This is a genomic window from Rhizobium centroccidentale (assembly GCF_030182565.1).
Classification (GTDB): domain Bacteria; phylum Pseudomonadota; class Alphaproteobacteria; order Rhizobiales; family Rhizobiaceae; genus Rhizobium.
In genome coordinates this window covers 230687-342882 of the sequence record NZ_JAQJCG010000004.1, presented here as the reverse complement: position 1 = coordinate 342882, position 112196 = coordinate 230687, and the positions used below count along the sequence as shown (strand labels likewise).

Annotated in this window: 117 protein-coding genes and 2 pseudogenes (2 of these 119 running past the window's edge); 75 read left to right on the top strand and 44 right to left on the bottom strand. The window is 57.8% G+C overall.

Features of this window, described 5'->3' with window-relative positions:
- The 5 genes from PH562_RS08415 to PH562_RS08395 all read left to right on the top strand — a co-directional run.
- Positions 1 to 101: the 3' portion of an MFS transporter gene (locus PH562_RS08415; RefSeq protein ID WP_285172623.1), read on the top strand. It extends 1198 nt beyond the left edge of the window; the window shows 101 of its 1299 coding nt (coding positions 1199-1299); the start codon falls outside the window, past its left edge; its stop codon occupies positions 99 to 101.
- Positions 102 to 122: 21 nt separating this feature from the next.
- A complete protein-coding gene (locus PH562_RS08410; RefSeq protein WP_113229237.1) occupies positions 123 to 1217 on the top strand; it encodes a tartrate dehydrogenase in 1095 nt (364 codons plus the stop codon).
- Positions 1214 to 2482: a glycerate kinase type-2 family protein gene (locus PH562_RS08405; protein ID WP_285172622.1), complete on the top strand. Its 1269-nt coding sequence runs from the start codon at positions 1214 to 1216 to the stop codon at positions 2480 to 2482. Before PH562_RS08410 ends, PH562_RS08405 begins: the two co-directional genes overlap by 4 nt.
- Before the next feature lie 574 nt (positions 2483 to 3056).
- Positions 3057 to 3473 (top strand): DUF305 domain-containing protein, encoded by a 417-nt coding sequence (locus PH562_RS08400; RefSeq protein ID WP_285172651.1) that lies wholly within the window; start codon positions 3057 to 3059, stop codon positions 3471 to 3473.
- An 11-nt stretch (positions 3474 to 3484) separates the two neighbouring features.
- Positions 3485 to 3817 carry a four-helix bundle copper-binding protein gene (locus PH562_RS08395; protein WP_285172621.1) on the top strand — a complete coding sequence of 111 codons (333 nt, stop codon included), beginning with the start codon at positions 3485 to 3487 and terminating at the stop codon, positions 3815 to 3817.
- A 216-nt stretch (positions 3818 to 4033) separates the two neighbouring features.
- Here PH562_RS08395 and PH562_RS08390 read toward each other — a convergent pair whose 3' ends face one another.
- The 4 genes from PH562_RS08390 to PH562_RS08375 are packed head-to-tail and all read right to left on the bottom strand — an operon-like array spanning position 4034 to position 6309.
- Entirely contained in the window at positions 4034 to 4348 is a 315-nt protein-coding gene (locus PH562_RS08390) for a PRC-barrel domain containing protein (protein ID WP_285172620.1), read from the bottom strand.
- Entirely contained in the window at positions 4345 to 4710 is a 366-nt protein-coding gene (locus PH562_RS08385) for a hypothetical protein (protein ID WP_285172619.1), read from the bottom strand. Before PH562_RS08385 ends, PH562_RS08390 begins: the two co-directional genes overlap by 4 nt.
- Before the next feature lies 1 nt (position 4711).
- Complete coding sequence (locus PH562_RS08380; RefSeq protein WP_285172618.1) at positions 4712 to 5929, bottom strand: Nramp family divalent metal transporter; 1218 nt, start codon at positions 5927 to 5929, stop codon at positions 4712 to 4714.
- Positions 5926 to 6309, bottom strand: coding sequence for a hypothetical protein (locus PH562_RS08375; RefSeq protein ID WP_285172617.1), 384 nt, complete (start codon positions 6307 to 6309; stop codon positions 5926 to 5928). Before PH562_RS08375 ends, PH562_RS08380 begins: the two co-directional genes overlap by 4 nt.
- A 309-nt stretch (positions 6310 to 6618) precedes the next feature.
- On the opposite strand from PH562_RS08375, the gene PH562_RS08370 reads away from it, so the two are divergent.
- The 10 genes from PH562_RS08370 to PH562_RS08325 all read left to right on the top strand — a co-directional run bounded on the left by PH562_RS08370 (position 6619) and on the right by PH562_RS08325 (position 16391).
- Positions 6619 to 7437 (top strand): hypothetical protein, encoded by an 819-nt coding sequence (locus PH562_RS08370; protein ID WP_285172616.1) that lies wholly within the window; start codon positions 6619 to 6621, stop codon positions 7435 to 7437.
- Between the two features lie 2 nt (positions 7438 to 7439).
- Positions 7440 to 8165: a metallophosphoesterase family protein gene (locus tag PH562_RS08365; RefSeq protein WP_285172615.1), complete on the top strand. Its 726-nt coding sequence runs from the start codon at positions 7440 to 7442 to the stop codon at positions 8163 to 8165.
- A gap of 101 nt (positions 8166 to 8266) precedes the next feature.
- On the top strand, positions 8267 to 10669 hold the full coding sequence (locus PH562_RS08360; protein WP_285172614.1) for an FdhF/YdeP family oxidoreductase: 2403 nt from the start codon (positions 8267 to 8269) through the stop codon (positions 10667 to 10669).
- Between the two features lie 26 nt (positions 10670 to 10695).
- Entirely contained in the window at positions 10696 to 11301 is a 606-nt protein-coding gene (locus tag PH562_RS08355) for a c-type cytochrome (RefSeq protein WP_483315330.1), read from the top strand.
- Complete coding sequence (gene coxB, locus PH562_RS08350) at positions 11298 to 12296, top strand: cytochrome c oxidase subunit II (RefSeq protein ID WP_285172613.1); 999 nt, start codon at positions 11298 to 11300, stop codon at positions 12294 to 12296. Before PH562_RS08355 ends, coxB (PH562_RS08350) begins: the two co-directional genes overlap by 4 nt.
- Positions 12293 to 14206: a cytochrome c oxidase subunit I gene (gene ctaD / locus PH562_RS08345; RefSeq protein WP_483315329.1), complete on the top strand. Its 1914-nt coding sequence runs from the start codon at positions 12293 to 12295 to the stop codon at positions 14204 to 14206. The genes coxB (PH562_RS08350) and ctaD overlap by 4 nt, the downstream gene beginning before the upstream one ends.
- Positions 14203 to 14805, top strand: a complete 603-nt coding sequence (locus tag PH562_RS08340; protein WP_285172612.1) for a cytochrome c oxidase subunit 3 — start codon at positions 14203 to 14205, stop codon at positions 14803 to 14805. Before ctaD ends, PH562_RS08340 begins: the two co-directional genes overlap by 4 nt.
- Complete coding sequence (locus tag PH562_RS08335; protein WP_285172611.1) at positions 14802 to 15113, top strand: hypothetical protein; 312 nt, start codon at positions 14802 to 14804, stop codon at positions 15111 to 15113. The genes PH562_RS08340 and PH562_RS08335 overlap by 4 nt, the downstream gene beginning before the upstream one ends.
- Entirely contained in the window at positions 15101 to 15997 is an 897-nt protein-coding gene (locus PH562_RS08330) for a cytochrome c oxidase assembly protein (protein ID WP_483315333.1), read from the top strand. Before PH562_RS08335 ends, PH562_RS08330 begins: the two co-directional genes overlap by 13 nt.
- On the top strand, positions 15972 to 16391 hold the full coding sequence (locus PH562_RS08325) for a c-type cytochrome (protein WP_285172610.1): 420 nt from the start codon (positions 15972 to 15974) through the stop codon (positions 16389 to 16391). Before PH562_RS08330 ends, PH562_RS08325 begins: the two co-directional genes overlap by 26 nt.
- Positions 16392 to 16397: 6 nt before the next feature.
- Here the strand turns inward: PH562_RS08325 and PH562_RS08320 are convergent, their stop codons facing one another.
- From PH562_RS08320 to PH562_RS08310, 3 genes are all read right to left on the bottom strand, one after another.
- Positions 16398 to 17303, bottom strand: a complete 906-nt coding sequence (locus tag PH562_RS08320; protein ID WP_285172609.1) for a c-type cytochrome — start codon at positions 17301 to 17303, stop codon at positions 16398 to 16400.
- A 130-nt stretch (positions 17304 to 17433) separates the two neighbouring features.
- Positions 17434 to 17946 (bottom strand): ferritin-like domain-containing protein, encoded by a 513-nt coding sequence (locus PH562_RS08315; protein ID WP_285172608.1) that lies wholly within the window; start codon positions 17944 to 17946, stop codon positions 17434 to 17436.
- A gap of 277 nt (positions 17947 to 18223) precedes the next feature.
- Positions 18224 to 18814: an NUDIX hydrolase gene (locus PH562_RS08310; RefSeq protein ID WP_285172607.1), complete on the bottom strand. Its 591-nt coding sequence runs from the start codon at positions 18812 to 18814 to the stop codon at positions 18224 to 18226.
- Positions 18815 to 19104: 290 nt separating this feature from the next.
- Between PH562_RS08310 and PH562_RS08305 the strand changes: the two genes are divergently transcribed.
- From PH562_RS08305 to PH562_RS08275, 7 genes are all read left to right on the top strand, one after another.
- Positions 19105 to 19560, top strand: coding sequence for a hypothetical protein (locus tag PH562_RS08305; RefSeq protein WP_285172606.1), 456 nt, complete (start codon positions 19105 to 19107; stop codon positions 19558 to 19560).
- A 134-nt stretch (positions 19561 to 19694) separates the two neighbouring features.
- Positions 19695 to 20624 (top strand): ubiquinol oxidase subunit II, encoded by a 930-nt coding sequence (gene cyoA, locus PH562_RS08300; RefSeq protein ID WP_285172605.1) that lies wholly within the window; start codon positions 19695 to 19697, stop codon positions 20622 to 20624.
- Positions 20625 to 20626: 2 nt separating this feature from the next.
- Positions 20627 to 22639 carry a cbb3-type cytochrome c oxidase subunit I gene (locus PH562_RS08295; RefSeq protein WP_285172604.1) on the top strand — a complete coding sequence of 671 codons (2013 nt, stop codon included), beginning with the start codon at positions 20627 to 20629 and terminating at the stop codon, positions 22637 to 22639.
- On the top strand, positions 22636 to 23328 hold the full coding sequence (locus tag PH562_RS08290) for a cytochrome c oxidase subunit 3 (protein ID WP_285172603.1): 693 nt from the start codon (positions 22636 to 22638) through the stop codon (positions 23326 to 23328). The genes PH562_RS08295 and PH562_RS08290 overlap by 4 nt, the downstream gene beginning before the upstream one ends.
- The gene (gene cyoD / locus PH562_RS08285; RefSeq protein WP_285172602.1) at positions 23328 to 23741 is read left to right on the top strand and encodes a cytochrome o ubiquinol oxidase subunit IV; all 414 of its coding nucleotides are present in this window, start codon (positions 23328 to 23330) and stop codon (positions 23739 to 23741) included. The genes PH562_RS08290 and cyoD overlap by 1 nt, the downstream gene beginning before the upstream one ends.
- Before the next feature lie 44 nt (positions 23742 to 23785).
- On the top strand, positions 23786 to 24289 hold the full coding sequence (locus PH562_RS08280) for a hypothetical protein (RefSeq protein ID WP_285172601.1): 504 nt from the start codon (positions 23786 to 23788) through the stop codon (positions 24287 to 24289).
- A gap of 211 nt (positions 24290 to 24500) precedes the next feature.
- Entirely contained in the window at positions 24501 to 25787 is a 1287-nt protein-coding gene (locus PH562_RS08275) for an NRAMP family divalent metal transporter (protein ID WP_285172600.1), read from the top strand.
- Positions 25788 to 25871: 84 nt separating this feature from the next.
- On the opposite strand, the gene PH562_RS08270 is transcribed toward PH562_RS08275, so the two are convergent.
- From PH562_RS08270 to PH562_RS08255, 4 genes are all read right to left on the bottom strand, one after another.
- Positions 25872 to 26105, bottom strand: a complete 234-nt coding sequence (locus PH562_RS08270) for a hypothetical protein (RefSeq protein ID WP_285172599.1) — start codon at positions 26103 to 26105, stop codon at positions 25872 to 25874.
- Between the two features lie 230 nt (positions 26106 to 26335).
- Entirely contained in the window at positions 26336 to 27217 is an 882-nt protein-coding gene (locus tag PH562_RS08265) for an MBL fold metallo-hydrolase (protein WP_285172598.1), read from the bottom strand.
- 133 nt (positions 27218 to 27350) lie between these two features.
- Complete coding sequence (locus PH562_RS08260; RefSeq protein ID WP_285172597.1) at positions 27351 to 27878, bottom strand: DUF4142 domain-containing protein; 528 nt, start codon at positions 27876 to 27878, stop codon at positions 27351 to 27353.
- Between the two features lie 86 nt (positions 27879 to 27964).
- Positions 27965 to 28153 carry a hypothetical protein gene (locus tag PH562_RS08255; protein ID WP_285172596.1) on the bottom strand — a complete coding sequence of 63 codons (189 nt, stop codon included), beginning with the start codon at positions 28151 to 28153 and terminating at the stop codon, positions 27965 to 27967.
- A gap of 221 nt (positions 28154 to 28374) precedes the next feature.
- Between PH562_RS08255 and PH562_RS08250 the strand changes: the two genes are divergently transcribed.
- Both PH562_RS08250 and PH562_RS08245 read left to right on the top strand, forming a co-directional pair.
- Positions 28375 to 28584: a hypothetical protein gene (locus PH562_RS08250; RefSeq protein ID WP_285172595.1), complete on the top strand. Its 210-nt coding sequence runs from the start codon at positions 28375 to 28377 to the stop codon at positions 28582 to 28584.
- Between the two features lie 163 nt (positions 28585 to 28747).
- On the top strand, positions 28748 to 30166 hold the full coding sequence (locus PH562_RS08245) for a phospholipase D-like domain-containing protein (protein ID WP_285172594.1): 1419 nt from the start codon (positions 28748 to 28750) through the stop codon (positions 30164 to 30166).
- Here PH562_RS08245 and PH562_RS08240 read toward each other — a convergent pair.
- Positions 30119 to 31075: a lysylphosphatidylglycerol synthase domain-containing protein gene (locus PH562_RS08240; RefSeq protein ID WP_285172647.1), complete on the bottom strand. Its 957-nt coding sequence runs from the start codon at positions 31073 to 31075 to the stop codon at positions 30119 to 30121. The two genes, PH562_RS08245 and PH562_RS08240, sit on opposite strands and share 48 nt — an antisense overlap.
- Positions 31076 to 31139: 64 nt before the next feature.
- On the opposite strand from PH562_RS08240, the gene PH562_RS08235 reads away from it, so the two are divergent.
- The 3 genes from PH562_RS08235 to PH562_RS08225 all read left to right on the top strand — a co-directional run bounded on the left by PH562_RS08235 (position 31140) and on the right by PH562_RS08225 (position 34614).
- Positions 31140 to 31871: an endonuclease/exonuclease/phosphatase family protein gene (locus PH562_RS08235; RefSeq protein WP_285172593.1), complete on the top strand. Its 732-nt coding sequence runs from the start codon at positions 31140 to 31142 to the stop codon at positions 31869 to 31871.
- 192 nt (positions 31872 to 32063) lie between these two features.
- Positions 32064 to 33215 carry a polysaccharide pyruvyl transferase family protein gene (locus PH562_RS08230; RefSeq protein WP_285172592.1) on the top strand — a complete coding sequence of 384 codons (1152 nt, stop codon included), beginning with the start codon at positions 32064 to 32066 and terminating at the stop codon, positions 33213 to 33215.
- Positions 33193 to 34614, top strand: coding sequence for a Coenzyme F420 hydrogenase/dehydrogenase, beta subunit C-terminal domain (locus PH562_RS08225; RefSeq protein ID WP_285172591.1), 1422 nt, complete (start codon positions 33193 to 33195; stop codon positions 34612 to 34614). The genes PH562_RS08230 and PH562_RS08225 overlap by 23 nt, the downstream gene beginning before the upstream one ends.
- A gap of 4 nt (positions 34615 to 34618) precedes the next feature.
- On the opposite strand, the gene PH562_RS08220 is transcribed toward PH562_RS08225, so the two are convergent.
- From PH562_RS08220 to PH562_RS08210, 3 genes are read right to left on the bottom strand one after another with little or no spacing between them, the layout of a single operon-like run.
- Complete coding sequence (locus tag PH562_RS08220) at positions 34619 to 35557, bottom strand: glycoside hydrolase 5 family protein (RefSeq protein WP_285172590.1); 939 nt, start codon at positions 35555 to 35557, stop codon at positions 34619 to 34621.
- A 20-nt stretch (positions 35558 to 35577) separates the two neighbouring features.
- Complete coding sequence (locus PH562_RS08215; RefSeq protein WP_285172589.1) at positions 35578 to 36177, bottom strand: histidine phosphatase family protein; 600 nt, start codon at positions 36175 to 36177, stop codon at positions 35578 to 35580.
- Positions 36174 to 37277, bottom strand: a complete 1104-nt coding sequence (locus tag PH562_RS08210; RefSeq protein ID WP_285172588.1) for an inositol-3-phosphate synthase — start codon at positions 37275 to 37277, stop codon at positions 36174 to 36176. The genes PH562_RS08215 and PH562_RS08210 overlap by 4 nt, the downstream gene beginning before the upstream one ends.
- 249 nt (positions 37278 to 37526) lie before the next feature.
- Here PH562_RS08210 and PH562_RS08205 point away from each other — a divergent pair, with 249 nt between their 5' ends.
- On the top strand, positions 37527 to 39170 hold the full coding sequence (locus tag PH562_RS08205; RefSeq protein WP_285172587.1) for a hypothetical protein: 1644 nt from the start codon (positions 37527 to 37529) through the stop codon (positions 39168 to 39170).
- Between the two features lie 345 nt (positions 39171 to 39515).
- Here PH562_RS08205 and PH562_RS08200 read toward each other — a convergent pair whose 3' ends face one another.
- Together PH562_RS08200 and PH562_RS08195 are read right to left on the bottom strand one after the other, a co-directional pair.
- Entirely contained in the window at positions 39516 to 40562 is a 1047-nt protein-coding gene (locus tag PH562_RS08200; protein WP_285172586.1) for a Gfo/Idh/MocA family protein, read from the bottom strand.
- Entirely contained in the window at positions 40559 to 41548 is a 990-nt protein-coding gene (locus PH562_RS08195; RefSeq protein WP_285172585.1) for an MDR/zinc-dependent alcohol dehydrogenase-like family protein, read from the bottom strand. The genes PH562_RS08200 and PH562_RS08195 overlap by 4 nt, the downstream gene beginning before the upstream one ends.
- Positions 41549 to 41808: 260 nt before the next feature.
- On the opposite strand from PH562_RS08195, the gene PH562_RS08190 reads away from it, so the two are divergent.
- The 9 genes and pseudogenes from PH562_RS08190 (at position 41809) to PH562_RS08150 (ending at position 51134) form a co-directional block, all read left to right on the top strand.
- On the top strand, positions 41809 to 42918 hold the full coding sequence (locus PH562_RS08190) for an NAD-dependent epimerase/dehydratase family protein (protein ID WP_285172584.1): 1110 nt from the start codon (positions 41809 to 41811) through the stop codon (positions 42916 to 42918).
- Positions 42870 to 43979: pseudogene (locus tag PH562_RS08185) on the top strand (NAD-dependent epimerase/dehydratase family protein); the annotation flags it as partial. The gene PH562_RS08190 and the pseudogene PH562_RS08185, both read left to right, overlap by 49 nt.
- Before the next feature lie 83 nt (positions 43980 to 44062).
- A complete protein-coding gene (locus tag PH562_RS08180) occupies positions 44063 to 45139 on the top strand; it encodes a glycosyltransferase family 4 protein (protein ID WP_285172646.1) in 1077 nt (358 codons plus the stop codon).
- Entirely contained in the window at positions 45136 to 46257 is a 1122-nt protein-coding gene (locus tag PH562_RS08175; protein WP_285172583.1) for a CgeB family protein, read from the top strand. The genes PH562_RS08180 and PH562_RS08175 overlap by 4 nt, the downstream gene beginning before the upstream one ends.
- Positions 46254 to 47342, top strand: coding sequence for a CgeB family protein (locus PH562_RS08170; protein ID WP_285172582.1), 1089 nt, complete (start codon positions 46254 to 46256; stop codon positions 47340 to 47342). Before PH562_RS08175 ends, PH562_RS08170 begins: the two co-directional genes overlap by 4 nt.
- Complete coding sequence (locus tag PH562_RS08165) at positions 47339 to 48442, top strand: CgeB family protein (RefSeq protein ID WP_285172581.1); 1104 nt, start codon at positions 47339 to 47341, stop codon at positions 48440 to 48442. The genes PH562_RS08170 and PH562_RS08165 overlap by 4 nt, the downstream gene beginning before the upstream one ends.
- Before the next feature lie 19 nt (positions 48443 to 48461).
- On the top strand, positions 48462 to 49493 hold the full coding sequence (locus PH562_RS08160; protein WP_285172580.1) for a UDP-glucuronic acid decarboxylase family protein: 1032 nt from the start codon (positions 48462 to 48464) through the stop codon (positions 49491 to 49493).
- Positions 49494 to 49495: 2 nt separating this feature from the next.
- Positions 49496 to 50260, top strand: coding sequence for a TIGR04290 family methyltransferase (locus PH562_RS08155; protein ID WP_285172579.1), 765 nt, complete (start codon positions 49496 to 49498; stop codon positions 50258 to 50260).
- 343 nt (positions 50261 to 50603) lie between these two features.
- Positions 50604 to 51134, top strand: coding sequence for a sigma-70 family RNA polymerase sigma factor (locus PH562_RS08150; protein ID WP_285172578.1), 531 nt, complete (start codon positions 50604 to 50606; stop codon positions 51132 to 51134).
- 11 nt (positions 51135 to 51145) lie between these two features.
- Here PH562_RS08150 and PH562_RS08145 read toward each other — a convergent pair whose 3' ends face one another.
- The 3 genes from PH562_RS08145 to PH562_RS08135 all read right to left on the bottom strand — a co-directional run bounded on the left by PH562_RS08145 (position 51146) and on the right by PH562_RS08135 (position 53254).
- Positions 51146 to 51529, bottom strand: coding sequence for a response regulator (locus tag PH562_RS08145; RefSeq protein ID WP_285172577.1), 384 nt, complete (start codon positions 51527 to 51529; stop codon positions 51146 to 51148).
- 380 nt (positions 51530 to 51909) lie between these two features.
- Positions 51910 to 52293, bottom strand: coding sequence for a response regulator (locus PH562_RS08140; RefSeq protein WP_285172576.1), 384 nt, complete (start codon positions 52291 to 52293; stop codon positions 51910 to 51912).
- Between the two features lie 799 nt (positions 52294 to 53092).
- Positions 53093 to 53254, bottom strand: coding sequence for a hypothetical protein (locus tag PH562_RS08135; protein ID WP_285172575.1), 162 nt, complete (start codon positions 53252 to 53254; stop codon positions 53093 to 53095).
- Positions 53255 to 53512: 258 nt separating this feature from the next.
- Between PH562_RS08135 and PH562_RS08130 the strand changes: the two genes are divergently transcribed.
- From PH562_RS08130 to PH562_RS08095, 8 genes are all read left to right on the top strand, one after another.
- Positions 53513 to 54682 carry a zinc-dependent alcohol dehydrogenase gene (locus tag PH562_RS08130; protein WP_285172574.1) on the top strand — a complete coding sequence of 390 codons (1170 nt, stop codon included), beginning with the start codon at positions 53513 to 53515 and terminating at the stop codon, positions 54680 to 54682.
- Between the two features lie 14 nt (positions 54683 to 54696).
- Positions 54697 to 55497, top strand: coding sequence for an SDR family NAD(P)-dependent oxidoreductase (locus tag PH562_RS08125; RefSeq protein WP_285172573.1), 801 nt, complete (start codon positions 54697 to 54699; stop codon positions 55495 to 55497).
- 44 nt (positions 55498 to 55541) lie between these two features.
- Positions 55542 to 55787: a hypothetical protein gene (locus PH562_RS08120; RefSeq protein ID WP_285172572.1), complete on the top strand. Its 246-nt coding sequence runs from the start codon at positions 55542 to 55544 to the stop codon at positions 55785 to 55787.
- Positions 55788 to 55814: 27 nt separating this feature from the next.
- Entirely contained in the window at positions 55815 to 56387 is a 573-nt protein-coding gene (locus PH562_RS08115) for a cysteine hydrolase family protein (RefSeq protein WP_285172571.1), read from the top strand.
- Between the two features lie 160 nt (positions 56388 to 56547).
- Positions 56548 to 56826 carry a DUF2934 domain-containing protein gene (locus tag PH562_RS08110; RefSeq protein WP_285172570.1) on the top strand — a complete coding sequence of 93 codons (279 nt, stop codon included), beginning with the start codon at positions 56548 to 56550 and terminating at the stop codon, positions 56824 to 56826.
- 62 nt (positions 56827 to 56888) lie between these two features.
- The gene (locus PH562_RS08105; protein WP_285172569.1) at positions 56889 to 59288 is read left to right on the top strand and encodes a membrane-bound PQQ-dependent dehydrogenase, glucose/quinate/shikimate family; all 2400 of its coding nucleotides are present in this window, start codon (positions 56889 to 56891) and stop codon (positions 59286 to 59288) included.
- A 383-nt stretch (positions 59289 to 59671) separates the two neighbouring features.
- Positions 59672 to 60172 carry a YciE/YciF ferroxidase family protein gene (locus tag PH562_RS08100; RefSeq protein WP_285172568.1) on the top strand — a complete coding sequence of 167 codons (501 nt, stop codon included), beginning with the start codon at positions 59672 to 59674 and terminating at the stop codon, positions 60170 to 60172.
- Positions 60173 to 60389: 217 nt separating this feature from the next.
- Positions 60390 to 60821, top strand: coding sequence for an NUDIX hydrolase (locus tag PH562_RS08095; RefSeq protein ID WP_374817612.1), 432 nt, complete (start codon positions 60390 to 60392; stop codon positions 60819 to 60821).
- A 195-nt stretch (positions 60822 to 61016) separates the two neighbouring features.
- Here PH562_RS08095 and PH562_RS08090 read toward each other — a convergent pair whose 3' ends face one another.
- A complete protein-coding gene (locus PH562_RS08090; RefSeq protein WP_285172566.1) occupies positions 61017 to 61220 on the bottom strand; it encodes a hypothetical protein in 204 nt (67 codons plus the stop codon).
- A 203-nt stretch (positions 61221 to 61423) separates the two neighbouring features.
- Between PH562_RS08090 and PH562_RS08085 the strand changes: the two genes are divergently transcribed.
- The 20 genes from PH562_RS08085 (at position 61424) to PH562_RS07990 (ending at position 79719) form a co-directional block, all read left to right on the top strand.
- Positions 61424 to 62092 (top strand): cytochrome c3 family protein, encoded by a 669-nt coding sequence (locus PH562_RS08085; RefSeq protein ID WP_285172565.1) that lies wholly within the window; start codon positions 61424 to 61426, stop codon positions 62090 to 62092.
- 4 nt (positions 62093 to 62096) lie between these two features.
- On the top strand, positions 62097 to 65048 hold the full coding sequence (locus PH562_RS08080; RefSeq protein ID WP_285172564.1) for a TAT-variant-translocated molybdopterin oxidoreductase: 2952 nt from the start codon (positions 62097 to 62099) through the stop codon (positions 65046 to 65048).
- The gene (nrfD, locus tag PH562_RS08075) at positions 65045 to 66382 is read left to right on the top strand and encodes an NrfD/PsrC family molybdoenzyme membrane anchor subunit (protein ID WP_285172563.1); all 1338 of its coding nucleotides are present in this window, start codon (positions 65045 to 65047) and stop codon (positions 66380 to 66382) included. The genes PH562_RS08080 and nrfD overlap by 4 nt, the downstream gene beginning before the upstream one ends.
- A complete protein-coding gene (locus PH562_RS08070; RefSeq protein WP_285172562.1) occupies positions 66375 to 66935 on the top strand; it encodes a DUF3341 domain-containing protein in 561 nt (186 codons plus the stop codon). Before nrfD ends, PH562_RS08070 begins: the two co-directional genes overlap by 8 nt.
- Positions 66932 to 67465, top strand: a complete 534-nt coding sequence (locus PH562_RS08065) for a c-type cytochrome (RefSeq protein WP_285172561.1) — start codon at positions 66932 to 66934, stop codon at positions 67463 to 67465. The genes PH562_RS08070 and PH562_RS08065 overlap by 4 nt, the downstream gene beginning before the upstream one ends.
- On the top strand, positions 67462 to 68508 hold the full coding sequence (locus PH562_RS08060; protein ID WP_285172560.1) for a hypothetical protein: 1047 nt from the start codon (positions 67462 to 67464) through the stop codon (positions 68506 to 68508). Before PH562_RS08065 ends, PH562_RS08060 begins: the two co-directional genes overlap by 4 nt.
- The gene (locus tag PH562_RS08055) at positions 68505 to 68909 is read left to right on the top strand and encodes a hypothetical protein (RefSeq protein WP_285172559.1); all 405 of its coding nucleotides are present in this window, start codon (positions 68505 to 68507) and stop codon (positions 68907 to 68909) included. The genes PH562_RS08060 and PH562_RS08055 overlap by 4 nt, the downstream gene beginning before the upstream one ends.
- Positions 68906 to 69712, top strand: a complete 807-nt coding sequence (locus PH562_RS08050) for an SCO family protein (RefSeq protein ID WP_285172558.1) — start codon at positions 68906 to 68908, stop codon at positions 69710 to 69712. The genes PH562_RS08055 and PH562_RS08050 overlap by 4 nt, the downstream gene beginning before the upstream one ends.
- Complete coding sequence (coxB, locus tag PH562_RS08045) at positions 69709 to 70650, top strand: cytochrome c oxidase subunit II (RefSeq protein ID WP_285172557.1); 942 nt, start codon at positions 69709 to 69711, stop codon at positions 70648 to 70650. The genes PH562_RS08050 and coxB (PH562_RS08045) overlap by 4 nt, the downstream gene beginning before the upstream one ends.
- Positions 70647 to 72317: a cytochrome c oxidase subunit I gene (locus PH562_RS08040; protein WP_285172556.1), complete on the top strand. Its 1671-nt coding sequence runs from the start codon at positions 70647 to 70649 to the stop codon at positions 72315 to 72317. The genes coxB (PH562_RS08045) and PH562_RS08040 overlap by 4 nt, the downstream gene beginning before the upstream one ends.
- Positions 72310 to 72945, top strand: a complete 636-nt coding sequence (locus PH562_RS08035) for a cytochrome c oxidase subunit 3 (RefSeq protein ID WP_285172555.1) — start codon at positions 72310 to 72312, stop codon at positions 72943 to 72945. Before PH562_RS08040 ends, PH562_RS08035 begins: the two co-directional genes overlap by 8 nt.
- Positions 72946 to 72952: 7 nt before the next feature.
- Positions 72953 to 73228, top strand: a complete 276-nt coding sequence (locus PH562_RS08030; RefSeq protein ID WP_285172554.1) for a cytochrome C oxidase subunit IV family protein — start codon at positions 72953 to 72955, stop codon at positions 73226 to 73228.
- 200 nt (positions 73229 to 73428) lie between these two features.
- Positions 73429 to 73584, top strand: a complete 156-nt coding sequence (locus tag PH562_RS08025; protein WP_285172553.1) for a hypothetical protein — start codon at positions 73429 to 73431, stop codon at positions 73582 to 73584.
- Between the two features lie 139 nt (positions 73585 to 73723).
- Positions 73724 to 73975, top strand: coding sequence for a YMGG-like glycine zipper-containing protein (locus PH562_RS08020; protein ID WP_285172552.1), 252 nt, complete (start codon positions 73724 to 73726; stop codon positions 73973 to 73975).
- Between the two features lie 278 nt (positions 73976 to 74253).
- Positions 74254 to 74550, top strand: a complete 297-nt coding sequence (locus PH562_RS08015) for a DUF982 domain-containing protein (protein WP_285172551.1) — start codon at positions 74254 to 74256, stop codon at positions 74548 to 74550.
- Positions 74551 to 75049: 499 nt separating this feature from the next.
- Positions 75050 to 75667: a (2Fe-2S)-binding protein gene (locus PH562_RS08010; protein WP_285172550.1), complete on the top strand. Its 618-nt coding sequence runs from the start codon at positions 75050 to 75052 to the stop codon at positions 75665 to 75667.
- A complete protein-coding gene (locus PH562_RS08005) occupies positions 75667 to 76683 on the top strand; it encodes an FAD binding domain-containing protein (RefSeq protein ID WP_285172549.1) in 1017 nt (338 codons plus the stop codon). The genes PH562_RS08010 and PH562_RS08005 overlap by 1 nt, the downstream gene beginning before the upstream one ends.
- A 2-nt stretch (positions 76684 to 76685) precedes the next feature.
- Entirely contained in the window at positions 76686 to 78965 is a 2280-nt protein-coding gene (locus PH562_RS08000; protein WP_285172645.1) for a xanthine dehydrogenase family protein molybdopterin-binding subunit, read from the top strand.
- Between the two features lie 72 nt (positions 78966 to 79037).
- Positions 79038 to 79421: a response regulator gene (locus PH562_RS07995; protein ID WP_285172548.1), complete on the top strand. Its 384-nt coding sequence runs from the start codon at positions 79038 to 79040 to the stop codon at positions 79419 to 79421.
- A 112-nt stretch (positions 79422 to 79533) separates the two neighbouring features.
- Positions 79534 to 79719, top strand: a complete 186-nt coding sequence (locus PH562_RS07990; protein ID WP_285172547.1) for a hypothetical protein — start codon at positions 79534 to 79536, stop codon at positions 79717 to 79719.
- 134 nt (positions 79720 to 79853) lie between these two features.
- Here PH562_RS07990 and PH562_RS07985 read toward each other — a convergent pair whose 3' ends face one another.
- From PH562_RS07985 to PH562_RS07940, 10 genes are all read right to left on the bottom strand, one after another.
- Positions 79854 to 80858: an inorganic phosphate transporter gene (locus tag PH562_RS07985; RefSeq protein WP_285172546.1), complete on the bottom strand. Its 1005-nt coding sequence runs from the start codon at positions 80856 to 80858 to the stop codon at positions 79854 to 79856.
- Entirely contained in the window at positions 80858 to 81475 is a 618-nt protein-coding gene (locus PH562_RS07980; RefSeq protein WP_285172644.1) for a DUF47 family protein, read from the bottom strand. Before PH562_RS07980 ends, PH562_RS07985 begins: the two co-directional genes overlap by 1 nt.
- A 140-nt stretch (positions 81476 to 81615) precedes the next feature.
- Entirely contained in the window at positions 81616 to 82665 is a 1050-nt protein-coding gene (locus PH562_RS07975; protein WP_285172545.1) for a sn-glycerol-3-phosphate import ATP-binding protein UgpC, read from the bottom strand.
- Positions 82665 to 83513: a sn-glycerol-3-phosphate ABC transporter permease UgpE gene (gene ugpE / locus PH562_RS07970; protein WP_285172544.1), complete on the bottom strand. Its 849-nt coding sequence runs from the start codon at positions 83511 to 83513 to the stop codon at positions 82665 to 82667. The genes PH562_RS07975 and ugpE overlap by 1 nt, the downstream gene beginning before the upstream one ends.
- 9 nt (positions 83514 to 83522) lie before the next feature.
- Positions 83523 to 84404: a sn-glycerol-3-phosphate ABC transporter permease UgpA gene (ugpA, locus tag PH562_RS07965; protein ID WP_285172543.1), complete on the bottom strand. Its 882-nt coding sequence runs from the start codon at positions 84402 to 84404 to the stop codon at positions 83523 to 83525.
- A gap of 67 nt (positions 84405 to 84471) precedes the next feature.
- Positions 84472 to 85782: a sn-glycerol-3-phosphate ABC transporter substrate-binding protein UgpB gene (ugpB, locus tag PH562_RS07960; RefSeq protein WP_285172542.1), complete on the bottom strand. Its 1311-nt coding sequence runs from the start codon at positions 85780 to 85782 to the stop codon at positions 84472 to 84474.
- Between the two features lie 156 nt (positions 85783 to 85938).
- Entirely contained in the window at positions 85939 to 86739 is an 801-nt protein-coding gene (locus PH562_RS07955) for an inositol monophosphatase family protein (protein ID WP_113229222.1), read from the bottom strand.
- A gap of 37 nt (positions 86740 to 86776) precedes the next feature.
- Entirely contained in the window at positions 86777 to 87841 is a 1065-nt protein-coding gene (locus tag PH562_RS07950) for an ABC transporter ATP-binding protein (protein WP_285172541.1), read from the bottom strand.
- Positions 87838 to 90075 carry an ABC transporter permease gene (locus tag PH562_RS07945; protein WP_285172540.1) on the bottom strand — a complete coding sequence of 746 codons (2238 nt, stop codon included), beginning with the start codon at positions 90073 to 90075 and terminating at the stop codon, positions 87838 to 87840. Before PH562_RS07945 ends, PH562_RS07950 begins: the two co-directional genes overlap by 4 nt.
- A 90-nt stretch (positions 90076 to 90165) precedes the next feature.
- Positions 90166 to 91194: an ABC transporter substrate-binding protein gene (locus PH562_RS07940; protein ID WP_285172539.1), complete on the bottom strand. Its 1029-nt coding sequence runs from the start codon at positions 91192 to 91194 to the stop codon at positions 90166 to 90168.
- Between the two features lie 153 nt (positions 91195 to 91347).
- Here PH562_RS07940 and PH562_RS07935 point away from each other — a divergent pair.
- Positions 91348 to 92387: pseudogene (locus PH562_RS07935) on the top strand (LacI family DNA-binding transcriptional regulator).
- A 30-nt stretch (positions 92388 to 92417) separates the two neighbouring features.
- The gene (locus PH562_RS07930) at positions 92418 to 92933 is read left to right on the top strand and encodes an NUDIX hydrolase (RefSeq protein WP_285172643.1); all 516 of its coding nucleotides are present in this window, start codon (positions 92418 to 92420) and stop codon (positions 92931 to 92933) included.
- Between the two features lie 191 nt (positions 92934 to 93124).
- Here PH562_RS07930 and PH562_RS07925 read toward each other — a convergent pair whose 3' ends face one another.
- A complete protein-coding gene (locus PH562_RS07925; protein WP_113229217.1) occupies positions 93125 to 93418 on the bottom strand; it encodes a hypothetical protein in 294 nt (97 codons plus the stop codon).
- Positions 93419 to 93549: 131 nt separating this feature from the next.
- Between PH562_RS07925 and PH562_RS07920 the strand changes: the two genes are divergently transcribed.
- Both PH562_RS07920 and PH562_RS07915 read left to right on the top strand, forming a co-directional pair.
- Positions 93550 to 93741 (top strand): hypothetical protein, encoded by a 192-nt coding sequence (locus PH562_RS07920; protein WP_285172538.1) that lies wholly within the window; start codon positions 93550 to 93552, stop codon positions 93739 to 93741.
- The gene (locus tag PH562_RS07915) at positions 93722 to 94216 is read left to right on the top strand and encodes a DUF6714 family protein (protein WP_113229215.1); all 495 of its coding nucleotides are present in this window, start codon (positions 93722 to 93724) and stop codon (positions 94214 to 94216) included. The genes PH562_RS07920 and PH562_RS07915 overlap by 20 nt, the downstream gene beginning before the upstream one ends.
- Before the next feature lie 247 nt (positions 94217 to 94463).
- Here the strand turns inward: PH562_RS07915 and PH562_RS07910 are convergent, their stop codons facing one another.
- From PH562_RS07910 to PH562_RS07900, 3 genes are all read right to left on the bottom strand, one after another.
- A complete protein-coding gene (locus PH562_RS07910) occupies positions 94464 to 95807 on the bottom strand; it encodes an MFS transporter (RefSeq protein ID WP_285172537.1) in 1344 nt (447 codons plus the stop codon).
- 402 nt (positions 95808 to 96209) lie between these two features.
- On the bottom strand, positions 96210 to 97394 hold the full coding sequence (locus PH562_RS07905; RefSeq protein WP_285172536.1) for a LysR family transcriptional regulator: 1185 nt from the start codon (positions 97392 to 97394) through the stop codon (positions 96210 to 96212).
- Positions 97391 to 98302, bottom strand: a complete 912-nt coding sequence (locus tag PH562_RS07900; RefSeq protein ID WP_285172535.1) for an NAD(P)-dependent oxidoreductase — start codon at positions 98300 to 98302, stop codon at positions 97391 to 97393. The genes PH562_RS07905 and PH562_RS07900 overlap by 4 nt, the downstream gene beginning before the upstream one ends.
- A 161-nt stretch (positions 98303 to 98463) precedes the next feature.
- On the opposite strand from PH562_RS07900, the gene PH562_RS07895 reads away from it, so the two are divergent.
- The 4 genes from PH562_RS07895 to PH562_RS07880 are packed head-to-tail and all read left to right on the top strand — an operon-like array spanning position 98464 to position 101910.
- Complete coding sequence (locus PH562_RS07895) at positions 98464 to 99198, top strand: PIG-L deacetylase family protein (RefSeq protein ID WP_113229288.1); 735 nt, start codon at positions 98464 to 98466, stop codon at positions 99196 to 99198.
- Positions 99199 to 99222: 24 nt separating this feature from the next.
- A complete protein-coding gene (locus PH562_RS07890; RefSeq protein WP_285172534.1) occupies positions 99223 to 100173 on the top strand; it encodes a VOC family protein in 951 nt (316 codons plus the stop codon).
- A 14-nt stretch (positions 100174 to 100187) separates the two neighbouring features.
- The gene (locus PH562_RS07885) at positions 100188 to 100859 is read left to right on the top strand and encodes a 4-carboxy-4-hydroxy-2-oxoadipate aldolase/oxaloacetate decarboxylase (protein WP_285172533.1); all 672 of its coding nucleotides are present in this window, start codon (positions 100188 to 100190) and stop codon (positions 100857 to 100859) included.
- The gene (locus PH562_RS07880) at positions 100852 to 101910 is read left to right on the top strand and encodes a 4-oxalomesaconate tautomerase (protein WP_285172532.1); all 1059 of its coding nucleotides are present in this window, start codon (positions 100852 to 100854) and stop codon (positions 101908 to 101910) included. Before PH562_RS07885 ends, PH562_RS07880 begins: the two co-directional genes overlap by 8 nt.
- Positions 101911 to 102154: 244 nt before the next feature.
- Here the strand turns inward: PH562_RS07880 and PH562_RS07875 are convergent, their stop codons facing one another.
- The 9 genes from PH562_RS07875 to PH562_RS07835 all read right to left on the bottom strand — a co-directional run bounded on the left by PH562_RS07875 (position 102155) and on the right by PH562_RS07835 (position 109477).
- A complete protein-coding gene (locus tag PH562_RS07875) occupies positions 102155 to 102493 on the bottom strand; it encodes a hypothetical protein (protein ID WP_113229210.1) in 339 nt (112 codons plus the stop codon).
- A gap of 441 nt (positions 102494 to 102934) precedes the next feature.
- Positions 102935 to 103156 (bottom strand): hypothetical protein, encoded by a 222-nt coding sequence (locus PH562_RS07870; RefSeq protein WP_113229209.1) that lies wholly within the window; start codon positions 103154 to 103156, stop codon positions 102935 to 102937.
- Between the two features lie 106 nt (positions 103157 to 103262).
- Positions 103263 to 103967 (bottom strand): TfuA-like protein, encoded by a 705-nt coding sequence (locus tag PH562_RS07865; RefSeq protein WP_285172531.1) that lies wholly within the window; start codon positions 103965 to 103967, stop codon positions 103263 to 103265.
- Entirely contained in the window at positions 103964 to 105097 is a 1134-nt protein-coding gene (locus tag PH562_RS07860; protein WP_285172530.1) for a YcaO-like family protein, read from the bottom strand. Before PH562_RS07860 ends, PH562_RS07865 begins: the two co-directional genes overlap by 4 nt.
- Positions 105098 to 105149: 52 nt before the next feature.
- The gene (locus PH562_RS07855) at positions 105150 to 105368 is read right to left on the bottom strand and encodes a hypothetical protein (protein WP_113229206.1); all 219 of its coding nucleotides are present in this window, start codon (positions 105366 to 105368) and stop codon (positions 105150 to 105152) included.
- Positions 105369 to 105380: 12 nt separating this feature from the next.
- Positions 105381 to 107126: a hypothetical protein gene (locus PH562_RS07850; RefSeq protein WP_285172529.1), complete on the bottom strand. Its 1746-nt coding sequence runs from the start codon at positions 107124 to 107126 to the stop codon at positions 105381 to 105383.
- Positions 107127 to 107195: 69 nt separating this feature from the next.
- Positions 107196 to 107579, bottom strand: coding sequence for a helix-turn-helix domain-containing protein (locus PH562_RS07845; protein ID WP_113229204.1), 384 nt, complete (start codon positions 107577 to 107579; stop codon positions 107196 to 107198).
- A gap of 204 nt (positions 107580 to 107783) precedes the next feature.
- Positions 107784 to 108551, bottom strand: coding sequence for an aspartate dehydrogenase domain-containing protein (locus PH562_RS07840; protein ID WP_285172528.1), 768 nt, complete (start codon positions 108549 to 108551; stop codon positions 107784 to 107786).
- A 56-nt stretch (positions 108552 to 108607) separates the two neighbouring features.
- Positions 108608 to 109477 (bottom strand): LysR family transcriptional regulator, encoded by an 870-nt coding sequence (locus tag PH562_RS07835; protein WP_285172527.1) that lies wholly within the window; start codon positions 109475 to 109477, stop codon positions 108608 to 108610.
- A gap of 103 nt (positions 109478 to 109580) precedes the next feature.
- Here PH562_RS07835 and PH562_RS07830 point away from each other — a divergent pair, with 103 nt between their 5' ends.
- Positions 109581 to 110795: a pyridoxal phosphate-dependent aminotransferase gene (locus PH562_RS07830; RefSeq protein WP_285172526.1), complete on the top strand. Its 1215-nt coding sequence runs from the start codon at positions 109581 to 109583 to the stop codon at positions 110793 to 110795.
- 584 nt (positions 110796 to 111379) lie between these two features.
- Positions 111380 to 112196: the 5' portion of a class 1 fructose-bisphosphatase gene (locus PH562_RS07825; RefSeq protein ID WP_285172525.1), read on the top strand. Its footprint extends 146 nt past the window's final position; the window shows 817 of its 963 coding nt (coding positions 1-817); its start codon is at positions 111380 to 111382; the stop codon falls past the right edge of the window.

Sequence of the window (112196 nt, the reverse complement as noted above, 5' to 3'; positions counted from 1 at the left end):
ACATCGTCGCAGCGCTTCTGCTGGTCTCCGCCACCGTCACTCTGATCCTGGCGCGCAGCAGCGCGCGGGATCCACAAACCAAAGCATCAGCCCAGCACTGATTATCAAAATGGAGAATGAATATGCGTGAATACAAGATCGCAGCGATTCCCGCAGATGGGATCGGTCCGGAAGTGATCGCGGCCGGGCTACAGGTTCTCGATGCTCTCGCAGCCCGCTGTGGCGACTTCAAGATCCATTCAGAAACCTTCGACTGGGGATCCGACTACTATAAGAAGCACGGCGTCATGATGCCGGCCGATGGCCTGGAGACGCTGAAGAAATTCGACGCGATCTATTTCGGGGCAGTCGGTGCTCCTGATGTGCCGGATCATATTACACTCTGGGGCCTGCGCCTGCCGATCTGCCAGGGCTTCGATCAATATGCCAACGTTCGTCCGACGAAGATCCTGCCTGGAATTACCCCGCCGCTGCGCAATTGCGGGCCTGGCGATCTTGACTGGGTTATCGTGCGCGAAAACTCCGAAGGCGAATATTCGGGCCATGGTGGCCGCGCTCATAGGGGCCTGCCCGAGGAAGTCGGTACCGAGGTGGCGATCTTCACCCGTGTTGGTGTCACCCGCATCATGCGTTACGCCTTCAAGCTGGCGCAGTCGCGGCCGCGCAAGCTGCTCACCGTCGTCACGAAGTCCAATGCACAGCGTCACGGCATGGTGATGTGGGATGAGATTGCGGCCGAAGTCTCGAAGGAATTCCCAGACGTTACCTGGGACAAGATGCTGGTGGACGCAATGACGGTGCGCATGACCCTGAAGCCACAGAGCCTCGACACGATCGTAGCGACCAATCTGCATGCCGACATTCTGTCCGACCTTGCCGGAGCGCTCGCCGGCTCCCTCGGTGTCGCACCCACCGGCAACATCGATCCGGAGCGCCGCTTCCCATCCATGTTCGAACCGATCCACGGCTCGGCCTTCGACATCACCGGCAAGGGCATTGCCAACCCGGTCGCTACCTTCTGGACGGCGGCGCAGATGCTCGAACATCTTGGTGAGCGAGATGCCGCCACGCGGTTGATGAACGCCGTCGAACGGGTGACCGAAGCTGGTATTCTGACCCCGGACGTAGGGGGCAAAGCAACCACACAACAGGTCACCGATGCGGTCTGCGATGCAATCGCGGGTTCAAACATCCTGAAAATAGCGGCTGCCCAATGAATTGGGACGACGTATCTGCTCGCGGTCTGTTGCGCCGGCTATTCGACGCGGCGGTCGCAAGTGCGGATCCAATGAAGGTTGTCGCACGGCATCTTCCTGAAAAACCTAGAGGACGCTGCGTCGTCATTGGGGCTGGCAAGGCATCGGCGGCGATGGCCGCGGCAGTGGATGCAGCTTGGAAGGATGTCGAACTGAGTGGGGTGGTCGTGACGCGTTACGGCCACGCAATACCTGCGGGACGCATCGAGATTATCGAGGCTGCACATCCCGTTCCCGACGAGATGAGCGTAGTAGGTGCGCAGCGGTTGCTCGCCGGTGTCGAAGGGCTGGGACCGGACGATCTTGTCATTGCCCTGATTTCCGGGGGCGGTTCTTCGCTTGCCATCGCGCCGGCTGGGGACATGACCCTTGCGGACAAAAGAGCGGTCAATCAGGCGCTGCTCGCCAGCGGCGCCAGCATTTCCGAAATGAATACCGTTCGCAAGCAGCTCTCCCGGATCAAGGGCGGCCGTCTGGCGCAGGCCGCTTATCCGGCACGCGTCGTTACACTCGTGATTTCCGATGTGCCTGGTGACGATCCCTCGCAGATCGCCTCCGGTCCAACGGTTGCAAGTAGATCTACGCTCGATGATGCCCGAGAAATCGTTGCTCGTTACAAGCTGGCGCTGCCGGCAACGGCAACAGAAGTGCTGCGGCAAGGGGCGACGATCGAAGCGGCAGCGCCAATGAATAGCGACGTCAGGCTTGTTGCCTCACCGTCCATGGCTTTGGAGGAGGCCGCCAATGCTGCAGCTGCGAGCGGGCTGCAAATAGTGGACTTGGGTGACGCGCTTCAAGGAGAGGCGAGGGAGGTGGGGACGCTGTTGGCCGGTATTGCAGCCTCCGTCCGCTCACGCGGGCGACCGGCTACTGGACCCGCCATTATCCTGTCCGGTGGGGAAACGTCCGTGACACTCGGATCGGGATCCACCGGTCGCGGCGGCAGGAATACCGAATTTTTGCTAAGTCTTGCGATTGCATTGAATGGGATGGATCGCGTCTGGGCAATTGCCGGCGATACCGATGGCATCGATGGTGTCGAAGACGCAGCCGGTGCCATCATCGATCCATCGACCCTGTCGCGTATGTCAAATGCCGGTATTTCACCGCGTTTGGCGCTTTTGAATCACGACAGCTATGGGGCTTTCAGTGCGATCGGCGATCTTGTCGTCACTGGCCCGACGCTCACAAACGTCAACGACATTCGCGCCATACTCATTGGATAATCCACGTCGGCGATAATAATTACCGAGAAAAGCCAAAATGCCTCGTGCGATCCCTCCGTTCCGGAATAGTTGCGTCTGACATATCAGCGGTTGCCAAATCCAGGATTTAAAAGTCCTACCCAGCCTGAAGATCGTCGTCTCCCGTATTCCGCAGCGCAGTCGGAACATTTTTGTAGCGATATTGTTCGGCGGGGGAAGGGAACACCCCCATGATTCCGTTTCGAAGAATCTTCTACTGTCTGAGAATCGTCGCTATGGCTGCCGCTATCTTCTTAAATGTGGCGGCGATGAACCATGCATGGTCCGAAGAGACGGGCAGCGGCTGCGTAATCGAACGGAGCGGCGAGCGTGGAGTGCAGACAAAAGGCACACCGCAGCCGTGTTGTTGTTCCGTCGGACATTGTTGCGCGCTGATTCCCGACTTCTTTGCCGGCGGGCAGCACATCAGGGAAGCCGACAATCCGGTGGCTCGAACGACCCAGCCGAATCCGCTCCTCCTTATCAGGGCGCTGGATCCGCCGCCTCGATCTTCGTTTGGTTGAGAGAAATCGAACCAAATCAGAAGGAGATCGACATGAATATCACCAGGAAGATCGCATTTGCAGCAATCGTCGCCACGGCAGTCTTCGCGCTGAAACCCGCCGGCGCAGCAGCGCAGATGGCCTATCCGGACAAATGTAAATCCGAGGAAATGCAGATGTCGTCGGCGGGCATGCAAATGCCCGGCAACATGACCGACTACCAGAAAGCGGCCATGGACGGAATGAAGAGCATGAATTCCAATATGATGCAGGGAATGATGAAGGAGGACGCGGACGTGTCCTTTCTTTGCGGCATGATCGCTCACCACATGGGTGCGATCAGCATGTCGCAGGTTGAACTCAAATACGGCCACAATAAATGGGCACGGCAAAAGGCCGCCAAAATCATTGACGAGCAGGCGAAGGAAATCAAACAGATGACCGGCTGGCTCGACAGCGAAGTCAAGTAAGGAGATTCCCAATGCACCAAGTTTCAGCCGAAATGAAGAGCTGCATCGAAAACTGCCTCGCCTGCTATGGCGAATGCCTGTCGACCGCGATGGGGCATTGTCTCGAAGCCGGCGGAGAGCACACCAGGCCGCCGCACTTCAAACTGATGATGGCCTGTAGCGAGATATGTCGAACGGCTGCACACTTCATGCTGATAGGCTCTGAACATCATCGCCACGTTTGTCGCGAATGCGCAGAGATCTGCGCCCAATGCGCGGATGATTGTGAGCGGATCGGTGACATGCCGGATTGCGTTAAAGCCTGCCGCCGCTGTGCGGACAGTTGCCATCGCATGGCCGCCTAAAACAATTCCCGGAAAAGTGCGGAGCGGTTTCCGTCCGGAACTGCGTGAAAACAAAGAAATTGAGCGCTTCAGATACTCCGTGAAAAGCTGAAGCGCTCTGGAATGGAGGGCGCTCGGCGCCCTCTTGTCGTCCTTCTAAAATGGCGAACTTCCAAAGGCTTGCAGAATGAAGTAGGTGCGCATGGCAAACACGGTTCATCAGCAATACGCGTGCGCTCATGGGGCGCTCGTGCGGAGTTCGGCGACGGTACATCGGAGTTTCAGATGAGTGGAATTCCCTATATCGAGCTTGTCCCATGGAACAATGTAACCAGTCGGCTGCTCTGCGAATCCGAAGAGGCGCAGCATGACGCTGCCGATCGTCGTTGCCGACAGTCTTTCGAGCAAGCCGAGAGCTCCGAGGTGATATTCGACAACGAAGAAATCTTCCTCCGCAGCTTCCGCTTTGATCTCTTCCAAGCGTGCGATCGGCTTATCATTTAGATCATAGACCTTCATTCCAAGCAGAAGCTCCAGATGAATCTCGGTCATGACAGCCCTCCCGGGATGCGCCTGAGAATATGTTGCCTCAACCATTCCTGCGTCTGTTCTAGAGGTGTTTCGCTGTCGTCGATATCAACTTGAATGTCGACGCCCGCATCGGTGATTTTCGACCATGGGATCCGATAGGGGCATCGATCGCGACCCACCCGCACCCGTTGGGAAAAGGCAAGCAGCCAGCGATATAGGCGTGGGCTCAACCTTCGCAGCAGCGTCAAATGGCCCATTTCGAGAAAGCTGATCTTAAGCCGGCCGTCGTTTTCGGTCGTAAGCACGATCCCGTCGACCTTTCCGATACGAGCCTGTCGGCGATCGACCACCTGCTTATCCAGAACGTCGCGCACAAGATACATGTCAGCCTCCCAGGATTTCCAGAGGGGTAGTTACAATTGAAAGCACGAAAGCCATCGCAACGATAAAGATGACCGCGGCATTGCCGATCCATCCGTTTTTATGCGTTCCCACATAGGTCGGATCGTTCATCAGGATAAGGAAAGGAACCACGCCGAACGGCAGGCTGAGCGCTGAGAGGGCCATCGAAAAGATGGTGATCTGAAGCGGATCCACGCCAATGACGATTGGGATCACGGCAATCATAAGGCAAGCCGTGTAGACGAGGCAAAAGGCGGGATTTTCTTTCGGCTTCATGTTTTCAGACCAATTCCATCCGAAGCCCTGTGCGACCAGATAGGCCTGTGCCAGGCTCACTTCGAGGGTCGCGCCCAAACATGTAATTCCGAGCGAGATCGCAAAGAGATAAAGTCCCCATTTTCCAAAAGCGGGTGTGAGGATCATGGCAATCTGCTCATATCCTTCAATGTCTTCAATCCCGCTGGAGGGATAAATCATTGCAGCCAATACCATGACAGCGGCGGTAATGATCGCGCCGAAACTCATGCCAAGGATCGCGATCGCGCGATTGGCGCCAAAGTAGCTCTTGTCCCATTCGTCTTCGAGGGCGCCCGAGGAATAGAAGTAAAAGAGATAGGGAGAAATGACAGCGCCCAATATTCCGACGACGATGAAGCTATAATGTAGCGGATCTTTACTGGGCAGGGTCGGCAGAAGGCCCTTCGCAATTTCACCCCATGGCGGATCCATGACAAACACGGCGACGACGAAAGAAAGCGCCAAAAGTCCTAAAGCCGATATGCCATTCTCGATAAGGCCGAATGTGCCGCGCCACAGCAGCAACCAGGCAACAAATGTCACCGGCAAGGACCACCACGGAAATTTCACTCCGGTCAGGAATTGCAGCGCAAGCGAGATGCCGCCGATCTCGGCTGCAAGAACGAGAAGATTGACGATGAAGACTATGGATATAGTTAGGAGAAAAATATTGGAGCCGAAGCGGTCCCGAATTCCGTCGACAATCGTATAATGGCTCGCAATTGCGAAGCGCCCCGACATTTCAACGAGAAAAATCACACAGATCGTGCCGAGCACAATAGCCCAAAGGGGAGTATAGCCATAGGCTGCTCCAGCTTGGCCGGAGGTTGCGATGTTTCCCGTTTCAAGAAAACCGCCGATGCTTGTGATGATGCCAAGCGATATCTGCAGCAATTTCTTCAATCTGCTGCTCCTGATTTAGCTCTCAACTCACTTTCGAGGCTTCGCAAATCGCGAAGATGTCGGGAAAGCCTATCCGTCTGGCCATCGATGAGCTCGTGATGTGCTGCACCGGTGATCATGTTCAACCGACTGGCGAGAGCAGCCAAATTCTCGGGGAATGTCGGGAGCTCCTTCGATAGGGAGCCGATCTCCTTTGTGCAGCGCTCTATCGTCAAGATGGCAAAACTATTCGATACGAGCATTTTCGTTCGCGCGTCCAAGACCATCTCCGCGGTCGCGCTCCATGAGAGCACATCACGAATTTTGCGTTCGCGCCGTTGCTCTCCATCCGAGCAGGAGGTCAAGCAGACCAAGAGAAGGGCGACGATGAATAGTTTCACAACAGAGTCCTCGTGGCGACCCGCCCAAACTCCATTTTCCTCATATATCCTCATATAATCGAATAGAGCCGGGTGAGTTCCAACGCAGTGACGGGTGGTACTGTCCGGGGAACTTTAACCGGGCGGACGGCCTAGCACCTCGACCACAGCAATACGTTTGAAGGGACAAATCAGTTCGCGAATACCCATCACTGATGGTCCGTTGCTCATGCGCTCAGTGGCGTATCAAGACCCCTCTTAAATGGGCAATGGAACAACCGCTCGTCGACGGTGTTCAAGTCAATATGTCTTCAGCTAGGCGGCGATCAAATGAATGCTCCCGCGAATAAGGATTTAAGCACCGAGGATAATGCGCCGATGGAAGCGAAGGCAATGCCTAGATTAATCGATCCGGATGCGGAGCCCTTCGTTGCGAGCGTCATTGAGAATCTCGTGGAGTCGCGGGTCCCGTTCCTTGTCGCCGGCACTTACGCGGTGAGCGCCTATACGGGAATTTCGCGTGAAACGAAGGATTGCGATATTTTCTGCAAGGCAGGCGATTTTCTGCGGATTCTCTCGAATTTTCAGAGTCATGGCTATTCGGTGGAGATCATAGATGAGCGCTGGCTAGGGAAGATCTCCAAGGGACGGCACTTCTTTGATGTGATTTTCGCATCCCCTGATGGAGCGACACCTGTAAATGATAACTGGTTCGAGGACGCCCGCCGGTTCCAGATGTGCGATTGCTCTGTCCGCATCGCTGGTGCAACCGAGTTGATCTGGTCGAAATGCTTCGTTCAGCTCCGGCATCGTTATGACGGCGCCGACGTCGCCCATGTGATCCTGAAGGCACACGACAAGATCAATTGGCGTAAGCTGTTGGAATATCTCGAGGTAAATTGGGAAGTGTTGCTGATCCATCTTCTCAACTTCCGCTGGATCTATCCTTCCGAGCGCGACAAAATTCCGGACTGGCTGATGGACGAGCTACTCGACCGGTTGAGCGCTCAGCGTGACCTGCCTTTGCCGCAGACGAAGATATGCCGCGGCCGGATGTATTCCCGTGTCGATTTTGAAATTGACGTGAAGGAATGGGGCTTTGCCGACGTAAGCGGCGACGGCGAATTGCGCGATGAAGAGGAGAGTTGACAATGGCCAATGATCAACGACGGAAATTGAGAGTAGCCGCCGTCGCTGACCTTCATGTCAAGGAAGATCGCGAGCAATCCTACAAGGCGCTTTTTGCCGATATTTGTTCGGTCGCCGATGTCTTGGTCATCGCCGGCGATCTGACGGATCTCGGCAAGCCGAAAGAGGCCGAATTGCTTGCCGCCGACCTGCGCAATTGCACTGTGCCGGTGGTGGCGGTGCTTGGCAATCATGATTATGAAAGCGGTGCCGTCGAGGAGGTGACGTCCATCCTCACGGACGTCGGCGTGAAGCTTTTGAACGGCCGGGCCGTGGAGATCGGCGGAGTTGGCTTCGTCGGCGTGAAAGGCTTTGCCGGGGGGTTTGGACGCTACATGCTGAGTTCCTTCGGAGAGCCCGCCATCAAGGCTATGGTCGCTGAAAGCGTCGATGAAACCATGCGTCTGGAAAACGCCATGCGTCAGGTTCGGGCCAGCCGCTCCATGGTGGTTCTGCACTACGCGCCGATCACAGAAACGGTCGTCGGCGAACCGCCGGAGATCTTTCCTTTTCTCGGCTCATCGCGTCTTGCCGAAACGATCGATCGCTTCAAGGTCGATGCAGTCGTCCATGGACACGCGCACCGGGGCAGTTATGAGGGCCGGACCCCCGCAGGAGCACCGGTTTTCAATGTCGCCGCCCACATCGAGAAACCTACCGGCAAGCCTTACGCGCTCATCGATCTCTAGCGGCAATTCCGACTGATGCCATGCCCGTCGTCGCCGGCACGGGCGCTAGGGAACAGAAAAGCTTGTCGTTGGTTCTTTGTGGGAAATCGAGGATCTTCATCATGGCTACCCAACCGAGAAACGAACCATCGAAAACACCCGGCAAACCCGCAGCAGGTGGATGGGGTTCTGCAAAGTCGGTGAGTGGCATTCTCCTTCGGGAGCATATTCCGATCGCAGGCCCATCCCTTCTGGCGCATCAGAACAAGCCCGATGGCTACATGTGTGTCAGTTGTGCGTGGGGCAAGCCTGCCAAGCCTCATCCGTTGGAGTTCTGCGAAAATGGTGCCAAGGCCACCAGTTGGGAGGCCACGAACCGGCGCGCGGATCGTGCTTTCTTTGCGGCACATACGCTCACCGAACTTGAAACGTGGCCCGATCATGATCTCGAGGAGCAAGGGCGTCTGACGCATCCCATGCGCTGGGATGCCGAAAAGGACAAATACGTACCCATCACCTGGCATGTGGCTTTTGAGGAGATCGGCCGCGAATTGAGGGCGCTGTCCCCAGAGCAGGTTGATTTCTATACGTCCGGGCGCGCGTCGCTCGAAACGGCTTACATGTATCAATTGTTCGCGCGCATATACGGCAGCAATCATCTGCCGGATTCGTCAAACATGTGCCACGAAAGCACATCCGTCGCCCTGCCGGAAAGCATCGGCGCTTCGATCGGCACGGCCATTCTGTCCGATTTTCAAAATTGCGACTGCATCTTCTATCTTGCGCAAAACGTCGGCACGTCCTCGCCGAGAATGCTTCACGACCTGCAGGATGCGGTCAACCGGGGCGTCAAGATCGTCACCTTCAACCCACTGCACGAGCCCGGACTGCAGCGTTTCATCAATCCTCAGATGCCCGGTCAGATGCTCACCGGCAAGGAAACGCCGATTTCCTCGGAATACTACCAGGTCAAGAACGGCGGCGATATCGCCGCGCTTTTCGGCGTGTGCAAGGCGCTGATCGAGGCCGACGATGCTCTGAAGGCATCCGGCACCAGCAAGGTTGTGGGAACCGATGCGATACCGGACGATCCCTCCGATGCCGGAACGGTCGCCTTTGCCGCGGCGATGGCCGCCGCCGACAAGAAGCATGTCCTAGACCACGATTTCATCCGCCAGCATACCGCGGGCTTCGAGGAATTCGCCGCGGCGGCGCGAAATTACGATTGGGCCGAGCTGGAGCGTGTCTCGGGCCTGACGCGGGCTCAGATGCAGCAGGCGGCTTCCACCTATGCCAACTCGAATGCGGTTCTCATGGTTTATGGCATGGGCCTTACGCAGCATGTCATGGGTGTCCAAAACGTACATATGGTCGTCAACCTCGCGCTTCTTCGCGGCAACATCGGCAAGCCGGGAGCCAATATCTGCGCAGTCCGCGGCCATTCGAATGTTCAGGGCCAGCGTACCGTGGGGATCACGGAAAAGCCGGGTCTCGTGCCGCTGGACAAGCTGGCCGCACTTTATCAGTTCGAGCCGCCGGAATGGATCGGCCACACCACGGTTGAGACATGCAAGGCGATTATTGAGGGCGAGACGCGGGCGTTCGTTAGCCTCGGCGGAAATTTTCTGCGAGCCATTCCCGAAACCGTCGCAATGGAGAATGCATGGCGGAAGCTGCGCCTGACCGTCCAGATCGCCACCAAACTCAATCGCAGCCACGTCATTCACGGCGAAATCGCCTATCTCCTGCCATGTCTCGGCCGCATCGAAATCGATGAACAGGCAAGCGGCCCCCAGGCCGTTTCGGTGGAAAGCTCGGTCGCGCATTTTCACGGCTCGCGTGGAAGAGCCAAGCCCGCCAGTCCGGAATTGCTTTCCGAGCCAGCAATCATCGCCGGGATGGCAAAGGCGACGCTGACCAAGGGTGTCGTTCCATGGGACCGCTGGGTTGCTGACTATTCGATCATCCGCGACGCTATCGAGGAAACCTATCCGGAGACGTTCAAGGACTTCAACGAGCGCATGTTCCATCCTGGCGGTATTCCAAGACCGTTACCGGCGCGGGAGCGCAAATGGGTCACCCCCAACGGCAAGGCCAATTTCATTACCCCTGACCGCCTGTTTCCGGAGTTTTCACTCGATGCGCAAAGCGACAATGTCCTTCATCTCGCGACGTTGCGTTCCAACGATCAGTTCAACACGACGATTTATGGCTTTAGCGACCGCTACCGCGGCATCGAGGGAACCAGGCAGGTCGTCTTCGTCAACACAAACGATATAGCGCGCCTTGGTTTCAGCAACGGTGAGGCCGTCGATCTGGTGACCGCGATCGATCGGGAGACGGAGCGGCGGGTTACAGGGTTCACCATTGTTGCCTATGACATTCCGGAAGGATGTTGCTGCGCCTACTACCCGGAAGCCAACCCGCTGTTCCCGTTGAGTCATCATGACGTCCAGGCGAAGACACCGTCCTACAAGCTTTTGCCCGTGCGCCTTGTCCGCTCTGGCGCTGCTCCCGTTCATTGAAGCCCGAACAGGTTGGAACATCAGCCATGTCGTGGGAGGTAGGTAGAGAATTCTTTGATCGCGCATTCGTAGCCGTCGCGTTTCTAGCGGCCCTCGGCGCGGCCGCCCTGATGGGCTATGCGCGTGAAGGGCGACAATATCGAACCGATCCCCCCCTCGGAGCCGCCTTGGACGAGCTGCGCCTGATGCCGAACGGGATCAGCGGTGCTCCGCCGGAAATCTACTTTGCCCTTGGCAAACCTTACGAGAAAACCGCTTACGATCTCAGTCAGGGCAAACGGCTCTATTCCAGGTTCGGTTGCGGGGCATGCCATGGCGAAGGACGTGGCGGGACCGGCCCCTCTTTCCTGGATGGCTGGTGGCTCTATGGCCCGGAGATGGTGTCGATCGCAGCCTCCATCCGCGACGGCCGCCCGCATGGAATGCCGGCTTTTCGCGACAAAATGACGATCGACGAGATCTGGCAGCTCGCAGGCTACGTCCAGACGATCGGCGCATATAAGGCAAAGACCACAGCGCCGAGCCGCAATGACGACAAGCAGACGCGCCCGGCGGAAAACCGCGCGCCGGCGGCAATCCTGTTCGACGAAGGCCCTGCCGGACCGAACGCAGTGCAGGAGCCATCCCATTGAAAGCGGCCGCTGCCGTTTTCCTGTCCTTATCGGTCATCCTGATTGCAGGGTGCAACGGTACTCAGTCGGCCCTGAATGCCGGGGGGGCCGCGGCTGTTCAGCTCAAGCATCTCATCATCGGGATCGTGGTCGTCTGCTGCGCTGTGTGGGCTCTGGTCATGATCGTGCTGGTCCTCGCATTGCTGCGCGCCAGAACGCCGCGGGAAAGTCCAAGCTCCGAGGGCGAGCGGCGGATGGGCAAGCTGGTGACGGCGGCTGTCGCGGCGACCGTTGTCATCATCGCCGGTTTGACGATTGCAAGCTTCTATGCAACGCGTGGCCTCGGCATGTCCGAGAATGCCGGTCTCACGATCAAGGTTCGCGGCCAGCAATGGTGGTGGCAATTCATCTATGATGATGCCGATCCGACCAAGTCCTTTCAGACGGCCAATGAGATGCATATTCCGGTTGGTGTGGATATTCGCATCGAGCTTGAAAGCTTGGATGTCATTCATTCCTTCTGGGTGCCGAGCCTCGCCGGCAAGCGCGACCTCATTCCCGGCCGGCAGAACGCCATAACCATACGGACGGACCGTCCAGGCGTTTATCGCGGTCAATGCGCGGAATTCTGCGGACTTCAGCACAGTCACATGGCGCTGTTCGTCATTGCGGAGGACATGGCCGCCTATCAGCGCTGGACCGCCGCACAGAGGGCCAACAGCGTATCGCCGGCCGATCCGGAAGCGATTGCCGGCAAGGCTCTTTTCATGCGCAAGCCCTGCGCGGCCTGCCATACCATACGGGGAACCGAGGCATCGGGATCGACCGGGCCGGATCTGACCCATATCGGGAGCCGTCAGACGATTGCCGCAGGGTTGCTCGAGAATACCCGCGGTTCGCTTGCCGCCTGGATCGCCGATCCGCAGACATTGAAACCGGGAAACAACATGCCGATGGTTCCACTCTCCAGTGACGAACTGCGGCAGCTTTCCGCCTATATGGAAAGTCTGCGATGACGAAAGACGACAAACCCACGCAACCGACGGATTTGATGTTCGATGACGGCGAGCTCGAACGGCGGCTCGCGCAGACCTGGATGACGCCGGCCGGTATCTGGGGAGCCCTCACGACAGTCGATCACAAGATCATCGGCCGCCGTTACATCGCCACCGCATTCGTCTTTCTCGCCTTGGGCGGGCTGCTCGCACTCGCGATGCGGCTGCAATTGGCGCAGCCGGAGGCGCGCTTCATCGGTCCGGACCGCTACAATCAGATTTTCACCATGCATGGCTCAAACATGATGTTCCTGTTTGCCGTGCCTGTCATGGAAGCCATGGCTATTTATCTCGTGCCGCTGATGGTCGGCACCCGCAATATCGCCTTTCCGCGCTTGAATGCCTTTTCCTATTGGATCTATCTGGCCGGCGGCCTGCTGTTATGGGTTTCGTTTGCCCTCGACACTGCGCCCGATGTCGGATGGTTTGCCTATGTGCCCTTGTCTGGACCGCAATATGGCGCGGGCAAGCGTGCCGACCTCTGGGCGCAGATGATCACTTTCACCGAAGTCGCAGCCTTGGCCGTTGCGGTGGAAATCGTCGTCACCGTCTTCAAACAGCGCGCGCCGGGCATGTCGCTCGATCGCATTCCGCTGTTCGTCTGGTCGATGCTCGTCACGGCCTTCCTCGTCATCATGGCCATGCCGGCGATCATGCTCGCCAGTTCGTCGCTGATCCTCGATCGTCTGGTCGGAACGCATTTCTTCAATCCCGCAGAGGGCGGCGACGCGCTGCTATGGCAGCACCTGTTCTGGTTCTTCGGCCATCCCGAGGTCTATATCATCTTCCTACCGGCCGTCGGCATGGTGTCGACGATAATAGCGACCTTCTCGCGCCGCCCCGTATTCGGCTATCTCCCGCTTGTCATGGCGTTGATCGCCACGGGAATCCTGGCATTCGGCCTCTGGGTGCATCATATGTTTGTCGTCGGCCTGCCGAAGCTAGGCGAGAGCTTCTTTACTGCTTCCAGCATGGCGATCGCCATTCCAGCCGGCATCCAGATATTCTGCTGGCTGGCCACGCTGTGGGGCGGACGGCCCGTCTTCAAGACACCGCTGTTGTTCGTCATAGGTTTCATCGTGACCTTTGTCATCGGCGGCCTGACGGGGGTGATGGTCGCCTCGGTGCCGTTCGACACCCAGGTACATGATACCTATTTCGTCGTCGCACATTTCCATTACGTCCTTGTGGGCGGCGCCGTCTTTCCCTTGCTCGGCGCCATCTATTACTGGTTTCCCAAGATAACCGGACGGATGATGAGCGAGACGCGCGGCCGCTGGGCATTCTGGCTGATCTTTGCCGGCTTCAATCTGACATTCTTTCCCATGCATATTCTCGGGCTCGAGGGCATGCCGCGACGCATCTATACCTATCAGCCGGAAATGCCCTGGGCTGGAATGAATATGTTCGTGAGCTTCAGCGCCCTTATCCTTTCGCTGGGCTTCCTCGTCTTTTTCATCGATGTCATCCGCAGCGCTCGGTCCGGGCAGATCGCAGGCGAAAATCCATGGGGCGCCTCGACGCTCGAATGGGCGACGTCGTCGCCGCCGCCATGCTTCAATTTCCGCCGCATTCCGGTGGTCGGCGCTCGTGATCCTCTGTGGTCGCAGCCGGAAGAACTTACGGTGGCGGGCGGGCTGCGCACTGATCGGCGCGAATTGATCGTCAGCAGCGTCGTCGAGGCGCAACCCGAAGCAAGCGAGTCCTCGCCACGAAATTCGATCTGGCCGCTCCTGGCGGCTCTCGCCACCACGGTGATGCTGATCTGGTCGATCTTCTCGCCTTGGGCGGTCATTTGGGGATCGATTCCGATCGGGATCACGTTGACCGGGTGGTTCTGGCCGAAGCAGACACCGGAGGACGAATCATGAAGGAGCGCGTCGTCCTCGACGTTTCAAGGCTGCCGCCCCACGGTATGGGGAGGGCAAGCCCGACCTGGTGGGGCACCTGCGCCTTCATGCTCATCGAAGGGTCCGGCTTCGCATTGGCGATCGCAGTCTATTTCTACCTGATGAGCCTCGCCCCGCACTGGCCGATCGACGCGCCGGCGCCCGGCCTCGTTCCCGGCACGACCCTGACCGCGATATTGCTCGCGAGCGTCGTACCCAACATTCTCCTATCCAGATGGGCGCGGCAAAGAGATCTGCGCAAGGTACGGATCGGGCTTGTTCTGATGTCGGCGCTTGGGGCGGTGCCCCTGGTCCTGCGCGGTTTGGAATTCACCGTTCTCAACATACGCTGGGACGGCAACGCCTATGGCTCGATCATTTGGACCATGCTGGGGCTTCATACGACCCACATCGTCACGGATCTTATCGATACGCTGGTACTGACCTGCCTGATGTTTTCCAAGCATGCCGATAATCCGCGCCGCTTCGGCGATGTTGAAGATAATGCCATGTACTGGAACTTTGTCGTGGTGGCGTGGATTCCCTTATACGCATGCATTTACTGGGTGCCACGCCTATGATGACCGCAGCGGCAAAATATGGGGGATTGATTCTTGCCCCGCTTGTATGGGTCGGCAATACCCAGCTTGGCCAAGTTCTCCCCTATGTCGATTGCAGCCGGCATACGCATTGGTCCGTCCTGACCTCTTCCTTTGCAATTCTGCTTGCGTTGGCCAGCGCGGCGATACCGCAGGCCGGTTCTACGCCGGAGGAAGCGCGAACAGGGCTGTTCCTCCGCCATCTCAGTGTTCTCGTCGGGCTCGTCTTCGCCTTCGCGCTTTTCCTGCAGGGAGGGGCCGCGTGGCTCTTGAACGTATGCGAACATTAGCCGCCTTCATCATCCTGCTGATGACGGGGCGGGAGGCTGCCGCGCATGGCGCGGAGGCGCATCTCTTTCATTCGGTCTGGACGATCGACCCGTGGATTGTAACACCGTTAGCGGTTGCGGCTTTTCTTTATGCTCGAGGTTGCTGGAAGCTGAGGCGACGCGCTCGAACGGGCAGGTCTGTTGTGGCGAGGCGCGCCCTTTGCTACTGGTGCGGCTGGCTGACGCTTACCGGTGCGCTGCTGTCCCCATTGCACTGGCTCGGAGAGCAGCTTTTTACGTTCCACATGATAGAGCACGAAATCATCATGGCGATCTCCGCCCCGATGATCGTCATCGCGCGGCCGACGGGCATATTCCTCTGGGGACTGCCGGATCGGCTGAGGCGCTGGACGGGGAGGGCGATGCGGCGGAGCTTCGTGCGGATCGCCTGGCGCTGGCTGAGCGGAGGAACCAACGCCACCCTATTGCATGCCGTCGCCATATGGGCCTGGCATGCGCCGATCCTGTTCGATGCCGCCGTCGGTGCTGTTGCGCTGCATCGTCTCCAGCATCTGAGCTTCTTCGCCACTGCTATCCTGTTCTGGTGGTCGATCTTCTGGCGCAGCAATCACGGCGTTGCGGCGTGGCATCTGTTCCTGACCATGCTCCACACCGGAGCGCTCGGTGCACTGATGGCACTTGCACCACGCGTCCTTTATGTCGTGCAGACGCATGCTGCGGAAACATGGGGGCTTACGCCGCTGGAGGATCAGCAGCTCGCCGGGATGGTCATGTGGATTCCGGCGGGGACGATTTATGCCGGCGCGGCACTCGCGATGGCAGCCCTATGGATCGCAAATGCCGGCAGGGGAACGGGCCATGTCCCACGCATCCGCTCTTTATAGATCTCGCGGCATCTGGCTGGTTGTGGCAGCCATTGCAGTGCTTTGCGCTCTGGTTGGCGCAAACTGGGCAAAGAATTGGCAGCAGCGCCTGCAGATCGCACGCGTGCTGACCGAGGGTGGGGATCCCTCCCGCGCACCGCCGATTTTTCGTCGGTATGGTTGCACCGGATGCCATCAAATCCCCGGCATAGCCGGTGCGGATGGTCAGGTGGGCGGGACCTTGGAGGGCCTTCAAAAACGGGTTTATATCGCCGGCGTCGTCAACAATACGGGCGATAACCTCGTTCATTGGATCGTAGCGCCGCAGGACTTTTCGCCCAATTCGGCCATGCCGAAAACAGGGATTTCGCAAGCCGAAGCCCGAGATCTCGCCGCCTATCTTTACACTCATTAATCCCATTTATGGATGCGGCGTCGGCCGAGGAGGCAGGCTCTTGATGTAGCGCGCGATGGCATCGCGATCGCTCTGCGGCAGCATCGCCATGTTGGTGACGACCTCGGCCATGGACGAGCCGACGCGGCCATGGTTCGGCGTGTCGCCACTCTTCAGCATTTCCGAGATGTCGGCTTCGGACCAGTTTCCGATCCGGCTCGGCGTGATATTGGGAACGAACCCCGTGCCTTCAGGATCCGTACCGCCGGCAAACCGTGTTTCGGGCTTTATCGCACCGAAAATGTTGCGCGACGAGTGGCATTCCGCGCAATGGCCCAGGGTTTCGACCAGATAGCGGCCGCGAGCCAGGACGGGATCGCTGGTGACAGTCCCCTGCATCTGTCCTTCACGGAAGAACAGCAATTTCCAAAAGCCCAGGAAGCGGCGCATGCGGAACAGGAAGAACAGATCATGCGCGGGCGGGCGACCGGAAACCGGCGCCAATGTCCTCAAATAGGCCCGCAAATCCCTGATGTCTTCGAGCCGTATGCCCGTATAGCTGGGATAGGGAAATACTGGATAATAATGCTGATGTCGCGGGGAAACGCCGCCGATCAAGGCATTGGCAAGATCGACGGTGCTCCATCTTCCGATGCCATCAACGGCATCGGAGGAAATATTGGGTGCACGAAATGTGCCGAAAGGCGATGCAAGTGCGAGGCCCCCGCCCAAATTCAGACGATCCTTCTGGCCCGGGGTAGCATGGCAGGACGCGCAGTCGCCAGCGGCGAATATAAGCTGGCCCCGCGCCGGATCACCGTTGTCTTGAAAGCGGGGATCATCCGCCGCAAAAGGCATGACAGGTTCCGTTACGAACCAGATCAGAACGGCGGCCAGCGTGGCCGCCAGGCACAGCCAAATCAGAATGCGCATGGTTCTATCGACCGATCCCGTGGGGCGTAAATGATGGCGCTCTCATAGAACTGATGATCGAGCCATCCGTTCCGCTTTGCAGGCGGCGGACCCCAGATTATCGGCGAGACACTCGCACGCACTATGTACATCAAATCTTGGCGGTTGCTCCACCTTCCCGCAGGAGCAGGAATTTCTGGGTGACTGCGGCCAGATTGTCGTTAAGCCAGTTTGCCATGGCCTCTTCTTCGGCGAGATTGGACTGCAGAGCTGTGGTGGCGGCGCTAAAGCCGCCGGCATCGGCGACAGTCAACAAGGACCTGTAGGCAGCGATTTCGAAGTTTTCGAAAGCGAAATTGGCAAAGGAGTTCTTTAGGATCTCGTCACCCGCCATGGTATGGCCCATGGCCGCCATCGTGCCGGTGAACGACAAGGCCATATCCTTCAAGGTCGAATGGTCTTCGTCCAGCCCCTCGAGCACGTCCTCGAGACGTGTAATCTGGCCTTCGGTTTCCCGAATATGCTGTTCGAGTTTCGCGGCGACTTCAGGATAGTGTTCGATGCGCGAGAGCTGCGGCTTCATGATGCTGAGCGCCTGATTTTCCATCGCATGGGCATTTCTGAGGCCGACGATAAACACGTCACGGATTTCGTTGTCTGCCATGATGTCCTCCATTGGCTGGAAACTCCGAACACAGACATGCCGGCATTGTTCCTGCGGAAGGCTGACTGCCGGAAGATTGGCGGGCATGCGTGTGGTTTACCGGGTACCGGGATCGCCGCGCGGGACTAAATTCGGGTATCCGGAAGGCTAATTCGACGTCGCCGGTTATGGCCTTGACGCTTGAAAGTGCACAAAAGTGCAGGTCGTGATCGTAAGCGCACACAGACGGCGTGGGCGCCGCCGCGGCATCCTCAAGAACCTGGTTGCTTAGTCGTGATCAACGAGCGTGGATGTCATTTGGATGTGCCTCAGCGGTGATCTTCACGAGGTTTCCGTGCGCAAGCGCCAGCAGCAGGGCAGATGTGTGAATGGCTTGGCAGATTCTGCCTGTGAGAGCCGCATTTATGGTTTCCGTCAGGGGTATATGATGCAATACGACCCGTTCTGAGGGATCATTCAGCGGCGCCTGGCATTCCTCGAGCCCGGTGGCGAGGACGATGTGGCTGTAGTTTGTTTGCATGGCCGGATTGGGCGCGAGGCGTCCGCAATAATGCCAATGGCGAGCCTCGAAACCGGTCTCTTCAAGAAGTTCACGCTTTCCGGCTTCCAAAGGCGTTTCGCCTGCATCTATTCCGCCACCGGGTACTTCGAGCGATATGATACCGAGCCCATGACGGTACTGTTCCAGCAACAGGACTGAGCTGTCGTCACCGATTGCAACGACATGCACCCAGTCAGGGTATGAAAGAACATAATAAGGAGAAATCGAGTGACCTTCGCTGGTTACGCAATCATCGGCCCTTACGTCGATCCAGCGATCCTTCAGAACCTGGCGCGATGATTGAATTGTCCACGGCTTCAATTCCATTGTCGTTTCCCTCCGTTAGCGCCATTTGGCCGAGAGTGGGCAAAAAATGTGACGACCCCGCGGCCAGAAGCCAGGTTTGCAATCGCTCAACGCGCATTGGCGATAAAGGTGCCCCAGATGAGTGGGAAAACGTCTTGCCGCCCAGGGGGAGTGAACTCATACATCGCATTCCTTCGGGCTTCCTTGCTGGGCGCAATAGTTAATGCACGGCGCGGGGGCCTGAAAGGGGGAACCAATTCGATTGCATGACAGTTAGGAGGACGAGGATGCAGAAAACAACGAGGAATGTCATGTCGAATGTTTCGAGAACAGGGACCGACGATATCAACAATGCAACCAGTAGAACAACCTTCGGACGATCGGTCGAAAGCAAGAGCCAGCTTCGGGATGCGGCAACCATTGCTTCGGCAACCGATGTCGAGGAGGCGCTGAATATCTACCGTTTGGAACCCATCGCCGCTCTGGACGATCCGCATTGGGACAACGCTCCCAATCAGGGTACGGTTATCGTAGCGGCCAGGACCGCAGGCGACGCGCGCATCGTGGCGGCGGGCAATGAGCTTGATTTTATGGAGGTCGATGCGGCCCCTGCCGAAGATGTGACGACCAGCAATGCGAGCGCATTTCGCGATGATAAGCTTTATACCGTGATCGAGATCGCCCGCGGCCGAACCGGCTTGAAACGCGGCGTGCTGGAGGGCGAGGTTTCCGTTGACACGATTCTTCCCACGCAAGTCGATAGCTGATCATTCGATCTGAAGCCAGGAACCGCAGCGCTACGAAAACGGTGGCACGCTGAACTCGGCAAGACGACATTTTGGATGGGAACAATGCCTGACGTTGCAAGTTCGGGAAGCCGCAACGGAGAGGACGATCCAGAATGCGCGGCTTGGAAAATCCAAAATCGGCGCCCGTTCGCATATGGCGCAGCACAGCTTTTGGTCTGTTGAGTTTTGGCCTCTCCTCATGTTCCCTAGCGGTATTGAACCCGGTTGGTCCCGTGGGCGCCGGTGATGCCGCAATTCTCATCAACGCGACCGTGATCATGCTCGCCATCGTGGTTCCGACCATCCTGCTGGCGTTCTGGATGGCATGGCGTTATCGCGCGTCCAATTCCCGAGCGGAATATCTTCCGTATTGGTCCTATTCCGGACGCATCGAAGCGGTCGTCTGGTCGATTCCGATCCTGACGATCATGTTCATCGGAGGGCTGATCTGGATCGGGTCGCACAGGCTCGACCCGTTCAGGCCGCTGCCATCGAGCAAGCCGACTCTCGAAGTCCAGGTCGTGTCTCTCGACTGGAAATGGCTTTTCATCTATCCGCAAAACGGGGTCGCTACCGTCAATCAAGTCGTCATCCCGACTGGCACGCCGGTACACTTTTCGATCACGTCTGCAAGTGTTTTCAACGCCTTCTTCGTGCCTCGGCTTGGATCGATGATCTACGCCATGCCTGGTATGATCTCGCAACTGCACCTCCAGTCGGATGAATCCGCTCGCCTGCGGGGCATATCCGCCCAATTTTCCGGCGACGGTTTCTCGGACATGCAGTTCGAGGTCAGAAGCGTCTCGGATGCCGAGTTTGAAACCTGGATGACGAGCGCACAGGCGACCGATCTTCCTCTTGATCGGGATGCCTATGGCAAGCTCTTACGGCAGAGCGAGCGCGTTCAGCCTGCGATCTATCGGTTGGCGGATCCCGGGCTTTTCGATGCCATCGTTCAACAGACGATTCCGCCAGGTCCCGGTCCAGAGGCCGAGTCCCCACAACATGCGGGTCGCGAGACTTCCACTGGCGGAAAGGATTGAACATGTTGGGAAAACTCGGTCTTTCGGCGATTCCCTTGTCTCAGCCGATCCCGCTGATCACATCCATTGCCGTCATCCTTATCGCGGCTGCGGTCTTGATTCTGGTCACCGTAAGAGGATGGTGGCCCTATTTGTGGCGAGAGTGGATCATGAGCGTCGATCACAAGCGTATCGGCATCATGTATTGCCTGCTCGGTGTCGTCATGCTCATCCGCGGCTTTGCCGATGCCATCATGATGCGCACCCAGCAGGCAGTCGCGATCGATGCCCCCGGTTATTTGCCGCCCGAACACTATAATCAGATCTTCACTGCACACGGAACGATCATGATTTTGTTCGGCGCCATGCCGCTCGTATTGGGATTCATGAATTTCCTCGTGCCGCTGCAGCTCGGCGTCCGCGACGTTGCCTTCCCGACATTCAACTCGGTTGGGTTCTGGCTGACAGCGAGCGGCGCGCTTCTGGTCAATGTGTCGCTCTTCATCGGCGAGTTTGCCCGCACCGGGTGGCTGCCATATCCGCCCCTCAGCGAGACGAGCTACACGCCAGGCGTGGGCGTCGACTACTATCTTTGGGCCGTGCAGATTTCCGGCATCGGGACCCTGATAACCGGCATCAATATCGTCACGACGATATTGAAGATGCGGTGCCAGGGCATGAGCTATCTCAGAATGCCGGTCTTTTGCTGGACGGCGCTGGCTTCCTGCCTGCTGATCGTGGCAGCCTTCCCGATCCTGACGGCGACGCTCGCCATGCTCACGCTCGATCGCTATGTCGGATGGCATTATTTCACAAATACGGCGGGTGGAAATCCGATGATGTTTGTGAACCTGATATGGGCATGGGGACATCCGGAAGTCTATATTCTCGTCTTGCCCGCCTTCGGCATCTTTTCAGAAGTCTTTTCGACCTTTTCCGGGAAACCGCTATTTGGCTACCGCTCCATGGTGGCGGCGACGATGTTTATTTGCATCGTTTCGATGCTGGTCTGGCTGCACCACTTCTTCACGATGGGGGCCGGCGCTGCGGTCAACACCTTCTTCGGCATCTCCTCCAGTATCATTGCCGTCGGCACCGGCGTGAAAATCTACAACTGGATCTTTACGATGTATGGCGGAAGAGTTCGTTTCGAAGTGCCAATGCTGTGGTCGATGGGCTTCATCTTCACTTTCACCATAGGCGGGTTGACGGGCGTCCTGCTCGCCATACCACCAGCGGACTTCCTGACGCATAATTCCATGTTTCTGGTGGCGCATTTTCACAATGTCATCATTGGCGGTGTCGTGTTCGGCGTTTTCGCGGGCATGGAATTCTGGTTTCCGAAAGCATTCGGTTTCCGGCTCCATGCAGGTTGGGGCAAAGCAGCCTTCTGGCTGGCTTTCGTTGGGTTTTGGGTGACGTTCACGCCTCTTTACGTTCTCGGACTTGATGGGATGACACGGCGGCTGCAGCACATCGACGTTCCTGAATGGGCGCCCTGGCTCTATGTCTCCGTCGCCGGTGTCGGCATTCTAATCCTGGGTATCATCGCGCAGGTCATTCAATTGGTGGTCAGCATTCGCGAACGGGAAAAGCTGCGGGATGTCACCGGAGATCCGTGGGATGGTCGTTCTCTTGAATGGGCAACCCCGTCGCCGCCGCCGTTTTTCAACTTCGCCGTCATGCCGAATGTCGAGGGTGAGGAGGCCTATTGGGGTATCAAACTTCGCGCCGTGGAATCACAGCAACTCTCTCCTGAACCGGATTACGAGCCGATCGAGATGCCGGTGAACAGTCCGGTTGGGATCTATACGGCCTTTTTCGCCACGGTCTTCGGTTTCGCGATGATCTGGTACATCTGGTGGCTTGCCATCGTGGCGCTCGTGGCGGCCTTCATCGGCTTCGTGGTCTTCGCATGGCGCGACGTTCATGAATTCGAGGTTTCGGCCGACGAGGTCGCGCGCGTCGATCGCGCCCGGCGCTCCGCTCGCGAGGCGATGCTTGCGCGCATATCCGAACAGGGAGCATTGCCATGACTGATACCGGCTTGCCGGCGAGCGTCGAAACCATACGGCGCGTTCGTGAAGACCCGCATCGTCTGGGCCACCGTGCTCACGGCTCGGGGGAGCCCGCGGTGGGAACTGGTCAGGGCGCTACCGGTCCTGCCGACAGGCGGATTCTTGTCGGCTACGGCTTCTGGATCTATCTGCTGAGCGACATCATCATTTTCTCGTGTTTCTTTGCCGCATTCGCCGTGCAAAGGGGAGCGACGGCAGGCGGGCCGACGATTGCCGATATCGTCGATGTGCAGCGCGTGGGATTCGAGACGGCGGCCCTGCTATTGTCGAGCTATACCTGCATGCTGTCATTTGCGGCGACGAACGCGCGCAACAAACTTTGGACGCTCATCTTCCTGCTTCTGACCGGCCTCTTGGGATTGATATTCGTTCTTCTCGAGCTCTGGGAATTCGTCGAGCTCGCCAATCGCGGCTTCACGCCGCAACGCAGTGCAATGCTCACTTCCTTCTATGGGCTGGTCGGGCTGCATGGCTTGCACGTCACGCTCGGCGGCGTCTGGCTGGCCACGATGATGGCCCAGGTTTTCATAAAAGGATTTCGCCGCGAGATCATTCATCGATTGATCTGCTTCAATCTCTTCTGGCATGCACTCGATATCGTCTGGATCGGCATTTTCACGATCGTCTATCTGATGGGAGTTCACTGATGAGTACCTTCGACACCGACACGGACGTATATGATAACCGACAAAATTTACGGGATGACCACGCGCCCGGCGATGAGCCACCGGAAGAAAGCGGTCACTGGGTGCTGAACGCAAACTTGGGGCTGGGATTTTCGATCATCCTGACGGCTGCTTCCTTCTTGCTGGCCACTTCCGACATCGTCTACGGGCCGGCAATTCCGGTAGCGCTGATCGTACTCGCAATCGCGCAAATGGGCGTGCATCTGGTGTTCTTTCTGCATATCACCACGGGTCCTGACAACACCAACAACGTCCTCGCCCTGGCATTCGGCATATTGGTCGTCGTGCTGATCGTTCTCGGTTCCATCTGGATCATGGATCATCTGAAGCAAAACATGATGCCGATGGATCAATTGATGAATATGCAGCCATAAGTATCTGGATTATGCGGCTAAAAGGGGAAGAAGACAGATACTTGGTGTCTCACCTGGTAGTGCTGTTCGGCGGCTTATATGGGTCGCCGCAATCAAGACTTTGGAACATCGATGGCTCCGCGGAGTTCGAGATCATCTTATCTGCTGTGGCGATAGCCAGTATCGTTCCAATGTCGGCAAAGCACAGAAATGCGGTGAAGGAGCTTCAATATGCCATCGAGGTGCTTCGCTCTTCTATTTGCGATCTGCATTTCGCTGACGGCTGGATATATGATCAGTTTCGTATGGCTTTCCGCTGCGACAACCTACTAGATTTTCATCCGGTCTATTCGAAATCCTGTCTTATTCCTTTGTGCGTGACTTACTCCGATCTTTTGGCGAAATCCGCATACCCGATTTGCCGATCGGCGTCACCAGATCCTTTTCAAGAACATTCGGGGCCATACCATCTTGCTCACTCGATTGCCGGATCGGAGCAGGATTATCAGATATGGTTTTCCTGGAAGGAGTGTTCGAACCGCCGGACTTTGTTTCGTTGCCTGTCATGATGCAGCCTTTCTTTAGAAACGAACCTTACTGCGAAAGAGCCGCAAAGTTCCACGAAATCAAATAGGCGAGAGGTATTTGCCGGTCGCACGGAACTTCCGCCGATTTCGCCGCTTAGGCGGAAATGACATCTTTCATGCGATTGTTTCATAGCGAACTGACAACCCTTAGACGCTCCCCGGTCATGACCGCGCGTGTCCGGAAAGTCTCGCAATGAAGCACCAGGAGAGCGATGGATCCCCGACTAGGCAACGTCATGAAGGAGTGAGCCTGCTCGGACGCGGTCTCATTTCTGGAGCGGCTGACGACGATCCCTCCGCAATCGGCACTTATGCCAGCGCCGGCGCACGCTTCGGTCTCGGGATGCTCTGGACGGCGCCCGTTACGCTGCCGATGATGTTCACGGTCGTGTACCTTTCGTCGAAACTCGGGCAGGTAACCGGACGTGGACTGTTTCAAGTCATCCACGACAATTATCCCCGATGGTTTCTTTATCTGGCGTTGGCCGGAGTCGTTATCGGCAATACGATCGAGGCCGCTGCCGATCTGGGCGGAATGGCGGCGGCCGTCAACCTTTTCGTGCCGCTTTCCGTTCCCCTTATCGTTGCCATGATGGCGGTCATTCTGCTCTGTCTACAGGTGGTGGGCTCCTATATCCTCATTCGCCGCATTTTCCGCTGGCTGGCCCTCAGTCTGCTGGCCTATGCAGGCGCGGCTATATTGGCGAAACCGGACTGGATGGCCGTTCTTAAGGGCTCGCTCATTCCATCCATCGAATTCAACGAGGAATTTCTTTCGATCATCGTGGCGATCATCGGTACCACGCTGTCGGCCTATCTCTACACCTGGCAATCCAATGAAGAGGTCGAGGAAAAAATCGCCGAGGGCAAGACTTCGGTGCAAGCCAGACGAGGCGTCAGCAGCTCGAAACTGGCCCGCTCCCGCAAGGAAATCCTTGTCGGCATGACGTTTTCCAACCTGGTCATGTACTTCATCATTCTGGCGACCGGCTCGACGCTGCACGTTCAGGGGCATACGGATATCCAAACTGCGGCTCAGGCGGCAGAAGCCTTAAAGCCAATCGCCGGGCATGCAGCTGGATATTTGTTTGCCGCAGGAATCATATCGGTCGGATTTCTGGCGGTTCCTGTCATGACGACGGGAGCAGCCTATGACCTCGCCCAGTCAATCGGCATCAAGGGCAGTCTGAACGCCAGCGCCCGAGAGGCGCCGGGATTTTACATCATTATCCTAGCGGTAACGCTGATTGCGGTCGTGATGAACTTCTTTGGCGTAAATCCGATGAAGGCTCTGGTATGGTCCGGCGTAGTCCAGGGGTTTTCTACTCCGCCCCTTTTGCTATTGCTGCTGTTGATGACGAACAACAAGGCAATCATGGGTGAGCATGTAAATTCACGTCTTATGAATGTCGCCGGCTGGTTGACAGTCCTGGCCATTTTCTCGGCCAGCGCCGGGCTGGTAGTGACGTGGGTCATATAGGATGGGAGACGGTTCGGTTTCGCCAGGCCGAATTTAGCGGCTGGATGGAAGGGACATCGGCCTGCTGGTGGAAGATTAAGCTCCTCACATCCGGCAGAAGATCTGACCTTGGAGGCTCAGATTGGCGCGCATGGATGCAACGCGGCGCTCCGCGTCTGCCAGATCATAGGCCCAGAAACTGATGCCGAACGTCCGCCCATCGATTTGGTAATCGGCCAGGAAACGGAACATGGTACGCCCGTTACGATCGCTTGTGCAGAACTCGGGTTCAGGGTGGCGATCACTTCGATGGACCTGCGGAAGCTGGATCACGTTCATTGTCGAAACTCCTGTCACTCATGCGCTTTCTCCGGCGATCCCGTGGTGATATCCCCAGTGGCCCTCGCCGATCCATTCTCAAACTTCCGGATACCATCGTTGTTCCAGCGCAGCAGTTTGTAGAGGGTGTCTGTAGAACGACCGGGCTTATGACCTGCTCTTTGGTTCTTGCAGGATCTTGCAAAGGTGGAGCAAGCGAAAGCGCAGCCGGTCTCGCAGTGTGGGAAGCATCAGGGCCGGCAATAGGCCGTGCCGTCGGCGGCTCTCGCCGGATGATCGACATATCGGCCGTCGGATGGCACGGCAATATCCCAGAAATTCGTCGCCAGCATATCGAGGCCTGCGCGCAAGCCAGTCCCGCCCAGCGCCGGACCATGTCCGCTGATCAATCGTTCCGGCTTGAGGCTGGCAATCTGCTTTGCTGATTGTTCCGATGCCTGCCAGTCGGTTGTCAGATAGCGAGGCGGACCATGCAGCCTGGGAGCCTGTGTCACTACGTCGTAAACGGATTCCTGGCCTGTGGTGATGACGGCGTCACCGGCGACGAGCGTGCGATCTCCTTCGCGCCAAAGGGAGATATGTCCCGGTGTGTGGCCGGGCGTATGCAGCCATGACCATTCGGAAGCGAAAGGCACGGTGCCGTCGGCAGGCAGGTTTTGAAGCCGGTTTTCGAGATTGGAGGGGCCACGCGGCAGCAGGGGCGACATGAGCGCAAAGCTTCCCCCGCCAACCCCTGGATCGGCGGGCGGATAAGACGCGCGTCCATCCAGGTAAGGATGCTCGAGCGGATGGGCGTAGACCGGAACGTCCCAAAAGGCGGCCAAGCGTTCGACAGAACCTGCGTGGTCGATATGTCCGTGAGTCAGGATGATGGCAGCGGGCCGGGACGTCGCACCGAAGCGACGCGCCGCTGCTGCCAAGATCCGATCCTGTGACGACGGCAAACCGGTGTCGACGAGGAGCCAGCTACTATCTGGCACAGGTCTGCCGAGAAAAATCACATTGACGATGGAGAGCTTCAAGTAGGCCACATCATCGCAGACTTTTCTCGTTCCATCCTCGTTTTCGACTTCGATGACATCGCTATCGCTGAGATGCAGCTGGTCATCCATATCCCGCACTCCGTTGCGAGCCAAATCCTCTTCGCGCAACCCCCAATCACTTCAGATCGATTGTGTGTCGCATCGGATGAGCGGATGAAAATACAGCGATGGTATGGCCATCCACTCATCCCCGGTGGCCATTTTACTTTGCAAGTTCCTTGGCCATTTGCAGATGCTGCTCTAGTTTCGGCCTCGTATTGGCAGCCCAGGTCTTCAGGCTCGCATCCTCGCCGCCGTTTCCATAGCGTTTGAAAAGATCAACTGCATTCGCATGAGCCGAACGCTGGTCCGCGTCGTAGCGTTTGACAAAGTCATTTCCCTGCATTTTCTGCAGCCGCCCCAGCATCTTCTTCTGGCTTGAACTCATCTCGGTCGGCAGTGTCGCCTTGACCTTTCCACTGTTGACGAGATCTTTCAGCTCATTCGTTGTCTTTTGGTGGTCATCAATCATTTGCTGAGCGAATTTTTTCGTTTGATCATTGCCGCGCTGCAGGGCGAGCTTGCTCGATTCAATTTCAAACATATCGCTGCTAGCGGCTTCATTGACAAAGTCTTGCGTATTCGGCGCCGCCCCCACGAGAGAGTTAACGCCTGTCTTCTCTGCTGCTGATTGGGAGTATGCTGGCGCCGCTGCCAGCGCTACCGCAATAGTGACGATCGCGAGCTTCATGCCGGTCTCCTTTTCATATCTGCTTTCATGGAATCCAAGTAACTTCCGTTTGGCTTGGTTTCCTGCTGTTTGAAGGTACGCGGCAGCTACCGCGCGTTAGAAAAAATGATGGTACCGTTCAGTATCCATTCGGCGAGTGTCAGCAACGCGATCACCAAAAGCGCAAGCACGATCAGGTATCCCGCCCGCCGTTTTTTACTCTTCTGTTGAGGACTGTCGTTTGCAGACACAATCGGATCTGTTTCGACAGAATTTTTCTCGTCATCATCCCGCATTTCTTCTCCTTCGAGATAGTCGCAACGCAACTACCGCAGGCGAGGAATGTTCCCGGGCCGGAACAATAAATCTGCACCGTGTGTCGATGCCGGTTCCCCAGCCCAGAGGGAACAATCGGCAGAAATAGAAGTTGAATGTTCCAAAGGTGCCTTTGCTGCGGCGCACCCTGATTGGATGGCCGAGGTGAAGCACTGTGCCGGCAAATTGATGGAGATGTATGATGGCTCACGCAGGAAAAAAGCAGTTCTCCCGCGGATCGAAAGGCAAAGGTGACGCGTCAGGCGCCGCTACCACACTTGAAGAGGGCAAGGTCGGAGAAAATGCCGTTCTGTCCAACCGTGACAAGGCGCAACATTCGAGGCAAAGAGGTCTCGACAGCCGCAACGTTCAGACAGAACAATATCGCGATCACGTCAGCAATCGCCGGTGACGAAGCGAACGGGCTGCCATGTCCGCAGGGATGCCCAAGGGTGATCGATGAGGATATGGCAAGATAGCGATCGCCCGGTACCGGTCCATGAGCGACGGGGAGTGTCGATGCAAAAGCCGATTATTACCTGAATCAATCGCGACAATTCCAGATTTCAACCACGATGCAGCAAAGTGCCAAGCCATTGTTGTCAGGGACTGCGGAGAAAGCGAGCTTTCTCATTAATGGCAAGAATTATTTTTCGTGCCTTGCCGCGGCGCTAAACGAGGCTAAACGGGAGATCTGGATTATTGGCTGGAACTTTAATCCGGAAATATCGCTGGAACCGGAAAAATCGGAAGCAACCCTGGGAGACGTCCTCGAACGAGCAGTCCATTCCAACCCGGATTTGCAGATTCGCATTCTGGTTTGGGCACTTGGGCCAATCTATTCGGATAAGTCCCTGAGAATATTTTTTCGAAAAACCTTCCCGAAGAGTAATCGTATCCAGTTACGCTTTGCCGTTCAGCCCGTCTTGCTTGGCTGTCATCATCAAAAGCTTGTTTGCGTTGACGACAGCGTCGCGTTCCTGGGCGGCATCGATCTGGCATCGCGCAGGTGGGATACACGCGGCCATCGGGTCGGAGATCAGCGCAGACGAGATTCGGAGGGCCTGCCCTACGAAGCGGTGCACGACCTGCAGGTCATGGTAAGTGGGCAGGCAGCGAGGATCGTCTCTGAGATTGCCAGACAGCGGTGGGCGGCGGCAACTGGCGAGCGGCATGAACCCTTGGCATGTACTTGCGAGCATGAATTGCAATGCGAAGAATCTCTTTCTCTTTCCAACATACCAATCAGGCTTGCCGTCTCGAATCCCACGAGAGCATCGCGGCGGCGCGAGAATCTCGGAAGCGTCCTAGCCAAACGGATGATCGATGCAGCGAGGCGTCATCTCTATATCGAAACGCAATATCTGGCCTCCTTCAATATTGCCGAAACATTGGCTGCGCGTTTGAAGGAGAAGGAGGGGCCTGAGATCGTGATCGTCTGTGCGTCCTGTTCGCATGGTCTGATCGAAAAGATGATCATGGATAGGAATAGGGATAGGATCATTGCGAAACTTAAACACGCCGACGAGTTCGACCGTTTGCGCGTTTTCTATCCGGTCATTCCGGATGGGACGCACCAGATACCTCTTTTTATTCATTCAAAATTGTTGATCGCAGACGACGACTTAGTACGAATTGGCTCGTCGAACCTCAACCATCGTTCGGAGAATTTGGATACGGAGTGCGACATTCTGTTTGAGGCGCAAAGCGCCGAACATAGGAGGGTCATCCGCAGTCTGCGTCACAGCCTTCTTTCGGAATTTCTCGGCTGTTCTTCCAAAATGCTCGATCAGGTTTTTGAGCAAAACGGCTCTCTTATCCGTGCGATCGAGGCGCTCGATCTTGGGGCAAGGGGCCTGAGACCGCTTCACTCGAAAAGCCGAAAGACCACACCTGTTTTAGGGACGGCACTGTTCGATCCCGCACGGCCCTGGCCGCCATTACCCCTACGTCGTGTCGCGGGTCGATTGCGCCGCATGCTCCGGTTTGGCTGATTGCCGGCTGAAGATCAGTTCGGTAATCATCATCGTGATGCCGCCGAACAGAAGCGGAATGAGATAGTAGATCAAGCGAAATGCGATCAAGGCTCCGATCGAGGCGGCACTCGGAACAGCATATGCCAGGGTTGTCTCCAGAATACCGAGACCTCCGGGAACGTGCGTGGTCAGGACGAGAGTGTTGGCAAGCACGAATGCGGTGATGGTGCGAAAATAGGATACCTCGGCATAAGCAGAAAACAATGCGTAAAGGCATGCCGAGACGAAGGCAAAATTCACCGTGCCAATCGCAATTTGTGCCAGAGCTATCCCGGCTTGAGGCAATTCAAATGACCAGTGCCATAAGGTCAGCCGCCCTCGCAGGTATTTAGCCAGAATAGCATAGATCACAGCAACGCAAAGAAGAGCGCCACCCAGTATCCGCAGAGTTGGAGGATCGGCATGGAGCAGCGTAACGATATCTTCCGAAGCGACAAGCAAGGCGATACCGCCGATGGTTACCAAGCCAAGGGCGACCGTCACACCGGAAAATAGAATGATCTTCGCGACATCTTCCATGCTAAAGCCCCAGCGAGCATAATAGCGATAACGAAATGCACCGCTGCTGAGCCCTGCAAATCCCATATTGTGGCCCATCGACAGGCTGATAAGGGATGCCAACGCAATTTTTGGATATGGCAAGGACTTTCGAAGCGACAGAATGGCCAGATAATCGAAGCCGGTCAGGCTGATATAGGAAGCCGCCGCGAAGAGGATCGCTGCCGCAAGGTACGGGAGGGGGAGTTTGCGCAGCGATGCTTCAATCTCCTCCAGGCTGTAGTGCGAAAGGATCCGATAAAGAAGAAAGAGTGCCAGGCAAAGCGCACCAAGCATTGCCGCATTCCATATCAAGCCTTTCCGGGTCATCGGTCTACCTTTGTTCGAACCGGCTATCGGCGGAACGACTGGGCGGCTTCGGTGTTCCCCACATATGACCAACGAGAAGCGAATCAGAATACTCACCTACAATGTGCACAGCTGCATTGGCACCGATCGCAAGGTGGATCCGGCTCGGATCGCATCCGTCATTGCTCAAACACAGGCTGATATCGTGGCGCTGCAGGAAATCGACGTCTGTCGTTTGCGGACAGGGCGTATCGACCAGGCAAGCATGATCGCGTCGCTTTTGAAGATGGAAGCTCATTTCAATCCGACCCTGACATTCGCCGAGGAGCAATATGGAGATGCAATCATAACCAACTGGCCGACAAGGGCGGTCAAGGCTGGTCCGTTGTCCTCGAGAGGTGAGCCTCGCGGCGCTCTTGCAGTCGAGATTGTCATCGGCGATGTCATATTGAACGTCGTCAATACACACCTCGGTCTTCGTGGGCGAGATCGTATTCAGCAAATGACGACGTTGCTGGGTCCCGCATGGCTGCATGCTTCCGTGAAGCCAGGGGCGACGATCCTGTGCGGCGATTTGAACGCCGTTGCCGCATCCGCCACGTATCGGCTGATCGGCCGGCTCCTGAAAGATGTCCAGCTTCAGAGAAAAGGCCCGGCGCGTCCGACCTTTCCCTCCAGATACCCTCTAATGCGCCTTGATCATATATTTGTCAGTGAGGATATTCGTGTCGTGGATTCTGTCGTCCTGCAAAACAAGCTGACGAAGGTTGCTTCCGATCATCTTCCGCTCATCGCCGATCTGATCCTCGCGGGCTAACGATTACGCCTGCTGACCGAATCATCTCGCCGGAACAAGCTCGGCAAACCCTGAGAGACAGGTCGGCGCCGGGGGAACATTCAATCAACCGCAGGGTTCGAAGGCGAGACAGGAGTGTAAGGCCTGTCGCTGCAGGCAATGCGCTCGAGAGGAGCCGCTACCATGGCCATTTGCAGAACAACGGGAGATCAGATGTCGGATGCGATCGGCCTTGCTGGTTATGGACGTGCGCCCATTGTCGCCGGAAATAGCTTAGTCGCCGCCAGTGGCAAGCTCCGCGCGGGTGTGCTGACGTTTCATGGCTGTATCAACTATGGGTCCTATTGGCAGGCGCGCTGCCTGGTCGAAGGATTGCGATCGATGAGCGTCGACGCAGTGTTGCTGAACCACAGGTCAAAACGCGTGGATTTGGCGGAGTGGCGTTGCGCATTTCGGCCACAGCTTCCGGTGGCGACTGCTAAAGAAGATTACCCGCTTTACCGGAAGAAGATCCGCAAATTCCTCGACGCGATCTCCCGGCTGCCACTATCCGCACCATTCGCGTTAGAGAATCCATCGGCTATCGAAGATCTTCCGGTGGTCATCGTCGGTAGTGACGAGGTCTGGAATTTGCATCATCCCTGGTATGGTGGCAGCGGTCTCTTCTTTGGCGAAGGCTTGCAGAAGCCTCTCCTTTCCTCCTACGCAGCCAGCTTCGGAAATTTCAATTCGGCGCAGCGGCTGAACGGCCACTGGGCCGAGCAGCTCCGTAACTTCTCGCGGATCTCGGTGCGCGACTTGAATTCGAAGCGCCTTCTCGGTGAAGCTTTAGGACTGGAGGCCGAATTGGTGCTCGATCCGTGCCTTCAGTTCCCCCGAGCAATCTTGGATGCTGGTAAAGAAGAGTCGTTATCTCCTTATACGGCTGTTTACGGGCACAGCTTTCCGGCCTGGTTTCAGCGAATGGTTCGTGATTGGGCGGACATGAATAATACCCGGCTGATCAGCATCGGATATAGGAACAATTGGGCTCATGAACACCGCATCGGCGCGGGTCCGGAAGAATTCGCCCGCCTGATCGGCGGCGCCAGTGCAGTGGTAACGAATTTCTTCCACGGCTGCGTATTTGCTCTCGTCAACGAAAAGCCCCTGGCCTGCGTCCTCTCCGATTATCGATCGAACAAGCTGCGCGATCTGGCGGCGATGGTCGGGATCGAGGAAAGCGTCATATCTGAATTCAGCCCCGCTTCCCAATTGCATCTGGCTTTGACGGAAGCGCCGCGGCCGGATGTTGCCTGGCATATCGAAAGTCTTCGTCACAACTCCAGCACCTTTCTCAATCATGTCCTCGAGCAGGTATTCTGATCCATTGGGAAATACCGGCCGGTTGAGCCCGGCTGATGTCATTCGCTCCGGGCTCTGTATCGGATGTGGTGCCTGTGCGGCGCGCACGCATGAGAATGACGTCCATATGGAGTTCGATCGTTTCGGACAATGGAAGCCGCGTGCAAGTGACGGCTGGATGCGAGATCGAACTGCGGATTTTTCCCGGATATGCCCGTTCTCTCCGACAAGCAGGAACGAAGATGCCCTTGCAGAACAGCTTTTCCCTTACGCCCGGAAAACCGACTCTCAGCTCGGCCGATGGGAAGCGGCATTCGTCGGTCATGTCGCCGAAGGCGCCTTTCGCGCCAGAGGCAGCTCCGGAGGTATGGTCACATGGGTCGCAACTGAGCTCCTTTGCAATGGGCTTGTCGATGCTGTCGCGCATGTTGTCGAAAGAAGCGGGCCGGCATGCGGTGAGCGCTTGTTTTCCTATACGCTTTCACGCGATCCGCAGGCCGTGATGGCCGGCGCCAAGTCGCGCTACTACCCGGTCGAGATGTCGAAGGTGCTCGAGCAGATCAGGCAGACGCCAGGTCGATATGCGGTGGTCGGCGTTCCCTGCTTTATAAAGGCGTTGAGATTGTTGAGCAGCGTCGATCCCATCTTGAAAGAGCGCATTGCCTTCACGCTCGGGCTCTTTTGCGGGCATATGAAGAGCGCGCGCATGACCGAGAGCTTCAGCTGGCAGATGGGCCAACGGATTCAGGATGTCGAGCGGATCGACTATAGGTCAAAATCCTCGGATCGCCCGGCCAACTGGTATCGCGCGAGCCTCGGGCTGCAAAATGGCGAGCTCCGGGCTCGCGACTGGTGGAACCTTGTGGACGGCGACTGGGGCGCGGGCTTTTTCCAGAATTCGGCCTGCAACTATTGTGACGACGTGGTTGCGGAGACCGCGGATATAGCCTTCGGCGACGCCTGGCGGGAGCCGTATTCGTCAGACGGGCGAGGAACCAATGTCGTCATCGTGCGCTCGAAAGCGCTTCTCGAGCTCATCCGCGCCGGAACGGAGTCCGGACGCATTTGCCTATCGCCCGTCGACGAAGCTTTCGTTGTCAGCACCCAGGCCGCCGGTTTTCGGCAAAGACGGGAAGGCTTGGCCTTCCGCCTGAGTTTACCGCGATTTGGCATGCGCCCTCAAAAGCGCGTCGCTGCGGCAAGACATGGGTTGGGTATCCGGCGCAGGATGATCTACGGCATGCGCTCAGCCATCAGTTTCTGGAGCCATCGTGTCTTTTGGCTCGCCCGTGAAATGCATTTGCCGGGTCTTTATCTGAGCTGGGCTCGCCTCATGCTGAGCTGCTATCATGCGCTGGCCTATTCGCGCGGACCTATGGGTCGGTTGCTCGATCGCTTTTGTCCGGACAGGAAGCCATGAGGACTTAGAAAGCCGTCATAGCCGATGGCGGACGGTCGAAGCGATCAGCGGCCTGATGAGGGGCATAGCGCTCGACTATTTCGCGGCAGAATTCGGCGAATTCCTCGGGCACCAGCGGTGCACTCGTATGATGAGGGGCGATGCCTCGATGCTCCGGCGTGAAACAGAAGGTGACCGTGACATCGAAGTCTTCGAGGCTGCGCATTTGCCGATCGAACCAGCCCAGCGCATTGGGACGGAAGCGATCCGCCCAGGAAAGGCCTGTCCTGACCGATTTCACTCCGAGCCGCTTCATCCAGGCGACAGCCTCATCAAGTCGCGGATCTTCGAAGTGGAACCATTGAACCAAGCCGAGTTCCGGGGCATGCCGGGCGAAGGCCTCAAGGGCCGGTTTCGGCGTTCCATCCTCCCGCAGAAGACCCATGTAGTAGTGCCGATAATAGGAAGAACCTTCCGCCTCCTTGTGGCGCGTCGTCGCTTCCCATGATCTCGGAAGGTCAAACAGACTGTACCACTGGAATTGCGGCACCTTTCCCTTGAGCAGCTCGACGGTACGGTTCAAGCCCCAAAGCTGCACGTCTTCGGCGCCAAAACTGGATACGCCCACCTCGCTGACCCAGACGGGAAGATCGGTGACACCAGCGATTTCCGCAATTCTCTGCGGCCATTCGTCGATCTGCCAGAGATTCCAATCCAGCGGAAAGCCGTGGACTGCGACGGCGTCGAGATGGTCCAGGACGCCGTAATTCTTCATTCGGTCCATGAAAGCGGGATCGATCGGAGAGATGCCGCCAAGCACCTTGATCAGATCAGGATTCGCAAGTGCGATCGCGTCAGCGGCCAATATCGCCATTTCGGCAAACCGGCTCCAGTCCGGATCTATCTCCGGATCCCAGTGCGACTTGTTGTTTGGTTCGTTCCAAATCATAGCTGCTTTGATCATGCTGGCCTCCCGCGACAAGCTCATGGATTCATTTCATTGAGGGTGATGATTTTCGCTCCCCAATCTCCGACGACCATATGGGTCACGGATGCCGGCGCCACATCGAACCTCAGCCAAGCGTCGATCGGCAGGCCGAGAATGTGGCTGACGGCCGCCTTGATGACATCGCCGTGGGAGACGAGCGCCAGCCTCTTGCCTTCGGCGTTGCTGGAGAGGTCTTCAATCAAATTCCAAACGCGCGTCTGGACCTCGAGCATGGCTTCGCCGTTCGGCGCCCTTACAAGGCTGCGCATCGTGTTCCAGCGGCGCCATTGGGTGTCTTGATCGAGCATCGAAAAGGTCTTGCCGGTCCAATCGCCGAAGTTCACTTCATCCAGCGCCTCTTCGATCTGTGGGGAACCCAGCCCGCATGCCGAGACGATTGCCTCCGCCGTCTGCCGGGTCCGTTCACGCGGGCTGCTGTAAACCGCGTCCAGATCTTCGCGCATCATGCGCAACCCAAGGCGGTTTGCCTGCGACAAGCCGGCTTCGCCGAGAACGATCGCCGGTGTGCGGCCTGCAAGAAAAGCGCCGAGATTGTCGTGAGCTGCGTGACGAACAAGGAAGAAGGTCGTCGTCATTCCGCCGCTCCGGGCAGGGCATCCTCCTGGTCCTCGATGAACGCCTGCGTGCGCCTGCGGGCTTCCTGATCGGTGAATTGGCGGGGTGGCGATTTCATGAAGTAGCTCGAGGGACCGACCAGAGGGCCGCCGATGCCGCGATCGAGCGCCAGTTTGGCGCAGCGTATCGCGTCGATGACCACACCGGCCGAATTGGGCGAATCCCATACTTCCAGCTTCAATTCCGCATTGAGCGGTACGCCACCGAACGTCGTCCCCTCCAGCCTGATATAGGCCCATTTGCGATCCGCGAGCCATGGAACATGATCACTGGGTCCGACATGGATGTCCGTCGGAGCAAGCGGAACATCGAGCTGGCTCGTCACCGACTGCGTCTTGGAGATCTTTTTCGATTCAAGCCGCTCGCGTTCCAGCATGTTGAGGAAATCCGTATTACCGCCGAAGTTCAGCTGATACGTGCGATCGATCCTAACGCCGCGCTCGCGGAAGAGGTTGACGAGCATGCGATGGACGATCGTCGCGCCCACCTGGCTCTTGATGTCGTCCCCGATGAGGGGCAGGCGACTTTCGGCAAAGCGGCGCTGCCATTCAGGCTTCGAGGCGATGAAAACGGGGATGCAGTTGACGAAGGCGCACCCTGCGGCGAGCGCCTGTTCGGCATACCATTGCGTGGCCTCCTCGGACCCCACCGGAAGATAGGAGACAAGCACTTCGGTCTGAGTCTGGCGCAAAATTTCGGCAACGTCGGCGACCGGCTCTTCCGATTGCGGGATCTCGTCCTTCAAATATCGACCCAGACCGTCGAGGGTGTGGCCGCGGTTGACCTTGATGCCTGTCGGCGCAACCTCGGCAAAACGCTGGGTATTGTTCGGCTCTGCGTAAATGGCCTCGGCGACATCCTTCCCGACCTTCGAAGCGGCAATATCGAAAGCCGCCGAAATCTCGACGTCGCGAACATGGTATCCGCCGAGATCCACATGCATGAGGCCGGGGACCGGCTCGTTGCTTTCAGCATCGCGATAATAGGTCAGCCCCTGCACGAGCGAGGACGCGCAATTGCCGACACCGACGATAGCTACTCGAATGGAATGGGAACGCATGTCTTTCTCCAGCATCTACAAAGCCATCTTCAAACAAAGAGCGGAGACAACTGTTCCAGAAAAAATCATTCGATGGATCGCAAGCCGGTTTCGCGCGTTCGATATGGTTCGGACTGAAGAGGTACAACGATGCTGGTCTACGGAGATATGGAGCGTGTCGAGGAGGCCGCATCAATATGCTGCCGGATCTCAGATGACATGGCAGCGTGCTTATGCATGAAGCCGGATCGCCATCGGCATGAACTCCTCGTGCAGACCTTCATTATGACCGGCGAGCTCGTCCAAGGGCTTGCCGATCGTGAATTTCAGCAAAGAGGCCGCGACGAAATTTCCGACACCCAGAATGCGGGTGCAGAGCTGCTGTTGCTGCAAGCCCGGATGCTTCTGCAGTCGTGGCAAGGAAATTTCGCAGGACCTCTGACGCGTTCGGCCGATTGGAAAGCTTTGCTGGAGTGCCTCAGGCTCAAAGAACCCATCCGAATAAGGCGGCCGGAAGGTTACGCTTATTATGCGCTCTATCCCGAGAGCTTTCTGAAGGCGGCGTTGCGTTCAGGCCTCGCCTCCGAGACCGTTGTGATCGGCGTGCGCAGTATCGGCGTGGGCCTCGGCGCGCTTGTCGCGGCTGCGCTCGGCTCCGGGCCTGCATATTCCTTGCGGCCGACGGGCGATCCTTTCCGTCGGCACGTGCTGCCAGGGGAAACGTTGCAAAATCGCATGCTGAGCCGACCTGATACGGACTTCGCCATTGTCGATGAAGGCCCCGGATTGTCGGGCAGTTCATTCGGCTGCATTGCGGATTGGCTCGAGGCCCACGGCGTCCCGGCCGAGCGCCTTCATTTTTTTCCAAGTCACAAGGGCGAGCCAGGTGGGCAGGTCAGCAAGGCGCATCTTCGCCGATGGAGGCAGCGCCGGCCGCATGTCGTCGATGTTCACGAGTTGATCCTGGATGGGCCGGAACAGAAACATAGTCTGAAATCGTGGGCTTGCGAGTTCTTGGGTGTGAACGGAGGTACCTGGCAGGACCTGTCGGGAGGTGAGTGGCGAAGGCTTCGCTATGAGGATCCGCAAAATTGGCCGCCGAGCTACCGGCAGCAGGAAAAGCTGAAATTTCTGCTGTCGGACGGCGAGGCGCGCTATCTGATGAAATTTGCCGGGCTTTGCGATGCGGCAACCAAGCAGGCAAGAGGCAAGCTGTTGAGCGAGGCCGGCTTCACGCCGCCAGTGCTTGGAACCTGCCACGGCTTCATTGTCGAACCGTGGGCAGAGGGCTACCCAATTGCGGCCGATCCGGTATCGACGGAGATGGTTGAGCAGATAGGTCAATATCTTGGCTTCCGGGCAGGTCACCTTCCTGCCGCACATGGAGGCGCATCGCTCTCCGATCTATGTCAAATGGCTGTCGTCAATATCGAGGAAGCCCTCGGAAGCGAGATTGCCGATCGCATCGCGCGGTTGATCGGCCGGCCGCATCGCCTGACGAAATATTTGCGGCGGACGGATACGGATAATCGGCTTCACCGATGGGAATGGGTAAGGCGACAAGACGGCCGCCTGATGAAGACCGATGCGCTGGATCACAATGCCTCTCATGATCTCATCGGATGCCAGGATGTCGCTTGGGATGTCGCAGGCGCCTGCGTGGAATTCGATCTATCGAAAGCGCAGCGGCCGCATTTGGCACAGATCGTTGCAACGCAAACCGGTCGCGATGTGCGCAAGGATGTGCTTGACGTATTCGAGGCATGCTATCTAGGTTTTCAGATCGGCCTTTGGTCTTTGGCGGCACAAGGCCCCGATCTCGCCGAACGAGACCGTCTGACGAATGCCGTGGCACGCTATGAAGAACGCGTCCGCGCCTTAGTGGCCAACCGTCCCGCCATCTTCGATCGTTGACGGTTCACCGGCGGATGCGGGTATATCGGAAGGCGAGAGAGGAATGTCAGTAGGATATCCCAACGCCGTTCTGATGAGTTTGACGGATTGAATGCCGACACCCCTCAACATCAGCAATGCGTCGTCCGTCATGCCGGCAGCCTCGCCGCAGCGGGTAATGCCGTTGTCGGCCAATGAACGAACCACCCAGCGCGGAAGTGTCGTTTCGGAAAGAACATCCGACCTTTGTGTCGGTGCTCCCGAACCGCGGCTTTCACCCGATTGCATCGTAGCGATCCATAAGTTGATGCATTGAGATCGCATCGAACTCACCTGAGGGTCGCTGGTTCCAGCTGTTTCACAAAATCAGTATTTGCCGATCCGGTCACTCCCGGCGGCATATATTGCGTCAATAACCGCGGCAGAATTGATCAGGCCCTCGCAGGCAGGGTCATAGCTATTGTCTTTGGCCAAACGCGTTGCCCAGGCTGCCGCTGCCCGGCCGCCCCATTCATCCGGCGGTTCGACAAGGAGATCGGTGCGGGTTCCCTTGTATCGTTCTGCGGCAAAATCATAGAAAGAACCGTTGAGGTTCCGCATGGCGGCCCCTCCCTCCGTTCCGTGGAAGTTTGCGCCGATGACAGCATCGCGGCCGGCGTTGAGGCCCCAGGAGCAGGCCAACCGGAGAGTGGCGCCATTGGATAAGGTCACGGTCGCAAAGGCGAAATCTTCTACATCGTTGCTGCCAGGAGGGATTGGCGCTCCCTTTCGAAGAAGGCAGCTTTGGACTCCGGAGATGGCCGGGAAGTCGAGTGTCCATAATGCCAGGTCGGCCAGATGGATTCCGAGATCCATGACGCAGCCACCGCCCGAGCGTTGCCTGTTGTAAAACCAAGGTTTGTCAGGTCCATAGGCGTTATGAAAGACCATATCGACGGCGAAGATCCGGCCGAGCTCTCCTTTGCGGACAAGGTCACGGATGAGGCTCATGGCTTTCGTATGCCTGTAGGAAAGATCCACCTGCATCAAGCGGTTTGCCTTCCGGGCTGCCGCAATCGCTTGTTCGACTTCGGTTCGGGTGCGCCCCAGCGGCTTCTGGCAAAAGACGGCAATGCCCTGCTCCAGGGCAGCAACGGTCTGTTCTGCGTGCAAGGCGCTTGGCGTCGCGATGACGATTCCATCGAGCGGTTCGGCCAGCAAATCATCGAAGCGAGGTACGATCTTGGCCTGCCCGGCAAGCTCCGCGGCTGTTTGCGCCATCTCCGCCGACGGATCGCAAATGAATGTCTTTCCGACCAATCCCGTGTCCAGAATAGCCTTCATGCGGTGCCTGCCAATCCAGCCGACACCCAGAAAACCAAGCCGGAGGCCGTTGTCCCGGCTCCGCCCAGCGTATTCGTCGCGAACGCTCATTGATATAACACCAGGGCTTTGAGGAAGCCGTCAGGGCGGTCCCGCGTCATGTTCAAGGCATCATCAAGCCGCTCAAGCGGAAAGCGATGTGTCAGGAAGGACCATGGATCGAGCTGACCGGCCTCGATTGCCGCGATCGCGTCGCGAATGCCTTGAAGATAAACGGCAGGATCCCGTTCGTGAGCATTGACGACATCGAGCCCTCGCCAATTCCACAACTGCATGTTGATCTGTCTTGGGCCATCCTGATGATAACCCGCAATGATGAGGCGTCCGCGCTCGCGCGTCAGTTCGGCTGCGAGATCAAGCGGCCATTGCTTGCCAACGGCTTCGATCATTCGATCGCAGAATTGCCCCTGCGTTACTTGCTTCACTTTCTCGATAATCTGCCAATGGTCCGTCATCTCTATAGTTTCGAACGCTCCCGCGCGTCTGGCGATTTCCAGAGAAAATGGCCTTCGGGAAATCGCAATGACACGCGCGCCGGTAGCCACGCACAGCTGCGTCAGCAAAGCACCGAGGAAGCCAATTCCGACAATGGCGATGAGCTGCCCCGGCTGAACGTCGCATCGCTTGAAAATATTCATAGCGCAACCCAACGGCTCTCCCGGAAACGGGCGATTATCGAGCCAGACGGGTAGCCGGACAAGGTCACCCTGATCGGCGAGGTCGTAGGTGGCATAGGCATGCTGACTTAAAGTCGCAACGCGATCACCAACAGCAAAGCCGGTGACATCATCTCCGATTTTATCGATAGTCCCCCAACCTTCGTGTCCCAGTCCGCCGGGCTCTGTCGGAAACCGCATCCATTCGGGGCCTGACCATGGCACCAGGTTCGAGGCGCATACACCACATCCTTCCAATTTCACGCGCAGTTGGCCGGCGGCCGGTTCGGGCATAGCCATGCGTTGTACGTGCAGCTGCCCGGGGCTCGTCACGACGGCGGCTTTCATATTGTCTGCCTGCACTGATGTGATCGCGTTCATTCATACTCTCCTGGGAGTTCTAGCCATCCGATCGTCGAATTGGATCGAAGACGCGTGCCTAACTGGCATGCGCATGGCTTGTTCCAGAAGATGATGAAGATGCTTCGCGGCAGGTACAAGGATCTCACCTGGCGAGCGAAACGAAGCGCATCATGGAAGAAGTCTACAAAGATAATGATGTCATAGCGTCAGGAACATTCCTTAGGGATCACTGTTAGGGGCGATCAAAAACCTCTCAACTCAACAGCCCAGGATGTTCAATGTCACATATTCTCGTCACCGGTGGATGCGGTTTTATTGGTCGGCATGTCACTGAGGAACTGCTTGAAAACGGATATCAGGTACGCATTCTTGATGCGCTGATCGATCAGGTTCACGGTCCTTCTGGCTTCCAGAACGTGATGGATACAACGGATGTTGTTCGTGCTGATGTGCGCGATAAAGGGGCGGTCCGCGAGGCTTTGCAAGGCATTGATGCCGTCATCCACCTGGCGGCGGAGGTCGGTGTCGGCCAGTCCATGTACGAGATTGCCCGTTATGTAGGTACCAACGATCTCGGTACCGCCGTTCTTCTGGAAGCCATGATCGGCCTTCCGATCAAGCGAATAGTCGTTGCATCCTCAATGAGCGTTTATGGCGAGGGCATGTATGCTTCGCCGGTGGGGCATCGCCTCGGCTATATCCGGCGCGATGTCAGCCGTCTCGCCGAGGGTCTGTGGGATCCACTGAGCCCCAACGGAGAGCCGCTCCTGCCTGCGCCGACGGATGAGGAAAAGCCCGTCGATCTGGTCTCGATCTACGCGCTGACCAAATATGCGCAGGAGCGCCAGACGCTCATCTTCGGCCGCGCCTATAGCATCGAGGCAGTAGCACTACGTCTGTTCAACGTCTTTGGTGCCGGTCAGGCGCTTTCCAATCCCTATACGGGCGTGCTCGCTAATTTCGCTTCGCGTCTTTCCAATGGCCAGCCGCCCATGATTTTCGAAGATGGCAATCAGCGCCGTGACTTTGTTCATGTGCGCGATGTCGCCCGTGCCTTTCGTCTGGCTCTGGAGCGCAAGCCGGCGGCAGGTCACGTCATCAATATAGGCAGCGGCCAAGCCTATACCATAGCGCAGGTCGCAATGCTGCTTGCCGCTGCCATGGGAGCCCCGGAGTTGGCGCCCGATATTACCGGCAAATCCCGCAGCGGCGATATCCGTCATTGCTTCGCCGATATTTCAAAAGCGAGAGAATTGCTCGGCTTCGAGCCGCGTTACCATCTCGATGGGTCGCTCGAGTCCTTTGCGGATTGGGTTCTGGCGACCGAGGCTATCGACAGGAATGCGGAGATGACCAAGCATCTCAAGGAACGAGGGCTCATGTCATGAGATTCTCCGAAGGCCCCATCATCATCGTTGGCGGCAGCGGCTTCATAGGAAGCAATCTCGCCGACAGCTATCTTAGAGACGGTGAGGACGTGATCGTCCTCGACAATCTTAGCCGGCCCGGCGTCGAGCAGAATCTTCGCTGGCTGAAAAGCAATCACGGTGATCGCGTTCAATCGGCAATCGCGGATATCCGCGACTTCGATGCCATCGCCCCATATTTCATAGGGGCGCGGGCAGTCTTTCACCTTGCGGCTCAAACGGCGGTGACGACCAGCCTCGACCATCCCTTCCATGATTTTGAGACGAATGCCCGCGGAACGCTCAACGTGCTGGAAGCGGTCCGCAAGGCGGGCAACAGGGCGCCGGTCATCTTTTCGAGTACGAACAAGGTTTATGGCGACATCCACGACATCGCGATGGCCGGATTGGAAGACCGCTATATACCCGCTGACGAATTGCTGCGCGAGCACGGCTTCGACGAGGATCGCGGACTGAATTTCTGCACGCCATATGGCTGCTCCAAGGGTGTCGCCGATCAATATGTTCTCGACTATGCCAAGTCCTTCGGATCGCTCACCGCTGTTTTGCGTATGAGCTGCATTTACGGCCCACGGCAGTTTGGCACCGAAGATCAAGGCTGGGTCGCTCATTTCCTGATCCGCGCACTGAACGATGAAGCGATTTCGATTTATGGCGACGGCCGGCAAGTGCGAGACATTTTACATGTCGATGATGCCGTCCGTGCCTATCGGAGCCTGCTGAGCTCGATCGATGAAGCGAAAGGCAAGGCCTTCAACCTCGGAGGAGGACCTGATAATGCCGTGAGTATTCGCATCGTGCTCAGGGAAATCGAAAGGATCATCGGCAGGCCGATTGCGACCATGCATTCCGACTGGCGCGTTGGGGATCAGCTTTACTTCGTCACGAACACCAGCGCATTGCGCAAAGTCATCGGCTGGGAACCTGAAATATCATGGCGCAACGGTGTGCGTGACCTTTGCGATTGGCTCGTGAGCAATCGTCTAGGCGATTCTTATCGCGAGCGGAGGGCCTCAGCATGAATGGAGAGGTCGATGTCTGCCAATCCAATTTAATGCCTTCGCCCGGTTATAAGCTTAACGCTCCCAAGCCACGGACGGTTCTCATGACGGTGGATGCCGTCGGCGGCGTATGGCGATACGCGATGGATCTCGCCAAGGGATTACAGCGGTTTGGGGTCAACACAGTGTTCGCCGGGCTTGGGCCGTCGCCTTCCTCCGAACAGGAGCAGGAAGCAATTGCAATGGGGCCATTGGTTTGGCTGGATGCGCCCTTGGATTGGACGGCGGGAAATGAAGATGAGCTCGACACCATTTCCCATCTTCTCGGGGAGCTTATCGATCGGTATTCGATAGACTTGCTTCATCTCAATCTCCCCTCACAGGCTGCTGGTCTCGATATCGATCTGCCTGTCGTCGTTGTTTCGCATTCATGCGTGGTGACATGGTTTCAATCCGTGCGCGGTGTGGGTGTCCCCGATCCATGGAGATGGCAATTCTCGCGCAACCGGCGCGGTTTCGACCGCGCCGATATCGTCGTTGCGCCGAGTCATAGTCACGCGCATGCGCTCCAAACGTGTTACGGGCCGATCTCCCCTTTGAAGGTCGTCCATAACTCAAGCGAACTCCATGCGCAGCCGGCTCCAAAGGAGAATTTTGCCCTGGCGGTTGGCCGATGGTGGGACGATGGTAAGAATGGTGCGGTATTGGATGCAGCCGCACGCCTCTCTCGCTCAAAGATATTTATGGCGGGGGCTGTGGATGGGCCGTCCGGCCAGCATTTTTCCATCAGGCATGCCGTTCAGCTGGGAGAATTGCATCATCACCAGGTTGCCGCCGTTATGGCCCAGGCCGGTATCGTCGTGTCGCCTTCACTCTACGAACCCTTCGGGCTCGCTGCGCTTGAGGGAGCCCGTGCCGGAGCCGCGCTCGTATTAGCGGATATTCCGACCTATCGCGAGCTTTGGGACGGAGCCGCACTCTTTGCAGATCCGCACGATGCCGTCGGGTTTGCCGATGCGATCGATTTGCTGTCAGAGGACGAGAGGCTGCGGAAAGAGAAAGGTTTATCGGCACAAAATCGATCGCAGGCCTATTCGCTCGATCATCAGTGCCGCTCGCTTCTGAACGTTTACGCAAGTGCCATGCAACATGCCGAAGAGAGGGAGGCGGTGCATCCATGAAATTCGTATTCTACACGCACTCTCTCGTTTCGGATTGGAACCATGGCAATGCGCATTTCCTGCGGGGGGTCATGCGTGAGCTCCTCAAGCGCGGACATAGTGCGATTGCCCTGGAGCCTTCCGATTCCTGGAGCCGCCGCAATCTCTTCATGGATCAGGGTCCGCAGGCGCTGGAAGCTTTCCGCCGTACATTCCCGCAGTTGACATCACTCTCCTACGACAGCGCCTTCGACCACGAGGAGGCGATTAGCGATGCTGATGTCGTCGTCGTCCACGAGTGGACGGATCCCGCACTCGTTAAGCGCCTTGGTAAAGCCAGACGCATCGGTGGGCGTTTCACACTCATCTTCCATGACACGCACCATCGCGCCGTCTCCGCACGGAGCGAAATCGCAGGCCTCGATCTTGAGAACTATGACCTTATTCTCGCTTTTGGCGAGACTTTGCGTCAGCGCTATCTCAAGGCAGGGTGGGGAAACAATGTCTTCACGTGGCACGAAGCCGCCGACGAGGCGTTGTTCAGGCCGATGCCCAAGGTGGAAAAGAAGGGCGATCTCATATGGATCGGCAATTGGGGCGACGATGAACGCAGTGCCGAGATCGGCCGTTTTCTCGTTGAGCCTGCGAGCCGTATCGGGAAATACGCACTTACGACCAGCGTGCGAGGTGTGCGCTATCCTCCGGCCGCGCTTGAGGCTCTGCGCAAAGCCGGCATCCATTACGGCGGCTGGATCGCCAATGCCGAGGTGCCGCGGGCATTTGCCGAAAACCGGGTGACCGTGCATATTCCCCGTCGCCCCTATGTTGAATCCCTGCCAGGCATTCCGACGATACGTGTCTTCGAGGCGCTCGCCTGCGGGATTCCGCTGATGTCCGCGCCATGGGACGATTGCGAGGAGCTTTTCCGGCCCGGCAAAGATTTTCTCATAGCCAGAACTGGTGACGAAATGACCCGCCTCATTCGCGATGTCCTTTCGGACCGGGCGCTCGCCGATGCGCTGATTGCATCCGGCCTGGAGCGCGTACGCACGCGGCACACCTGCGGCCATCGCGTGGACGAACTCCTGAAAATTCTGGATCGGCACAATGCAGTGGATAGACAGGAGGTTGCGGAATGAAGATCGCTTTCTACGGTTCGAGCCTTCTTTCGGCCTATTGGAACGGTGCGGCCACCTATTATCGCGGCCTGCTGAAAGCATTGGCGGCCAGGGGTTATCGCATCACCTTCTATGAGCCGGACGTCTATCAGCGCCAGGAACATCGCGATATCGATCCGCCCGATTGGTGTGAGGTCGTCGTCTATAATGGGACAATTGCCGCCTTGAAGAAGGTTGCAGTCGAGGCCGCCCTTGCCGATGTTGTCATCAAGACGAGCGGCGTCGGCTTCGAAGACGATCTGCTTTTGCAGGAGGTCATGACGGCCGCCCGGCCGGAGGCGCTCAAAATATTCTGGGATGTGGATGCGCCGGCGACGCTTGCCGAAATGCAGACATCCAGGGAACATCCGCTTCGCAAGGCGCTTGGTGGCATTGATCTGATTTTGACCTATGGCGGTGGGGAGCCTGTCGTAAAAAAATACCGGCAGCTTGGCGCGCCTGCATGTATTCCGATCTACAACGCGCTCGATCCGCAGACACATCATCCCGTCACCGCCGATCCTCGTTTCGAGGCGACCCTCGGCTTCCTTGGCAATCGCCTGCCCGATCGTGAGGCGCGGGTCGAAGCCTTTTTCCTCGAGCCGGCTGCAGCCATGCCTTCGCAGCGCTTTCTTCTGGGTGGCGCGGGCTGGGACGACAAGCCGATGTCGGGCAATGTCCGCTATGTCGGGCACGTGCCCACCCGCGATCACAATTCCTTCAACGTGACGCCGAGAGCAGTGCTCAACATCTCGCGCGAGAGCATGGCCGATAACGGCTTTTCACCCGCCACGCGCGTGTTCGAAGCGGCGGGTGCCGGCGCCTGCCTTATCACCGACTATTGGGAAGGAATTGACCATTTTCTGACGCCGAGCGAGGAGGTGTTCGTCGCGCGCGACGGCCGGGATGTGCGTGAAATCCTGTCTGCTCTGACACCCGAACGCGCGGCAGAAACCGGCAAAAGAGCGCTTGCGAGGGTGCTTGGCGAGCACACTTACCAGCATCGGGCCGTCGAAGTCGATCAACTCTTGCGGTCCCGCTTTGCGAGCAAGGAGGCTGCCGAATGAGCCGTGCACTCGACATCGTGATATTAGGCCTCTCCTTGTCTTCATCGTGGGGAAATGGTCATGCCACGACGTTCCGCTCCCTGATCAGAGGTCTCCATGCCGAGGGGCATCATGTGCTTTTCCTAGAGCGGGATGTCGCCTGGTATGCGGCGCAGAGAGATCTTCGCGATCCGGATTTCTGTGAGCTTTCTTATTACGGCAATATCGATGAACTCAGGAGCCGCTTTAGGCAGCGATTGATCGCCGCCGATGCCGTCATCATCGGTTCCTATGTGCCGGATGGCATAACGGTGATCGATACGATTGCCGCGCTAAAGCCCCGGCTCTTATGCTTCTATGATATCGACACGCCGGTCACCCTTGCGAAACTCGGACAGGATAATCAGGAATATATCGCCAGGCGTCAAATGCCGCTGTTCGATGTCTATCTGTCTTTTTCGGGGGGAGGCGTCCTCGACCGGTTGATGACCGAATTTGGCGTCTCACGCGCGGAAGCTCTCTATTGCTCGGTCGATGAGCGGCGTTACAGGAATACGGGCGAGGAGACCTTTTGGGATCTCGGCTATCTTGGCACCTACAGCCGCGACCGCCAGGAGAAATTGCAGAAGCTTCTGATAGAGCCGGCGCGGCAGCTGCCGCATATGCGCTTTATCGTTGCCGGGCCGCAATTTCCCGCTGATATCGACTGGCCCGAGAATGTAACTCGCATCGAACATCTCACGCCCGCCGATCATCCATCCTTTTACAGCCGGCAAAGATTTACCCTTAATATTACCCGATCCGACATGATCGAGGCGGGCTGGTCGCCAAGTGTGCGTCTGTTTGAGGCCGCCGCTTGCGGCACGCCGATCATCAGCGATTTCTGGCGGGGCCTCGATGAGCTTTTCCCACGAGATCGCTCGATCTTGATCGCGCATGATGCCGCAGGCGTGGTCAGCGCGCTGACCGGCCTTTCGGAGGAAACGAGGCGCGGAATGGCCGATCTCGCGCAACGCATCGTTCACGGTGATCACACCGGCCGTGCTCGCGCCAGGCAATTGGCGAACCTTCTATCGGAAAGTCTGCCGGAAAATCGAGCAGGCCGACGTGCGTTAGCGTAGCAATCAAAGGAGAAATTGCATGCGGCAGGTAGTCAAAAAGAACATCCTCGTTGCCGGAGGCGCAGGCTTTGTCGGATCTCATCTTTGCGACGCACTCATGGGCGGCGGCCATCGGGTCATTTGTGTCGATAGCTTTTTGACAAGCTCGCCCGATAATATCGAGTCATTGCAAAATCACCCTAATTTCACTCTTATCGAGCATGACATATGCGAGGAGCTCGAGATCGTCGAGCCGCTTCATCAGATCTACAACCTGGCATGCCCGGCCTCTCCGCCATTCTACCAGGCCGACCCTATCCACACGATGATGACCAGCGTGGCCGGAACGGGGAATCTCCTCAAACTGGCAGAGCGTCACGGCGCCTCCTTCCTGCAGGCCTCCACGAGCGAGGTCTACGGCGATCCGGAGGAACATCCGCAGCAGGAAGACTATTGGGGTCACGTCAATTGCATCGGACCACGCGCATGCTACGACGAAGGAAAACGTGCGGCAGAGGCCCTTTGCTTCGATAGTTTGCGTGCGGGATCTGTCGACGCGCGCGTCGTGCGCATCTTCAATACATATGGCCCTCGCATGCAGCCGAATGACGGGCGTATCGTCTCGAATTTCATCGTCCAGGCGCTGCAGCATGAGCCATTGACGATTTACGGGGATGGCAACCAGACGAGATCCTTCTGTTACGTGTCCGATCTCGTCGAGGGGCTGATCCGCTCAATGAATGTGCAGCCAAACGCCGGCTTGCCCATCAATCTCGGCAATCCCGGGGAGTTTACCGTCAAAGCACTTGCGCAAGTGATCCTGGAGATGGTGCCAACAAACTCAGGCATTGCTTATCGGCCGCTGCCTACCGACGATCCGCAGCGTCGGCGGCCGGACATCGCTCGGGCAAAGCAGCTCTTGTCCTGGGAGCCAAAAGTTCATCTCACCGAAGGCCTGGAATATACCGTTGCCTGGTTTCGCCAGGCGCTTCACGAACCGCAATTTATCCAACGGGCACGTCATAAGACCATGCCAATCCGGCGCCCGACGGGTCTTTCAATCGGAGCGTGATCATGCAGAGCGAAGAGGAGTTGCGGCGCCAGATCGCCGAACTGGCGCCATGGTTTCACAACCTGCGCATAAAGGGCATCGAAACAGCGCCCGATCATTTTCTCGGGGACTATCCAAGCTTTAAATGGCGGCGCTTCAAGGAAGTCGTTCCCACGGATTTGACGGGCAAGACCGTTCTCGATATCGGCTGCAACGCGGGATTTTATTCGCTTGAGATGAAACGGCGCAATGCAGATCGCGTCGTGGCGATCGATACCGATCCGCATTATCTGCGGCAAGCCGCATTCGTGGCAAAGCAGGCCGAGGTTGACATCGACTTCCGGCAAATGTCGGTCTACGAGGTCGCGGAACTGCGCGAAAAGTTTGATCTCGTCCTTTTCATGGGTGTCCTCTATCATCTGCGTCATCCGCTATTGGCGCTTGACCTGCTTCGCGAGCACGTCGTCAAGGATCTGATGCTGTTTCAATGTATGCAGCGCGGAGTGGACGATACGCCGGAACTGAAGGATGATTACGACTTCGAGGACAAGGAGATTTTCAATCGTCCTGATTATCCGAAGCTGTTCTTCGTCGAAAATCGCTATGCTGGGGACCCGACAAACTGGTTCATACCGAACAAGGCGGCAATGGAGGCGATGCTGCGCAGCGCAGGTTTTACAATGCTGCAGAATCCGGAACCGGAAGTATATCTTCTGCGGTGCAGCGCCCATAGTTTTATGGTCGAAAGACCACCTCGCATTCGCCTGCAGGACGAGAGGCAAGGGTGACGCGTCTCAGTGGCGTGAATGTTCTGCGTTTACTTTCGCCGCGCGGATTCTGATAGAGTTTGGATATCGAACATCGCCGAGACAAAGTCTTATGTGCCGGCTTTAAATGAGCCGCAAAGGATGAAGAGCCATCCGAAAGATTCTCCTTATCTCATGGAACATGCTGGGCACGGAGCCGTTCCTTCGAAGTGTGAAAGCGTTTGAGTGGACCTCAGAATGGTCTTGGGTCATTTCCCTAATGCGGCGAATGTCACAACGCGAAGTAGCTTCATTTGAAATCAACGATAGCATGCATCTGGCGCTGCCAAAGATGTCAGGTCCGCATCCGGATCAGAGCTGTTGAATGAGCGATACGGCAAAGGAGAATACCGTGATCCACCTGTCCCGTTCCAATCGTTTGCAGGCTGAAATCGTGGAGCTCATTCCGGCCCTGCGCGCCTTCGCCAGAACATTCCACCGAAATTCGACGGATGCCGATGATTTGGTTCAAGAGACGCTGACAAAAGCTCTGGCCAATATCGACCAGTTCGATCCTGGCACTCGGTTGAAATCGTGGCTGTTCACCATCATGCGCAATACATTTTGCACAAAGTTCCGCATCGCCAAACGCGAGGCTCCGGGTAACAAGAAATGCATATCCGACGTCGGCATCGCCCCAGCGTCGCAGGAATGGACGATCCGGGCAAAGGAGTTGCAGCGGGCCTGCAACCGTCTGCCGGAACACTATCGGATAGTGCTGGAGTATGTGGTGATCGAAGGCCGCTCCTACGAAGATGCTGCCACGAAGTTCGGTTGTGCGATTGGCACCGTAAAAAGTCGCATCAACCGGGCTCGCCAGCAGCTCGCGGCCCAGCTTGACGAAGACCTTTATTGATATTCCAGTTCTCAGATATCCAGCCGCCGCGTACCGAACAACGCCATGGCGATATGCTCGATATCATCAGCTTTTTCTCGCAGGACGAAGCCGGAAAATTGCGGTGGCGGGTTATCCGCGACGGCAAATACGTAAGGAAGTCCGAGTTTTTCAAGCGCTTCAGCCATCGCATACGCAAGATCTGGATCAAGCCGGATGTCGATAATCGCGGCATCCACCTGATTGCCTTCAATCAAATCGAGAGCGCGCGGGACGTTAGCCATCGGGCCGATCAGGATAGCTCCCAGTGAACGCAACTTCTGGCTTGTCCGTTCGGTAAGGAAATATTCGTCCTCGACGATCAAGAGCCGTTTGCCGGAAAACATTTTACTATGTGCAGTTGTCGAATCGTTCATTGGCCAGCCTAGCTCAGGTTATCCGATCATAATTCGCTCTGCGTGAATTCAAAGTGAATGCAAAGCCGATCCTCGCGCATCAATGCGGCTGAGCGAGCCGGGCGGTCAGAAGATCACCTCCAAACTGGCAAAGGTCTAAGTATCGAACGAAGCGGGGCGAAGTCTTCCGAAGTGTGCCCCCTGTTTTGAGGTAGAGACCAAGTTGCGTGCTGTGGCACGCCGTGGAGAACCATGAAGCCTCGATAGCGCGGGACACCATACTCGTCTGCATCGAGAAACAATGGCCTTGCAGAGGGATTCGCATCCATCCCTCCCAGCGCATGGGCGGCGGTCCTCATCGCCATCAATGGCGTGCAAAAATCAGATGCGTCGCTTTATTTTCACATGCCGACAGGACGCGGACCAAATAGCGCTTGTGCGATCTTCTCCAACTCGAATGGCTTTTCGTTCAATAAAAATCCCTTGAACGACGCAGGCACGATGGAAGGATCATATCCGGTAGCAAAGACGAAAGCGATATTGAGTTCCTGTAGTCGCTCCGCAACAGGGAACACCAGTTCTCCGTCGAGATATATATCGAGAATAGCGACATCTATCTCCTCGTCATCAATCAATTCCAGAGCAACATCAACACGCCCGGTCGGGCCAATAACGGTCGCTCCTAGCCTCTTGAGCTGGCGGCGCGTTTCGTCGGCCAGCAAATACTCATCTTCAACGATGAGAACCCGCTTGCCTGCAAACATCTTGCTGTAGCTGCCAACCATGATATCGTTTCCATGCCGGGACCAAAACGACCTACAAACTCCTTCCCTGACTGTACAGTGTTTTGAACCGCCTCGGTCTTCATTTCCTCCCAACTTGCAGCGATACGGAAGGTTGCCCCAAAACCTGCATTTTTCGGCGAAGGGTCGGCGATACCGCCTGCGCTGTTCAAATCAATGGTGGCGGTACCGGCGAAATTGGTCCAGAGCGTCGGCGAATGCTGGCCGAGGCGTCCTTGGTCTATAGCGCAGATTTCGGCTTCGAACCTCGCTCCGCTCCGAAAGTTCCTCATTTGAAAACCTGCTTGCCATACTCGGGGTCGAGTTGTTTTGAATATCCTCGGAGGTGTAACGCAAGCCAATTGCAATGGTGCGTGGCTGCCGATCCCAGCATGGTCATTCACCCGTCGAACGAGACTTTCGTTTCGAGACTGCCGGCAATTCAAGGAGCATCGCCTTTGTTCCAAGAACTGCGGCAGTGCTCTCTAGAAGATCGTGGACCGCTGGCGGACCAAAAGCCTTGGGTTTTCGCGCCGGAAGGTGAACGCAATCTGCGCCGAATGTGATCCACACGGTGCCGGTTCGATATTTATCTCCCCTCAGGAACAAATCCCACACATACGGGTTCGGCCGCCGGAGGGAAGTCAACGCCGGTCCCTCCTGGCTCGCAAATCCGCTGGCGAGCCGCCTCCTGAGGCGCGTCATGAATTCAAAGGCCGCTGGGCCGGATTGGATTCATGGCGCGTCTGGCGGGAGACGCCGCTTGCGATAGCGATTAAGTGGTGCCGGCCTTTTCTTCATACTATTGGGATTGATCCAGGGCATGGGGCGAGGGCTGACCGGGCCGTTGCGGCTCACGGTGATAAAAGAAAAGGGCTCCCGCAACCAATACACAGCCGATAAGCACCGCCAATAAGATATAGGCGATTAAAGCACCGTATTTTCCCTTTTCGAAGACGGGCATGGCTGTACTTTCCCTGCGCTAGAAACCAGCGTTTCACATCCAAACCTCCTTCCGACTCGAAAGTTCCTTTTTCAAATCGTCCTTTGCCGATGTCGGTTATTTGCAGCACTCGAACATCTCCAAGGTCTATGCCGGCGATGGTGCGCCGGCTTCCCATCGGTTGATCAGCTTTGAACCCTCGGCCGGCAAATTTCAGTCGCTTGGGAACATCGTTGCGGCTCGACTGTTTGGCGCAGGATCGAGATATTGGAGGAACCGATGAAAGCACTGACCTGGCATGGCAAGCATGACATACGGTGCGAGAGCGTTCCCGATCCGCGGTTAGAAGATGAACGCGATATCATCATAAAGGTAACCGCATGCGCGATCTGCGGTTCCGATCTCCATCTCTATGACGGCGTGATGCCGGCCATGGAAAGCGGCGATATCATGGGCCATGAAACCATGGGAGAAGTCGTCGAGGTGGGCAAAGGGATCTCGACGCTAGCCGTCGGAGACCGCGTGGTCGTTCCCTTCACGATCGCCTGCGGCGAATGCTTCTTTTGCAAGCGCGGTTTCTTCTCCGGTTGCGAGCGGACAAATCCCGATCGTTCGAAGGTAACGAAGCTGTGGGGCAATTCGCCGGCTGGCCTGTTCGGCTATTCTCACCTCCTTGGCGGATACAGTGGCGGTCAGGCCGAGTATCTACGCGTTCCCTATGGCAATGTCGGACCAGCCAAGGTTCCAAATGGGCTGGATGACGAACAAGTCCTTTTTCTCTCCGATATCTTCCCGACCGGTTATATGGCGGCAGAATTCTGCGACATCCAACCAGGCGATACGATCGCGATCTGGGGATGTGGCCCCGTGGGTCAAATGGCCATTCGGTCGGCTTTCCTGCTAGGCGCTGAACGCGTTATCGCCATCGATACCGTTCGAGCGCGTCTTTTGCTGGCGGAAGCCGGCGGTGCCGAGACGGTCAATTTCTTGGAAGAAGATGTCTATGACCGTATCATGGAAATGACCCGAGGACGTGGTGCCGACGCGTGTATCGACGCGGTGGGAACTGAGGCGGAGGCTTCCGCCAGTTGGGATTCGAGATGGGATCGCATCAAGGTCGCGACCTTCATGGGTACGGACCGGCCCCACGTCTTGCGCCAGGCCATCCATTGTTGCCGCAACTTCGGCACCGTATCGATCGTCGGCGTTTATGGCGGATATCTCGACAAGATTCCGATGGGGTCGGCGATCAATAGAGGACTGACTTTCAAGATGGCGCAGACGCCGGTGCAACATTACCTGCCCATGTTGATGGAACGTATCGAAAAGGGCGAAATCGATCCTTCCTTCGTCGTTACACATCGCGGTGCCCTTGAAGATGGGCCCGACCTTTACAAGCTTTTTCGCGACAAACAGGACGGTTGCGTGAAAGTCGTGCTCAAACCTTAGGAAGGAGCAGGCTTATGGCCAAACGGGCTTTGGAAAAAGGACTGGCTGTCGTCACGGGTGCCTCGAGCGGCATCGGTTATGAACTCGCGGTCTGCGCCGCCGAGGAAGGTTACAATCTGATCGTGGCGGCCGACGAGAGCGATATCGAAACCGCAGCAGCCCAACTCAGAAAATTTGGCGGCGAGGTGCTGGCGGTGCAGACGGATCTTTCGTCACCATCCGGAGTCGACACGCTTCTGGCAAGCATCGCCACGGCCGGCCGCCCGGTTGATTTGCTCATGGCAAATGCCGGTCAGGGATTGGGCCGGCAATTTCTCGATCAAGACTTTACCCGCGCCAGAAAGGTCATTGATACCAATATCGTCGGAACCGTGTATCTGATCCAGCACGTCGGAAATCAGATGAGAAGCCGCGGCCATGGTCGCATTCTGCTGACCGGCTCGATTGCCGGGTTCCTGCCGGGCGCTTACCAGGCGATCTACAATGGTACCAAAGCCTTTATCAATAGCTTCTCCTTCGCGCTGCGCGAAGAGTTGAAAGGTACCGGCGTGTCCGTCAGTTGCCTGATGCCTGGGGCAACGGACACGAATTTCTTCAAGCGGGCCGGCTTAATGGACACGGAAATTGGCCAAGCCAGCAAGGATAATCCTGCGGAAGTCGCCCGGATCGGCTTCGATGCGATGATGGACGGTGAAGCGGATGTCGTGAGCGGCTGGAAGAACAAGCTCCAAGCTGCGGTGGCGAACATAACACCGGCCAGCATCTTGGCGCACCAGCATGCAAGAACGGCCCGCCCGGGCTCGGCCGAACATTAGGAATTCAGCTTCCATGAGGTCCGACAAGCAAGCGAGGTATCACAATGGCCAAATCGAACAATCCAGGCGGCAAGAAGAGGGGAGATCCCCCTCAGGACGCCAAAGGTCAGTATCGGAAGCTGTTGCATGGCAGTGAGAGTGATGGCGTCGCGAGCGCCAAGCCACGGGTCATTACCGGCTCCAGCGACGCAACCGTAAACAAGACCCCTCCCGGATCGGCCGAACCCGAAAAGGACTGGGATCTCAACTATGATCCGCGTGACATGAACGAGGGTAAATATCGCGGCTGAATTCCTGTTTGGCTGGATGGTGGCGGGATGAAAACCTGGCTGCATTTGTGCATCGACATGCAATGTATGTTCTTTGAACCAACTCCCTGGCAGGTGCCTTGGATGGCGCGCACGCTGGATCAGGTTGGCGAGGTGGCTGGGCGATTTCCCGAACGGACGATTTTCACGCGCTTCATGCCACCGGCACAGCCGGACATCATGCCAGGCAAATGGCGGGACTATTACGAGAAATGGAACATGATGACCGCCAGCAATCTGCCTCAAGAATTGATGGACGTGCTTCCAGTCTTTCGAGCCTTGACGCCGCCGGCGCGCATCTTTGACAAGTTCACCTATTCGCCGTGGGTGGATGGTCGTCTGCATCAGATATTGTCCCGTCAAGGCGTCGACACTCTGGTTATAAGCGGAGGAGAGACGGACGTCTGCGTCCTGGCTGCGGCACTTGGCGCCATCGATCTCGGTTATGGCGTTATCATCTTGAAGGACGCCGTATGCAGTGGTGATGACGATGCACATGACGCAGCGCTTACGCTGTTTGAAAGGCGATTTTCCGTACAGGCCAAAATTGTGACGGTCGAAGAGTTTCTGTCCACGGAATGATGCCTGTGGTCAGCTCGAACCACCCTGCACCTGAGCCGCCGTAAATACAGGAGGATTTCCCATGATCGATCGCCGACCGGATTCATTGAAGGTCTGGTCCGTTCGGGAACTCCGCGGCTCCGGCGCAGTTGGATGTCGGTATCTGTGAAAGGGTTTTCCGATGACCAAAGAGGACATCAGAAAGGCTGCCCATGCCAGGTGGGAAATGGAAGGAAAGCCGGATGGGCAGGAGCTGCGCCATTGGTTGGATGCGGAACGTGAGCTAAAGGCGCGTGACGAAGATCTCCCGAAAACATCGCCTGATGACCATCATGCCGGCGTGGTGCCGGAGTCGGAGGATGAAACTCACCGAGCTCCCACGTCGTCGGATGCCATTCCCTCACAAGAAGCCGAGCCCGGGAGATTCAAGCCGGGAGAGCTTGCCTCCGAGAACAAGTGAGATGGCTTACTTCTAATCGGTCGAACGCTTGACCGTGCTTCGCGCCAACGGGAGGAGCCTTGATGCGCGTTCTTTTCATTTTTACGGCCTGTCTCGTCGGGCTGATCGGCATCACCATTGCGTGCCTTGGCGCATGGCTGTTCGTACTCGGCGGCACGCCCTATTATCTGATAGCTGGTATCATCCTTTCATGTGTTGCAGTGCTGTTATCCAGGGGAAGCGTCTTCGGTCCGTGGCTTTACACGTTATTGTTGATCGGAACTCTGGCATGGGCTCTGACCGAATCCGTATTCGATGGCTGGGCGCTTATCCCGAGACTGGTCGCTCCGGCGGTTCTTGGCTTATGGATCTGGTCCCCCTGGGTTGCCGGCCGCATCGAGCGCTTGGCAAGGGCAAGAATGATCCTCCTCGCCAATCTCGTTTTTGCATTGGCGATCCTGATCTTCGTCTTTGGTTCGGGCTATCGGATCACCGAAGCCAGGACCATCAATTTCGGCGATCCTGCCCGCTGGAAGGTCATGGATGGAGACCAGAGCGACGCTGGTCCAGCAGGCGATTGGGCCTACTACGGAGGCACGCCGGCGGGAGACCGGTATTCGTCTCTCGACAAAATCACGCCTGACAACGTCAATCTTTTGAAACAAGCTTGGTCGTTTTCCACCGGCGACAAGCCGAGGGCGGGTGAGAATTCCAAGGGCAGGGAGTTCAGCTTTGAAGCGACCCCGATAAAGGTCGGAAATAGCCTTTATTTCTGTACACCGCATCGCGAGGTTATCGCGCTCGATGCAACGACGGGAAAGCTGAAATGGCGTTATGATCCGGGCGGCGACATGTCGCACAATGTCTATCAAGCTTGTCGCGGGGTTTCATATTACGACGCCTCATCCGTGACATCCGCGGGCACATGCGCGCACCGCATAATCTCGACCGCATCGGATCTTCCAAGGCTGTTCGAACTCGATGCCGATACGGGCAAGCCTTGCGAGCAGTTCGGTGAGCGGGGAATGGTCGATTTGCGCGATCACATGGGGCCGGTTCCGCCAGGGTTTCATTTCATTTCCTCGCCGCCGCTTGTCCTGAACGGGCGTATAGTTCTGGGAGGATGGGTCTACGACAATCAGACCGTCGGCGAGCCTTCAGGCGTCATACGTGCCTTTGACGCAAACACCGGGCGACTTGCATGGTCGTGGGATATGGGAAAGGATCCCGCCAATAAGCCGCTTGCAGCAGACGAAACCTATACGCGTGGAACGCCAAACGGCTGGGGCGTCTATACGGCCGATCCAAAGCTCAATCTCGTCTTCGTACCTCTCGGCAACGCGACCCCGGACTATTTCGGGGGGCAGCGCAGATCTTTTGACGATCGCTATTCAAGCTCCCTGGTGGCGTTGGACCTTACCACCGGACAGGAGAGATGGCATTTTCAGACCGTACATCATGATCTCTGGGATTTCGATCTTCCCGTGGGGCCGTCGCTTGTCGATCTCCCCGACGATAGAAGCGGCAGTATCCCGGCGCTTGTTCAAACCAGCAAGCAGGGCCAGCTTTTTCTCCTTGACCGCCGTGATGGCCATCCTTTGGCCGAGGTCGACGAGCGGCCGGTGCCGCCGGGCGATATACCGGGCGAACGCTATTCGCCCACACAGCCCTTTTCGACCGGCATGCCGCAACTGCTCGCGCCCAAGCTTCGAGAAACGGATATGTGGGGTGCAACTCCCATCGATCAGCTTCTCTGCCGGATCTCCTTTCGGCGGATGCGAGACGACGGTCTGTTTACGCCGCCAGGAGTGAAACCGACCATCGGCTGGCCGGCCTTCGACGGGACCTCCGATTGGTATGGCGCGACGATCGATCCAGAACGCAAACTCTTGTTTATCAATACGACATTCATGCCGTTTCAACTGCAGATGCTTCCCTATGCGTCGGCTCTCGCCAAAGGGCTCTTCGCGCCATGGGGCGGATGGAAGCAGCCATATCCGCAGCCTGACTTCCAAAATAATCCTGAGCATGGCACGCCTTTTTCCATTGTCGTCAAAGCTTGGCTCGGTGTGCTTGATATCCCTTGTACCCGCCCGCCTTGGGGGCAGATGCAGGCGATCGATCTATTGACAAGAAACGTCGTATGGCAACGTCCCCTTGGAACGACAGAGGATATGGGGCCATTTGGACTGCGTCTGCCCTTTGGTCTGCCCACGGGAATATTCAGCATGGGCGGGAGTGTTGCCACCCGTAGCGGCTTGATCTTCATTGCTGCAACGACGGATCAATACATCCGCGCGCTTGATGGCAAGACGGGAAATGTCGTCTGGCAGTTTCACCTGCCGGCAGGCGGAAACGCCACCCCCTTGACCTATCTCGGCACGGACGGAAGACAGTATGTCGTCGTTGCAGCTGGCGGTCATGGCGGCTTGCAGTCGCGCAACGGTGACGAAATCGTGGCGTTTGCGTTGCCGCATCGCTAGGTCCCGAAGCAATTCACCATCCAAGGCGTGTGTGGCTGAGCCTCTTGCCATTCTCGCCGTAATCGGCATGGCCGCGACCGCATTTTTTTCAGGGATGAGGCGGGAACCAATCTTCTGGCCGTCTGTTCGGGGAGTGGGACCAATGAAGGTCTCGAGAACAAACTAAGGAGAAAACATCATGGCTTCCCAAGGTGGATCGCATGAACAGCATGCAAGGGCGGGCCAGCAAAACCACAAGAATTCGTAATCGAATTCGGAAGGGCTGTTGCCGGTATCTTTTCCTGCAGGTGCGTTGAATCGGCCGTGCGAACCAGCGCGCACAAAAACCGACGCATCGGCGCTGCTTCAAAATGATCTTTTCTCAAAATGTTGGAGGACTCCAAATGGCATCCGAGAAGACTTTGAATGATCTCTTTCTGGAAACACTGAAAGACATCTACTATGCCGAGAAGCAGATTCTTAAGGCATTGCCAAAGATGGCACGCGCGGCCCAGGCGGAGGAGGGCAAACAAGGTTTCCTTCATCACCGTGATGAAACCCAGGGCCATGTGGAACGCTTGGAGCAGGTATTCGAACTCCTGGGGAAGCCGGCGCGAGGAAAGACGTGCGAAGCAATCCAAGGCATCATCGCCGAGGCCGACGAGATCATCGAGGAATTCAAAGGCACGCCGGCGCTCGATGCCGGTCTCATCTCTTCGGCGCAGGCCGTCGAGCACTACGAAATTGCCCGCTACGGCACCCTCATTGAATGGGCCAAGCAACTCGGTCTGAAGGATGCCGTCACCCTCCTGCAGCAGACGCTCGCGGAGGAAAAGGCGACGGATCAGAAGCTGACGAAACTCGCCGAAACCGCAGCCAATGCGAAGGCCAGGAAGGCCGCATAAAACACGGCTGCATTTGATCTTCGATGCGTTGCGGAAGCAGCGCATCGTCAGAGGACGCCCAGTCACGGATATGCCTCGTGCGATAGCATTGGGGGGAGCTTGTCGGTTTCGATATCATGCCGGGCCTATGGGCCGGTAAGTTAGAGGTGCCATGTCAAACCGCCGACCCCATCTTGCGCGGCTTGCGCCGCATATAGAGACCATCGCTGCCGGAGATATGGCCGAGCAATATGGTGCGCTATGCTTTCGGCATCGCGACGATAATTCGCCTGAAGTGCTGCTTATCACCACACGCGAGACCAAACGATGGATGATCCCGAAGGGATGGTCGATCAAAGGGCTTGATGGCGGTCAGGTGGCGGAACGCGAAGCCTGGGAAGAGGCAGGTGTCAAGGGCAAGGTCAAAAAGGGAATATTCGGGTATTTCACATATTTGAAGGTGCTGGCTGACCGGCAGACGATACCGTCAGTGGTCGAAGTTCACCTGCTTGAAGTCAGAAAACAATCCGGAAAGTTTCCTGAGAGCGGGCAGCGGACGATCGAATGGATGGTGCCGGAAGAGGCAGCCCGCCGCGTGCGCGAACCTGAACTGAAGGGACTGTTGATGCGCTTTGCGCTGGAGGATGCAAGGCCTGCAGATATTGATTGAGCAATAGCTGCAGGCATCGTCTCAAGCGACCATACAATTTCGCCGTGGGCCGATCTCGTAAGCCTTGGTTTAGGCCGAGGTCGAATCCTTCTCATCGTGGCCGATCGGAAGCTTGCGCCATTTGGGACAGGGCTGAGTTTCGCGCGAACCTATTCCTGGCAGTTTTCGTGGCGGCGTCATGGCCCGGCGGCGTCGTCAATCGTCACCCTTCTGTTTCAGGGCGTCAGACACGCGGCGCTTGCGTGGATGATCGATATTTTCGCCATGGGCATCGCGGGCTTTTTCACCGCCATCCTTGGCCGGCAAATATCCAGCCGGCTTTGAGCCAGCCGGTCCCTCCCATCGCGGGGATTGATCCGTCGTTCCTGGTGCGCCTTCATGAGGTTGCTGATGTTTCATAGCCAGGCCTCCTCTAGGATGTATTTTGCGGCCGTCGCGACAGTGACGGGTCCGCCTTCGTCCTTAAAACCGCCTGCGGTCCGTATTGTTCCTAGCAAAATGGGAAAGGGACGTGCCGTCTGCGGACGGCACTACAGATGGGTGGAACTTTCAACCCCGGTTTTCGTTTGACCTCATTGCGAGGGCGAATTCAGGGGAATTCCGTGGCGCAGATCTTTACGGCATCGGCTGATACGAGGTTGCGCGCGTCCCTGCTTGTTGCCGCCATCCTCATATTTCTGATCGTCCTGTTTGTCGGCGGATATGCGAGTTCCAGCTATGGCACCCTGGTCGGCTGGGTGCAGGATCAGCCGGTTCCCTTCAGCCATGAGCACCACGTGGCAGGTCTCGGTATCGACTGTCGGTATTGTCACACCTCCGTCGAGACAAGCGCCGGCGCGGGATTGCCGGCGACGTATATCTGCATGAGTTGCCACTCGCAGATCTGGACCGGCGCTGGCATGCTGGCGCCGGTCCGACACAGCCTCGCGGCCAATGTGCCGCTCACATGGAACCGCGTCAGCCGGTTACCCGACTATGTCTACTTCAACCATTCGATCCATGTTGCCCGCGGCGTTGCCTGCGTGACCTGCCACGGGCGGGTTGATCGGATGCCGCTGATGTCCCGCGCGCAGCCCTTCCAGATGCAGTGGTGCCTGGATTGCCATCGAAATCCGGCGCCCAATCTGCGCCCGCCTGATCAAGTGACCCGCATGGACTGGTCCGACTGGGACGCCAATCCCGAGCAGCACAAGGATTTCGGCGCGCAGGTGGTGAAAGCCTATGGCATCGAACCGAGGAAACTCATCCAATGCAATATCTGTCACAGGTGATCCGATGATAGTTCGTCCGGTTCAAAAAGACACGGTTCGCGAGCGGCTAGTCGGCAAGACGGGGAGGCATTTCTGGCGGGCATTGGAGGAGCTTGCCGATACCGAGGAGTTTCACCGGTTTTCCAGGCGCGAATTTCCGATGATGCACAGAAACGGTATCACGTTCGACCGCCGCACACTTCTCAAGATCATGGCAGCATCGCTTGCACTCTCCGGGCTTTCGGCTTGCAAGGGCGAAGAGGACGAAGAGGCGCTTCCCTATGTCGAAGCCCCGGAGGGCGTGACTGTTGGAGTTGCCAAATGGTTTGCGACTGCCGTGACCTTTGACGGCTATGCGCAGCCTGTCCTCGGCAAGACCTTCACCGGCAGACCGGTCAAGCTGGAAGGCAATCCCGATCACCCCGTATCGGGCGGCGCCACCGATGCCTTCACGCAGGCCTCGCTCCTCGGCCTTTACGATCCCGGTCGCTCGCAAACGCCGCTTCATCTGGGCAAGCTCGCCGATTGGGACGCATTCGATGCCGAGATGGCGGCGAAAGCTGATGAGCTGGACAACACTGAAGGGGAGGGGTTCCGGCTGCTGACCGCACCTTTCAGTTCGCCGACCCTGCGCCGCCAGATCGAGGCGATGATGCAGCGGTGGCCAAAGGCACGCTGGCATATCTGCGATCCATTGCCCAACACGGCGCGATTGAACGCCACGCAGCACATTTTCGGTCGTCCTCTGGAGCTTCAGCCGGCATTCGCTGCCGCCGAGACTATCGTCAGCCTCGATGACGATTTCCTCGGCCCCGGTCCGTGGCAGACGCCATATGCCCGTGCCTTTGCCGATCGCCGGCGGATGCGCCAACACATGCGGGGCGCGAGCCGGCTATTCGTGGCCGAACCGACACCTTCGGCCACTGGGGCGGTTGCCGATATGCACCTTGTCGCCTCACATTCGGGAATGGATCGCCTGCTGCGCGCCATGGCCGCCCAGATCGGTCTCACGGGTTTGGGGGATGTCAGCTTCGCTGACCACGAGCGGCAATGGGTGATGGCTGCCTCATCCGCACTTCAAGCATCCAAGGCCAATGGCTTGCTACTGATCGGCGCCCATCATGGAGACGATCTTCAGGCACTTGCTTTGCTGATCAATGAGAGATTGGGAAGTCTCGGAAACACGCTTCGGTTCTCGGAGCCGGTCAATGCACAAGCGCCGGACGGCTCGCGATCGCTCGACATTCTGACCACCGACATGAACGCCGGCAAGGTGTCGACACTTGTAGTCGTCGGTACCGATCCCGCCTATTTTGTGCCGGCCGATCTCGCCTTCCGCGATGCTTTGCAGAAAGTGAAGCTCCGCATTCACGCCGGGCTCTATGTCGATGAAACCGCTTCTCTTTCGCATTGGCATGTGCCGCTTCAGCATGATCTTGAAAGCTGGAGCGACGCGCGCGCTGTCGACGGCAGCGTGACATTGATCCAGCCGTTGGTCCGGCCGTTCTACGCGGTGCGTGCAGCGCATGTCGTGCTTGAAACACTGATGGGCCGCACGTCGAGCGATAGAGATCTGGTGCAGCAGACCTGGCGCGCGGCCTGGGCTGGGGAGTTCGACGAGCGCTGGCGTGACGCCCTTTATCGCGGCTTCGTTTCGGGCAGTGCCGCACCGTCGCTCATCCCCATCGTTCTGAACCGCGCGGTCCCGCAAGCTGCGCCGGATGCCTCTTCCGGCCTGTCGCTGGTCATCCGTCCGGATGCCGGTGTCTGGGACGGCACGCTCTCGGAAAATGCCTGGGCGCAGGAGACGCCACGGCCTCTGACCAAGATCACATGGGGTAACGTGATCCTTGTCAGCCCGCAACTTGCATCGGAACGGCAGCTGGAAAACGGCGCCGAAGTCAGATTGACGGCGGGAAACGCTTCTATCCAAGGGCCGGTCTGGATCATGCCGGGCCAGGAAGCCAATACGATCACCATTACGCTCGGTTATGGACGCAAGCTGAAGGATTCCATAGCTGCCGGTCTCGGCTATGACGCCTACGGTCTGCGGCGATCGACGGATCCTTGGTACATCACCGGTGTTGCAATCGAGCCAACGGGCAAAATGCTGCAGGTGGCAACGACGCAATTACACCAGGCGATCGACGGTTTCGATTTCATCCGGACGGTGGAGATCGGTCAGCTCGATCCGCAGTCCCGGCCGGATCACAAGCAAAAGCCGCCATCGCTCTACCCGGACAGGCCGATATCGGATCCGTCCTGGGGCATGTCGATCGATCTCGATCTTTGCATCGGCTGCAATGCCTGCGTGACCGCCTGCCAGGCTGAAAACAATATTCCGGTGGTCGGCAAGGAGCTTGTCGCCGAAGGACGGCAAATGCATTGGTTGCGGATCGATCATTACCGTGAAGGGGATGTGACGGCGGCGAAGTCCTATTTTCAGCCGGTCCCCTGTATGCATTGCGAGCAGGCGCCCTGCGAGATGGGCTGCCCCGTCAATGCTGCGGTCCATAGCATCGATGGCCTGAACCTGCAGGTCTATAATCGCTGCATCGGCACACGAACCTGCTCTTCCTACTGTCCCTATAAGGTGCGCCGTTTCAATTGGTTCGACTTCACCAGTGACGATGCGGAGTCGGTCAAAGCCATGCGCAATCCGGATGTGACGGTGCGCAGCCGCGGCGTCATGGAAAAATGCACCTATTGCGTCCAGCGTATCGCCGAGGCACGGATCGTGGCCGACAAGGAGGGCCGACCGATCCGCGATGGCGAGATCGTTACAGCCTGCCAGCAAGCCTGCCCGACACAGGCGATTACCTTCGGCAATGTTGCAGACCCCAATTCCGGCGTCAGTCGGCTCAAGGCCGGTTTCCGTGACTATAGCCTGCTCGAGGAAGCGAACACCCGGCCGCGAACGACCTATCTCGCCCGGATCGAAGATCCGTCCCTCGGAAAGACGGAGGCGGCGGGATGAGCGAGAAAATTCGTAAACGGGACGCTGCAGCCGCGGAGCGGATCACGCGGATCCCGTTGAAATATCCGGCGCCTCGCGCATGGTGGATATGCTTCGCATTTTCCCTGCTCCTGCTTTTATCCTTTGCGGTTTCGGCGACGGTGCTTCTCATTTCCGGTGTCGGCGTCTGGGGCAACAATATCCCCGTCAATTGGGGTCTGGCGATTGCCAACTACATCTGGTTCCTCGGCATCGGGCACGCCGGGACGTTGATCTCGGCAATGCTGCTTCTATTGGGTGCTCACTGGCGCAATTCGCTCAACCGCTTTGCCGAAGCGATGACGCTGTTTGCCGTCATCTGCGCCGGGCTCTATCCGATCCTGCATCTTGGCCGGCCATGGTTCTTCTACTGGATCGCGCCCTATCCCAATACGATGACGATTTCGCCGCAGTTCAAAAGCCCGCTGAGCTGGGATTTCTTCGCCGTCCTGACCTATCTCACTGTTTCCATACTGTTTTGGTATATCGGTATTATTCCCGATCTCGCGGCAGTGCGCGACCGCGCCAAGCGACGCTGGCAGCAGGTGATTTATGGGCTTGCGGCGCTCGGCTGGCGGGGGTCTGCCCGGCACTGGGCACGATGGAACCAGGCCTACAGGCTGACGGCGGCGATTGCCGTTCCGCTGGTGGTCTCGGTTCATTCGGAAATTTCGCTTCTCTTTGCCGCCGGGCCGATACCGGGTTGGACCTCCACGGTCTTCCCGCCCTATTTCGTGCTGGGGGCCGCCTTTTCCGGTTTCGCCGTCGTCGCCATGATCGCGGTCGTACTGCGCCACGCCCTCGGTCTCGGCATGCTGGTCACCGACCGCCATCTCGACCTGCTCGGACGCTTCCTGCTCGCAACCGGCCTGATGACGGCCTACGGCTATGTCGCAGAAGTGTTCGACAGCCTTTACGGCGGCGAATTGCAGGATGTGGGAACCCTAACGGACCGCCTGGTCGGCGCCTATGCCTTCAGCTATTGGGGCGCCGTCATTCTGAATTTCCTACCGCTGCAGCTATTGTGGTTCGAAAGCGTCAGACGCCAGCCGCTCATGCTCTTTCTGATCGGCCTGTCCGTCACGATCGGCATGTGGTTCGAGCGCTATATGTTGCTGACGACGTCGCTATATCGCGACTATCTGGTTTCCTCCTGGGGCGAATATCATCCCAGCATATGGGAATGGGGCCTTTATGCGGGAATGCTCGGTGTCTTCCTGACACCGTTCCTTCTCTTCGTGCGCTTCCTGCCTGTCATCTCCACGTTTGAAGTGGAGGAGGCTTTACGCGAGACGGGGGATTTGAGGCATGCGTGAGCCGCGTCCCGGAGGAGATCTGTTTGGGCTGCTGGCCGAATTCGACAGGCCAGAGCGTCTGATCGAGGCGGTGAAACGCGCGCGCAAGGCGGGCTTTACCGCCATGGAGGCATACTCGCCCTATCCTGTTGAAGAACTGACGGAGGCGCTCGGCTTTAAGGAGAACATCGTGCCGTGGCTGACTTTGGCAGGCGGTATCTTCGGCGCAGCGCTCGGCTACGGACTGCAACTCTATACCAACTACGCCTATCCGATCGAAATCGGCGGTCGTCCGCTCTATGCTTGGCAGTCCTTCATGCTCATCACCTTCGAACTCACGGTCCTTTTTGCCGTGCTTTCGGCAATTTTCGGCATGCTGCTTCTGAACCGCTTGCCGCGGCTGCATCATCCGCTTTTCGGCATAGACGCGTTTCAGCTCGGGCAGTCCGACAAGTTCTTTCTCATCGTTCTGAGTAACGACGAGCGCTTCCATCCGAAGCGCACCCGCACCTTCCTCGACATGCTCGATCCGGTCAGCGTGGAAGCCGTCGAGCATACGGAGCAACCGGAATGAGGTGCCGCCTTCTCATTCTTGCGCCGATGCTTCTGCTTGCCGGCTGCGACGACATGAACCATCAGTCGCGCTATGATTCCTACGAAAAGAGCCGGCTCTTTGCCGATGGCAAAGCCCTGCAGGCGCCGGCGGATGGAACGATCGCACGGGACGATCTTCAGAATGCGCAGACGCTTGCCGATCGTCCCCCGATGAATATCGAGCTTCTCCGGCGCGGGCAGCAGGAATTCGGCATCTATTGCACGCCCTGTCACGACACCGCCGGCTACGGCAATGGCACGGTGCCCGCGCGAGGCTTTCCCCATCCGCCGAGTTTCCACATCGACCGACTGCGACAGGCGCCATCGCGTTATTTCGTCGAGGTGATCTCCAAGGGCCACGGCGTGATGTATTCCTATGCGGATCGCGTTTCTCGACGGGATCGCTGGGCGATCGCGGCCTATATCCGGGCGCTGCAGCTAAGCCAGGGCGCCAGCGTCGCAGGCCTGCCGCCGGAGGATCAGGCGCAGCTGAAGAGGGTGGGGTCATGAGCCGGATCGAAGCCCTGCCGACCCGCTTGCTGGCGCTGAGCGGCGTCACCTTCTGCATCGCGGCTCTCGCCCTGGTGCTGGTCGCGCCTGCGTCCGCCTTGCTCGGCTGGCTTTCCGCGCTGGTCTTCGTAAGCGCGCTCCCGCTCGGTGCGCTTTGTCTGGTCATGATGATGCGCATCATTCCGGGGATCTGGCGGCATGATCTCGATCACGCGGCGAGATCGTCGCTATCGCTGCTGCCGCTTGTGCTGATCGCGTGGCTGCCGATCCTGTTCGGCCTGTCCTTCGTCTATGAATGGGTGCGGCAGCCTCTATCCGAACCCTTCAAGGCGATCTACCTGACGCCGCTATTCTTCGATCTCAGGACCCTGTTCATTCTCGCCGCCGCATACCTGCTTGCGCAGGCACTGTTGCGCAGCCAATCTCTATCCGTTGCGGTCGGCGGACTCATCGGTTTCGTCCTCCTGCAGGAAATCCTAGCGACCGATTGGCTGATGTCGCTCGACCCGCACTTCCACTCCTCCGGTTTCGCGCTTTATGTCCTCGCCGGCCAGATGTTGACTGCGCTTGCCTTGCTGGTGTTTCTAAGCTTGGGGGAGGGTGGTGTCGCGAAACCGAGCGTGCTCGGTGCGCTCTTGATCACCGCCATCCTTTTCTGGGCCTATCTGGCGTTCATGCAATATTTCATCATCTGGTCGGGCAATCTGGTTCAGGGCGCCCTCTGGTTTCAGCGCCGTGGCACGGGCATCTGGTCCTTGGTCGAGCTCTCGATTGCCTTCCTGCATCTGACGCCACTTTTCCTTCTGTTCTTTCCGCCGATCCGGCGATCCAGACGATGGCTAATCGTTCTGATATCGATCATCCTCGCGGGGCGTTTGCTGGAATGTGCGTGGCTCATTCTGCCGCAGCTGGCGTCGCATCTCGGCTATGCGATCGCAGCCTATGGCTTGTCGCTTGGCGGTCTTGCGCAGATCACGCTTGCCATTCTTTCCCGCGCAAGCAAGGTCGTGCACCGGCTGACCACGACGGCGGAGGCTTCATGATGACTGCCTCGCTTTCCAGAAAGTCGCGGCGGCAGAAAGCGTCGCCGCAATTCGAACCGCAGGATGTCTCGCCGCGGCTGGTGCTTTGGGTGACGCTTGGTCTTTTCCTCGGCATGGGTCTTTCTGTTCTCCTTGTCTTTGGCATTCTGTGGTGGATGAGGCCGAACGCCGCCCCGCCGCAGACGGGGTTCGGGTCCAGGCAAGCGGAGCCAGGCCCACGCCTTGAAGTGTCACCATCCGTCAATCGCGATCTGCTTCAACGGCAGGCGGAACAGCGTCTCGGGGAGTACGGCTGGATCGATCGTAAGGCCGGGACGGTGCATATTCCGATCGACAGGGCCATGGCCATTCTGGCGACGCGCGGCTGGCCGGACCGTGATGAGCGGGAGGAAATGCAATGAGGACGGCCGCATTCACGCTGGCTCTTGCCTTGCTTCTCGGCGCCGGCGAGGCGCACGCGGCGGCCTTCGATCCGTTCACGGCGACAGGGATCGATCAGAAGCCGGATGCCTTCATCCCCCTCGACCAGCCTTTCCGTGACGAGGCGGGACGCCTCGTCACTCTTCGGCAGCTCGGAGGCGGCAAGCCGATCCTTCTCGCGCCTGTCCTGCATAATTGCCCCAATATTTGTGGCATCACCCTATCGGGTCTGATGGAGGCCGTTGAAGGGCAATCATTTCGACCAGCCACCGACTTTACGATTGTTGCCTTCGGCATCGATGCGCGTGAGGGCCCGAAAGAAGCTGCGGCCTCGCTCGATCAGTTGAAGCACCGCTTCCCCTCCCTCGCGAAAAATGGCGTGCATGCGCTGACGGGCGAGGCGATCGCCATTCATGCCATGACCGAAGCGCTCGGTTATCGTTACGCCTGGGATCCCGACATTGGCCAATATGCCCACGATGCCGCCGTTGCCGTCTTGACACCGGACGGGAGGTTAAGCCGCTGGCTTTACGGTCTGGCGCCGACGAGCCGAGACCTGAAACTGGCGCTCACCGAGGCCGGCGAGGGCCGGATCGGCCGCTGGCGTGACCAGCTTCTGGTACTGTGCTATCACTATGATCCATTAACCGGGCGATACTCATCCCTCATTCTAATGGCGCTTCGCCTTGCATTCGGCCTCACGGTGATCGTCGGTGCCGGCCTGCTTGCCCTCGGGCTTGTTCGTGACCGCCGGTCGAAAGAGACCGGGGGGAGGGCGCCATGAATTTCATTCCGCTCTGGCCGTCCGGCGCGTCGGCCTATAGTCACCAGATCGACCTGCTCGTCATTGCCTTCACCGTGCTGATCGTGGCGCTGTCGGCGCCCGTATTCATCCTGCTCCTCGTCTTCATCGTCAAATATCGGCGCGGCAAGGAGGCCGATCGCAGGCATGCTCCGAACCGCAACATTCCCCTGGAGCTTTCCTGGACTATCATCCCATTTGTTGCCCTTCTCGGCTTTTATATCTGGTCGACGGATCTCTTCGCCAGGCTCTATCGTCCGCCAGCCGACGCCATGCAGGTCGACGTCGTTGCCAAGCAATGGATGTGGAAATTCCAGCATCCCGAAGGACAGGCCGAAATCAACGAACTCCATGTACCGTCTGGTCAGCCGATCAAGCTCATAATGGCGTCGCAGGATGTCATTCATAGCCTCTTCATCCCGGCTCTGCGCATCAAGCAGGATGTGGTGCCAGGGCGATATACGTCCAGCTGGTTCGTAGCCGACAAGCCGGGCACCTATCGCATTGCCTGCTCGCAATATTGCGGCAGCAACCATTCCGAGATGACAGGCAGTTTTATCGTCATGAACCCCGCCGACTATGCCAAATGGCTGTCCCTGTCCTCGAATGACGTTAGCCTTGCCGCGGAAGGGGCGACGCTCTTTCGCAGCCGTGGCTGTAGCGGCTGTCACGATTCGGGAGCGTCAGTGCGAGCGCCCCCTTTGGCCGGCATCTACGGCAATCCGGTGCCGCTTCAATCGGGAGAGATCGTCACTGCCGATGACCAATATATTCGCGACAGCATTCTGCTACCGCAATCGAAGGTCGTTGCCGGCTATCAGCCAATCATGCCGACGTTTCAAAACGTCCTGAGCGAGGAGGATGTCATGAAGCTCGTCGCCTATGTCAAATCGCTGAAGCAGGCGGGGGTGACACAATGACCGACGTCGCTGATCCCAAGCTTGAAGAGGCAAATGTCGGTAGAGGCGGCTCGACGGAGACTGTGGCGCAGCGCGTCAGCTACCTGCGCGCCGGGCATAGTCTCAAGTCTTGGCTGCTGACGACGGACCATAAGCGGATCGGCGTTCTCTACACCCTCTCCATCACATTTTTCTTCTTCATCGGTGCGGCCGCGGCCGCGCTGATCCGGCTCGATCTGCTGACGCCGGCGGGAGACCTAATGACCAATGAAGGCTACAATCGCGCCTTCACGGTCCATGGCGTGGTCATGGTATGGTTTTTTCTCATCCCATCCATCCCCAACACCTTCGGCAATTTCCTGATCCCGTTGATGATCGGCGCGAAGGATCTCGCTTTTCCCAAGCTGAACCTGCTGAGCTGGTATATCTACATGCTCGCCGGGTTGTTTACGGTGTTCGTTCTGATCGCAGGCGGGGTCGATACGGGATGGACATTTTACACGCCCCTTTCGACGATGTATGCCAACGGCAACGTGATCCTGGCCGCAAGCGCTGTGTTCATCGTCGGCTTTTCCTCGATCCTCACGGGATTGAACTTCATCGTCACGGTTCACACCCTGCGCTGCCCCGGCATGACATGGGGCAGGCTGCCGCTTTTCGTCTGGTCGATCTATGCGACATCGCTGATCCTGGTGCTGGCCACGCCAGTGCTGGCGATCACGCTCGTGCTCATTTCGCTGGAACGGCTGTTCGGGCTCGGCATATTCAACCCGGCGATTGGTGGCGATCCGCTGCTGTTCCAGCATCTCTTCTGGTTTTACAGCCATCCGGCCGTCTATATCATGGTCCTGCCCGCCCTCGGGGTAGTTAGCGAACTTGTTGCCGCCGGTGCCCATAAGCCGATCTTCGGCTATCAGTTCGTGGCCGGCTCTTCGATCGCGATCGCGGCCCTCGGCTTCTTCGTCTGGGGCCACCATATGTTCGTCTCGGGGCAATCGCTCTATGCGAGCGCGGCCTTTTCCTTCCTCAGCATCGCAGTGGCGATCCCCTCCGGCGTGAAGGTTTACAACTGGGCGGCAACGCTGTTCAAAGGCTACATCTCGCTCGATCCGCCGTTTCTCTTCGCCATGACCTTCATCGGCCTTTTCGTTTTCGGCGGATTGACGGGCCTGATGCTCGCCATGCTTGCAATCGATGTCCATGTGCACGACACCTATTTCGTGATCGCGCATTTTCATTACATCATGGTCGGCGGAACGATATCGGCCTTCTTCGGCGCGCTGCATTACTGGTGGCCAAAGATCGTCGGACGCATGTATTCGCTGGCCTGGGGGCGGGTCACGGCGATCTTCTTCTTTATTGGATTCAACCTGACATTTTTTCCGCAATTTCTGCTCGGCTATCTCGGAATGCCGAGGCGCTATCATGTCTATCCGCCGGAGTTTCAGGTGCTGAACGTCATTTCAACTGGCGGCGCTGCGGTTCTTGGGGTCGCCTATGTCATGCCGTTGATTTATCTCATCTATTCGATGCACTGCGGCAAGCCGGCGCCCAACAACCCCTGGGATGCGACCGGATTGGAATGGACGACGCCCTCGCCGCCGCCGAAGCATAATTTCGAGGCATTGCCCGTCGTCGATCGCCCACCTTACGACTATGAGATCGAGATGAGGGACGAACATGTCTGACACAAGGCCCGTCACCGACCCATTCACCGATCACCTTCAGCAGCATCGTGCCGCGATGATGGGGATGTACGTCTTTCTCGGCAGCGAAATCATGCTCTTCGGCGGCTTGTTCTGCGTTGCCGCTGCCGTGCGTCTGGCGCATGCGCCCGAGATCGTCCACGCCTCCCGTGCTCTGCATTTTGGGATTGGCGGGCTCAATACTGCCATCCTGCTGACTTCAAGCCTCTTCGTCGCCTTGGGCGTGGAGAGCGCCAAGAGGGGCCGTGCCCAAATCACGTCGCGTTGGTTCGTTGGAGCCGCTGCCCTCGGCTTGGCGTTCCTTACGATGAAAGCCTATGAGTACCGGATGGAGTTTACCGAAGGGCTGCTCCCGATAGAGGGCTTGCATTCCCGCTATGCGGACGAGGTTCAGCATCTCTTCATGAACCTCTATCTCATCGCCACCGGCCTACATGCGGTGCATCTGTCCATCGGCATCTTGCTTCTGATCGCGCTATCGTTTCGCTTGGCGTTCGGCTCGATCAAGCTGCCGGAGCGGGCGATTGTTCTCGTCACTGCTGGCCTCTATTGGCACCTGGTCGATGTGATCTGGGTCTTCCTCTATCCTGTATTCTATCTTGCGAGATGAACCTTAGATGCTGCCACTTGCAAATCCTCTCGTCGTCATCTGGGCAATCTTGCTGGTTTTGCTAAGCATTACTGTAGCGGCAAGCTTCGTGCTGAGCGGGCCGGAGGGCCTCGTCGTCAGCCTTTCGATCGCGGCGATCAAATCCGCAATGATCTATGGGCGCTATATGCATCTGAACGAGCAGACGCCGCTTAACCGCATTGCCGCGCTTGCCGCCGGTCTCTGGCTGCTGATCCTGCTCGGCTTTCTCGGCCTCGATTACTGGACCCGCGCGCTCGTCTAGTCGCGTTCGAGCCCTGTCGGGCGAGAAAAAAACACGCAACATTCGCCGGCTGATCATCACGCGCGATCGTGGCAAGCGATGGAGATATGCGCGCCCTTGAAAAGCCTCTTCGGAACATTGTCAGCCGGATATGGTTCTATCTTTGTCAGCGATAGATGCCGAGCAGACAAGCACGGGTGAGTAGCGCGCGAGGAGACCACATGAACCACCACTCAGATGCACGCCGCCGCATGATGATTTTCGTCGCGACGATTTTCGTTCTTGCCTGTCTCATCGCTGTCTATTTCGCCTTTGCCCTTCATCCTGGCGAGCCGGTCCCGCCGACCACAGGGGCGGTGTCGTCTCAGGCAAAGTGACATCGCAATCGCTTGCGCGCATGCGAAACGGTGGCAAGTAAATCAGCATCACTTAGTCAATACGGCTCGCCCTAGCGCAGCCATGACGGCAAAAAAAGCAGATTAGTCTATCTGGGAGCGAACTGAAATGGAGGTTCAAATGAAAACGTTTATCATTGCCACCTGTGCAGCGTTGTGTCTCACGGCTTGCACTTCGACGGAGCAAGGCGCCGGGATCGGCGCTGCCACGGGCGCCGTTGTTGGCGGCGTAGCAACGGGGAATGTTCGCGGCGCCGCCGTCGGTGCGGCCGTGGGCGGGGTATCCGGCGCCTTGATCGGGAACGTCGCAGGACAGCCCGGCCGTTGCTATTATCGCGACCGCAACGGAAACCGCTACGTCGATCGCTGTTAAGCTCATTGCAGTCTTCATCGGCACGGGCTCAAATTGATCCGGTGGAGGTAAATTTAGCCGACGATGCCTATGTCTGGTTCGATGAGACGCAGGCAGTGAAGCCGCTTGGGATTGAGCACCATCGCGGCGTGCCGGGAACCTATCCCTTCGGTGAATAGACGATGCTTCGGGACATTGATCCTGTCCTGGCCAAGCTCGCTGCGAGCTTCACCTCTTGCGGGGGAAAATGCGCTTTCTAAATTTTTGGACATAAGCATGCCAGGTCAAAGGAGGAAGCAATGATAAGGTACGTGTTTGACCGCCCTCTTTTCGTGAAAAGGAAGCACTTCATTCAAGAAATATGCTGCCTCGACGACATCGTTGATTTCCTTGAAGAATGGCCGGAGGAGAAACGCGGCGTCGCGCATGTCGTTATGCTGCGGGCCTGCAGAGATGCAGTCGACGGTCGGTTTCCATTGGGTGCCGTGAGGAAGAACTTCGAGCGATTCCTGAAGAAGAACGATATGTTGGCATCGATCGAGGAGTTTCCGCTTCGCCCACAGAGGGCCAGCGATCGCAACATCGGTGGCGTTTGACGCTTTCGCACATCGTCGGCGAGATTACGCATCATTGCGACGGAGAGCCTGCCCGCTGCTTGACCAGCTGCATCCCGGCTGTCTGAAGGTCTCTCATGCGGAACTTCAACAGCCGCTGAGTGTTTCCTGTAGATGTCGGACAATGATTTTCATGTGCGCTAGGATGCATCCGCGTTATCCGCGGCCGCCACTGAGCTGGGTCGAAAAGAGTTAGAACATCGTTCGTTGGCGAGAACATGATCGCGGTGAGCATTTTGCCAGTATGGAAGTGCCGGACCTCCTCGTCGCCGACCTCCGGGATCGGGCGGCGTCTTTAGCCAATATCCATAGGAAGGTCGATGATATTGTTGACGCGGAGAACAAGGGCGATTGACTGAGCGAGATGATCTCGTGCGAAGTCGCCGGGAACCCTGTGGCGAATTCACGGTTAGACGTGCTCACGACGGTCTTTTGGACCGTGTGGTCCTCCTGCTGAAATTGCCATCGGAAAGGGTATCGGATGTCTAATCCAGAAGAAGCCTCAGCCTCGGGGGTTACGAGGCGCACACTCTTGGCGGGGACAATCACGTCTGCAACGGCCATTTCGGTCGGTGCTGCCTCGAAGGAGGAAAAGGTGCGGCTCGCGGCAGCATCGACGCAATCCACGGTCCCGGTAAAGATGAAGATCAACGGCCAACCCTATCAGTTCAGCGTTGACCCGCGCACGTCGCTTCTGGATCTCCTTCGTGACCATGCGGGCCTGACGGGCACAAAGAAGGGCTGCGACCACGGGCAATGTGGAGCGTGCACGGTGCTCACCGATGGAAAGCGGACGTTGTCCTGTATGAGTTTCGCGGCGATGAATGACGGGCGCAAAATCACCACGATCGAAGGTCTTTCGTCGGCCGATGGACATCTGCATCCAATGCAGCAGGCGTTTATCGACCACGATGCCTTCCAATGCGGTTACTGCACGCCTGGTCAGATCCTATCTGCAGTTGCCTGCGTGCACGAGGGACATGCCGGCAACGACGCCGACATTCGCGAATACATGAGCGGCAATATCTGTCGATGCGCCGCTTACCCCAACATCCTCGCTGCCGTGCGGCAGGCCCGCGATGAGATGGAGAAGCTCTGATGCTACCCTTCAGCTATCAAAGTGTTCGCGATGTCGGCAGCGCCATCGCAGAGGCGGACGAAGCCAAGGAAATTCCGCCGACCGCTGCATCGTCACAGTTCATCGCGGGCGGCACGAACATGTCCGATTACATGCGGCTCGGGGTCAATCGACCGTCGCATCTGGTGGATATCAACTGCATCAAGGATCAATCATTGAAAACGATCGAGATCGGTGATCCCGACATTCGTCTCGGGGCTCTGGTCCGCATGAGCGAGGTCGAGGACAATCCGGAAATCAACCGAAGATGCCCGATGCTTGCCGAAAGCCTGAAACTTGCAGCCAGCCGGCAGATCCGCAACATGGCAAGCCTTGGCGGCAATGTGCTGCAGCGGACGCGCTGCGAATATTTCCGCGAGATTTCATGGCCTTGCAACAAGCGCAATCCCGGCTCCGGCTGCGCAGCCATCGAAGGCTTCAACCGGCAGCATGCGGTGCTCGGAACCAGCGATTCCTGTATAGCTACCTATCACGGAGACTTTGCCCAGGCGCTGATTGCTCTCGATGCCTCGGTCGACATATCAGGGCAATCCGGCAAACGGCGTATCCGCTTTGCAGAACTGCATCGCCAGCCGGGCGATCGGCCGGATATCGAAACGACGCTGCGGCCGGGCGAGATCATTACTGCGATCGTCGTGAATGTTCCTGCCTGGGCTGCACGATCTCGTTACCTCAAAATACGCGACCGCCAGTCCTATGCCTTCGCCCTCGCTTCCATAGCCGTCGCAATCGACCTCGATGGAGACATCGTGCGCGATGCGCGTATCGGTCTTGGCGGGTTGGCTACGGTTCCATGGCGCGCCAAGGCGGCCGAGGAGGCACTCCGGAACAAGCCGCTCACGGAGGAAAGCGCCTCAATCGCAGCGCAGGCAGCTTTCGTGGACGCACGGCCGCGCCGGCATAATGCCTTCAAGATCGACCTTGGAAAACAGACATTGGTGCGGACCTTGCTTGAGGTTCGGGAGATGAGGATATGACCATGAACGAAGCCGCACCACCAGCAAAGGAAAATATGGGTGAGCCACTGCCGCGGATCGACGCCCACCTGAAGGTGACAGGAAAGGCATCCTATCCCGCCGACATTCCGGTCAACAATCTCGCACATGCGATGTTGGTGACGAGTGCTGTTGCGCGCGGTCGTTTGACGTCGCTGCATCTGGACCAGGCGCGGGCCGTGCCAGGTGTAATTGACATCATTACCCATGAGACCATCCGAGATGAGCTGGAAGCACCTGAATTCGGGGCATCAGGAGCGACTTCCATCGGACCTCTCCACGATACGAAGATCTGGCATGATGGCCAGATCATTGCGCTGGTTTTGGCCGAGACCATCGAGGCCGCCCGCGAAGGCGCCATGCGCATCACGGCCGACTATCAGGCGGAGAAGCCGAGCACGAGCTTCGGGTCGGAGGGCACGGAAACCGTGGCTGCGGCAGAAGCGAGCAAGCAATTCAAGGAAGACGTCAAAGCGGGCGATTTCAACGCCGCTTTTGCTGCCGCTGACGTCAAGATCGACGCCGAATACGAGATGCCGACGCAGCATCACAATCCGATCGAACTGTTTTCTACGACGGCTTATTGGCAAGGGGATGAACTCGTCGTTCATGAACCGAGCCAGAATGTCTACGGCTGGAAGGTCGAGATCGCGCGGCAGCTGAAGATCAAACCCGATCAAGTGAGGGTGGTCAGTCCCTACATCGGCGGTGCCTTCGGATCGAAGGGGCCGATCACGCCGCGAACGGCCATCGTCGCGTTTGCTGCACGCAGGCTCGGCAGGCCGGTGCGGTGTGTCGTGACCCGGCCGCAGGCCTTCACCACACAGACCTACCGTGCCGAAACGCGCCACCATATCCAGATCGGTGCGACGCGCGACGGCAAGATTACTGCTCTAAAGCACGAGGGTTGGGAGGTGACGTCCCGTCCGGATCCCTATGTGGTCGGCGGGACGAAGACGACCGGCCTCATGTACGATTATGGATCGGTACTGACCAAGGTTTTTCTGGTCAAGGCCGACAGACCAACGCCGAGCTATATGCGGTCCCCACCGGAAACACCCTATGTCTATGCACTGGAAAGCGCCATGGACGAGATGGCGGTTGCCCTCAACATGGATCCGATAGAGTTCAGGCGCATCAACGATGCCATGAAGGAGCCGATCGAAGGCCGGCCCTTCTCCAGCCGCTCGCTGATGGAATGCTACGACGAGGCCGCCCGCGAATTTGACTGGTCGAAGCGCAACCCGGATGTGGGCAGCATGCGGGATGGCGACTGGCTGGTCGGCATGGGCTGCGCGACGGCGATCTATCCGACCAATATCGCGCCTTGCGCAGTTCGCATCACCCTGACCGACGGTGGACGGGCACGGGTCCAGACCGCCTCCCATGAAATCGGCACCGGGGTACGCACGATTGCTGCCCAGCTTGCAGCGGAGCAATTGGGGCTCGACGTAAGCGCCGTCGAGGTCGAGATGGGCGATACGCGGCTTCCGCCGGCGCCCGTTGCAGGCGGCTCGAATACTACCGCCAGCGTCTCTTCAGCGATCATCAAAGCTTGCGGAGAAATCCGCGAAACGCTCGCCCATGCCGCGGTGACATCCAATGACGGGCCACTCGCCGGCCGCGATCCGAACTCGATCATGCTGCGAGAGGGTAAGCTCGTCATCGGCGAGAGCTCACAGGGTCTCAAGGACGCTTTCAAGCAGTTGGGAGCCGGCGTCATCGAGCAATATAGCGAATTTCGTCCTGACGCTGCTTCTGCAGAAGCCGTTTCCGACCTTTACAAGGGCAAGCTGGAAATGGTGAGCGGCGATCAGGGCAAGAAGGTGAAATATGCCTTCGGCGCTGAATTCGTCGAGATCCGCGTTCATCGGAGAACCCGGGAAATCCGCATCCCTCGGATCGTCGGCGCCTTTGGCGCTGGCCGGATCATGAATACGCGGACGGCTCGCAGCCAGCTGATGGGCGGGATGATCTGGGGAATTTCGTCGGCCCTTCACGAAGCGACCGAATTCGACCGGCGCAATGCCCGCGTTGTCAATCGAGATCTGCAGGACTATCTCGTGCCGGTGAATGCAGACATCCAGGACGTAAGAGTCATTCTTGTGTCGGAGACCGATCGGGACGTCAATCCGGCGGGCGTCAAGGGACTTGGCGAACTTGGCAATGTCGGAACGGCAGCCGCGATTGCCAGTGCCGTCTACCACGCCACCGGCAAGCGTATCCGCAAACTCCCGATCCGCACTGATAACCTGATTGGCTAATTTCAACGAAGGCGCTTTGTCACGCCAAGGCGTACTTGTTCCTATTGGCAGGCAGCTCCCCGGGAAACGCTTATGAGCGAACCTGAAAATGGCGAAATTCCACCCAGGATCGTTCTTGTGGTTGAAGACGAGTTCTTTATCGCAATCGAGCTGGAAAGCGTGTTGACCAGAAGCGGGTTTAAGGTCCTGGGCCCGGCGAGTTCGGTCGATCAAGCCCTCGACCTGCTAAGGAGCCAACGTCCAGATGCTGCCGTACTGGACGTTACTCTCGGCGGCGAGAAGGTCACACCTATCGCCGTGCTATTGAAGTCATGGGATGTTCCGTTCGTCCTCGCCAGTGCGAGCGATGCGGCAGAACTTGCTCGGCACGATGTTTTGGCCGAGGCACTCAATCTCGGGAAACCCACCGACTTGAGACGTCTTGTGGACGTCGTTCGATCTCTTTGCAGCCTCTGAGATTATTCGAGATCCGGAATGCCGACTCTTTCGATCATCCAGGCGATGCGTGGGAACCATCTCAATGCGGAATAGTTCCGTCCGGCAGATGATCACGTGGGAAAGGGCTGTCATGAAGAAGCAGAAGCACGAACAGACGACAGATCCCCCTCGCTCGCGACCAGGGAAATATGAGGAGACCGAGGGCGCGACCGGTGCGGTGGAAAAGCCGGCCATCCCGCCAGTCATGAAAAAGGGAGAGAAGCCGTCTCCCGAGAAAAACAAGCAGAAGGACGATGCCGCCGAAGAAGGAGACTGAACCTCGCAGTCACGCAATAGGGCTTAGAGCAATTCCAGGAAAAGTGCGACGCGGTTTTCCGTCCGGAATTGCGAGAGAATAAAAGGATAGAGCGTTTTCGCGATTCGGAGAAAAGCAGAAACGCTCTCGCGGCTTTATCCCATCCAGTTCGTGATCCAGTAGGCTATTGCCGAGATAGCGGCTGCCGCGGGCAGGGTGATTATCCATGCGACGACGATATTGCTCGCCAATCCCCATCGAACCGCCGAGACCCGCCGCGCGGCACCGACGCCGACGATTGCGCCTGTGATCGTATGCGTCGTCGAGACCGGAATGCCAAGCCATGTGGCGGCAAACAAGGTCAAGGCGCCACCGGTCTCAGCGCAAAAGCCCTGCATTGGATTGAGCCTGGTGATCTTCGAGCCCATCGTGTGCACAATCCGCCAGCCGCCAAACAGCGTACCCAGCGCCATCGCGGACTGACAGGATAACACGACCCACAGGGGCACATGGAACTCCGCTCCGGTATGGCCTTGGGAGTAGAGCAGTACGGCGATGATGCCCATCGTCTTCTGGGCGTCGTTTCCGCCGTGGCCAAGGGAATAGAGCGAGGCGGAGGCGAATTGCAGGACGCGGAAGGTGCTGTCGACGGCGAAAGGCGTCTGGCGAACGAATATCCATGTCACGAATAGGACGAGGAAGAGCGCGAGTACGAAGCCAAGCAGTGGCGACATGACGATGGCGCCGGCCGTCTTCAGCAGGCCGGACCAAACAATGGCATCCACGCCGATCTTCGCCACACCGGCACCGACGAGGCCGCCGACCAGAGCATGCGACGAGCTTGATGGAATGCCGAGTACCCAGGTCACGATATTCCATATGATCGCCCCCATCAGGGCGGCGAAGATGACCTGTGGCGTGACGATGTTAGGATCGATAATGCCGGTGCCGAGGGTTTCGGCGACGTGGAGCCCGAAGAACAGGAAAGCGATGAAATTGAAGAATGCGGCCCATAACACCGCATATTGCGGTCGCAGGACCCTTGTCGAGACGATGGTGGCAATTGAATTGGCGGCATCGTGCAGCCCATTCAAAAAATCGAAGAACAATGCCACCGCGATGAGACCCACCAGCAATGGGAAAGCGAGAGTGGCCTCCATCAGACGTTCTCGATTACGATGCCGCTGATTTCATTGGCGACATCCTCGAAACGGTCGACGACCTTCTCCAATTCACCGAAGATCTCGCTGCCGATGATGTAGGCCATTGGGTTGGTGGCGCCATGCCGGCGAAAAAGATCTTTTAGACCTTGATCGTGTAGTTCATCGGAGCGCCCCTCGACTTTTACGACCTCTTCGGTGAGCGCGCTGAGGCGAGACGAGTTGGCACTCATGCGATCAAGAAGAGGGATTGCCTCGGCTACCAATTTTGCAGCCTCGACGATCACTTTGCCCATTTCCTGCATACCGGGATCAAAACTGTCCTGCTCGAATAGCCGGATCGTCTTGACTGTCTTGTGCATCATGTCGATCGCATCGTCCATTGACATGATGAGATCCTTGATGTCGCCACGGTCAAACGGCGTGATGAAGCTGCGCCGAGTGGCAAGCAGAACTTCGCGCGTGATGTCATCGGCCTCGTTTTCGAGCTCAATGATACGCTGGCAGTGCTGCTCAGTGTTTTTGCCGGCCAGCAAAGCGTTCAGAGCTTCCGCCGCGCTGACGACCGCGCGCGAATGTCGAGAGAAAAGATCAAAAAAACGGTCTTCTCTCGGCATCAGTCTACGAAACCAGTTCACTTTCGGCACTCCAAACAGGTGTTGTCACAAATCCGTCATAAATGACGGAGCCTGACATGGAAAGCCGAGGCATCCGCAAAACGACGCTCTCTGACAGCGCATCACAAGATTTGAACTGCTTATACGGGGTCTAATCGGTTCCCGTGACCATCGAAGAAATGCAGGCTCCCGGCAGAAGCGGCAACCACGCATTCGGTGTCCATTGCGATCCGGGACCGCCCCGAAACTCGAAAGACGATGGTTTGGCCGTCCGCCAGGGCACCGTAGACATAGCTTTCCGCCCCAACAAGCTCCACCGCCTGGACACGCACTTTTGCGCTGAACGCCGCATCGCTTCCGCCGTCGGCCAGGTGAAGATCCTCGGGCCGGACGCCGATCGTCGTGTTAGCGCCGCTAAGGCGGCCGCCAGGCGAAAGCGCAATTGTGCCGTTTTCGGTAGGTTTTAGAAGATTCATCGAAGGCGAGCCTATGAAGGTCGCAACGAAGGTGGTGGCGGGTCGTTCATAGAGTTCGATAGGTGTGCCGACCTGTTCGATCCGCCCGCCATTCAAGACGACCAGGCGATCGGCCAGCGTCATGGCCTCCATCTGGTCATGGGTGACATAGACGCTCGTGGTCGCGAGAGATCGTTGCAGCCGTCTGATCTCGACACGCATCTGCACCCGCAGCTTGGCATCGAGATTGGAAAGCGGCTCGTCGAACAGGAACGCTGCCGGCTCGCGCACGATGGCACGACCCATTGCTACGCGTTGCCGCTGACCACCGGAGAGTTGACGTGGCCTGCGCTCGAGGAAGGGTTCGATTTCAAGCGATCGTGCCGCTGATTGGATGCGCTGGTTTATTTCGGCTGCCGGGACCTTCCTGTTCTTCAGCCCATATGCCAGATTTTGGCGTACCGTCATGTGCGGATAAAGCGCATAGTTCTGAAAGACCATCGCGATGTCGCGCTCCGAGGGTTCCAGGCGATTGACGATACGGCCGCCTATGTTGATTTCGCCTGACGTGATGGCTTCAAGGCCTGCGATCATGCGCAGGAGCGTGGACTTGCCGCAGCCGGAAGGTCCGACCAGGACGATAAGTTCGCCATCGGCGATATCGAGCGACACGCCCTTGATTGCGTCGATGCCGCCGTAGCTCTTACGGACATCCTTGAGAATGATTCCGGCCATTATTTCTCCGTCTCCACCAGACCTTTGACGAACCAGCGCTGCATCAGCACCACGACGAGGATGGGCGGAATGATCGCCAGGATCGCCGTGACCATCACAAAATTCCATGGTGTCGCCGCATCGGCGAAATCCACCATCTTCCGGAGCCCGATGATGATCGTCGACATCTTCGCGTCGTTGGTGACGAGCAGCGGCCACAAATATTGCGTCCAGCCATAGATGAAGAGGATCACGAAAAGGGCTGCGATATTGGTCTTCGACAGCGGCAACAGGATATCGCGCATGAAGCGGAATGGGCCGGCATTGTCGATACGGGCGGCTTCCAGCAGTTCACCCGGCACCGTCAGGAAGAACTGCCGGAACAGGAACGTCGCTGTTGCCGATGCCATCAGCGGTAAAGTCAGACCTGCATAGGTGTCGATCATGCCAAGATCCACGATGACCTTGTAGGTTGGCAGGATGCGTACCTCCACCGGCAGCATCAACGTGACGAAGATCATCCAGAAGAACACCATCCGCAGCGGAAAGCGGAAGAAGACGATGGCGAAGGCCGAGAGAAAGGAGATCGCGATCTTGCCGGCGGCGATGACGACAGCGACGACAAATGTATTCCAGAGCATCCGTTCAAGGCTGACGCCGACTACGCGCTCGACACCGCCGTTCAGCGCCTCGCCATAGTTTTCGGCGAAATGGCCCCCAGGCAGCAGCGAGATCGGCGGCCGCAGAATCTCGGCTGATGTCATCGTCGAGGCGACGAACGTGTAATAGATCGGGAAGGCGACGATGACGATGCCAAGGACCAACATGAGATGGCCGATGAGATTGGCGACTGGACGCTTTTCGATCATCGGTTAACCTTACGCATAATGCACACGCTTCTCGACGAAGCGGAATTGGAATGCCGTCAGCGCGATGACAATCACCATGAGGATGACGGACTGAGCCGCGGAAGAGCCGAGGTTGAGATTGACGAAGCCGTCATTGTAGACCTTGTAGACGAGGGTCTCCGTCGCCTTCGCCGGGCCGCCGCCGGTGACGGCATGGATGATGCCGAACGTGTCGAAAAAGGCGTAGACCGTGTTGACCACGAGAAGGAAGAAGGTCGTCGGAGCCAGCAGCGGAAATATGATGGTCCAGAAGCGCCGGTTGCCGCGCGCACCGTCGATGGATGCGGCTTCGAGCAATGATTTGGGGATCGCCTGCAGCCCCGCGACGAAGAACAGGAAATTGTAGCTGATCTGCTTCCAGGCGGCGGCAACGATAACCAGCACCATGGCCTGGTTGCCGTTCAGCAGCGGGTCCCAGGCAAATCCGTTGCGGCGTAGAATATAGGCCAAGGTGCCCATGGCCGGATTGAACATGAAGAGCCAGAGCATGCCGGCGACGGCGGGCGCCACCGCATAGGGCCAGATCAGCAGCGTTCGATAAAGCGTTTGGCCGCGCACCACCTTGTCGGCGGCAGTGGCGAGTGCGAGCGCGACGATCATCGACAGCAGCGCCGTCGCGATACTGAAGATCACCGTCACCTGGAGGGAATGCAGGTAGGTCTCGTCAGACAAAATCGCGCGAAAATTCGCAAGCCCTACGAAGCCGCTCTTTAGCCCGAAAGGGTCTTCGCGCTGCGTCGATTGATAAAGCGCCTGGCTCGCCGGCCAGAAAAAGAACACGACCGTCAAGATGATTTGTGGCGCGACGAGAAAATAAGGTAGGATCTTGTTCGGAAAAACAACGCGCTGCACGGCGATCTCCTAGGACGAGAAAACGGCCCGCAGCCTCGTTGGCCGCGGGTCAAATCGCATCAGTCCATCAATTGCCTATGGCCTGCTGGATAGCGGCATCGCCCCGCTGGACAGCCTTGTCGAGCGCCGCCTTGGCATCTTCCTTGCCGGCCAGCATGGCCTCGAACTCCTCGTTCATGTTGTCGCGCACCTGCGGCAGGTTGACGAGGCGAACGCCCTTGGAGTTGGCGGTCGGAGCCTTGCCGAGCATTTGCAGGATCGGCGTCTCGCGGCCGGGATTCTTGTCGTAGAAGCCGGATTTCTTGGTTTCATCATAGGCGGCCGTCGTCACCGGCAGATAGCCGGAAACCTGATGCAGGCGTGCCTGGATCTTGGTCTGCGACAGGAAATGGAAGAATTCGGCGATGCCCTTGTATTCGGTGTCGCTCTTGCCGGCAAACACCCAGAGGCTGGCGCCGCCTGGAATGGTATTTTGGGGACGGCCTTCGCCTTCATAGTAAGGCAATTGGCCGATACCGTAATTCATGCCGCTCTTGATGATGTCGCCGAGGCCTCCCGACGATTCCGTCAGAATGCCGCATTCTCCCGAGGTGAAGAGCTGCTTTGCCTCCGACGTGCGGCCGCCATAGCGGAAGGTGCCATCCTTGGCGAGATCGGCGATCGACTGGAAATGCTGGACGAAGAGAGGGGTATTGAACGCCAGCTTGACGTCGGTGCCGCCAAGGCCGTTTTCATTGGAGCCATAGCTGACATTGTTCCAGGCGGCGAAATTCTCGGTCTGGATCCAGGTGAGCCAGGTGGAGGTGAAGCCGCAGGCTGATGCGCCGCTCGACTTTATCTTCTTGGCGGCTGCGAAAACGTCAGGCCAGGTTTTCGGCGGGTTCTCGGGGTCGAGCCCGGCTTTCTTGAAGGTATCCTTGTTGTAGTAGAGGATCGGCGAAGACGAATTATAGGGGAAGGACAGCATCGTGCCGTCCGGCTTGGAATAGTAGGAAACGATGCCGGACAGATAGAGCGACTTGTCGAATGTATAGCCGCCTTTTTTCAGAACTTCAGCCGCCGGCATGATCGCGCCTTCCGCACCCATCATCACGCCACTGCCGGCGTCGAAGACCTGCAGGATCGCCGGCGCCTGCTTGGCGCGAAACGCGGCGATACCGGCATTCAGCGCTTCCGGATAGGTGCCCTTGAACACGGGAACAATCTTGTAGTCCTTCTGGCCCTCGTTGAATTCCTTGGCCAGTTGCTCGACGACTTCGTTGTTGGCGCCCGACATGGCGTGCCACCATTGCAGCTCGGTGACTGCAAACGCGTGCGACGTTCCTCCGAATGAAATTGCAGCCGCTACAAGGCAGCTCCACGCGAGGCGATTAGGCATTTTTCCTCCCATTATCATCCCTTCCTGGAAACGGGTTGGTCGATCCTCCTCGATCGACCGACCCGCTTTGCGCTACACTGCCGCCGGATGTGACGATCAACTTGCAAGCGCGTTCATCTAAACTAATATCTGCTCAGCTCTTGTCTACCGAGAAGTTCATAAGCCAGCTATCTTTTTGAGATCGTCGATCGCGCCCGGAGCGGCACCCAGAACCACCGATCCCTTGGTCAGACGTTCACCTTCCGTCGGGAAGGGATGGTACCAGCCGCCGGCTTCCTTCACGAGGCAATAGCCGGCCAGGCAATCCCAGGCATGCATATAGGGTTCGTAATAGCCGACCAGACGGCCGGCGGCGACATAGGCGAGCATCAAGGCGCCCGAGCCATTGCGGATGAAATTGCCCCCGGCTTCGAGAACCTGCTCGACCATTTTCGCGACGAAGGCCGGCGAGACATGGTTGTTGGCGCCGATGCCAGTCACGGCGTTACGGATATTGCGCGATGCATCCAGCTTGAGGCTCTTGCCGTTCAAGGTAGCCCCTTTGCCGTGCGCGGCGACGTAAAGCTCGTCGTGGCATGGTGCGGAAATGACGCCGATCACGGGAATGCCGTCATGCAAGACCGCGATAGAAACGCACCAGTTGGGCATGCCGCTGACGAAGGGACTTGTGCCATCGATCGGATCGACGACCCAGGTGTAGCCAGAGCTGCCCGTTTCCAGGCCATATTCTTCGCCGAGAATGCTATCTTGCGGGTGCGCTTCATGGATGCGGGTGCGGATGAGATTTTCGACCTCGCGGTCAGCGATCGAGACGAGATCCTGCGGGTCGCGCTTGATTTCGATGATCAGGGTCTCGCGGCGCTTGAAATAGTCGAGAGCGAGCTTGCCGGCCTCACGGGCGATGGTCTCGGCAAGGGCGAGACGTGCTTCGAGATCGGCGAGGGGAACGGAGGTCATGCAATTATGTCCTTAATCGTCTGATGTTTGACGGCAATCAGCCGCCTATGACGGCAATGCCGCGATCCTTGAAAGCGATCGTGACATCGGTGTTGGGAGGAAGGGCGGAATCGACCGTGGCATCGACAACGAAGAGCGATCCGCGATCGGTCTTTACTTCATACTCGACATGATCGCCGAGATAGGCGGAATGAGTGATCTGGCCATGGAACTGGCCGTTGGCAGTTCCCGGCGTCAGAATGATTGCGTTCGGCCGCACGGCGAGCTGAGCGGGGCCGTGTTTGACGGAACGGCTGTTGACCCGGTGGCGAAGTCCCTGGATCGCGATCGTGACGCCATCGTTGTCGGTCTCGACGACATCGCACGGCATGACATTGGCCTCGCCCATGAAATCGGCGATAAAGGCCGAGGCTGGGGCATCGTAGAGCTCGCGCGGTGCACCTTGCTGCGCGATACCGCCATCCTTCATGACGATGATGCGATCGGAAACGGCAAGTGCTTCGTCCTGGTCATGGGTCACATAGACGGCAGTAAAGCCAAGCCGTTGCTGCAATTCGCGAATATCCGTCCGGACGCGCCGGCGCAACCGGGCATCAAGATTGGAAAGCGGCTCGTCGAGAAGCAGCACCTGAGGTTCGACGACGAGCGCACGCGCCACGGCGACACGCTGCTGCTGGCCACCGGAGAGTTCGGCCGGAAGGCGCGAGCCCATGCCGGCAAGGCCGACAAGGCCAAGCGCATCCTCCGCCTTCTCGCGCGCTGCCTTGCGTTTCATGCCTGAGGATTCCAGTCCATAGGCGACATTGTCGAGCGCCGTCATATGCGGAAACAAGGCATAGCTCTGGAAAACCATCGAGACGTCACGCTCGTTGGCCGGAAGCATGGTGACATCCTTGCCGCCAATCAGAATGCGGCCGGAGGAGGGGTGCTCCAGCCCCGCCAGCATGCGAAGCGTCGTCGTCTTGCCGCAGCCGGAAGGGCCGAGCAGGGTGACGAGCGTACCGGGCTCGATGGTGAGCGAGAGATCGGGAATGGCCGTGAACGCGCCGAAGGTTTTTCGAACACTCTCGAAGACGACGGAACCGGGAGCCTTCGGATTCATGCGGTTTTCTCCTGAGCAAGGGATGCGGGCGCGGTCGGCGGTGGTGTTATTGCGACACGGTTTACGCGCCGCAGCCGCCTTTCTCCGACGAGCAGCTGGAACCCGGCAATGACTGATATCATGACGACGATGAGGGCGGAGGAATAAGCGATTGCGACGCCATACTCGCCGTTTTCGACGAGGCCGACGATATAGGCCGTGGACATGTTGTACTGGGCGCTGACGAGGAAGATAACGGCGCTGATCGAGGTGATGGCTCGCACGAAGGAATAGACCAGCGCCGCGGTGATCGCCGGCCGCAGCAGTGGCAGGATCACCTTCCGAATGGTGCGCAGGCTGTCGGCCCGCAATGTCAGCGATGCCTCATCGAGGCTTTTGTCTAGCTGGCTCATGGCGGCAACGCCACCGCGTACACCGACCGGCATGTTACGAAAGACGAAGCAGGCAACGAGAATCAGCGCCGTTCCGGTCATCTCCAGGGGCGGCAGGTTAAAAGCCATGATGTAGCTGATGCCGATGACCGTGCCGGGGATGGCAAAGCTCATCATCAGCGCGAATTCGAACAGGCCGCGACCGACGAATTTCTGGCGCACGATCAGATAGGCCGTCAGCAGGCCGACGGCAGCCGTCAAGGGTGCGGAGATCAGGGCGATCTCCATCGTCGTCCAGAAGGAGTTCCAGGCAACGCCGGTCCAGGCAAGGCCGCCATCGTCGCGCAGGCCGATCGAGAAGGCCTTGACGTAATGTTCCACCGTCAGCGTGTTGTCGAGACCCCAGGTGCGGACAAAGCCGCCGAAGAGGATCATGACGTAGACGACGACGGTAAAGATCATCCAGGGGATGACGAGCGCATGGACGGTGATGGAGAGGCCGCGGGGCAGGGCGCTATGAGCGCCCGAATCTCCCTTGCCTGTCACCGTCGCAAAGCTCTTGCCCTGCAGCCACAGGCGTTGCGCGAGGAAGGCGCTGAGCGTGAAGACGAGCAGGATCATGGCAAGGACTGCCGCGCGCGACGGATCATTCTGTGCGCCGACGACACTGAAGAATATCTCCGTCGACAGAACCCCGTGGCTGCCGCCGAGAACCATCGGATTGCCGAAATCCGCCATGCTTTCGATGAAGCCGATCAGGAAGGCGTTTGCGAGGCCCGGCTTCATCAGCGGCAGGGACACCCGCCAGAAGGTGCGCCAGCGATTGGCGCGTAAGGTTTGAGAAGCCTCTTCCATCGACGGGCTGACGCCTTCGACCACGCCGATGAGGACAAGAAAGGAAATCGGCGTGAAGGAGAGAACCTGCGCGATCCAGATACCGGTCAGGCCATAGAGCCAGCGACTGGGTTCCGTTCCGAAAATCGAAGCGGCAGCCTGGGTGACGACCCCGGCCCGTCCGAACAGCAGGGTCAGAGCCAAACCGACCACGAAGGGCGGCGTGATGATCGGCAGGATTGTGAGAAGCCTCAGTCCCTTTTTGAAGGGAAAGCGCGTGCGGGTGGCGACAAGGGCAAAGCAGAGCCCGAGCAAGGTCGACCCGCTTGCCGTCAGGATGGCAAGCCAAAGCGTGCGCCAGGCGACGCCGCAGCGGTCGCCGCCGACGATGCAGCTGAGGCTCCAGATCGACGGGTCCTGGATGTTCGTCGTGAAGCCGCTGGGATCAAAGGATCCGTCGAACGCCTGGAAGGCTCCGACGAACATGCTGCCGACGGGATAGAAGACGAAGATCGCAACAAGGACGATCAGCATGGTAATGGCGCTGACGACGAAGGCATCGCCCTTCATCGCGCCGCGTTCGGCAAGGCCGAGGGAAAAGAACAGGACGAAGACGATGCCAAGGATAATGGCGCCGGCACCCATGGCTGGCTGGCCGTCCGCCAGCGCACCGAAGATGGTCTCGCAGATCGACCAGCTCCAGCCCGACGATGTGATCGCTAGTCCCTGCATCGACAAGAAGGCAAAACCCAATGCGCCGGCAAGCGCCATGAGCGCGCCGCGCGACATCGGACTGGATATGAAGCGCGCGATGCCACCGAGCATAAAGAGCCCGGCAGCGATCGCGAGCCACCATCGGCCGTAACTGACGATTTGCAGGATTCCCGGCGCTGTGGAGGGATCGCCGGGAAAGCCGCTCAGCCAGCCAAGGCCGAAGAAGCCGCCCTCTATGCGATACCATGGGAGTAGTATCAGGGCAGCGATGCCGAAGATCAGCGCAACATCCAGCCGGCGTTTGCTATTGGTCATGGTCGGATTCGCATCCCATTCAGCAAAATTCAGAGATGAAGCAGGCCGGATGCACGAGGAACCGGCCTGCGAGGGCAGTCGAAAAAGCCGTCAGTTGGCCTTGGCGCCGATTTCCTTGTCCCATCGGGCAAGCAGGGCCTTGCGGATCGTGGGATCGCCATATTTCTTGAAGTCGTAGTCGATCAGCTTGATCTCCTCGAATTTCGGAGCCTCCTTCGGCACCTCCGCCGACTTGTTGGAGGGAAGCTGGTAGGACTTGGCATCCTTCATGTGCGATTGCGCCTCGGCGCTGAGCGCCCAGTCGTACCACTTCTTGGCGTTATCGAGATTTCTGGCGCCCTTGATGATCGACATGGAGCCGATCTCGTAACCCGTGCCCTCACATGGTGCGACCGCCTTGATGGGAAAGCCTTCGACGGTCTGTGCAACCGCGTCATGCATGAAAACGATGCCGATCGTCGATTCCCCGCGAGCTGCCGCCTTCACCGGGGCGGAGCCCGACTTGGTATATTGCGAGACATTGGCATTGAGCTTCGAGAGATAATCGAAGGCCTTGTCCTCGCCCATGATCTGCACAAGTGTCGCCAGCGTATTGTAGGATGTTCCCGACGAGTTCGGATTGGCGATCTGGATCTCGCCCTTGTAGGAGGGGTCAAGAAGGTCGGCCCAGCATTTAGGCTCCTTCAAGCCCTTCTTCTTCAAGATATCCGTGTTATAGCCCCAGCCAAGCGCTCCCGCATAAACGCCGACCGTGCGGAAATTGGCGCTTTCGGCCTGCTTCTTCGCCCAATCCTGAAGCTGGTCGAAAAGCGGTGATTTATATTCCAGCGTCAGGCCCTCGGCGGCGGCCTGCAAATGCGGGTCGCCGGTTCCCGCCCACCAGATATCAGTCTTTGGATTGCGCGCCTCGGCGCGGATCTTGGCGTAGGTTTCGCCGGCCGAAAGTCGAACCATATTGACCTTGATATCGCTCTGCTTCTCGAAGAGCCCCTTCATCAGATTGCAGACTTCCGGATCCGCCGAGCAGATCACGTTCAGATCGCCCGCGGCATGCGCCGACCAGGCAATAAGCGAAATTCCCGCGGCAAGGGCTGCCGCGGCCATGTTGACCAATCGCATGATGTCCTCCTGCTTTGCGGCGCCTCCACGCCGAGCGCTTTTTGCAAGCGTGTGCAAATGCTGCATTGGTTATCTCACGCTGTCAACTATCGCTGTCATAAAAGTTTCATAAAGCCGTCGCGATCGATATATTGCACGCGATTGCAAACTGTGATGGAGTTTCGCTGGAAGAGGAGAGGTGACGTGTCGCAACGAGATTTTGTCAGTGCCGAGGAAGTGGCGCGGCGGGCGGGTGTTTCACGCTCGGCGGTTTCTCGCGCATTCACGCCAGGGGCGAGCGTTTCCGAGGCCACCCGGCAAAAGGTTCTGCGGGCGGCGGAGGAGCTTGGATATCAGGTCAATCATCTCGCCCGCGGGCTGATGCGCAATGAAAGCGGTATTGTCTGTCTGATTGTTTCGGAAGTGGCGACACCTTATCGGTCTGCATTGCTGCGCGAACTGACACAGCAGCTGCAGCTCGTCGGCAAGGTCGCCATGCTCGTCAATACCGACCGGTCCGATGGCAGCGTCGATCGCGCGCTTCAGCAGGCGATCCGATATAGGGCGGATGCATCGATCATTCTCTCGGGCCTGCCCGACAAGTCGATCACGCAGCTCTGCCTGAGAAGCGGCCAGCGCCTCGTTCTGATCAACAGAGACGACGACCAACCGGGACCTTTGCGGATCAATCTCGACGATCACGAGGCGGCGGGGCGCGTTGTGACAGCCTTCGTTCGTGCCGGTTGCACCAAGCTGGCCTTCGCGAACTCGGAAGCCGGCACGCCGAGTTTGATGGCGCGTGAGGCCGGTTTCATCGCCGCGGCGAAGGCCCATGGACTGGATGTGGTCGTCGAGCGATATGGCTGGACCGGATACGAGGCGGGCAAGGTCGTCGCGCAGCGGCTGCTAACCCGAAGCGAACGACCGGACGCGGTATTTTGCGCAACCGATCTGCTGGCCTGCGGTCTCATGGACGCGGCGCGGCACCAGTTTTCGCTTTCGATCCCGGATCAGCTCTGCGTCGTTGGCTTCGACGATATTGAGCAGGCCTCAGGTCGTCCTATGATCTGACGACCTTTGCTCAGCCCGTGGCGGCAATCGCACGACAGGCTGTGACATGGCTGGGCGAGAGCCCGTCATCGGACAGGCTCGAGGGCCATTCCGTAACATTGCACGCCGAACTGGCGTGGCGAGGCTCGGTTAGAGGAGGATAGGGCGCTGGATAGGCTGGTAAGTTGAATGACATGACATCAAAAAAGGACAGCGGCAAGCCAACATTCCCCAAATCAAAGCACCTGCTGCAACAGCTGGCACGCACGCCGGAACAGCTGTTTTCCAGTGCGTTTCGAAGCCAATATGGCGCGCTCTGTTTTCGCTACAAGGAAGGCGGTGACGAGATCGAAGTTCTGGTGATTACCTCGCGTGAAAGCGGGCGCTGGATCGTGCCGAAAGGCTGGCCCATGAAAGGCAAGGAGCCTCACGAGGCAGCCGCCATCGAAGCATGGGAGGAAGCCGGTGTCCGCGGCAAGGTGAGAAGGGCGCCGATCGGGCGATATACCTATCTGAAGGAACTTGACGACGGCAAAGTCGTGCCATGCGTCGTTGACCTGTTTCAAGTGGAGGTGAAAGAGACCGGGAATGCGTTCAAGGAGCGAGGCCAGCGTCGGCTCGATTGGGTAAGCCTCGATGAGGCGGCTAGACGAGTACGTGAAATTGAGCTCAAATCTCTGCTCATCAACTTTAGGCCTCAGCGAAAATAAACGTTGGAAATCAGAAGCTTCAGGATCACAGGTCCTGGCCGACATCTGATCACGCAACATCTGATCACATAGACTTCGGACTGTTCTTGCCCGCAACCAACCTGAACAACTTCTATAGTTCGGGTTCGCGGACACGGCCTCAGCCTCCGCGGTCTGCCTGCCGATCTACAGTCACCTCAACCGCTTCATTCTCAGTCTTGGATTGCTTCTCTGGATTGTCTCTCAAGCGTTTCGATGAAATCTGCCAATGGATGAATCGATGAGGTTATCGGCAAGAGAGGTTCGAGAGCGGCAGCGACTGCCCGGCAATCATCTGCGGAGAGAGACCGGAGGTTCGACGAAACTTTGTTATAGGCAGGTGTCCCACGCGAAGCGAGGGAGCGATTGATGACGAATTGTTCCAATTCTCCATCAACTCGTTCCACAAACAATGCAAGTGATCCTCCATCGGCAGCAGCAGCGCTGTCAGAAACCGCTTTGAACATATATCCTCCATGCAGTGATTGGTGTGGTAAGATATCCTATCGATACTTTGGAGCCAAATGTGCAAGGCGACTGGTTTCAAATGATCGACATTTGTTGATCACGAGGATCGACCGATATGGAAATCATTTCGATGATCACTTTGATTGCGGCTGGGGTTGTTTCCGGCCTGGTGCTGATCGCAGGCATCATCTATCTTTGCATTCTTCGCGAGGAGAAGAGGCGGCCGGCGATCCGGCCAGAAGGTCCGTTGACCGGCCTCCAGTTTGAGCGCACCGAAGGCGGAGCTTGGCCGACATCGCACAGTGACGGAGCGCATCATTGAACAGGCACCTCCTTTGATCAAACCGGTGTCTGATCTTACAGAGAAGGCGAAAGCCGCGATAAGAGATGCGTTTGCCGGAGTTACCTTGGGCGATGGCATTGGCCTTGGTGAGGCGCGAGCGCTTGACGACTACGCGAGCAATGAAGTTCGTGCCGCATTTCGGGCCAATGATGAGAAGAGCGACTGGACCGCAATCGCCGCAGAGATTCTAAATAAGCACCCCAGCAGCCCGTCGTTTTTCGATGCCGAAGGAATGCGATTTCATTTGCCCGCGTATCTGATTGCTGATCTCGACAATCTCTACGAACACGAATTCGTATATCACCTGTGCGGGCCTCTGGAGAAATTTTCCCTTCTTACTGCGCTTCAACGGAGTGCCGTGGAATTGTATCTGCACGCAATTTGCGAAAGGAAAAATACGGCTTCCTATCAGTATGATGTAAAAAGAGCGCTGGAAGAGTGGGCGGCGTGGTGAATTCGACTGCTACCTTGATGAGCGCGGGATGCTCAGATTGTCGGTGCCGTCGACACAAGGCAGTGTTCGACGGCGACGAAGATTTGGCGAACTGGCGAATCAAAGCGGTGGCGCAGCCGAACAGCAACGCGAACACATAGACACGCGAGAGCTGCGCAGCCCCAGTCACAGTCGGCATGCCGAGCGCCGCGACCCGGCGCAGGTCCAGAGAGAATATGCGGCTCCGAATGGGGGGCCGTATGAGTCGTTATCTCGTAGTCCGTTGCTGAAGTTGTGGCGTCGATTGAAGATCGTTGATCAGGATCGCCGCCGCGCCGATCGCTGCAGGTACGGCGAGTGCGCAGAAGATGCCGCGGAAGTCCCAGCCGAAGCCGAGCAGTAGACCGCCGATCGATGAGCCTAGGATACTACCGAGCCGGCCAACGCCGAGCATCCAGCTTACGCCCGTCGCACGTGCGAAAGTTGGATAGCGACCGGGTGCATACGCATTGAGGCCGGTCTGCCCGCCACTCATGAAGAACCCGACAGCTGCGACGATCGCAGCCAGGGCTGCTGACGTTAAGCCGCTGAAGGCAAGCATTATCAGCGCGACTGCGCCAAACAGGTAGGATACCGAGATCGCGCTCTTCGAACCGATCCGTTGCATCGCGAAACCGACCACTATGGCGCCGATCGTGCCGCCCAGCTGGAACATGGCGGTGACATTTGCTGCCGTCTCGATCGGCATGCCCGCGTCCTTGATCATGGTAGGAAGCCAGCTCGTCGTCAGATAGATCACCAGCAGGCCCATGAAATAGCACAGCCAAAGCGACAGGGTGCGGATGATGAATGCCGGGGTGAACAGAAGCGCAACCGGCTGGCTCGCGGTCACAGGCTCGTCTTCGAGCGTGAATTCGCTGACCGACCTGAGATCCTCCCCCGTCACCCGCGATAGCTGCTTGCGGATCCGATCGGTCGGAGCTGCGCGGACGACCATGAAGCGTGCAGATTCCGGAAGGAGGAAAATCAAGATCACGAAAAGCGCGAGCGGCACGATGCCTCCGAACACGAGCACTGAATGCCAGCCGAACTTCGCAAGCAGATATGCGGCGACGAAGCCGATGATCGCAGAGCCAAAGTTGAAGCCGGTGAACATGATCGCCAGAAGAACGGAGCGCTTCTGCTCGGGCACATATTCAGACAGTAACGTCGTCGTGTTGGGCATGGCGGCGCCGAGGCCGAGGCCAGTCAGAAAACGGAGCGCGGCCATCTCTGTGGGACTCTGAGTGAGCGCGGTGAGCAGGCTTAGGACTCCGAAGGCGAAGACCGAACCGAGCAGCACTCGGCGCCGTCCGAACCAGTCGGAAGACGAGCCGGCAAGGATCGCGCCGATCGCCAGACCAACCGGCGCCGCCGCCATTACGAGACCGAAGGCGGGCTTGGAAATCCCCCAATCACCCGTGATGGCCGGGGCGAGAAAGCCCATGATGGCGACGTCCATGCCGTCGCAGAAGACGATCAGGAAGCAGAGAACAGTCAGTGTCCATTGCATTCGCGACATCGGGCGGCTGTTGATGTAAGACCTGATCTCCAGGACGGTTGACTGTGTCATATGCTCCTCCGACATGATGGTTGCGCGTGTCCGCGCGGGGCTTCATGCATGGGCGTTGTGGATCGCCCATGCATCGGTCCGCTCGCGGAAATGGCTTTATGGAATCGCTCGATCGACGCTCCCCGCCAACTTCCTCCGCCCCTGCGCTTCGTTGACGGCCAAGCAGTACGCGTCTTGCGCCACTACCTCCAATCCAATCAGAGGTCCGCGGCATAAGCAGCGGCTATAGAATGGTTGCGTCCTGCACGGCCTCATTCTGAAAAGTCGAAAACGTCCAGAACCTTCATAGTATCGCGCCGCGACGTGGAGCGATTAGTTTAAGGGTTCGACTTGTTGGGGCAGTGTTGGAAGCGGCGCACCGATAGCGTAACACGCGTTCGAGGAAAGCGTCTTAAGGGAAGGCTATAGGCGATGAGTTTGCCTTGCCTTCGCTTCCTCGCGGATCTCGTCGAGAAAAGCTGCCTGGGCGGCGGTGGGGAGCCATCCCTTGCGGATCGTAATGCCGATCGGCCGTTTGGTATGGGTGAGATCGAACGGCAGGGACGCCATGAGGCCGCGCTTGATCTCCGCTGCGGCCTGGCCGCCCGACACGAAACCGAGATGGTCGCTCTGGTCGAGCAGTTCGCGCATCAGGATCAGCGAGCTGGACTCGACCACGCTTTTCGGCCCCTGCGATTGACCTTGGAAGAGGGCATCGAAGTGGCTTCTGATCGGAGTGCCGCTCGTTGCAACCACCCAGGGATAGGAGGCCAGATCGCCTATGCATATTTGGGGTTTCCCGATGAGCGGATGGCGTTTGCCTGCGACGATCACCACAATGTCATTGAACAGCGTTTCCTGCTCGACATCGTCGATGGGAAGGGGATTGCGCATTGCTCCGATCAGGAAATCGATCTCGCCGCGTCTCAGACCGCCGAGCAGTTCAGCATAGACACCCTCGACAACCTTGATCGGCAGTTTCGGCCGCTTCCTGCGAAACCGGGCGATCGCCGACGGCAGGATGAATGAGCGCGACAGAGGCATGCCGCCCACGACGATCAGTCCGGCCTCCTGCGCACGGGCTTCGGCGAGATCCGCCTCTGCCTGATGGAGTTCGGCGAATGCGAGGCGGGTCGCCTGAGCGAGATTCTGCGCCAGACGCGTGGCAACCATCCCATAGGACGTTCTCTCAAATAACGGACGGGCCGCCTCTTTTTCCAGCTGGCTCACGGCGCGGTGGATAGTCGGTTGCGCCACCCCGAGCCGGCGCGCCGCAAGGGTGAAATTCTCCAACTCTCTGACCCCGACGAGGGCTTCGAGTTGCGCCGACGTGGCTGTCACCTTGAGCCTTGGCGCAAGCTCGACCAGTGCCGGATCGAGATAGGAGAAGGCGCGTCTCACCCGTAGAAACAAGAGCTTGCCTTCGTCGTTGACGAAGAGGCCATGTGGCGAACGCGTGAACAACGCATATCCCAGTGTCTTCTCGATCTTCGATATGGCCTGCGTGACTGCCGGCTGCGATACGTAGCAGATCTCGGCCGCGCGGGTGACAGAGCCCGTTTCGACAACGGCCAGAAAAACGCGTAGATGCCGCAGATTATGCCTCATTGAGTCGCGGAGGCTCCCTTGTTTTTCTCCTCGTTCATCCTTTCGAGGATGCAGTCGGCTCGGCTTCCGAGATCATCGATATTCGCGGGGACACAGAGCGCGGCTATCTCGTCCTGCCAATCGGCGATAGCTGCCGACATCCTGTCGGGAAGTCCGAGATCACGGACGGTTGCGGCAACCTCGCGCATCTCGGCCGCCCGACGCGCCCCATGCACCATCATCCTTTCGAGGTTGTAGGAGCTGCGCTTGGCCCAGTCTATTCCGGGATCGGAGGCCTGCAACGACGCAATGACGGCGTTCTCGACCCCAGCGCGGCGGGCCGCAAGCATCGCCTCCGCCGTCAGGGCTTCGATACCTTTGACGATGACAGAACGCAGCATCTTGATCGATGACGCCTGTCCCACTTTCTCACCCGCAGACTTCGGCTTCATCCCGAGATGTTCAAGCGCCGCATTCGCTGCTTCTGCATGGGGACCGGAAACCAGCAGCGGCGTGAGATGGCGCGCCGGATGCACTGGCGACATGACGGCGACATCGACATAACGGCCACCCGCTGCTTCGATTGCCTCAGCCGCGCTTATTTTGGCCGTTGGTGAGCAGGAATTGCAGTCGAAATAGAGTGCACCTGCCTTGAGCCAGCGAGCGGCATCTCTGGCGGCCGGCAAAGCCTGGTCCGCTGTGACGAGGCTGAAGACTATGGCGGCGTCGGAGAGGGCTTGCCGGGCCTCATCGACATGGTGGACGTTGAGTTCGGCGCAAGCCGTTGCGATTTGGCTGGTCCAGCGCAGATCGGCGGTCTTGATGTCGTAGGCGGCAACCAGCGCTCCGTCCGGTCGCGCCCAGCCCGATGCAAATGCGCGTGCTGCCTCGCCGAATCCGATCATGCCGATCTTGAACTGGTTGATCATCCGCTTATCCCGCAGCCGCTCCATCAAGCCATGCCCGCTTTAGACGAAGAAAGGCTGCACCGCTATTCATTATAGCCAAAACTTATGGACAAGGCGTCGAAAGAAAATTGGCAAACAAGCCGTTCGGAGCGACATACGATTTCGAAAAACAGGAGATTTCCATGTCCGACAAGAAGACCGCATTGGTAATCAGCGCCCATGCAGCAGATTTCGTCTGGCGCTGCGGAGGTGCGATCGCTCTGCACGCCGACAAAGGTTACGATGTGACCGTCGTCTGCTTGTCCTTCGGCGAGCGGGGCGAGTCTGCCAAGCTCTGGAAGCAGAAGGACATGACGCTCGACCGCGTAAAGGCAGCGCGGCGCGCCGAGTCGGAAAAGGCAGCTCAGGCGCTTGGCGTCCATGACCTCATCTGCTTTGACCTCGGGGACTATCCCCTACGCATGACGGACGAAGATAAGTATCGTCTCGTGGACGTAATCCGCAATGTGCAGCCCTCCTTCATGCTGAGCCACTCCCAATACGATCCCTACAATACCGACCACATGTATGCCACGCAGGTCGCGCTCGAAACCCGCATGATCGCACAGGCCTGGGGCCACAATCCCGGCGAAAAGGTGCTCGGCGCCCCTCAGCTCTATCTCTTCGAACCGCATCAGACGGAGCAGATGGGCTGGAAGCCTGACGTCTTCCTCGACATCACCTCCGTATGGGATAAGAAGCGATCCGCCATCGAATGCATGGAAGGCCAGGAGCATCTTTGGGAATTTTATACCCGCGTTGCCCAGAACCGTGCCAACCATTTCCAGCGCAATTCCGGCGGCCAGTCCGGCGGGCGTGCGTCTAAATATGCGGAAGGCTTTCAGTCGATTTTCCCGCGCACGGTCGACGAGCTTTGACGGCGCTCTCGGGAGGAGCCTGACATGGAACCCTGTTTCGACATTGCTCACCTCGGCCATGTGGAGATGTTCACTGACAGATATGACGAGAGCCTCGATTTCTTCGTCAATGTCTACGGATTGACCTTGGCGGGTGAGGACGAGAGTTCTGCTTATCTGCGGGGCTGGGATGATTACGAATTCCACACCCTGAAATTGACGCGCAACGAGACGACCGGAATCGGGCATGTCGCCTATAGAGTTTCATCGCCGGAAGCGCTTGAACGGCGCGTCAAGACGATCGAGGCCAGCGGCTACGATGTGCTGGGCTGGGTAAATGGCGATATCGGTCATGGCCGGGCGTTCCAGTTCAGGGATCCTTTCGGCCATGTCTTCGAAATCTATTGGGATACACTCCGCTACGATCCACCGCCGAAGGAGCGGCCGAAGCTCAAGAACCTTGCCCAGCGCTATCATGCGCGGGGCTGTCATCCGCGACGCCTCGATCATCTGAACCTGCTTGCCGCGGATGTATCCGAGTTCCGCAGGTTCATGGAGACCTGCCTCGGATCCCGCGTCACCGAGATGATCCAACTCGACAATGGCCGCCTTGGCGGGTGCTGGTTCACGGTCAATAACAAGACCTATGACCTTGCCTGCACCGAAGAACACGGCCGCGGAGAAGGGCGCCTGCACCATGTGACCTACGCGACCGACACGCGCGAAGAAATTCTGCGCGCCGCCGACATCTTCCTCGAAAACGGCATCCACATTGAAACCGGCCCTCACAAGCACGCGATTCAGGGGACTTTCTTCCTCTATGTCTGGGAGCCCGCCGGCAACCGGGTCGAGCTCGCCAATTCCGGCGCACGGCTGATCCTTGCACCCGATTGGCAGCCCGTCGTGTGGACCGAGACCGAACGAAAGAAGGGGCAGGCCTGGGGTCTGAAAACAATCGAAACGTTCCACACGCACGGGACGCCGCCCGCAAAGTAGCAAGGAGACCATGGATGGGAGTCGTTGTTCAGAATATTTCGCGCGCTGAACCTGATTTGATCGAAAGGCTTGCCAAGGCAGGTGTCGCAACCGTCCACGAGGCGCAAGGGCGCAAGGGGATGCTCGCGAGCTACATGCGGCCGATCTACGCCGGCGCGCAGATCGCCGGTTCCGCGGTGACGATTTCAGCCCCTCCCGGCGACAACTGGATGATCCATGTGGCGATCGAGCAGCTCAGGGAAGGAGATATTCTCGTCCTTGCGCCGACATCGCCTTGCGACAACGGTTATTTTGGCGATCTGCTCGCGACATCGGCCATGGCGCGTGGCTGCCGCGGCCTCGTGATCGATGCGGGTGTTCGCGATGTGCGAGACCTGACCCAGATGGGCTTTCCCGTCTGGTCAAAGGCGGTTTCCGCACAGGGGACCGTCAAGGAGACCCTCGGGTCGGTGAATATCCCCGTTGTCTGCGCCGGCGCCCATATCGAGCCGGGGGACATCATTATAGCCGACGACGATGGCATCTGCGTGGTCAAACACACCGAGATTGCCGACGTCGTAGCTGCCGCAGAAAAGCGGCTGGCCAACGAGGACGCCAAGCGCAAGCGGCTCGCTGCCGGTGAGCTCGGCCTTGATATTTATGGCATGCGCGAGACGCTTGCTGCAAAGGGGCTCAGATATGTCTGAGGACGGCATTCCTTGCCTGTGGATGCGAGGGGGCACCTCGAAGGGTGCCTATTTTGTTGCCGAACACCTTCCGTCCGACAAGACAGTGCGCGACGATCTTCTGCTAAGGATTATGGGCTCCCCCGATCCTCGTCAGATTGACGGCATCGGCGGCGCGGACCCGCTGACCTCCAAGGTGGCCGTCCTCTCACGGTCGACGCGGCCTGACGCCGACGTCGACTATCTCTTCCTGCAGGTCTTCGTCGACCAGGCACTTGTCAGCGATGCACAAGGGTGTGGCAACATCCTAGCAGGCGTAGGGCCGGCGGCCATCGAGCGCGGGCTTGTTGAACCGACGGGCGATGTCACCGAAGTCCGAATTCACATGCTCAATTCAGGCGAAGTGGCGATCGCAAGAATCGAAACACCTGATGGCCGCGTGACATATGGCGGCGACACCGTGATCGCTGGCGTGCCGGGTAGTCACGCCGCAGTCCCGCTGTTTTTTTCCGACATCGCCGGGTCGATGTGCGGCGCACTTCTTCCGACCGGCCATGACGTCGACGTGATCGATGGGATTGAGGCCACGCTTATCGACAATGGAATGCCTTGCGTGATCATGCGCGCCTCGGACTTCGGTCTCACCGGTTCGGAAACCCGCGAGGAACTTGAAGCCAATACCGAGATCAAGGCGCGCATCGAAGCGATCCGGCTCAAGGCAGGACCACTGATGAACCTCGGTGATGTAAGGTCAGCATCGGTCCCGAAAATGACGCTGATCTCGGCTCCTCTGGCGGGTGGCGCCATTTCGACACGCAGCTTCATTCCGCATCGGGTGCATGCGTCGGTAGGCGTGCTCGCTGCTGTAACCGTTGCGACGGCGACCCGGCTACCGGACAGCCCGGCCGGGAAGCTGGTTCGGGCGCCCGCGGATGGTCGCTATCAGATCGAGCATCCTACAGGCAGCATGGAAGTGTTTCTGGACATCGACGCCGAAGGGCAAATCAAGGCTGCGGGTACGATCCGTACGGCAAGAAAACTGTTCGAAGGTCGTATTTTTCCGCGTGATTAGGGACATTGTTCGGGCACTCCCAAGGCGATGCCACGTCGGTTTTAGTTCCATAATGCATGTTATGCTAGAAATACGCGTTAAAGTTGCTGTCATTACGATGGCTCTCCCTGCGATCATCGTGGATTCCAGAGACACGAAATCGGTACCGACGGGCATCGGCTTTGCAGGGATAATCGGGATCAATCACAATATCCGTTCGGTTGCCAATCCTGAGAATGGGGAACGGCTCCATTCAATAGGAAACCTACCCCTCTACCTCGCATCGGCCGTAGAGTGATCTCAGTTTAGCCCGTTGTGTGCTCGACATGGTCTGGGAAAAGTCGCTCAATGCCCAAAATAGCGCGATCTTTTCCAGCTGGGTCGGATTGACCATTCCGCATCGAAACAGGTTGATCAGCGCGACGGCAAAGCCATCCCGGCTGTATTGAGCATCATCGAACCAGCTCTGGGTCGTAGCTAAGTCGAATACCCGCTTTATGACTTCGAGCTCGCTCTGCGACAAAGCGCCTTGTGCGAAGCGTTTCAACCTTTCCATCATCGTCTCCACCGCGAGACTGCTGGCAACCCCACGTAAGCTGGGCATGAGCAAAAACTGCCATATGCCGGCCAAGTTCTCCTAGGTCCTTTCCGCCGTTGACCGTGCCCATAGAGTTTGCGGGCGGAACGGTACACTCGGCGGTATGAAGCAGCATGGGATTGCGACACCGGTAGGCGCCATAAACAATTGCTTACAGACGTGATCCGGGTCATCTCACGATTCCCGTGCCACAGCCTTAGATCAGAGCCAGTTCAGCGAACGGCAGATATTGTAGGCAATCGCAAGCCATGCAGTGATGATTGCTCCAAATATTATAAGCGCAATCCTCATATTCCCTTCTTTGAAATCCGCGACGATGCCTGCTGCATCGGTGGAGCTCACTTTTCTCACGGACCATCCCACTCTGGTTAGTGCTCTTCTACGCAAGCTCGATCTCTTGAAGTTTCTGTTTGTGAGCGCCGTTGATAACAAAAGGACCCGAGCTTGCTAACAGTGACCATGTGTGTCGCTGACAAGCCCGTTCAGATGTTCACCGGATAGCCTCGGGAACTCGGTTTCTAACATCGAAAGAAGAGCGGCTTGTGCTGCTTTTATAAGGAATACGGCCTGCGATGCGTTGAGCTCACTTGCGATTCCTCCGGCATACTGCATCATTTTTGCAAGCGCCAAAATCTCTCCCTGGCGTTCCTGTCCCTCAAAATCAGTCACGTTAAAAGCCCCAACAAATGATATCGTTGGGGTAGATTGGCATATTTCGATTGATATGGTGCGTTGCAAAAGCGTTGCACACGCAATACTTGTATTTTTGAATCAATTACATACGGTGAAATTGTGGGAAAAGTTTGCGCCACAGAGGAGTTGCATTGAAAGACCAGTCCGTCATATGTGCCGGCAACGGCGCCTCGGCAATGGCGCGGATGAGCTCCATGGCGTCGTTACGCTTTTGATCGGTCCATGCTTTTGCGACGAGAGTCCTCACCTGCCCTATGTCCATGTCGGCGGCATCGGCGAGACGTCTCCAAGTCCGATCCTTGAAGAAGAGACGCCGTGCTGCCCGGGAGAGCCGCAGAGCCTCTTCCTTGCCGATAATGGCCTGATCAATCGCGGTCTCTATCGTCGCATCGACATTGACCAATGGCACCGACAAAGGGGGATAGCCCAATTCCGCAGGGCCATGAAGGAGAGCAACATCCGCATCCTCCTCCCGGAGACCGGAGGCATAGTCACCGAATATCCTGCCGATGCCGATCATGCCGTAGGCCTGGCATTCCACCGCGCGGAGCGCTCCCATGCTGGCTGCTCCAAATACGGGAACGCCCTGAGATAGGGCAAAGAGCAACTCCTTGTGCCAGACGGGCGCGACGAACTCGAACTGGCCGTCGATGAGGCCGATAGCAACCGCGCCATCCTCAAGAGCTCTGACGACGTCACCTTGGCACGCCGGCGGTCGTATGACCATCGTATTGTCGATATGCGCTTTGGCATCGGGCAGGCTCGGCCCCACGAAGATGACTTTCACAGGAAACTCTTTGACAATGCGCGGCTGCCGAAACGAATGCGGCGATCGCCGTCCGGATGTTCGAGCTGCGGCGCGAAAACCTTTACCACCGATGCCGGCAGCCATTCGGGTGCCAGCTCGATGGCATAAAGCTGGTCAATACCGCCTTCCAGCAAAGCCTCGACAAGCTGGCCGAGCGCATCTTGCGCAGACCCGGCCGACATCGTCGGCAGTTCGTTCAGGTTCGTCGTGCACCGCGCCTGGAACGACTGCAGGTGAGCAGGATCGGCGCGGCGAGAGAACAGTTCCGGGACAAGATCATCTCTGGCACCAGCGATGAAGGTCATCCGCGACTGCACAGCCTCGGAAATGGCCCGAGCTGCAGCCACATCGGGAGACAAGGATGCCCCTGCCCCCATGGTCAAGTCCACATATCGGAGCGAGCCATCATCGCCTTTCGGCCGCAGCATTGCGACGATGGAGGCAACGGCCAGATCGCTCGTCACATCGAAAAGAGCGAGATCGAAGCCTGCCGAGAAAATCTTCTCCAACATCTCGCAAACACCCTCATCTTCGATGCTTTGCGGATCTATCCGGCGTGCATGCCGAGACTCCGGCTCGTCGACGTTCCAAAGGACGCAAGCATCGCGCTCTACCCGCTCCAGCAGCCCGTGCAGGACTGCCTCATGCCAAGTATTCCCCGACGCCAATCCGTCCGATGATATCCAAAAGCGTGGGCGGACATGCGTCCGGTCAAGATGAATGGCCTCGAAAGGTACGAATATCGAGGCGTTCTTAGCCAGATCGTGGGCTTGAGACCATCCGATCTGTTCCGTCGTCTCTACCGGTTGTGCGCCGATCGCCAGCAGATCCTCCAGGCAATCCGTGGCATGGCCGCTTGCGGCAAGATCATCCTGGCTTGCCATCAACGCTGAACAGGAAGGTTGGGTCGCGACAGATCGCTCGATTGCTTCCATCACCGCGGATGTCTTCGCGGAGACATCGTCCAGACCTTTTCCCTGAGCGATGACGATTGCCCTCGAATTCGGGGCGTAGGCGCACCAAACGGGAATGCCTATGCGATCGAGCTCGGTCTGGCGGCCAACACGGGTTATGCCAAGTCGTCCCAGATAGGGCCAAACCCTCGACAAGGTTTCGCCAGGAGGGGATGCTCTAAAGTTGTTTGACACCGATCACGAGTGCCTAGCCTTCAAAGAGGCCCGACGCCACGTCGCCTGCCGACGTCAACGCCACAGCGAAATCGACATCTTTCTCCACTCTGATCCCTTTGGCCCGCCAGGATTCAGCCTTCCCCAGATCGCCCGTCAGCCTCCGCGTGTATCGAACGATGGTCCCCTTTTCGAGGTCAGCCAACCAAAGCCCCTTTTCACCCTTAATTCCAATCAGAACTGCCTTTGCCATAATCTCTTCCTCTCAAAAACCGGCCTTCAACAGGCCTTCCCTATAATGCTCAATCTGCCACTTTTCCTTGATTGGAATCATGGCAAGCCATGCCTCAAGATCGAAATTCGGATTGTCGCGCAGGGCGCGCTGTCGATACATCTTGGCCTTCGCGAGATCCCCCAGCATTGCCCAGCTTGCCGCCGCAAGCCTGCTTGCTGGTCCCGCGTCTCTCATCCTGTCCAGATAGGCCAGCGTTTCCATATATTCTCCTGTGAAATAGCTGGCTCCTGCCGCGGTCCAATAATAGTAGTCCGGAGCAAGCGGATTGAGATCAAGAGCCGTCGCGACCTTCTCCAATGCCGCTTTCGGATTGGCGCCATGGGTAAGGCTGTCGGCGTGGCTGCAAATCACATCCGCATAATACGGGCTTAGGTCCTCGGCGTTCGATAGAGCCTCAAGGCTGCCGTCGATATTGCCGCGGTAGAGCCGGGCGACGCCGATTTCCTTAAAGCCCCCGGCGAATTGGCTGTCATCGTGGATTGCATCGGCCGCCATTTTTTCCGCTTGATGCAACAGATCGCCATCGCCGCGAGCCGTCAGAACCCATTCCATCGTCAAGGTTCTGGCAATGCCCGCAAGTGCCGCGGCAAAACCCCGCTCGTGCTCGAGAGCCTCCTTAAAATGCTTGCGTGCGCGGCGGACATTCTGAAGGCTCAGGCGGGACAGGCATTGGACGCCCTTGAGATAGGCAAAATAGGCTTCAGGCTTGCAGCTAAAGTCAGAAACTATGTGGTGGAAGGCGCCCACACGCTCGATTATGGAGTGCTGGATCGCAGTGGCGATCTCGTTGCGATGCTCCGTTATGGCCGCGCTATCCAATTGAACGCGCGTTGCCCAGACAATTTCATCGCGCGGCATGAAAATCAGCTGCGCAAAAAGACTGTCGCCCGTCCTCTTCGTATCGAGCGCGTAGACGACATTATGTTGCTTGAGAAGGCCAGCCTTGTCGTTTGAGGAGCGAATCTGTTCAGCGGTATAGGGCGCGACGACGGATACGCTTCGATCGACACAAAGACTGATCGTCAGGTCTTCGATGACTGCATTGGCGACCGACCCGGCACGCTCTGAATCCTCCAGGGTCTCGGGAGGAAGCAGAGCGATACGTGGCACTCCGTTGTCGGCGATCGCAATCATATCCTGAGCCGGCGGGTCTGAATTCGGATCTCTCGTGACGCCAATCAGCTGACTGTAAGACGTGATTTTCTCGCCGAGCGCGACCCTGACTTCATCATCGGTCTGGTCCCAGTCCAGCAGAAGCATGGCTGCACGTTTCAATTCGCCGCGGTTTTGAGACCAGGAAGGTTGGCTCATCGTCTTGAAGAATTCTGCTCGTAGCTCCCGTGCAAACCGTGCCCGAACATCGCGTACCCAGACAGCCACAGCTCCGGAGCCATTGCCGTGAGCCGGTAGAAACGTCTTGGCGACGGCATCGGCGAGCGCGCCGAGCTTGGTAACGCCGGACGCATTTTCGATGCTATCCAGGTCGCACCGCAACGCGTTGAAGTTCAAGGTGATGTCCGTCATGGCACCGCCGATCAATGGTTCGGGGGATTTGGACGTTACAGTCGCCAACCGTAGCAGGGTCGACCTCAAATTGGCGCCGGCGGCCTGAAGATTGCTGGACCAAAGAAAAGCGGCCAGATCTTTCCGTGGTATCGGCTGCCGGCAATCGTAGAGATAGGCCAGCATGAGCAGCGCCTGCCTCGGCACGTTCACGCGATCACCTTTCTCATCATAAAGGGCACAACTACCGAGTGTCGTTAAATGAAATGTCATCTTGCCAGGTCAGCGCTCGTTGTCAGGTTTGGATGATTGCACGAAAGCGAGGATCTTCGCCCGCAACCGCTTGTCCTCGATCCCGGACAAGGCCGTACGCAGAACGGCCTTGTGATGCTTCGCAAGTCGAAAATCAGTCAGCGCTTCCTTGGAGGGAAAGGCGTCGTCCGATGCACTTTCGAAGAAAAACATGACCGGTACAGCGAGGATTTCTGAAATGCGCAGAAGGCGGCCAGCGCTGATTTTTTCGATGCCGCGTTCGCATCTATCGAGCTGTTGAGGGCTTATGCGAAGCTTCTCGGCCAATACATCCTGCGCAATTGACAATTCCTCCCGACGCAATCGAATGCGCAATCCAACCTCGACATCGATCGCATCGGTTTTTTTGTCCATGAAGGAACCGCCAGAAGAGAAACTGCTTTCATGTTCGCAGGTTTCCCTTGAATTCACAATCTTCCAGCAAGGTGCTCAAAGTCAATTTTACACAGCGGCGGGAAGTTTCCGATCACCATATCAAGGCCGTAGCAAAATCGTCCTTTGCAGCTGCAGCCGCATCGGCGATATTTCACTACAGCGGCTCCTGGCTGCCGCGCGATGTCAGGCGTTGGCGAAAACATCGGCGCCAAGAATTCTCTTCAGCGATCCGATGGCCGAGGCCGGGGTATAAGAGCCGGTTACACCGCCGAGCGACCGCGAACTCACCGAAATATCCCATTCGAGACCCCTGCCGGAAACCGCTATATGGTGCCGCATCGTTTTCGTATCGGGATCGGCGACGACGATGCTGCGGGTACGGTCAAAGCCGATGCCCGCAAAGGCAACGGCGGCATGCACATTGACGTTGCGCGGAAACCGCATGCAGGCCTCGCGGGTCGAGCCATCGAAGAGCGTCCCCTTGGCGTCGGCCGGCTGGCTGAGACTTGCGCCGCTTTTCGTTGTGGTTATCACTACTTTTTCAATTTGCTCACGGCCGTCCCGCAGACCATCGAGACCGAGAACGGCGCCGTGTGGAACGAAGAGGCGTCGTCCGCTCCTGCTGGCCGCCGCATGCATCGCCGCCTCCACGGTGCGATCCGCCAGCGCGGAGCAACTGAATCCGCAGAGGTCCGAATGGGCAAGGATATCCGGCCCCAGCCTACTCAGAAGAGCCGGCGTCGCGCATTCGAGCACAAGGTCCGCCTTCCGGTCGAGCGCATGCTCGGCGTCATCCGTGACGAGCGCAGCCATGGCTGCATTCTGCGCATATTTGTTCTTGTCGGATACGAGAATATAAGCGACCTCGACCCCATCGAGACTGCCGACATAGTCGAACAGGCTCCTGCCGATCACGCCTGCGCCGATAATTCCTATAGTTCTGTATTTCATCATCCCCCCTACATGGATTTCTGTGCCAGCGGTCTCGACCTTCGTCGCAACCCTTGTCAAGTTTTGGATACCTCTTCACAGGCCTCGACAAAAGCGCGAATGGCGGCAATCCGTGGGCCGGAATTCGCCCACAGCACACCCATATTGCGAAGCTCTCCCTCTTCCATTCGATGTTTTTGCAGCCGCAGTCCCTCCGGCCACGGCGGGGCCCAGTCTGGAACAAGCGCGACGCCCAGTCCGCGGTCGACCAGTGCGGCAATGGCATCCAGCGCGTCCAGTTCCGCCCATTCGCGCACGCTGATGGCATGACGACGGAGATAACGGTCGACGATCTGGCCACCCCACTGATTGCGGTCATAGCGAATGAAGGGCTGCTGCGTAAGCGCCAGATGATAATCGTGAATTTGCAGCTCCACGGGCGCCAGCAAGACCAAGGGTTCGCGCCGGATGGTCGACCAGCCGAATGCTTTGGGAATCGGAAATTGCGGCTCGATGATGAGAGCGGCATCCAGCTCACCTGACAAAACCGCATGGTAGAGGTTCACAGACGAACCCGGCTGCAGGAAATAGTCGATCTGCCGAAATCGCTCGCTGAGGGTCGCGGTAATATGAGGGATGAGGCCCGTCATGGCCGTCGCCGTCGCACCGAGGCGAAGTTGTCCGCTCGGGAGATCGCTCGCAGCTATTGCTCGCAGGTCTCTCGCCGTTCGCACAAGCGCCGGTCCGTGGCGCTGCACGGCAAGACCTGCAGCAGTGGGCCGGACCGTGCGTCCGACACGAGAAACCAATGCCTGCCCGAGCTCCGTCTCCAGCGCTCTTATGCGCTGAGCGACTGCCGCCGGCGTCATATTCAAGCGCCGTGCCGCTTCGGCGACCGATCCGCATTCGGCGACGATGAGGAAGCTTTCGAGGAATTTCGTGTCCATAAGATATATTTTCTATCTTCTGAAGAAACTGGCAAGCATATTTTATTGCTTTAAATCCAAGCTATCCTAGCTTCCGGCCTCCCCGCCGATGAAAGGAGTTTCAATGACCATTCAAGCCAAATTCGAGCGCATGGGCACCGACGCCGCGCCAGGCCAGGAAGTGCGGCAGCAAGTCGAAGGTATCGAAGCGCTGCTGCGCGGCGAACCAATCGCGGGACGTCAGGTCGATTTTTCCCATGGTGACGTCGATGCGTTTACGCCGACGCCGGGCGCTTTCGAAGTCTTCACGGCTGGGGTCGAGGCTGGCGGCAAGCAGGCCTATACCGAATACCGCGGTGATCTCTCGATCCGCGAGCAGCTTGCGCCTAGTCTTGCAAGCTTTACCGGCGCCCCGATCGACGCCGCCGATGGCATGATTCTGACGCCCGGCACGCAGGGCGCCCTGTTCCTCGCCGTCGCCTCCACCGTCGCGCATGGCGACAAGGTTGCGGTGGTGCAGCCCGATTATTTTGCCAACCGTAAACTGGTGGAATTCTGCGAGGGCCATATGATGCCCATTCGGATGGACTACCTGGATGCCGAGGGGCGCGCAGGTCTCGATCTCGGCCAACTGGAAGATGCTTTTGCCGCTGGTGCGAAAGTTTTCCTGTTTTCCAATCCGAACAACCCGGCCGGTGTTGTTTATTCGCGTGAGGAGATCGAGACGATCGCGTCGCTGGCCAGCCGCTATGGTGCGACGGTCATCGTCGACCAGCTTTATTCACGGCTGCTCTATTCCGGCGTCGACTATGCGCATCTGCGCGCGGAGGCCATCGATGCGGAAAACGTGATCACTATCATGGGTCCGTCGAAGACCGAGTCGCTGAGCGGTTACCGCTTGGGCGTGGCCTTCGGCTCGAAGGCGATCATCAACCGGATGGAAAAGCTGCAGGCGATCGTATCTTTACGCGCCGGCGGGTATAGTCAGGCGGTGTTCCGGACTTGGTTCAACGAACCCGAAGGCTGGATGGACCGACGCGTGCGCGAACATGAGGCCATTCGGGACGATCTCCTCGGGCTATTCCGTGCAGGCAAGGACATCAAGGTTCGCACCACCGAGGCAGGAAGCTATGTCTTCCCGCAATTGCCTCCTCTTGCCGTCGGTGGCAAGGATTTCGTGCGGATCCTCCGGCTGCAGGCAAGCGTCATCGTAACGCCCGGCACCGAGTTCAGCCCATTTTGCGACAACAGCGTGCGCCTGAACTTCTCGCAGGACCACGCTGCCGCGGTAGCCGCCGTAGAGCGGCTCATTTCGCTTGTCGATCGTTATCGCGCATGAAACAGCCTCCTCAATATAGCAGGAGGGCTCCATGCTTGCGGATATCGATTCGACAACACCATGAGCTCCGTGACGGAGGTCGAAATTCGGCCGCGCTGTTTTTAAATCGATCTTAAAAATCGAGATGCCAAGCTAATCGATTTTAATTTGTGCATTAAAAAATTCTTGTTGCGGTGCGAAGAAAATCGCTCCTAACTGCTCCACGCCATTCTGTCCGTTGGAGGAAACGCGCAATGACGATTTCATTTCCGCTTACAGACAAGCGTACTGTCGATGAGCTGCTGAAGCATCTGAACGCGCATAAGCTCTTCTGTCCCGGAAACTGCGCCATCACCGTCAACCCCCTCGCCGTGCACGTTTCGTCGTGCCTTTCTTATGCGCTCAGCACCGCTCGGACCGCGTGGTAGAGCTGATCGTTCTTCCGTTGAGCCTGTTTCGAGTTTGGGCATCCGAAGCTTGCGTTCGGACGCCGGCGAAGGCTTTGACCTTGGCGCAGGCCTGATTTTGCGCCCAACAGCCTCGGTAACCGCCGGGCATTGTTTGATTCCGTAACGATACACTCCCGCAGGAGAAAGACATCAATAATGACGACATTCGAAGCCTATCTCGATGCTCATAAGGGAACATTGTTGAATGAGGACATGGCCGCCATCCTCCGCAATATTGCCGAGGCTACCCGGCAGATTTCGGAGAAGCTCAGAAGCTCGTCATTGTCAGGCCTGACAGGCGCAACCGATGCTATCAACGTCCAGGGCGAGACGCAGAAGCCGCTCGATATACTTTCCAACGAGATCATGCTCGAGGCATGCCGTAGATCGCCGGCGATTGCTTTTGCTGTATCGGAAGAACTCGACGCCGAACTGCTCATTCATCCCGCTGGCCGATATGCGATGATCTTCGATCCGCTCGATGGATCGTCCAATCTCGATGTCAACGTAACGGTCGGAACGATCTTTTCCATCGTCGAGGCTAGCTCCGCGGCTGAGATCCTGAAAAGCGGCCGCAGTCAGCTGGTTGCGGGATACGCAGCTTACGGACCGCAAACCAATCTGGTGCTTGCGATCGGAGATGGCGTACAGATTTTCACGCTCGACCAACACGGCGTCTACGTAATGACGACTGCGGACGCCAAGATCGCTCCGGAAACCAAGGAGTTTGCGATCAACGCGGCACGTCGTCCGTCATGGGACGACATCATTACCGAATATGTCGACAAGTCCATCAGAACTCCGGGGTACAATATGCGCTGGGTCGGTTCGATGGTTGCCGACACGCATCGTATCTTCAACCGCGGCGGAATCTTTCTGTATCCCGCCGATCGAAGCAAGCCTGCTTCCGGCGGCCGCCTGCGTCTACTTTATGAGGCGAATCCGATCGGCTTTCTGGTCGAAGCGGCAGGCG

Bases quoted from the DNA above. Each gene is read 5' to 3' on its own strand.
- PH562_RS08385 (WP_285172619.1), bottom strand. From the start codon at position 4,710: ATGTATCTTGTGCGCGACGTTCTGGATAAGCAGGTGGTCGATCGCCGA.
- PH562_RS08110 (WP_285172570.1), top strand. From the start codon at position 56,548: ATGACCAAAGAGGACATCAGAAAGGCTGCCCATGCCAGGTGGGAAATG.
- PH562_RS07930 (WP_285172643.1), top strand. From the start codon at position 92,418: ATGACATCAAAAAAGGACAGCGGCAAGCCAACATTCCCCAAATCAAAG.
- PH562_RS07955 (WP_113229222.1), bottom strand. From the start codon at position 86,739: ATGACCTCCGTTCCCCTCGCCGATCTCGAAGCACGTCTCGCCCTTGCC.
- coxB (WP_285172557.1), top strand. From the start codon at position 69,709: ATGAATTTCATTCCGCTCTGGCCGTCCGGCGCGTCGGCCTATAGTCAC.
- PH562_RS08260 (WP_285172597.1), bottom strand. From the start codon at position 27,878: ATGAAGCTCGCGATCGTCACTATTGCGGTAGCGCTGGCAGCGGCGCCA.
- PH562_RS08130 (WP_285172574.1), top strand. From the start codon at position 53,513: ATGAAAGCACTGACCTGGCATGGCAAGCATGACATACGGTGCGAGAGC.
- PH562_RS08060 (WP_285172560.1), top strand. From the start codon at position 67,462: ATGAGCCGGATCGAAGCCCTGCCGACCCGCTTGCTGGCGCTGAGCGGC.
- PH562_RS08325 (WP_285172610.1), top strand. From the start codon at position 15,972: ATGTCCCACGCATCCGCTCTTTATAGATCTCGCGGCATCTGGCTGGTT.
- PH562_RS08030 (WP_285172554.1), top strand. From the start codon at position 72,953: ATGCTGCCACTTGCAAATCCTCTCGTCGTCATCTGGGCAATCTTGCTG.
- PH562_RS08005 (WP_285172549.1), top strand. From the start codon at position 75,667: ATGCTACCCTTCAGCTATCAAAGTGTTCGCGATGTCGGCAGCGCCATC.
- PH562_RS07880 (WP_285172532.1), top strand. From the start codon at position 100,852: ATGTCTGAGGACGGCATTCCTTGCCTGTGGATGCGAGGGGGCACCTCG.
- cyoA (WP_285172605.1), top strand. From the start codon at position 19,695: ATGCGCGGCTTGGAAAATCCAAAATCGGCGCCCGTTCGCATATGGCGC.
- PH562_RS07905 (WP_285172536.1), bottom strand. From the start codon at position 97,394: ATGAGGCATAATCTGCGGCATCTACGCGTTTTTCTGGCCGTTGTCGAA.
- PH562_RS07975 (WP_285172545.1), bottom strand. From the start codon at position 82,665: ATGGCCGGAATCATTCTCAAGGATGTCCGTAAGAGCTACGGCGGCATC.
- ugpE (WP_285172544.1), bottom strand. From the start codon at position 83,513: ATGATCGAAAAGCGTCCAGTCGCCAATCTCATCGGCCATCTCATGTTG.
- PH562_RS07990 (WP_285172547.1), top strand. From the start codon at position 79,534: ATGAAGAAGCAGAAGCACGAACAGACGACAGATCCCCCTCGCTCGCGA.
- ugpB (WP_285172542.1), bottom strand. From the start codon at position 85,782: ATGCCTAATCGCCTCGCGTGGAGCTGCCTTGTAGCGGCTGCAATTTCA.
- PH562_RS08155 (WP_285172579.1), top strand. From the start codon at position 49,496: ATGCAGAGCGAAGAGGAGTTGCGGCGCCAGATCGCCGAACTGGCGCCA.
- PH562_RS08410 (WP_113229237.1), top strand. From the start codon at position 123: ATGCGTGAATACAAGATCGCAGCGATTCCCGCAGATGGGATCGGTCCG.
- PH562_RS08090 (WP_285172566.1), bottom strand. From the start codon at position 61,220: ATGAAACATCAGCAACCTCATGAAGGCGCACCAGGAACGACGGATCAA.
- PH562_RS07940 (WP_285172539.1), bottom strand. From the start codon at position 91,194: ATGCGATTGGTCAACATGGCCGCGGCAGCCCTTGCCGCGGGAATTTCG.
- ctaD (WP_483315329.1), top strand. From the start codon at position 12,293: ATGACGAAAGACGACAAACCCACGCAACCGACGGATTTGATGTTCGAT.
- PH562_RS08305 (WP_285172606.1), top strand. From the start codon at position 19,105: ATGTCGAATGTTTCGAGAACAGGGACCGACGATATCAACAATGCAACC.
- PH562_RS08020 (WP_285172552.1), top strand. From the start codon at position 73,724: ATGAAAACGTTTATCATTGCCACCTGTGCAGCGTTGTGTCTCACGGCT.
- PH562_RS08335 (WP_285172611.1), top strand. From the start codon at position 14,802: ATGATGACCGCAGCGGCAAAATATGGGGGATTGATTCTTGCCCCGCTT.
- PH562_RS08035 (WP_285172555.1), top strand. From the start codon at position 72,310: ATGTCTGACACAAGGCCCGTCACCGACCCATTCACCGATCACCTTCAG.
- cyoD (WP_285172602.1), top strand. From the start codon at position 23,328: ATGAGTACCTTCGACACCGACACGGACGTATATGATAACCGACAAAAT.
- PH562_RS08315 (WP_285172608.1), bottom strand. From the start codon at position 17,946: ATGGCAGACAACGAAATCCGTGACGTGTTTATCGTCGGCCTCAGAAAT.
- PH562_RS08355 (WP_483315330.1), top strand. From the start codon at position 10,696: ATGTCGTGGGAGGTAGGTAGAGAATTCTTTGATCGCGCATTCGTAGCC.
- PH562_RS08135 (WP_285172575.1), bottom strand. From the start codon at position 53,254: ATGCCCGTCTTCGAAAAGGGAAAATACGGTGCTTTAATCGCCTATATC.
- PH562_RS08235 (WP_285172593.1), top strand. From the start codon at position 31,140: ATGACCAACGAGAAGCGAATCAGAATACTCACCTACAATGTGCACAGC.
- PH562_RS08210 (WP_285172588.1), bottom strand. From the start codon at position 37,277: ATGCGTTCCCATTCCATTCGAGTAGCTATCGTCGGTGTCGGCAATTGC.
- PH562_RS08290 (WP_285172603.1), top strand. From the start codon at position 22,636: ATGACTGATACCGGCTTGCCGGCGAGCGTCGAAACCATACGGCGCGTT.
- PH562_RS08220 (WP_285172590.1), bottom strand. From the start codon at position 35,557: ATGATCAAAGCAGCTATGATTTGGAACGAACCAAACAACAAGTCGCAC.
- PH562_RS08145 (WP_285172577.1), bottom strand. From the start codon at position 51,529: ATGAACGATTCGACAACTGCACATAGTAAAATGTTTTCCGGCAAACGG.
- PH562_RS08200 (WP_285172586.1), bottom strand. From the start codon at position 40,562: ATGAGCGTTCGCGACGAATACGCTGGGCGGAGCCGGGACAACGGCCTC.
- PH562_RS08175 (WP_285172583.1), top strand. From the start codon at position 45,136: ATGAAATTCGTATTCTACACGCACTCTCTCGTTTCGGATTGGAACCAT.
- PH562_RS08100 (WP_285172568.1), top strand. From the start codon at position 59,672: ATGGCATCCGAGAAGACTTTGAATGATCTCTTTCTGGAAACACTGAAA.
- PH562_RS08245 (WP_285172594.1), top strand. From the start codon at position 28,748: ATGCAGCAAAGTGCCAAGCCATTGTTGTCAGGGACTGCGGAGAAAGCG.
- PH562_RS08070 (WP_285172562.1), top strand. From the start codon at position 66,375: ATGCGTGAGCCGCGTCCCGGAGGAGATCTGTTTGGGCTGCTGGCCGAA.
- PH562_RS07890 (WP_285172534.1), top strand. From the start codon at position 99,223: ATGGAACCCTGTTTCGACATTGCTCACCTCGGCCATGTGGAGATGTTC.
- PH562_RS08105 (WP_285172569.1), top strand. From the start codon at position 56,889: ATGCGCGTTCTTTTCATTTTTACGGCCTGTCTCGTCGGGCTGATCGGC.
- PH562_RS08055 (WP_285172559.1), top strand. From the start codon at position 68,505: ATGATGACTGCCTCGCTTTCCAGAAAGTCGCGGCGGCAGAAAGCGTCG.
- PH562_RS08320 (WP_285172609.1), bottom strand. From the start codon at position 17,303: ATGCGCATTCTGATTTGGCTGTGCCTGGCGGCCACGCTGGCCGCCGTT.
- PH562_RS08405 (WP_285172622.1), top strand. From the start codon at position 1,214: ATGAATTGGGACGACGTATCTGCTCGCGGTCTGTTGCGCCGGCTATTC.
- PH562_RS08310 (WP_285172607.1), bottom strand. From the start codon at position 18,814: ATGGAATTGAAGCCGTGGACAATTCAATCATCGCGCCAGGTTCTGAAG.
- PH562_RS08215 (WP_285172589.1), bottom strand. From the start codon at position 36,177: ATGACGACGACCTTCTTCCTTGTTCGTCACGCAGCTCACGACAATCTC.
- PH562_RS08275 (WP_285172600.1), top strand. From the start codon at position 24,501: ATGAAGCACCAGGAGAGCGATGGATCCCCGACTAGGCAACGTCATGAA.
- PH562_RS08255 (WP_285172596.1), bottom strand. From the start codon at position 28,153: ATGCGGGATGATGACGAGAAAAATTCTGTCGAAACAGATCCGATTGTG.
- PH562_RS08190 (WP_285172584.1), top strand. From the start codon at position 41,809: ATGTCACATATTCTCGTCACCGGTGGATGCGGTTTTATTGGTCGGCAT.
- PH562_RS07925 (WP_113229217.1), bottom strand. From the start codon at position 93,418: ATGTTCAAAGCGGTTTCTGACAGCGCTGCTGCTGCCGATGGAGGATCA.
- PH562_RS08340 (WP_285172612.1), top strand. From the start codon at position 14,203: ATGAAGGAGCGCGTCGTCCTCGACGTTTCAAGGCTGCCGCCCCACGGT.
- PH562_RS07830 (WP_285172526.1), top strand. From the start codon at position 109,581: ATGACCATTCAAGCCAAATTCGAGCGCATGGGCACCGACGCCGCGCCA.
- PH562_RS08015 (WP_285172551.1), top strand. From the start codon at position 74,254: ATGATAAGGTACGTGTTTGACCGCCCTCTTTTCGTGAAAAGGAAGCAC.
- PH562_RS08160 (WP_285172580.1), top strand. From the start codon at position 48,462: ATGCGGCAGGTAGTCAAAAAGAACATCCTCGTTGCCGGAGGCGCAGGC.
- PH562_RS08025 (WP_285172553.1), top strand. From the start codon at position 73,429: ATGAACCACCACTCAGATGCACGCCGCCGCATGATGATTTTCGTCGCG.
- PH562_RS08270 (WP_285172599.1), bottom strand. From the start codon at position 26,105: ATGAACGTGATCCAGCTTCCGCAGGTCCATCGAAGTGATCGCCACCCT.
- PH562_RS08065 (WP_285172561.1), top strand. From the start codon at position 66,932: ATGAGGTGCCGCCTTCTCATTCTTGCGCCGATGCTTCTGCTTGCCGGC.
- PH562_RS08195 (WP_285172585.1), bottom strand. From the start codon at position 41,548: ATGAACGCGATCACATCAGTGCAGGCAGACAATATGAAAGCCGCCGTC.
- nrfD (WP_285172563.1), top strand. From the start codon at position 65,045: ATGAGCGAGAAAATTCGTAAACGGGACGCTGCAGCCGCGGAGCGGATC.
- PH562_RS08370 (WP_285172616.1), top strand. From the start codon at position 6,619: ATGAATGCTCCCGCGAATAAGGATTTAAGCACCGAGGATAATGCGCCG.
- PH562_RS08000 (WP_285172645.1), top strand. From the start codon at position 76,686: ATGAACGAAGCCGCACCACCAGCAAAGGAAAATATGGGTGAGCCACTG.
- PH562_RS08095 (WP_374817612.1), top strand. From the start codon at position 60,390: ATGGCCGAGCAATATGGTGCGCTATGCTTTCGGCATCGCGACGATAAT.
- PH562_RS08395 (WP_285172621.1), top strand. From the start codon at position 3,485: ATGCACCAAGTTTCAGCCGAAATGAAGAGCTGCATCGAAAACTGCCTC.
- PH562_RS08400 (WP_285172651.1), top strand. From the start codon at position 3,057: ATGAATATCACCAGGAAGATCGCATTTGCAGCAATCGTCGCCACGGCA.
- PH562_RS08170 (WP_285172582.1), top strand. From the start codon at position 46,254: ATGAAGATCGCTTTCTACGGTTCGAGCCTTCTTTCGGCCTATTGGAAC.
- PH562_RS07980 (WP_285172644.1), bottom strand. From the start codon at position 81,475: ATGCCGAGAGAAGACCGTTTTTTTGATCTTTTCTCTCGACATTCGCGC.
- PH562_RS07995 (WP_285172548.1), top strand. From the start codon at position 79,038: ATGAGCGAACCTGAAAATGGCGAAATTCCACCCAGGATCGTTCTTGTG.
- PH562_RS08140 (WP_285172576.1), bottom strand. From the start codon at position 52,293: ATGGTTGGCAGCTACAGCAAGATGTTTGCAGGCAAGCGGGTTCTCATC.
- PH562_RS08125 (WP_285172573.1), top strand. From the start codon at position 54,697: ATGGCCAAACGGGCTTTGGAAAAAGGACTGGCTGTCGTCACGGGTGCC.
- PH562_RS08360 (WP_285172614.1), top strand. From the start codon at position 8,267: ATGGCTACCCAACCGAGAAACGAACCATCGAAAACACCCGGCAAACCC.
- PH562_RS08240 (WP_285172647.1), bottom strand. From the start codon at position 31,075: ATGACCCGGAAAGGCTTGATATGGAATGCGGCAATGCTTGGTGCGCTT.
- PH562_RS07845 (WP_113229204.1), bottom strand. From the start codon at position 107,579: ATGGACAAAAAAACCGATGCGATCGATGTCGAGGTTGGATTGCGCATT.
- PH562_RS08115 (WP_285172571.1), top strand. From the start codon at position 55,815: ATGAAAACCTGGCTGCATTTGTGCATCGACATGCAATGTATGTTCTTT.
- PH562_RS08265 (WP_285172598.1), bottom strand. From the start codon at position 27,217: ATGGATGACCAGCTGCATCTCAGCGATAGCGATGTCATCGAAGTCGAA.
- PH562_RS08040 (WP_285172556.1), top strand. From the start codon at position 70,647: ATGACCGACGTCGCTGATCCCAAGCTTGAAGAGGCAAATGTCGGTAGA.
- PH562_RS08150 (WP_285172578.1), top strand. From the start codon at position 50,604: ATGAGCGATACGGCAAAGGAGAATACCGTGATCCACCTGTCCCGTTCC.
- PH562_RS08390 (WP_285172620.1), bottom strand. From the start codon at position 4,348: ATGACCGAGATTCATCTGGAGCTTCTGCTTGGAATGAAGGTCTATGAT.
- PH562_RS08295 (WP_285172604.1), top strand. From the start codon at position 20,627: ATGTTGGGAAAACTCGGTCTTTCGGCGATTCCCTTGTCTCAGCCGATC.
- PH562_RS08010 (WP_285172550.1), top strand. From the start codon at position 75,050: ATGTCTAATCCAGAAGAAGCCTCAGCCTCGGGGGTTACGAGGCGCACA.
- PH562_RS07895 (WP_113229288.1), top strand. From the start codon at position 98,464: ATGTCCGACAAGAAGACCGCATTGGTAATCAGCGCCCATGCAGCAGAT.
- PH562_RS07920 (WP_285172538.1), top strand. From the start codon at position 93,550: ATGATCACTTTGATTGCGGCTGGGGTTGTTTCCGGCCTGGTGCTGATC.
- PH562_RS07950 (WP_285172541.1), bottom strand. From the start codon at position 87,841: ATGAATCCGAAGGCTCCCGGTTCCGTCGTCTTCGAGAGTGTTCGAAAA.
- PH562_RS07855 (WP_113229206.1), bottom strand. From the start codon at position 105,368: ATGGCAAAGGCAGTTCTGATTGGAATTAAGGGTGAAAAGGGGCTTTGG.
- PH562_RS08230 (WP_285172592.1), top strand. From the start codon at position 32,064: ATGTCGGATGCGATCGGCCTTGCTGGTTATGGACGTGCGCCCATTGTC.
- PH562_RS07885 (WP_285172533.1), top strand. From the start codon at position 100,188: ATGGGAGTCGTTGTTCAGAATATTTCGCGCGCTGAACCTGATTTGATC.
- PH562_RS08330 (WP_483315333.1), top strand. From the start codon at position 15,101: ATGCGAACATTAGCCGCCTTCATCATCCTGCTGATGACGGGGCGGGAG.
- PH562_RS08250 (WP_285172595.1), top strand. From the start codon at position 28,375: ATGGCTCACGCAGGAAAAAAGCAGTTCTCCCGCGGATCGAAAGGCAAA.
- PH562_RS08165 (WP_285172581.1), top strand. From the start codon at position 47,339: ATGAGCCGTGCACTCGACATCGTGATATTAGGCCTCTCCTTGTCTTCA.
- PH562_RS08365 (WP_285172615.1), top strand. From the start codon at position 7,440: ATGGCCAATGATCAACGACGGAAATTGAGAGTAGCCGCCGTCGCTGAC.
- PH562_RS08225 (WP_285172591.1), top strand. From the start codon at position 33,193: ATGTCCTCGAGCAGGTATTCTGATCCATTGGGAAATACCGGCCGGTTG.
- PH562_RS07945 (WP_285172540.1), bottom strand. From the start codon at position 90,075: ATGACCAATAGCAAACGCCGGCTGGATGTTGCGCTGATCTTCGGCATC.
- PH562_RS07840 (WP_285172528.1), bottom strand. From the start codon at position 108,551: ATGAAATACAGAACTATAGGAATTATCGGCGCAGGCGTGATCGGCAGG.
- PH562_RS07835 (WP_285172527.1), bottom strand. From the start codon at position 109,477: ATGGACACGAAATTCCTCGAAAGCTTCCTCATCGTCGCCGAATGCGGA.
- PH562_RS07985 (WP_285172546.1), bottom strand. From the start codon at position 80,858: ATGGAGGCCACTCTCGCTTTCCCATTGCTGGTGGGTCTCATCGCGGTG.
- PH562_RS08080 (WP_285172564.1), top strand. From the start codon at position 62,097: ATGATAGTTCGTCCGGTTCAAAAAGACACGGTTCGCGAGCGGCTAGTC.
- PH562_RS08050 (WP_285172558.1), top strand. From the start codon at position 68,906: ATGAGGACGGCCGCATTCACGCTGGCTCTTGCCTTGCTTCTCGGCGCC.
- PH562_RS07900 (WP_285172535.1), bottom strand. From the start codon at position 98,302: ATGATCAACCAGTTCAAGATCGGCATGATCGGATTCGGCGAGGCAGCA.
- PH562_RS07875 (WP_113229210.1), bottom strand. From the start codon at position 102,493: ATGCCCAGCTTACGTGGGGTTGCCAGCAGTCTCGCGGTGGAGACGATG.
- PH562_RS08180 (WP_285172646.1), top strand. From the start codon at position 44,063: ATGACGGTGGATGCCGTCGGCGGCGTATGGCGATACGCGATGGATCTC.
- PH562_RS07910 (WP_285172537.1), bottom strand. From the start codon at position 95,807: ATGACACAGTCAACCGTCCTGGAGATCAGGTCTTACATCAACAGCCGC.
- PH562_RS08120 (WP_285172572.1), top strand. From the start codon at position 55,542: ATGGCCAAATCGAACAATCCAGGCGGCAAGAAGAGGGGAGATCCCCCT.